We start from the raw sequence: 111,802 nt of genomic DNA on the forward strand, positions 1-111,802 counted from the left end.
TGGATCACGCTCGACGTGAGCAGGCGGAAGCCGTTCTCGCCGGCCCAGACCGCGGAGCGCGTGCTCGCGGCGCCGTACCAGATCCGGTCGGCGAGGCCCGCGGCGTGCGGCTGCACGGTGGAGGCGTACTCCTCCTGGCCCTCGCGGGAGGCGGCGTCGCTCACGGTCGCGCCGCGCACGAGGTCGCGGAAGCGGAGGAGGCGGTCGTAGCCGAGGTCCTCGAGGTCGGCGGTGGCCGGGTAGATCGCGTCGCGGTAGGTGTCGAAGCGCATGGGCGTGCCGACCGAGAAGCCCGGCTGGACGCGGCCGCCGGCGAGGAGGTCGACGGTCGCGAGGTCCTCGGCGAGGCGGAACGGGTTCTCCGCGCCGATGGGCGTCACGGCCGTGCCGAGCTGGATGCGGCTCGTGCGCTGCGAGGCCGCGGCCATCACGGCGACGGGCAGGAGATGCCGTGCTGGAGGTGGCGGTGTCGGAGCCACGCGCTGTCGAGGCCGAGCTCCTCGCCGCGCTCGATGATCCGGAGGGTCGCCTCGTGGCCCGCGGCGGGATCCGCCGGGTCGAACGTGCCGATGGTGAGGAAGCCGAGGCGCTTCAGCGGGGTACTGGATGCGGGCATGCACCGAAACGCCAGGCGTGCGGCCCGGGCTCCCGCCCGTCCTCCGGCGGGCACGGACCGTCGAGGGTCCGGCGCCGGCCGGGCTCAGGACGTCGCGGGCGACCAGCCGAGCGCCGGGCCGAGGTGCTCGGCGACGTCGGTCAGGATCCGCGCGAGGTCGCCCGCGGGCAGCCCGGCCGGGAGCGCGATCGCGAGCTCGTCGGCGGCCTGGACGGCGGGGTCCGCGAGGAGCGCGGCGGCGAGCTCGTCGGAGGGGCCCACGAGGTCGGGCGCGCGGACCATGCTCGACGCGGCCCCGGGATCCTCCGACTGGTCGGCGCGCCGGGCCCGCTCGGCGCGCGCCGCCGCGTCGGCCGCGTACCGGGCCCGCTGCTCGGCGGATGCGCCCTCGGTCGGCACCACGACGAGGGCGAGCGTCACGTGCGCGGTGGCCGGGTCCGGATGCGCGGCGCGGTAGGCGTCGATGAGGGCGCGCTGGTCGGCCGCGAAGCCGGAGCCGCCGCCCGATCCGCGCTCCGTCACGTCGGAGGCGAGCAGGCGGAAGCCGTGCGATCCCGCCCACGCCGCCGTGCGGAGGGTCGCCGCGCCGTAGGCGAGACGGTCCGCGAGGCCGGGGGACGTCGGCTGCACCGTGGGGGTGAGGGCGTCGTCGTCGTCCTCGTCGTCGGATCCGTCGGGCCGCTCGTCCGCGCCCGGCACCCGCGCAGCAGCTCGCGGAAGCGCAGGAGCCGCTCGCGCCCCGGCTCCTCGTGCTCGGCCGTCGTCGGATGCACGGCCCGGTCGACCGCGGCCACGCGCTCGGGCTGCCGACCGACAGGCCGGGCGCAGGCGGCCGCCGGAGAGGAGGTCGAGGGTCGCGAGGTCCTCCGAGAGACGGAGCGGGTTCTCGGCGCGGACCGGGATTGAGGCGGTGCCGAGCCCGATGCGGCGCGCGCGCTGCGAGGCGGCGGCGAGCATCGCGACGGGGAGGAGATCGCGTGCCGCAGGTGGTCGGGCCGGAGCCACGCGGTGTCGAGGCCGAGCGCGTCGCCGAGCTCGACGAGCCGGAGCGCCTCCTCGAGGCCGGTGGCGGGATCGACCGGGTCGAGGGGGCCGGTGGTGAGGAAGCCGAGGCGCGTGGGCGCGGATCCGGGTGCGGGCATGCGACGAGGGTAGGTGCTCGGGCTGCGGGTCCCCCGGTCAGCCGTCGGCGCCGGCCCCCGCGATCTCGGTCAGCGCGGCCAGGTGCCCGTCGAACGCCCGCCGGCCGGATGCGGTGAGCGACAGCCAGGTGAGCTGCCGCTTGTCCGCGCGCCCGGCCGATGAGGCCTTGCGCGAGGCGACGTAGCCGCTCTCCGTCAGCTGCCGGAGGTGCTTGGACAGGCTGGCGTCGGCGACGGCGCCGAGGGTGTCGCGCAGGACGGCGAAGTCGATCTGGTCGACCCGCCGGAGGATCCCGCAGATGCGGAGGCGGACGGGGGCGTGGATCAGCTCGTCGAAGGCGGCCTCAGCCACGGCGGCGGATCCCGTCGACGGCCGCGCGGAACGCCAGCGTCGACAGCCAGGTCACGAGGCCGAAGGCGGCCAGCGCGGTGAGCGCGACGGCCCAGCCGAGGCCCTGCGCGACGAGGCCCAGCGAGATCGAGAACAGCACGAGGCAGCCGAGGAGCGCGGCCGCGACGAGGAGCACCGCGCGCAGTCCGACGCCGCGGAACCGGATGCCCGTGCGGCGGCGGATGAGCACCAGCAGCACGACCGCGGCCGCGATGAGCAGCCAGGAGGTCCGCGGCGGCTCGTATCCGGCGCCGGGAGAGGGTCACGGCCTGGGCGACCCAGGCGAGGGCGATGGCCCCGAACCCCGGCGAGGTGCCAGCGCGGCACGGGGATGCGGGCGGCCAGGGCCTCGCGGTCGGAGTGGAGGCCGTCGAGGGCGGCGGCCGCGTCTGCTGCTCGATCATTTTCCATGAGGAAATCTACATCTGGTTTTCCTCCATGGCAAGCGATCGGCGGGCTCGCGTGTCAGGGGATGAGCACGATGGAGCCCGTCGTGCGCCGGGCCTCCAGATCCTCGTGGGCGCGAGCGGCATCGGCCAGCGGGTACGTCGCGCCGACGCGCACGTCGAGCGAGCCGTCGAGGACGGCCGCGAAGAGCTCGCCCGCGCGCCAGCGCCGCTCCTCGGCGTCGAGCAGGAAGTGGGCGAGGGTGGCGGGCGACCCGAGAGTGATCCGCCGGAGTTCAGGCGCTGCAGGTCGAACGGCTACACCTGCCCGCTCGCACCGCCGAAGAGCACGAGCGTCCCGCGGATCCGCAGGCTGGCGAGCGAGCCGTCGAACGTGTCGCGGCCGACGCCGTCGTAGGCCACGTCGACGCCGCGGCCGTCGGTCAGCTCGCGGACGCGCACCGGCACGTCGTCGTAGCCGAGCACGTGCGTCGCGCCCGCCGCGCGGGAGAGGGCCGCCTTCTCCTCGTTCGAGACGGTCGTGATGACCTCGACCCCGCGGTCGGCGAGCAGCTGCGTGAGCAGGAGGCCGACGCCGCTGGCGCCCGCGTGCACGAGCGCGCGGTCCCCGGGGCCGGCCGGGTAGGAGCTCGTCGCGAGGTAGTGCGCGGTGAGGCCCTGGAGCGGGAGCGCCGCGGCGGTCTCCATCTCGACGCCGTCGGGGACGGGCAGGAGGGTCTCGGTGCGCACCAGCGCGTGCTGGGAGTAGGTGCCCTCCGCCTCCGCCGTGGCGACGCGGTCGCCGACGTGGACGCCGCTCACGCCGTCGCCGAGCGCCTCGATCACGCCGGCCGCCTCGGATCCCGGCACGTACGGGTGCGCCATCGGGTACACGCCGCTGCGCCGGTAGGTGTCGATGAAGTTGACGCCCGCCGCGTGCACGCGGATCCGCACCTCGCCCGGCCGGGATCGGGCACCGGCCCGTCCGTCAGGGTCATGACCTCGGGCCCGCCGGGCCCCTCCACCTCGATGCGCGCGCTCATGGGTCCAGCCTGCCGTGCCCGCGGACCCCGAGTCACGCGTCCCGCGGTGGACCGTCCCTCTCGTCGTGCTCCTGCTCCTCGTCCGCGCCCGCTCGGGCGCCGGTATGCTCGGCGATCTTCCGGCTGTACCCATCCATCGCCCGCTCGTCAGCGGTGTGACGGATCTCCTCGACGTCGGGCGCGAAGGTCTCCTTCCTCAGATCCCTCAAGGCCACCCACTTCTCGCGGAACGGGCATCGGTGTCGCCGGGGCGCCAGGGGCGCGACCACGCGAGCTCGACCGTCTCCACCGCCGTCATCGCGGTCGCGAGCACCACGGAGGCCGTCCCGGGCAGGAGGAAGCCAGCCAGGGCGCATGCGCTCGTCGCACCCGCGAGCCATGGCACGAGGGCGAAGCCCCGTCGCCGGGGACCAGGCTGCGACGTCGGAGGACGAAGGGCCGTTCCGCCGCCACCGTCACGCAGATGTTGACCGCCGTGAGCAGGATGCCGCCGATGATCGCGGAGAGAGTGGGGCTGCCGAGGCCGAAGATCCGAGTCCCCCCGAAGCAGATCACCACCACCAGTGGCATCTTCAGGAAGGCGACGGAGAAGGACCGACGACGCCAGACGGGTGGTGGCTCCCATGTCGAGGGCGCGCGGTCGTCGTGGAAGGGCTCGCCGGACTGCATGTCAGACGTCCATGGCGGCGGCGCCGAAGCATGCCGATACGACGCCGTCGACCCCGAGGAGCGCTTCGATGATCTGAGTCGCCTCTGGATTCCTCGGCGGCCGCCCGGCCGCAGCGGATGGCCAGATAGATGTCGTAGGCGCTGCCGAACAGCGCACGCGCCTCCCTGATGAAGCTCACCACCGTGAACACCGGCAATCCGCACTGCGCGATGACGCCGGCGATCGACGTGGCGCAACCGATCCAGTCGATGGTGAGTCGAGCCGTCGAAGCGGAGCCGCGGAGATCCGTCGCGAGCGCGCCGCGTCCCGTGCCGATGAGGTAGAGCGCGTCGTCCGCCGCTGAGGACCGGGTTGCGTCGCCGGTGTCGGACGAAGCAGTCACCCGATCGATCGCGCGGCTCAGCCGCCGCTCGTAGTCCGGTGTCGTGCGGGGGTCGGCCGACTTGACGTCGTCGGGCAGAGCGTCCAGCACAGCGACGAGGCCGTCGAGGTCGGCGTCGCTCATGGCGGGGGCGGAGGCCAGGAGGGTTGCCGGTGTCGTCGGGGGCGGCGGCGCCGACGCCCGCGTGCACGACCCTTGATCTGGCGCTGCGCGGCTTCCGGCACGGTACCGGGAACCGCTCCCGAGGCTGCGGTCACGGCCCCGACCAGCGAGGCAGCGGTGACGACGAGCATCATCGTGAGTGGACGCGCGGGGATGGGCATCCCTCTCCTTCGTGAGCAGGAGGGATCCCGGTTCGGGTGCGGATGACGGACGCCGCGGGATCGCCTCGGGATGGTCGCGCGCATCCTGGCCCGGGCGCCACCGGCGGCGGCGGCCTTCTCCACAGGATGTCCAGGCAGAGCATCCGCCGCCCAGGAATGCCGCCGCGACACACGCGGTTGGGCTCCCATAGGCTCGACGACGAGCAGGTGCTGGCGGCGGATGCGCCCCGCACCGACCCGGATCACGACGAAGGTGGAACCCATGGCAGGTCGCGTCTACGACGACATCACCCAGCTGGTCGGCGGCACGCCGCTCGTCCGGCTCAACCGGCTCACCGAGGGCCTCGACGCTGACGGTGCTGGTCAAGCTCGAGTCGCACAACCCCGCATCCAGCGTGAAGGACCGCATCGGCGTCGCGATCATCGACGCGGCCGAGGCGTCCGGGCAGCTGAAGCCGGGCGGCACCATCGTCGAGGGGACGAGCGGCAACACGGGCATCGCGCTCGCGATGGTCGGCGCGGCACGGGGGTACAAGGTCGTCCTCACCATGCCGGAGACCATGAGCATGGAGCGCCGGCTGGTGCTCCGGGCCTACGGCGCCGAGATCGTGCTGACCCCCGGCCCCGAGGGCATGCGCGGCGCCGTCGAGCGGGCCAAGCAGATCGTCGACGAGACGCCGAACGCCATCTGGGCGCAGCAGTTCGCGAACGCGGCGAACCCGCAGAAGCACCGCGAGACCACGGCCGAGGAGGTCTGGGCGGACACCGACGGCGCCGTCGACGTGTTCATCGCGGGCGTCGGCACGGGCGGCACCATCACGGGCGTGGGGCAGGTGCTCAAGGAGCGGAAGCCGGGCGTGCAGATCGTGGCGGTCGAGCCGCTCGACTCGCCCATCCTGAACGGCGGCAAGCCCGGCCGGCACAAGATCCAGGGCATCGGCGCGAACTTCGTGCCCGAGATCCTCGACACCGAGGTGTACGACGAGGTCGTCGACGTGTCGCTCGAGGACTCCATCCGCGTCTCCCGCGCGCTCGCCACCGACGAGGGCATCCTCTGCGGCATCTCCTCCGGATCCATCGTCTGGGCCGCCCTCGAGATCGCCAAGCGCCCCGAGAGCGCCGGCAAGACCATCGTCGCGATCGTGTGCGACTACGGCGAGCGGTACCTCTCGACCGGCCGGCCCTGTTCGACGACCTGCGCGACTAGGCGTGGGAGCAGTCGCCCGCGTCGTCGAGGACCTCCTGCTCCGCCCGCGCCCACGATCCGGCCGCGCGCGGGTACCTGGAGATGGTGCTCGGCTACCCGGGGCTGCACGCCGTGTGGCTGCACCGGGTGTCGCACGCGCTGTGGCGGCGGCGGATCCGGCTCCTCGGCGCGGCTGCTCGCGCAGGTCGGGCGGGCGCTGACGGGCGTCGAGATCCACCCGGGCGCGCGCATCGGCCGGCGGCTGTTCATCGACCACGGCATGGGCGTGGTCATCGGCGCGACGGCGGAGGTCGGCGACGACGTGCTCGATGTACCACGGCGTGACGCTCGGCGGGAAGAGCCTCGTGCGCGGCAAGCGGCACCCGACCGTGGGCGACGGGGTCACCATCGGCGCGGGGGCGAAGCTGCTCGGGCCGATCACGGTGGGCGCCGGCAGCGTCATCGGCGCGAACGCGGTGGTCGTGAAGGACGCACCCGTCGGATCCGTGCTCACGGGCATCCCGGCCGTCGAGACGGGGAGGCGGGCGGGCCGTGGGCCCGACGCGCACGTCGACCCGGCCTTCTTCGTGGACCCGGGGATCTACATCTGATGCCGGAGCCGGAGCCGGAGCCGGAGCCGGAGCGGGAGCCGGGGGTCGGGGCGGCCAGCGGTGCCGGGGAGCACAGCGCGGGGGAGCACGGCGCCGCCGGGGCGGGGACGGCGCCGTCGGGGAGCGCAGCGCCGCCGAGCCGACACCGACCGTCGAGCTCTCCACCCACGGGGTGGGACCGTGGCCGGGCGCCGGCCCGAGGAGTGGCCGGACGAGCCGCACCTCGACCGGGAGCTGCTCGAGCGCGGCGACACCCGCAACGTCATCGACCGCTACCGCTACTGGCGCACTGGACGCGATCGTCGCCGACCTCGACGAGCGCCGGCACCCGTTCCACGTCGCCATCGAGAACTGGCAGCACGACATGAACATCGGCTCGATCGTGCGGAGCGCCAACGCGTTCGCGGCCGACACGGTGCACATCGTCGGCCGGCGCCGCTGGAACAAGCGCGGCGCCATGGTCACCGACCGGTACCAGCACGTCGTCCACCACGCGACGATCGCCGACCTCATCGGGTGGGCGGCGGGCGAGGGCCTGCCGGTCATCGCGATCGACAACGTCGCCTGCACGGCTCCGGTGCTCCTGGAGACCACGGCGCTCCCCGAGCGCTGCGTGCTCGTGTTCGGGCAGGAGGGGCCGGGCCTCAGCGACGAGGCGATCCAGGCCGCCGACATGACCGATCGGCGCACCCCGCAGTTCGGGTCCACCCGCTCCATCAACGCGTCCGCGGCCGCTGCGGTCGTGATGCACGCGTGGGTGATGCAGCACGTCGCGTTCCCGGGCGGCGGCGCGACCTGACGCCGAGTGCGGGGGCGGGGCGGGCAGCCTGGCAGGATGACCCGGTGATGCCCGACCCCGACCCCGACCTCGACCGCGACACCGCCCGCGACCCCGACCCCGCCGGTCGCCCCGCCCGCCGCCGCCCGGACGTGACCGGCCTGGAGCTGGTGGGAGGCGCCGAGGCCCTGGAGGTCCCGCTCCGCGAGCACGACCCGGCATGGGCGGACGCCTTCCGGGAGCACCGCCGGCGGATCCTCGCCGCGGTCGGCGACGTCGCGCTCGCCGTCGAGCACATCGGCTCCACGTCCGTGCCCGGCCTCGCGGCCAAGCCCGTGGTCGACCTGGTGCTCGTGGTGCCGGACATCACGGCGGAGGAGGATCACGTGGCGCCGCTGGTCGCCGACGGGTACGTCCTCCGGGTCCGGGAGCCCGGGCACCGGCTCGTGCGGACGCCCGCGCGCGACGTCCACGTGCACGTCTACGGAGGAGGGCGCGGACGCCATCGGGGCCTACCTCCTCCTCCGCGACCGGCTGCGCTCCGACGCCGCCGACCGGGACCTGTACGCGCGCACCAAGCGGGCGCTGATGACGCGCCGCTGGGACGACGTGAACGACTACGCGGAGGCGAAGTCCGAGGTTATCGGCGGGATCCTCGCGCGGGCGCGGGCGTCCCGGCCGGCCTCGCGGACGGCGCCCTAGGCGTCGCGGGGATCGGCCGCCGCCGGGTCCGGCGCGGACGCGGACGCGGACGGCCTGAGGCAGGGACACCCACAGGTCGACGTCGTCGCCGGCGTCGAGGCCGAGCGCCGCGGCCGTCTCGTCGGGGGAGGACGCGACGAGGGAGATCGCCGTGCGGGAGCGGGGCTGCGCCGCGCGGATGACGATGCGGCGGGACCGGACGGGGCCCAGCAGCTCCGCGACCTCGTCGAGGAGCGCCTCGCGCGCGTCGGCCGGGACGTCGTCGAGCCCCCCGTCGTCGAGCACCTGCACGACGGCGCCGCGGCGCCGGTGCCGGAGGATCGCGGCGCGCGTCGCCTCGTTCAGCAGAAGGCGGCCGCGGATCTCGTCGCGGAGGGTCTGCTCGACGACGCGGCACTCCGCGCGCACGGCCGCGTCGAGGTCGCCGCCCTCGTCGATGATGCGGCGCAGCAGCGGCGCCGAGTCCCGGGTGCGCGGCGCGGAGCCGCGCGTGCCGCTCCTGCTGCGACGCGTCCAGCTCGGCCCGTCGGGCCAGGGCCTCCCGTTCGGGCCGGCGGCGGCGACGCGCGTGGCCTCGGTCACGCGATGGAGCGCGCGGTGCATCATCAGGCCGCCGATGACGAGGACCACCTCGCCGGCGAGACCGAGGCGGATGATGCCCGCGGGGCCGGCCCAGACGCCGATCGCGACGACGAGGCACGCGGTCGCGGCCAGGGGCGGGAGCCGCTGGCCCGCCATCCACACCAGGGCGCAGCCCGCGAGGACGCCGCAGGTGAACCAGGAGATCGTGACCGAGTCGACCTCGTCGGGGGAGACGCCGAGGGTCGCGACGCCGCAGATCACGGCGCCCACCGCCGCGAGCGACCAGGCCGTGGGTGTGCGCATCGCACCGCGGCGGGCACCCCGCACGATCGAGGGCAGGACCGCGGTCCCGAGGATCGCCGCGAGGAGCGGACCGACCGCCTGGAAGAAGAACGCGGCCTCCGGCCGTCGCGACGAGGACCGCGACCATGACGAGCGCCGTCAGCACCCCGGAGAGCGCGTGCCGCGGGATGAGCGTGACGCGGGTCGCGGCGCCTCCGGCGTCCGGCGTCGGGGCCGGCGGCGCGGGGCGCCACGCGATCACCACGGAGGTGCCGCGGCCCGGGGTCGAGCGCACGTCCGCCGACGCGCCGACGCGCAGCAGGCGCTCCACGAATTCGACACCCGGACCCCGAGGCTGCGCGGGAGCGAGGCTCGTCCGGGTCGAACCCGCAGCCGTCGTCGCTGATCCGGATCCGCAGGCCGCCGCCGGCGGACGCCGTCGCGGTCCGCGGTCCGCACGGCACCCGGCCCCGCGTGCAGGACGCTGTTGGCGATCGCCTGGAGCATGGCGGACACGACGGCCTCCGCCCACGGGGGACGGCAGCTCGACCGCCCGGGCGGCGTCGAGGTCGAGGTGCGCCTGGCCGGCGAGCGGCGCGAACAGTTCCTCCCGCTCCGCGGACGCGAGCGCCTCTCCGAACCGGACCGTTCCCCGGCGGCCGACGAGCGGATCCTGGGTGTCGGACACGATCTCGAGCGCGGAGCGCGCCATGGGCACCGCCCGGTCGCCGAGGCCCTGCGCGGCGGCGAGGAACGCGGCGAGCACGGTGTCGTGCAGCAGGGCGTCCGTGCGGACGCGCTGCGCGGCGATGGCGGCCTCGCGTCGGCTGGTCTCGAACTGCTCCTGCGCCCGCCGGCCGGCCTCTGTCCGCGCTCCGCGCCCGGACCCGCAGCTCCCGGACGCCCACGACGAGGCCGGCCGAGAGGATCGCGAGCCAGACGCCCTGCGCCGCCAGGTGGTCGGACGGCATCCGGCCGACGTGGACCGCGACCAGCAGCACGAGGACCCCCGCGCAGCCGAGCCCGGCCGCCAGCGGGCGCCGCGTCGCGAGCGCGATGCAGCTGAGGACGACGGGCGACAGGCCGATGAGCCACGGGAGGGGGAGCGGGCCGGGCAGACGGCGGGCGCGCCGAGCCGGAGCGGCTCCAGGAGGAGCAGCGCGACGTAGACGACGGGGACGGCGCGCAGCCACCCGCGGGCGGGCATGCCCGGGCGGAGCAGGGCGAACGGCACCAGCGCCACGAGGAGCGCCGCGAGCAGGAGCGCCACGACCGTGAGCGCCATCCGCGACCCGGGGTCGTCCGACAGGAGCCGGGGGAGGGACAGGAGGACGAGCAGGGCCGCGACCACGGCCGTCGTCCGGACCATGCCGCGCTCGACGCCGGTCCGCAGCGGCATCGCATCGTCACCCGCCGCGGGCGCGTGATCGACGGAGCGCGCCGTCGCCGGCGCGTCCCCGGTGCGGCCGGGGGCGGGAGCGCCCGTCGGGGCGCGCGCGCTCGGCCGCGGATCCCCCACGGCCGCCATGCCCACACGCTAGGGCGTCGGGGCCGCAGGGGCCAGTCCCCGTCCGGGCCGTGCCGCCCGCTCTGGCAGGCTGGCGGCGGGCGGCACCCGCCGCACCGGGACGGGAGACCCATGACCGCCGTGACCCTGATCCGCTCCGCCGCCCTCTCCGGCGTCGCCGAGTACGCGTACGCCGCCACCGCCCCGGCCGGCGCGCGGCTGGTGTTCCTCGCCGGATCCTGCCCTCGACGCTGACGGCCGCACGGTCGGCGTCGGCGACCACGCCGCCCAGGCGGCCCGCTGCGTCGAGAACCTGCGCACCGCCCTCGAGGCGGCGGGCGCCTCGACGGCCGACCTCGTCAGCACCCGCGTCCTCGTCGCGTCGAGCCGGCAGGCCGACCTCGTGACGGCATGGGAGGTCGTGCGCGACGCGCTCGCGCTGCACTACCCGCCGAGCACGCTCCTCGGCGTCACCGTGCTCGGCTACGACGACCAGCTCGTGGAGGTCGAGGCGGTCGCGGCCGTCCTCGACTGACGCGTCGGCCGATCCGCCGATCCGCGACGAGCGGGCTTGCTCCTGACGCAACGTCATGTGGTCTGCTCGGGAGCACATCCCCCCTTGACCCCGAGAGGACCGCCATGCACCCGTTCCCGGCCCCACCCCGCCAGGTCCAGATCGGCGACGCCGCGGCGTTCGTCGGCATCACCCCCCTGGTCGATCCGGCACTACCACCAGATCGGCCTCCTGCCGGAGCGGCAGCGCGGCGCCGACGGCCGGCGCCGGTACGGCTACGGGGAGATCATCCGGCTGCTCTGGATCCGGCGCATGGCCGACGCCGGGATCGCCCTCGACGACATCCGCGACGCCTTCGACGGCGGCGCACCCGGTGGCGGCGCACCCGGCGGTCCCGCGTCCGACGGCGCCGCGGAGGGGATCGCCGACGTCCTCGCGCGGTTGGAGGACGCCCTCGCCGCGCAGGAGGCCGAGCTGCAGCGGCAGCGGGCCCGGGTGCAGCGCATGCGGACCCTCGGCGACCGGCTGGGACTGCTCGACGGCCTCGTCTCCGGCCGCCTCGAGGGCGCGCCCGCGGGCTCGCTCCGGCAGGACGACCTCGACGCGCTCCTCGTCACCGAACGGATCTTCGGCCCGCTCGGCGCCGCGGTGCAGGCCGGCCGCTTCCTCGCCCTGGCCGCCGATCCGGCGCTGCGCGCGGAGTCCGACCGGGTCGACGCCGCCGAGGAGGCCCTGGACGACGCGGTCGCGGTCGACGACCCGCGCGTGGCGCAGGTGGCGGCCGAGCGGCACGCCTTCGAGACCGAGCTGATGCGCGTCATCGAGGAGTCCGGCCAGCCGGAGGAGGACGACGCCCTCTTCGCGGCCTGGGACGCGCGCACCCGCCCGAGGAGGCGGCCGCCGCACGCGCCCGCCCGACGGACGGCTCCCGCGCCCGGAGCGCGGCGGACGTCATCCGGAGCATGCCCTACGACCTCTCGCCGGCCCGCGTGCGCTGCATGGAGCTGGCGATGCGCCTCGGCGCGGAGGCGGCGTCGCCGTCGGCGCCCTAGGCGAGCCGGCCTCGGGAATCCGCTGCAGGGACCGCCCGGTCGGTCGCGCCGCGATCCGTGGCGCATGATGGACATGCCGGTGCCGGCAGGCGCACCTCCGCGCGCGCCGCGCCTCTCGAGCCCGGACAGGACGTCGCGGACGTCGCCGGCCGAGCCCCTTCCCGGGCCCGTGTCCCGGCTCGCCGCCGACGGGAGGATCCCGGGCCCTGGGATCCGCCACGCAGACCGGGCGCATGCCCACGTGAGGAACCGCGATGAGCATGGAAGGCGCGGCCTGGAGCTCGCTCTACAAGATCTCGAGCACGCAGGGCGGCAGGCACAGCATCTCCCGCGCGTCGGTGCGGCGGATCATGACGTTCGCGGTGCCCTATCGGACCCAGCTCCTGGTCTTCATCTCGCTGTCCGTCGTCGGCGCCTTCCTCGCGGTCGCGACGCCCGTGCTCGCCGGGCAGGTGGTCGACGTCATCGTCGCGCGGGGCGAGGTCGCGACGATCGTCCGGCTCGCCGTCGTCATCGCCCTCGTGGCCGTGGCCGACGCCGCCGTGTCGCTCGTGACGCGCTGGTACTCGTCGCGCATCGGCGAGGGCGTGATCCTCGACCTCCGCACCGCGGTCTTCGACCACGTGCAGCGGATGCCGATCGCGTTCTTCACCCGCACGCGCACCGGTGCCCTCGTGAGCCGCCTCAACAACGACGTGATCGGCGCCCAGCAGGCCTTCAGCGGCACGCTGTCCGGCGTGGTCACGAACCTCGTGGCGCTGATCCTCACCCTCGTCGTCATGCTCGGCAGCACGTCGTGGCTCGTGACGGTCCTCGCGGTGGTCATGCTCCCCGCGTTCCTCATCCCCGCGCGGCGGATGGGCGGCCGGCTCGCCGCGCTCCGGCGCGAGGCCGCCGACCACAACTCGGCCATGAGCACGCAGATGACGGAGCGGTTCTCGGCGCCCGGCGCCACCCTGGTCAAGCTGTTCGGCCGGCCCGACGAGGAGTCCGAGGAGTTCCGCGTGCGCGCCGCCCGCGTCCGCGACATCGGGGTGCGGAGCACGATGCTGCAGTTCGTCTTCTTCACCGCGCTGATGCTCGTCTCCGCCCTCGCGCTCGCCCTGGTCTACGGGCTCGGCGGCTTCCTCGCGCTCGCCGGCCAGCTCGACACCGGCGAGGTGGTCACCCTGGCGCTCCTCCTCACGCGCCTCTACGCGCCGCTGACGAGCCTCGCGAACGCGCGGGTGGAGATCATGAGCGCGGTGGTCAGCTTCGAGCGCGTCTTCGAGGTGCTCGACCTCGAGCCGCTCATCCAGGAGGCGCCGGACGCCGTCGAGGTCCCGGCGGGACCCGTGGCCGTGGAGTTCGACGACGTGCGCTTCGCCTACCCGTCCGCGGACAAGGTGTCGCTCGCCTCCCTCGAGGAGGTCGCCACGCTGGACACCCGCGGCGGCGAGGAGGTGCTGCACGGCGTGTCGTTCCGGATCGAGCCGGGGCAGACCGTCGCCCTCGTCGGCTCGTCGGGCGCCGGCAAGTCCACGATCGCGCAGCTCCTCTCGCGCCTGTACGACGTGGACGGCGGCGCCGTGCGCCTCGCCGGGACGGACGTGCGGGACGTCACCTCCGCGTCCATGCGGGGCACCCTGGGCATGGTGACGCAGGACGGCCACCTGTTCCACGAGACGATCCTGTCCACCCTGCGCCTCGCGCGGCCGGAGGCGACCGACGACGAGGTGATGGGACGCCGTCCGCCGCGCGCGGCTCGAGCCGCTCATCCGGTCGCTGCCGGACCAGCTCGACACGATGGTGGGGGAGCGCGGCTACCGGCTCTCGGGCGGCGAGCGCCAGCGCATGACCATCGCACGGCTGCTGCTCGCCCAGCCGCGCGTCGTCATCCTCGACGAGGGCGACGGCCGCCCTCGACTCGACCTCGGAGGCCGCCGTGCAGGCGGCGCTCAGCGAGGCGCTCGAGGGACGGACGGCGATGGTGATCGCGCACCGCCTCTCCACCATCCGCAGCGCGGACCTGATCCTCGTGGTCGAGGACGGCGCGATCGTCGAGCGCGGCACGCACGACGAGCTCCTGGCCGCGGGCGGCCGCTACGAGGAGCTGCACCGGACCCAGTTCGCGGTGCAGGCGGACCCGGCGGCGGATCCGCGGGGGCTCCGCGCGAGCTGGACCGTCGCCGCTGGTAAGGCCGAGCGCCGCACCTGCCCGCGAGCGGGCGCGGACGGCGCGGATCAGGCGGGACCGAGCCCGGTGACGCCGCCCGCGACGGCCCCCGTCGTCTCCCCGTCCGGCCACCGGAGCACGACGCCCCGCTCCGGCGTCAGCCGCCCGACCTCCGCGGTCACGGCGTGCGGCGACGCCATCCGCGATCCGCCCGGCGGGTCGGCGGTGACCATCCCGAAGCCCGGGAAGCAGCCGAGCCAGTCGCCCATCGAACACGGCTCCGCCGCCGGCCGCTCCGGGGACCGGGACGTCCGCGACGTCGACGACCGCCCCGAGGCCGCTCGCCTCCGCGAGCATGCCGACCGTCCCGACGATGCCGGCCATGCTCACGTCCTTCGCCGCGGACGGGCGGGCGCGGGCCACCGTCGCGGCGAGGTCGCGCAGCTCGTGCGGCCGACGCCCCTCGGTCGAGTTCCACTGGCTCCCGTGGTGCCCGTCCTTCCAGGTCCCGGAGACGTCCACGGTCAGGCTGAGCGCGTGCCCGAGACGGCCGCCACCTCCGGGGACCCGGGTGGTCGGTCCGTCCCAGGGCGGTCACGGACAGGGCCGCGGGGACACCGATCTGCGTGTGACCGCCGAGGAGGGGTACGCCCCACGCCTCGGCGCCTCGGCGGATGCCGGCCATGACGCGGCGCACTGCGGCCGTGTCGCGGCCCGCGACCGCATCGAGCAGGCCCACCGGGGTCGCGCCCATCGCGCTGAGGTCGTTCACGTTCACGAGGACGCTGCACCAGCCCGCCCACTCGGGATCCCGCTCCACCATGGAGGGCAGGATGGCGTCGCATGCGGCGATCACGTCCGTGCCGGGGACGGGGGCCCCGTCGTCCCCGATCCACCCCGGTCCGCCGAGGGAGGCCGCGGGTCCTGTGCGCCCACGACGTGCGCGGCTCGAGGAGGGCCTCGAGGTGCGACTTCGTGGCGTCGACGATGCGCTGGTACCTGGTCGACCGGCCAGCGCATGCGCAGGTGGTCGACGCCCCCGATCAGGCAGGATCCGGTCGTCGTCCACCCGAGCCGGCGGAAGAGCGCGGAGCTGCGCGTCTGCACGGTCGCGTCGAACCGGACGGCGCCCCTCTGCTCCGCGAGGGCGCAGGCGGCCCGGACGAGGGCGGATCCGACGCCGCGCACGCCGCGCGCGGCGTCGTCGACGACGAGCCGGGAGCCCGTCCACCACCCGATGTCGCGCGCGCCGACCGGGGCGATGCGGACGCCGCCGATGACGGTCCCTGCGCGCGCGGGCGATCAGCACGACGGCCCTCGGGTCGTCGTCGATGCCGTCCGCGTCGTCGACCGCGAACAGGCCCTGCTGCTCCACGAACGCGGCGCGACGCAGGCGGCGGTGCGCATCGAGCTCGTCGGCCTCCGCGATGCCCACGATGAACTCGGCGGTCGGCGGCACGACGGGCGGCCCCATGAGGGCCGGCACGTCCAGGAGCGCCAAGGTCAGCCGCCGGCCGTCTGGCAGCGCGGAGCAGGCGCCGCAGGCGGCGCACCCCGCCTTCTGGTCCGCGCCGCGCATCCCCGCCGCCTGCAGCGCACGCGAGACGCGGAAGGTGACGTCGCGGAGCACCGCGCCGTCGGGGGCGCCGACGCCGTCCACATCGGTCGCGAGCGTGCCGCGGAGGGGCCGGAAGGGGACGATGAACGGGTAGACGCCCATGTCGATGAGCTCCTGGGCGCCCGCGACCATCTCCTCCGGATCCTCGCCGAGCCCGACGAGCAGGTACGTCGACACCTGGTTGCGGCCGAAGACGCGGACCGCCTCGCGCCAGGCCGCGCGGTACTCGTCCATCGAGACCCGCGACTTGCCCGGCATCCACTGCCGTCGCACGTCGTCGTCCATCGACTCGACGTGGATGCCGATGGACCGCGCACCGGCCTCGTAGAGGTCCGTGATGGTCGACAGCTGCGCCGGCGGCTCGCACTGCACCTGGATCATGAGGTCGGGCACCACGGCCTTGATCGCGCGCACGCAGCGCGCCAGGTGGGTCGCGCCCCGGTCGCGGCCGTTGCTGGTCCCCGTCGTCATGACCATCTGCTCGACGCCGTCCAGCCGCCACGCGGCCTCCGCCACCTCGGCGAGCATGGCCGGGGTCTTCACCGCGATGGTGCTTCCCGAGGCGAGGCTCTCCTCGATGGAGCAGAACCGGCACCGCTCGGACTCGGCGTAGCGCACGCAGGTCTGCACGACGGTCGTGGCGAGCACCTTCGCGCCGTGCAGCCGCGCGATCCTCTCGTAGGAGACGCCCTCCGCGGTCCCGCAGGTCGTAGAAGCGGGGCCGGTCGACGGCGGTGACCTCGCAGCCGGTGTCCTCGCCGTCGAGCAGGAGGCGCCCGTCGTCGACGAGGTAGGGGCTGTCCGCGGCGGCGGGGATCGCCGACTGGAGCCCGGCGAGCATCACGTGCCCGTCGTCGCTCGGTCCCGCGCCGCCCTCGCGGTGCACGGGGGCGGCGACGCGGATCCCGCGGATGGCGATGTCGACGCGCGTCGTGAGCGCGTCCCCGTCCGCCGGTCGGCCGCGCGTCGGTGTGACGGTCCCTCTCGTGATGGTCATCCGGGCACCGGTCAGACCATGTAGGTGCTGTTGATGATGGCGCCCTTGCGGGCGTAGTGGATGACCGCGTCCTGCACGTCGAGCGGGTGGCACGGGATGACGCCCGCGATGAGGGTCCTCCTCGCGCGCGCCGTGCAGGGCCAGGCCGAAGCGGCAGCAGAAGACGGTGCCGCCCTCGGCGATGAACGTCTCGAGCGCGTTGTTGATGTTGTTCTCGCCCGGGAAGCCGTCGGCGCCGGTCGTGGGGAACCCGCGGTTCGCGATGGCGTTTCAGCGATCCCGGACCGTAGAAGTACAGGACGCTCGTGAAGCCCTTCCGCAGCGCGCGGGTGGCCTGGAGGACCGCGACGAAGCTGACCGACGACTCGTGCGCGATGCCGTGCACCAGCTGGAAGTAGTGCTCGTCCTTCGAGGCCGTGTAGTCGGGGAAGATCTTCGTCGACCCGTAGATGCTGCTGCCCTTCGGCAGGGACGGGTGGGAGATCTCGTTCCGGGACCTCTCGATGTTGTCGAGGATCTGCTGGTCGATGTCGGTGTCGCTCATGGTGGTGCTCCTTCGCGGTCGGACGAGAGCCTGGGGGCGGCCGGTGGATCCGAGTCTCAGTCGCCTCTGTTGCCGCCGCCGGGCGGCCACGCGCACGTGCCCGCTTTCGTTTCCGCCCTCGATGAATGCGGGTGGAAGGCCCGGCTGAATGCGCGTTTCGGTCGATGGGGGGCCGCGCCGCGCAACGCATTCTGATTCCCGGCGTAACCAACCGGAGACGCACCGGCGACATCGACTGGGCGCACCGCAGCGATGCCGCGGACCGCTCCCGAAACGACAGGAGGCACGATGACGACGACCGTCGCGGCCGTCTCGGCGAACTTCACGCGAGACCTCCAGCAGAACTACGACCTCATCGCGACCCTCGTCGACGAGGCGCGCGGGAGCGGCGTCCAGCTGCTCGCCTTCCCCGAGGCGGCGATCGGCGGGTACCTGTCCTCGCTCGGCGACCACGGGGACACCCTGAGGACGACCACCCGCTCGCTGCCCCCCGCCATCGCCCTCGACGGGCCGGAGATCCGGCGCGTGCAGGAGATCGTCGGCGACATGGGCGGTCTGCATCGGCTTCTGCGAGCTCGCCGACGACGGCGAGACCCGGTACAACGCCGCCGTCTGCCTCGACGGCGACCGCGTGTACGGGCTCGTACCCGGAAGGTCCACCAGCCGCTCGGCGAAGAGCATGTCGTACTCCGCCGGCGACGCCTACGAGGCCTTCGACACCCCCGTCGGCCGCATCGGTCTCCAGATCTGCTACGACAAGGCCTTCCCCGAGGCGGCGCGCTCCCTGGCCGTGGACGGCGCCGAGATCATCGTCAGCATGTCCGCCTGGCCCGTCGCCCGGACGGCCACGGCCGACGACCTCCAGGAGGACAGGTGGACGTACCGGTTCAACCTCTTCGACACCGCGCGCGCCCTCGACAACCAGGCGTTCCGGATCGCCTCCAACCAGGCTTCGGCGCCTTCGGCTCCCTGCGCTACGTGGGCAACGCCAAGGTCGTCGACCCGGGCGGCAACGTCCTCGCCACCACGCTGCTCGAGGCGGGCCTCGCCATCGCCGAGATCGACGTCGAGGGCACCTTCGCCGCCATGCGCAAGGGCATGTTCCACCTCCGCGACCGCCGACCGGATGCCTACCGCACCGGGGAAGGGGTCCTGGTCGACGCCGACGACTGACGTTCCGGGTCCGCTGGCCCGACGGCACCGAGGCCTCCTGCTACTCGCCGAGCCTGGTCGTGCACGACCACCTCGAAGACGGGCGCCGAGTACCCGCTCGCCGACTTCGTCCGCCGCTCCACCACCGCCCTCGGGATCGCCGGCCAGCGCGTCCAGGCCCGCTACGGGTTCGAGTGCACCTCCGCCCGGCAGCAGCGGGACGAGATCCTCGACGCCGCGGCCGCCTTCGACGGGGGCACGGTGCGGGTGCTGGCCGATGCACCCGCCGCTGCCCGCCGAGGGGGCAGGCGCATGACGGCCCCGCGCCGCGTCGTCGACGGCACGCACGTCGAGGTCGCCGTCATCGGCGGAGGCCAGGCCGGGCTCTCCGCCAGCTGGCACCTCACCGACCGGGGCATCGACCACGTCGTGCTGGAGCGCGACCGCATCGCCCACGACTGGGCCGACCGGCGCTGGGACGCCTTCACCCTCGTCACGCCGAACTGGCAGTGCGGCGCCCTCCCGGCTACCCGTACGACGGGGACGACCCGGACGGCTTCATGACACGCGACCAGGTCCTCGCCTGGATCCGCCGCTACGCCGGCACCTTCGACGCGCCGGTCGTCGAGGGCGTCCTCGTCACCCGGCTCCGCGAGGCGCCCGCCGGCGGCTTCGAGGTCGTCACCGACCAGGGCACCCTCCTCGCCGACCAGGTCGTCATCGCCACCGGGGGGTACCACCGCCCGGTCCTGCCGGCCGCGGCAGGGCGGGTGTCCAGCTCGATCGTGCAGCTCCACTCCGCCGACTACCGCTCCCCGGAGGCCCTGCCCTCCGGCGGCGTCCTCGTCGTCGGATCCGGCCAGTCCGGCGCGCAGATCGCCGAGGACCTGTTCCTCGCCGGACGCCGGGTGCACCTCGCCCTCGGCTCCGCCCCCCGGTGTGCGCGCGCATACCGCGGGCGCGACTGCATCGCCTGGCTCAGCGACATGGGGATCTACGACATCCCCGTCCACGCGCAGGTCGGCGGGCTGACCAAGCGCGAGTCGACCAACCACTACATGACCGGCCGGGGCGGAGGCCGCGACATCGACCTCCGCGCCTTCGCGCGCGACGGCATGAGCCTCCACGGACGGCTCACCGGCGCCGACGGCACGTCGGTCGCGTTCAGCCCCACCGCCGAGGCGTCGCTCGACCACGCCGACTCCGTCATGGAGTCCATCAAGACGGACATCGACCGCCACATCGAGCGGCACGCCATCGACGCCCCCGTCGAGGCGCGCTACGAGCCCGTCTGGCGACCCGAGACCGAGGTCACCGGGCTCGACCTGCACGAGGCCGGAATCACGAGCATCGTCTGGTCCGCCGGGTTCCGCTCCGACTACTCGTGGGTGCAGGTCGGCGTCTTCGACGGCGCCGGCCACCCCACGCACCAGCGGGGCAGCACGTCGGTCCCTGGGGCTCCACCTCCTCGGCCTCCCCTGGCTGCACACGTGGGGCTCGGGCCGATTCGCGGCCATCGCCCGCGACGCGGAGCACACGGTGGGACTCATCGCCGCGGGGGCCCGACGAGAGGTGGCCGCAGCTGTTCCCGGCTAGCCTGACCCGATGGCCGAGATCACCATGGGAGCGGTCGCCGCGCACTTCGGCCGCGACATCGGACGCACGCTCGCCAAGCTCCCCGGGCATGATCGAGCAGGCACGCGACCGCGGCGTCGACCTCCTCGTCCTCCCCGACGCGACTCGTCGGCGGCTACCTCCTCGACATGGTCCACCCCGGGCCGGAGGCGCTCCCGCCCGCCGTGGAGATGGACGGGCCGGAGGTGCGCGCCGTCGCCGACATGGCCGGCGACATGACCGTCTGCTTCGGCGTCGCGGAGCGGGTCGTCGTCGAGGGGGAGGAGAGGCGCTACAACAGCGCCGTGTGCGTGCACGGCGGACGCGTCCTCGGCACGCACCTCGGCAAGGTCCACCTGCCGCTCGGCGAGTCCGAGGCGTACGCGGCGGGCAGCTCCTTCACGCCGTTCGACACGCCCGTCGGGAGGGTCGGCATGATGATCGACTTCGACAAGACCTTCCCCGAGTCCTCCCGTACGCTCGCCCTCGCCGGCGCCGAGATCCTCGCGTGCCTCTAGCGCCTGGCCGGCCAGCGTCACCGACCGCTCCGACCGCCTCCGGCACGACCGGCAGGCGCACCTGTTCGACCTCTACGACTGCGCCCGCGCTGCCGAGAACCAGCTCTACCTGGTGTCCTCCAACCAGACCGGCGTCCTCGGCGGCTCTCGATTCCTCGGCCAGGCCAAGGTCGTCGACCCCGCCGGCGAGATCGTCGCGAAGACCTGGGCGAAGGGCGGCCTCGCCGTCGCCACCGCCGACGTGCGGGCCGACGTGGCCCGCGCCCGTCGCACCATGGACCACCTGCGGGACCGCGTCCCGCACGCCTACGCCGCCGGCGTCGCGCCCGCCGGTGCCGAGTGATCGGGGAGCCCGCATGCGGATCGCCCAGGTGACCTACTCCACCAAGCCCCGCGGCGGGGTCGTGCACACCCTCGCCCTCTCCGAGGCCCTCGCGCGGCGCGGTCACGACGTCACCGTCTGGACCCTCGGCCGCGATGGCGACCGGGCGTTCTTCCGGGACGTCGACCCCGCCGTCGACGTGCGGGTCGTCCCGTTCGAGCCGCGCGACGACGAGGGGGTCGGCGGCCGCATCCAGCGATCGATCGCGACCATGCGCGATGCCTTCGCGGCCGCCCGCGTCATGGAGGCGCACGACGTCGTGCACGCGCAGGACTGCATCCCCGCGAACGCGGTGGGCCCGTGCATCCGCACCATCCACCACCTCGACGAGTTCACGACGCCCGAGCTGGTCGCCTGCCACGACGCCGCCGTCCGCGAGCCCGTCGCCCGGATCTGCGTCTCCGCCGCCGTCGCGGCCGACGTCGCCGTCGGGTGGGGCCTCCACCCCACCGTCATCCCCAACGGGGTCGACGCCGCCCGCTTCCGCCGCGCGTCCGAGGGCGCCGGGACGGAGGCGCGAGCCGCATGGCAGCGGACGCTCGGACGGTACGTGCTCGCCCTCGGCGGCATCGAGCCGCGCAAGGGCAGCATCGACCTCCTCGAGGCCTTCGCGCACCTGCACCGGACGCAGCCCGACGTCCGCCTCGTCTTCGGCGGGGGCGAGACGCTCTTCGACTACCGCGGCTACCGCGCGGACTTCGACGCCCGCGTCACCGAGCTCGGCCTCGACCCCGTGATCCTCGGCGTGGTCGACGACGAGGCGCTCCCGTCCCTCGTCGCCGCGGCCGGCGCCCTCGCCTTCGTGTCCACCAAGGAGGGCTTCGGCCTCGCCGCCATGGAGGCCCTCGCCGCCGGCGTCCCGGTCGTCGCCCGCGACCTGCCCGTGCTGCACGAGGTCTTCGGGTCCACGGTCGCGTACGCGAGCGACCCGGTCACCATCGCCGACGCGCTCGCGACCGCGCTCGCCCGAGGAGGGCCCGGCCCCGAGGCCGGCCGCTCCCTCGCCGCCGCGCATCGACTCGGGACGACGCGGCCCTGCCTCCACGAGGCGTTCTACCGGGGCGGCGGGAGAGGGCGGCGACCATGGTCAGGCGATCGATCTCGCGGATCATCACGGCGCTCGCTGAGGCCGACCCCGACCGCGTCGTCGCCGTCGACGACACCCGGGCCCTCACCGCCCGGGAGCCCGACCTCGACTCGAACCGGCTCGCCCGCGCCTACACCGCCCGGGGCGTCACCCGGGTACTCGATGGTGACCCTGGCGCTCCCCAACACCGTCGAGACGGTCGTCGCCTGCGCGGCCGTCTGGAAGTGCGGCGCGACCCCGCAGCCGATCCGGCTCGGCCTCGCGGACGAGGAACGCGCCGCGCGCTCTCAGGACCTCGTCCGGCCCGCCCTCGTGCTCGGGATCCCGTCGGCGGATCCCGGCACCCCGTCCCTCCCGGCCGCCTGGACGCCGGATCCCGCCCTCTCCGACGCCCGGCTCCCGGACGCCTGGGCCCGGTCCTGGAAGGCGCCCACGTCGTCCGGCTCCACCGGCCCCCCCAAGGTCGTGGTCGCCACGGCTCCCGCCCTCCTCGACGCCGACGTCCCCGTCGCGTCGTTCCTGCCCCGGGACCAGGTGCAGCTCGTCTCCGGCCCGCTGACCCACTCCGCCGCCTTCACCTACGCGTTCCGCGGGCTGATGAACCGGGCACCGCCTCGTCCTGCTGCCCCGCTTCGATGAGCGGCGGGTGCTGGAGGCCGTCGCCGAGCACCGGGTGACCTGGGCACTCCTCGTGCCGACGATGCTGCACCGCCTCCTCCGCCTCCCCGCCGAGGTCCGCGACGCGGCGGACCTCACCAGCCTCGAGACCGTCCTGCACCTCGGCGCCCCGTGCGCGCCGGACCTCAAGCGGCGGTTCATGGAGTGGGGTCGGCCCGGAGCGCGTCACCGAGGTCTACGCCGGGAGCGAGTCCAACGGCGTGCTCAGCATCCGCGGCGACGAGTGGCTCGCGCACCCGGGCAGCGTCGGGCGCCCCTCGGGCGGCACCACCGTGGCCGATCCGCGACCCCGACGGGACCGACCTCCCGACCGGTTCCGTCGGGCGGATCTGGCTCCATCGCGAGGGGGACGCGGCGTACCGGTACGTCGGCGGCGACTCGGCCCGCACGGCGGACGGCTGGGACACCATCGGCGACCTCGGCCACCTGGACGGCGACGGGTACCTCCACATCGCCGAGCGCGCCGACGACGTGATCCTCCGCGCCGGCACCAACGTGCATCCCACCGAGATCGAGCGGGTGCTCGAGGCGCATCCCGCCGTGCGCGGTGCCGTCGCGTTCGGCGTCCCCGACGTCGACCTCGGGCAGCGCATCGAGGCGGTCGTCGACGCGACCGGCTCGGACGTCACCGCGGAGCGGCTCCTGGCCTGGATCGCGTCCCGGCTCGACGCGTCCCGGAGGCCCGCGGCCGTCCACGTCGTCGCCTCGCCCGTGCGCGACGACGCGGGCAAGACGAGCCGCCGCGCGTTCGCGCGCCGGTACGCCGACCCGGGGGATCAGCGCGGGTAGCTCACCGCGGCCCCGGCGGTCGCGGCGCGCATCAGAGGCGGTCGCGCGCCAGGCGTCGACCGCGGCGAGCAGCTCGGCCCGGCGCTCCTCCGGCAGGAACGACGCCTCGAAGGAGTTGCGGGCGAGCAGCGCGAGCCGGTCGTCGTCGAACGCGTGCGCCGCGCGCAGCTGGCGGAGGTTCTCGCCGAGGTAGCCGCCGAAGTACGCGGGGTCATCGCTGTTGACGGTCGCGACCACGCCGCGGGCGAGGAGCTCCGGCAGGGCGCGGTACTCCGTCGAGGGTCCCGACGACGCCGAGCCGCACGTTGGAGAGCGGGCAGACCGTGAGCGGGATCCGCTCGGCGACGAGCCGGTCGACGAGCGCGGGGTCCTCGAGGCAGCGCACCCCGTGGTCCACCCGCTCCACGTGCAGCAGGTCGAGCGCCTCGTGGACGTAGGCCGGCGGGCCCTCCTCGCCGGCGTGCGCCACGGCGTGGAGGCCGAGCTCCCGGGCGCGCGCGAACACGTCGACGAACAGGGACGGCGGGTAGCCGACCTCGGCGGAGTCGAGGCCGACGGCGAGGAGCGTCGGTGCGGGCGCGGTGCGCGACGGACTCGAGGGTCGCCATCGCCTCCGCCACGGGCCGGTCGCGGAGGAAGCTGAGGATGAGGCCGCCCGAGAGGCCGTGGTGGCGCACCCGCGCGTCGCGGAGCGCGTCGAGGAGGCCGTCGATGACGTCGCCGATCGGGACGCCCCGCATCGTGTGCGCCTGCGGGTCGAACGACATCTCCACGTGGCGGACGCCGTCCGCGGCCGCCCGCTCCAGGTACGCGGCCGCGAGGTAGTGGAAGTCGCGGCGCGTCCGGAGCACGGCGGTGCACGCGTAGTAGAGGTCGAAGGAGGATCTGCAGGTCGGTGAACGCGTAGCGGGAGCGGAGGTCCTCGATGCCCGCGTACGGCAGCTCGACGCCGTTGCGCTCCGCGAGCTCGAACACCAGCTCGGGCTCGAGCGTCCCCTCGACGTGCAGGTGAAGCTCGGCGGTGGGCGGGAGCGTGGAGATCATCCGTCCACGCTAACGGGAGCCCGCTCGTAGGCTCGTCGGGTGGAGCCGTTCGAGGTGTCGGTGCGCGGGGAGCGCTGGCGGATCGTCGAGCGCGCGCCGGCCGAGGCGACGCCGGCCTACGACCTCACCTGGCTGAGCGGGCCGGGCGGCGGTGCATACGGGTTCACCGTCGGGGGGAGGGCGGCTCACGCGCGAGCAGCTGGTCGCGGAGGCGACCGCGTTCGTGGACGGCTTCTCCGAGCCCGGCGGGATCGGCGAGGACTTCCCCGGCTTCGTCCCCGGCCCGCTGCCGCGACGCGGGGTGAGTGCCGGGGTGGACCGGGGCAGGCGGGACCGCCGCGACGCGCGGGCCGTCTGCGAGCATGGCCGCATGGATCCCCACGCCGAGCCCGACCTGGTCCCCGAGCTGCTGGTCACCGACCTCGCCGCGAGCCTCGCCTTCTGGCGCGACCTCTGCGGCTTCGCCGTGGTCTACGACCGGCCGGCCGAGGGCTTCGCGTACATCGCGCGCGGCGGCGCGCACCTCATGCTCGAGCAGTCGGGCATCATCCGGAACTGGGTGACGGGGCCGCTGGAGCGGCCGTTGGGCGCGGGATCAACCTCCAGATCGCCGTCGAGGACGCCGACGTCGTCGCGGAGGCGCTCACCGCGGCGGGCGTCGTGCTCTACCTGGAGCCGGAGACGACCTGGTACCGGATCGGGGACGAGGAGGCCGGCGTCCGGCAGCTCCTCGTGCAGGATCCCGACGGCTACCTGGTGCGCTTCCAGTCGTCCATCGGGCAGCGGCCGGCGCAGGAGCCTCCCGCGGACTGACGCGGTCACGGGCGCGGTCACGGCGCCGGCCGCGCGGCCTACGCCGCGCCCTCCCCTGCGGGGTCGCGCCCGACCGCCTGCACGACGGCCGCGCCGACGAGCACGAGCAGCACCACCGCCGCCGAGGCCGCGTAGACCCCGCGATACGGCGCGGCAGGTCTGCTGAGCTCGGCGATGAGCAGCCCGGCCAGCACGGATCCGACCCGCCGCGTGTTCGTGAACAGGCCGGACGCGAGGCCCGGGTTCGCGAAGGCGTCCTGGAAGACGGTCAGGCCGACGCCGGCCACCGACGCGAAGAACCACGCGTTGAGCGGCTGGAGGGCGAGCAGCTGCCACGGCTCCCGGGCGGCCGCCGCGAGCGCGTAGTACACGATCCCGCAGGCCCAGCCCGTGCCGAGCAGCACGCGGGTCGACGTGCCCTCGTGGCGGCCCCATGATCAGCAGCGCGGGGATCTCCACGAGCGCCGCGGCGCCCAGCACGATGCGGCGGCCCAGGCGATCGGCGCGTCCAGGTCGTCGGCGACGAAGAGGGCCAGCACGGTGACGGTCGCGCTGTTCGTGGCCTGCAGCAGGGTGAACGCCGTCACGACCCGCCACCTGGACCAGCCGCGCAGCTGAGCGAGGAGCGACGGCCGGACCTCGGCCGGGTCGCGCGCGGGCACCGGCCCATGGCGGCGGAGGAGGAGCAGGGCGGTGACGACGTTGACGCCGCTGATCCCGAGGAGGAGCAGGAGGGCCGACGGCGTCCCGGCCGCGCCGGTCACGAGCGTCGCGAGCGGCGGCCCGACCACCCAGGCCGACGACACGATCGCGCGCGTGCGGATGATCCGGTGGGCGGCGCCCCCTCGTGGCGCAGCTGCGCGAACAGGAGGGTCGATCCCGACGCCGGGCGGCCCGCCCAGGACGACGAGGGCGATCACCGCGACGGGCAGCGCCGTCGTGACCGTGAGGACGATCACCAGGGCGACCCCCGTGACCGCGCAGACCACGAGGGGACGGAGGTAGTCGCCGCGGCGGTCGGCGAAGGTCGGGATCAGCAGCGACGCCACGAAGCCGCCCGCGTTGTAGACGCCCAGGACCACCCCCACCTGCGCGGGGCTGGCGCCGTAGAGCGAGACGAGGAGCACGGCGAGGAGCGGGTTGAGGACGGCGAACTGCAGCGCCCAGGACCACGCGGCCGTCGGCCACAGGAGCCGCCCCGGGTGCCGCTGCGGCGGGTGCGGGGATCCTCGTCCGAGCCGCTCCCGCCCGCCGTCGCCATGACGCCACTCAAGCGGGTTCGGGGTGGGGGCGCCAGTGCCGCCTGCGGGGTCGCCTCACCCGCGGTGCACCCGGTCGACCGTGCGGCGATCCGCGAGGCCGCGCGCTTCCCCGCGCGCCGAGGCGGTCGTAGGCTCCGGACGAGGCGGCCCCGACCGCCCGGAGGAGGCGACGATGACGCGCACGGTGCGGTTCGACCACGTGGGGATCACGGTCCGGGACCTCGAGGGGGCGATCGCGTTCTTCGTGTCCTCGGCCTGGAGGTCGAGGGGCGCACGGTCGTGGAGGGCGGCTTCATCGACACGGTGACGGGCATCCCGGACGCCCGGTCGGAGATCGCGATGCTGCGGACCCCCGAGGGCGGCACGGCCGTGGAGCTGTCCTCGTTCGCGCGGCCCGACGCGGTGCCCGGGTCGCCGCGCGCGCTCGCCAACGAGCTCGGGATCCGCAGCGTGGCCTTCGAGGTCGACGGGCTGGCGGCGCGCGTCGCGGCGCTCGCCGAGGACGGATACCGGCCTGGCTTGGCGGGATCGGCGAGCACGAGGGCGTCTGGCGGATGGCCTACGTGCGCGGCCCCGAGGGCATCACGGTGGCGCTCGCGGAGCGCGTCGGCTGAGGTCGGTGCGCGGAGCGGCTCAGGAGCCGTCGCCCACGAGCGGGCCGCCGCCGCCGCCATCGAGCCGGGCGACGATGGCGCGGAGCGCGTCCGCCTCGATGCGCAGGGCGTCGGCGCCGCGGGAGGTGAGGGCGACCCAGGCCTTGCTGCGGCGGCCGTCGTAGCCGCGGCGCGTGGTCACGTAGCCGGCGCTCGACAGGACCTCGAGGTGCCGCCCGAGGTTCCCGTCGGTGAGGTCGAGGGCGCCCTTTGAGGAACCGGAAGTCGGCCAGTTCGCCGGCCTCCAGCAGCACGGTCAGGATCCCGAGGCGGGTGCGCTGGTGCACGGCGTCGTCCAGCGACCGGAAGGCGGAGGCGTGGTCGGGCGTCTCCTCGGGCGTCTGGTCAGGCACGTGGCGCCCGCGCGTGATCCGGTCCTCCCGGCGCCAGGCGAGGAGCCCCATGCCGAGCACCGCGAACCCGATGATCAGGAGCACGACGTCGTCCGCCGACGCGCGGATGAGCGGGTCGCCGGTGACGAGCCGGCCGTAGGGCGGCGATGGCGTCCTCGAGGAGCGGGCGGCTGCGGGGATGGCGACGACCGCGACGACCGCGCCGGTGATCCACTGCCGCCGGTCCTCCAGGCGCCACCCGACCGCGAACAGCAGCACGCCGAGGAGGAACGCGGGTCCGAGCAGGAGCGGCACGATGACGAGGGTCGCGGCGCCGCACGCGACGAGCACCACGACGCCGATGCGCTCCCGGCCCATGCCCGAGGCCCTGGCGGGCGAGAGACGACCCGCAGGGCCAGCCAGAGGGCGACCGCCGCGAGGACCGTGACCACGGATCCGGACGCCGGGCCGGCGACCGGCAGCGCGCTGCCGACGAGGAGCGCGACCAGCGCCACGGCCGCGCCGACGACGATGAGGGGGATCGAGGACGCGCGTCGCAGGGCGTGCACGCTGCGCGTGGAGGTCGATCGTGCGGGTCGTCATGGTGCTCCTCCTGTCGGTCGCTCTGTGATGCAGAGCCTTTCACTCTGCGACGCAGAGCGCAAGGGGAGGAGGGCGGTCGAGGGCCGTGACGGCGGTGCGCGGGCTCGCTGATCGGAGCGACGCGCGGAGGCGGCGCGCCGGCTAGCAGGCGCGGGCTCGCCCGCCGGGCCGGAGCGGCGCGTGCGGCTCCGACGCCGGCCGCGGGCTCGCCCTCCCAGGACTCGAGCTGCCAGTCCGCGCCGGATCCGACGAGGACGACGACGCCCGTGTTCTCGAGCGGGTGGTCGGCGACGAAGGCCCCGTCGACGCCGTGCGCGCGGAGGCCCGTCCACGAGCGGATGGCGGCGCCGTGGCTGACGAGCGCGACCGTGCCGTGCCCCGAGGCCTCCGCCTGCGGCGACGACGGCGTCGAACCGCGCCGCGAACCCGTGCCCCGTCTCGCCGCCGGCCAGGCGCAGGTCGTGCTCGCCGTCGACCCACCGGACCATCGTCTCGACGTACTCCGTGACGGCCGCCCGGTCGCCGCGACATCTCGAGGTCTGCCTGGAGGAGATCGCGCGGATCCCCGCGCTCTCGACCGGCGTGAGGCCGAGCGCCTGCGCGCAGCGGCGCGGCCGTCTCGTGGGTGCGCCGCATGGTGGAGACGTGGATCCGGCCGATGTCCTCGCCCTGGAGCGCACCCGGCAGCAGCGACGCCTGGGTGCGGCCGAGCTCGGTGAGCCCGGGGCCGGGGATGCGGGTGTCGAGGAGGCCGGCGACGTTCGAGCTCGTCTGGCCGTGGCGGATCAGGATCAGGCGCATGACCCCGACGCTACCGGGAGGCGCCGCGGACAAGGCGACGGGAAGGGCCCCGCGGATCCGAGGATCCGCGGGGCCCTTCCCGTGCGCGTGACGCGCGGCGTGCTTACGCGAACGTCTTCGCGTCGATGACGAAGCGGTAGCGCACGTCCGACTTGAGGACGCGGTCGTAGGCCTCGTTGACCTGGTCGGCCGAGATCGAGCTCGGTCTCCGGGACGATGCCGTGCTCGGCGCAGAAGTCGAGCATCTCCTGCGTCTCGGCGATGCCGCCGATCATGGAGCCGGCCCAGCTGCGGCGCGCGGGGATGAGCGCGAACGCGGGGATCTCGAGCGGCTCCGACGGGGCGCCGACGTTCACCAGCGTGCCGTCGATCGCGAGCAGGCCGATGTACTTCGACATGTCGAGCTTCGCGGAGACGGTGTTGATGATCAGGTCGAACGAGCTCGCGAGCTCCTCGAACGTGGCGTCGTCGCTGGTGGCGAAGTAGCGGTCGGCGCCGAGGCGGAGGCCGTCCTCCTTCTTGGAGAGCGTCTGCGAGAGCACGGTGACCTCGGCGCCCATGGCGTGCGCGATCTTCACGGCCATGTGGCCGAGCCCGCCCATGCCGACGACGGCGACCTTGGTGCCGGGGCCCGCGTTCCAGTGGCGCAGCGGCGAGTAGGTGGTGATGCCGGCGCAGAGCAGCGGGGCGACCTTCTCGACGTCGAGGGACTCGGGACGCGGAGCACGAAGTCCTCGTCGACGACGACGGCCTCGGAGTAGCCGCCCTGCGTGATGGTGCCGTCGGCCGGGTCGGTGCCGCCGTAGGTCTGGATGTTGCCCTTCAGGCAGTACTGCTCCTGGCCGGCCTTGCACTGCTCGCACTCCTTGCAGGAGTTGACCATGCAGCCGACGCCGACGAGGTCGCCGACCTGGTGCTTCGTGACGTCGGAGCCGACCTCGGTGACGCGGCCGACGATCTCGTGGCCGACGACCTGCGGGTAGGCGATGGGGCCCCACTCGCCGCGGACGGTGTGGATGTCGGAGTGGCAGACGCCGAGTAGGCGATGTCGATGGAGACGTCCTTCGGGCCGACGTCGCGGCGCTCGATGGTGGTCTTGGTGAGGGGATCGGTGGCGGACGTGGCCGCGTAGGCGTTGACGGTGCGCATGGTTCTCCTTGAGCTGTCCGGTGGGGAGGGGGAGGATCGGGTCGATCCGGCCGCGCCCTCTTCGGATGCGGTACCCCTCGACGGTACGCCTGCCCGGGGCCCCGCCCCGACCGGCGGCGCCGATCCGGGCGCGGGCGGATAGCGTGGCGGGATGCCCGCGCCCTCCTCCCTCGGCCCGACGACGACGCGATCGGGGCCGGTCACGGGCCTCGCGGACGGCGACGTGATCCGCTACCTGGGGATCCCCTACGCGACGGCCGGGCGCGGCGAGCCGCCGGTGCCCGCGCGGCCCGCCCGAGGATCCGACGGCGAGGCGCTCGTGCTCGCGGCCGTGCAGCCGGCGCCCGCGTGCCCGCAGCCGTCGTCGCGCATCCTCGACACGCTCATGCGCGGGGCGCTCGCGGGCGTCGCGCGCTCCGAGGACTGCCAGCGGCTCTCCCTCACCCTGCCCGCCGACCTGCGGCCCGGCGAGACGCTGCCCGTCATCGTGTGGTTCCACGGCGGCGGGTACACGACGGGCGCGGGCGACCTGCCCATCCACGACCCGCGCGCGCTCGTCGTGGAGCAGCGCGTGATCGTGGTGGCCGTGACGGCGCGGCTGGGGCTCCTCGGCTTCGGCGGCGGGGGATCCGGAGGGCGCCGCCCGCACGACGGCCCGCCCGCGAACCTCGGGCTCCTCGACCAGCTCGAGGCGCTCCGCTGGGTCCGCGACTCCATCGCCGCGTTCGGCGGCGACCCGGGGCAGGTCACGGCGATGGGGCAGTCGGCGGGCGGTGACGCGATCCTGCACCTCATGATCAGCGACGGCGCGCGCGGGCTCTTCCGCCGGGCGATCGTGCAGAGCCCGCCGGTGGGGATCACGGCCGGGCGCGAGCGCATGTTCCGGGCGATGGCGCGCACCACGCGCACGCTCGCGGCCGACGCCCCGCTCGCCGACGTGATGCGCCGCCAGGCGCGGGCCGAGCGGGCGTCGTGGGCGTCGGGGATCCGCGCGGGACTGCCGTGGGGGCCGCGCTACGGTCACGCGCCGCTGCCCCCCGAGGCCGACCGGGAGGCGGCGTGGGCCGCGATCGCGCCCGACGTGGATCTCCTCATCGGCACCACGCGCGACGAGACCGCCATGTACCTCCCGGCGCTCCCTGTGGTCGCGCCGCTGCTGCGCGTGCCCGTCGTCGGCCGGGCGCTCCGGGCCGTGCTGATGCGCGCGGTCGTCCGGCCGACGACCCGCCTCGTCTACACGTGGCCCGTCACCGCGTTCGCCGCCCGCCACCGCGCCGCGGGCGGGCGGGCCGTGCGGTACGTGCTGCGGGCGGCGCCCGCGTCGAGCCCCATCGGCGCCGGCCACACCTCGGACGTGCCGCTGGTCCTCGGCACGCGGGAGGCGTGGACGTCGATGGACCTCGTGGGGACCGCCGCGTGGCCGGAGGTCGCGGCGCGCGGTCGCGCGGTGCGGCGCGTGTGGGCCGACTTCGCGCGCACGGGCGGGGTCGCCGCCGACGTCGACGCGCGCGCCTGCGGGATGCGGTTCGACCGCGGCGGACGGCGGTCGAGCTCCGCCGACCTCGGCTGATCCGGTCGACGGCGCCGGGCTCGGGAGCCGCGCGGTGCCGCGCGGCCGCGCCCGCGCGTCAGGCCCGCACGGGCACCGGCGCCCCCGCCGGGTCGGCGAGGTCCCGCGCGAGCTCGCGCACGGCGGCGCGTCCCGCCCGGTTCGCGCCCACCGTGGACTGCGACGGCCCGTAGCCCACGAGGTGCACGCGCGGCTCCCGGGCCGCGCGCGTGCCCACCAGCGGGATCCCGCCGAGCGGTCCGCGCAGGTCGAGCCCCTCGAGGTGCGAGGGAGGCGCGGAACCCGGTGGCCCACAGGATCGCGTCGACGCTGGTCGACGACCCGTCCGCCTCGACGACGTGCCGCGCGCCGACGGCCCGGAACAGGGGACGGCGGACGAGGACGCCGCGGTCGCGCGCGGCCCGCGCGTAGCCGGTCCAGCCGAGGCCCGTGTACGAGACCACGCTGCGCGGCGGCCGTCCCGCGGCGGCGTCCGCGGCGACGCGGCGCTCGACGTCGACGCCGTCCTCGCCGGGGCTGAACTCGTGGTCGAGGAAGACGGGCTCGCGGCGCGTGTACCAGAGGGTGTCGGTCACCCGGCTGATCTCCTCGAGGAGCTGGACGGCCGAGATGCCGCCGCCCACCACGGCGACGCGCATGCCGGCGAACGCACGGGCGTCCACGTAGTCGCGCGTGTGCAGCTGGACCCCGAGGAACCCGTCGCGGCCCGGGATGTCGGGGATCACGGGCGCGTCCCAGGTGCCGGTCGCGTTCACGACGGCGGCGGTGCGCCACGACCCCGCCGTCGACGTCACCCGCAGGTCGCCGCGCGGATCCGCGTCCACGGGCGCCACCGAGAGCACGCGCACCGGGCGCAGCAGCGGCAGGCCCTCCTCCCGCTCGTAGTCGGCGAAGTACCGCGGCACGGCGGTGCGGCTCGGCTCCGTCGGGTCGACGGGCGGGACGGGCATCCCGGGGAGGCCGAAGATCCCGTTGACGGTCGCCATGCGCAGCGACTCCCAGCGGTGCTGCCACGCGCCGCCGGGGCGCGGGTTCGCGTCGACCACGGCGAAGGAGCGCCGGGCGCCGGGGTCCTCGAGCGCGGACGCGAAGCCGCGCAGGCGGAGGTGGTGGGCGGCGGACAGCCCCGCCTGGCCGCCGCCGATGACGGTGACGGCGGCCCGCGGGAAGGGTCCGGCGCCCGGGTCGCTCACGCTGCCGGGCGGGACGCGTCCGCGTCGAGCGGTGCGGTCGCGACCAGGCGGCGGATCTCGTCCGCGTCCACGTTCGCCCCGAACAGCGGGTGCCCGGGCTCGAGCACGCGGCCGGCGGCGAGCGGTCCGATGTCGACCGGGTCGAACCCGAAGGCGTCCACCAGGGCCGCGACGGCGGCGCGCGCGGCGGGGTCGTCGCCCGCGAGCGCGATGCCCTTCCGCCCGGGCGCGCCGGTGGGACGCGGTCCCTCGTCGAGGTCGTGGTACCCCATGTGGTTGAACGCCTTGACGACGGTGGAGGCGGGCAGGTGGTCCGCGACGAGCTCGCTGGTGGAGGAGACGGGGTCCGCCAGGTCAGCGCGGTGGCCGTCGACCTCCCACCAGTAGTTCATGGCGTCGATCACCAGCCGGCCCGCGAGCTCGGCGGCCGGGACGCTCGCCAGCTTGCCGAGGGGGAGGGCGAGGATCACGACGTCGGCACGGGCCGCGGCGTCCGCCGAGGTGGTGGCGACGGCGCCGGGGGCCAGCACGTCGACGATGAGCTCGATGCGCGCGGGATCGCCGGAGCCGGAGATGAGCACCGGGTGCCCCGCGGCGACGGCGCGTCGCGCGAGCACCGTGCCGACCTTGCCGGCGCCGAGGATCCCGACGGTGACGGGCGTCGCGGCGCTCACGCGGCCACCGCCTCGCGGGCGACGGCGGAGGGGATGTCGGTTCCGGTGTCGATGCCGGTCGCGCGGTGCTGCATGCTCGTGCTCCTCTGTGTCGACACGTCAACTATCCGCCGATGTGGTGGACATGTCAACTCCCGGTCCGGCGCTCCGCCCGGCGGGCCGACGCGCAGCTGACCGGCGCCGCCGCCGATGTCAAGGGGTAGGCGGCGTCCGGCGGCCGGTGTGTGCTGGATGGACCGACCGGATGGAGCGACATGCAGGCGATGGTGTACCGCGGGCCAGTACAGGATCCGCGTCGAGGAGAAGGACATCCCCCGGATCGAGCATCCGAACGACGCGATCGTGCGGGTCACCCGGGCCGCGATCTGCGGATCCGACCTGCACCTGTACCACGGGCTCCTCCCGGACACGCGGGTCGGCACCACCTTCGGGCACGAGTTCATCGGCGTCGTCCACGAGGTAGGCCCCTTGGTGGAGAGCCTGTCCGTCGGCGACCGGGTGATGGTGCCCTTCAACATCTACTGCGGGTCGTGCTTCTTCTGCGCCCGCGGCCTGTATTCGAACTGCCACAACGTGAACCCGAACGCCACGGCCGTCGGCGGCATCTACGGCTACTCGCACACGACGGGCGGCTACGACGGCGGCCAGGCGGAGTACGTGCGCGTGCCGTTCGCCGACGTCGGGCCGCAGCTGATCCCCGACGACATCCACGACGAGGACGCCCTCCTCATGACCGACGCGCTGAGCACCGGCTACTTCGGCGCGCAGATCGGCGACATCGCCGAGGGCGACACCGTCGCGGTGCTGGGTGCCGGTCCCGTCGGCCTGTACGCCGCGCTGTCGGCGTGGTTCATGGGCGCCGGCCGCGTGATCGTCGTCGACCAGCTCGACTACCGGCTGCGGAAGGCCGAGTCGTTCGCGCACGCCGAGACCCTCGACTTCTCGGCCGTGAAGGACACCGTGCTGGAGCTCAAGCGCGTGACCGGCGGGCTCGGCGCCGACGTCGTCATCGACGCCGTCGGGGCGGAGGCCGACGGGCACGCGCTGCACCAGATCACCGGCACGAAGGTCAAGGTGCAGGGCGGATCGCCCGTCGCGCTGAACTGGGCGATCGACGGCGTCCGCAAGGGCGGCACCGTCAGCGTGCTGGGCGCCTACGGGCCCGTCCCCGCCGCCATCAAGTTCGGCGACGCCGTGAACGAGGGCATCACGATGCGCATGAACCAGGCGCCCGTGAAGCGCCAGTGGCCGCGGCTCTTCGAGCACATCCGCGCCGGGCACATCACGCCGCGCGACATCGTGACCCACCGGCATCCCGCTCGAGCACATCGCGGAGGGGTACCGCACGTTCTCCGCGAAGCTCGACGACTGCATCAAGACCGTCATCACGTTCGACGAGGACTAGGAGCCGACGATGCCGTACCGCGCGAGCGACCACCACCGCCCGATCGACGCCGATGCGCTCCGGGCGCGCATCCCCGGCTGGGGCACCGACCTCGACCCCGCCGACCGCCCGGCGTTCCCGCGCGAGCGCACGGATCTCGTCTCCGGCGCCCACTGGGACATGCCGGAGGCCCAGGAGCAGCGCACCCCGCGCGAGCGCTCCATCGAGCACACCGAGATGCCGCCCGTGTTCGGCACCGTCGCGCCCCTGCACGGCGTCTCGGGCGCCATCAAGCGCGTCGCGTACGCCCGCTTCAGCGAGGGCCGCTCGGTGCACTGGCTGCTGCTCATGCTCGGCGACCGGGTGGACGCGGCGGGAGCGCACCTCGGATCCCTCGTGACCGGGCGACCGGACGACCCCCTCACCGAGACGGGCGTGCTGAGCGAGCCGCGGCACCACCCGGTCTCGTCGCGGGTCGGACGCGGGCGGACGGACGTGAAGCACTTGTGGATGGACCCGCTGATCGTCGGCGCGTGGCCCATCGCGGCGGTGGCGGTGCTGCTCGTGGCGCGGCGGAGGCGCCGCTGACCTCGGTCGCGTCGGGGATCAGCCGCCCTGCACCCGCACGGGCCCGGCCCCGCGGTCGCCGAGCGCGTCGTCGGGGTTGAGGAGGCCGCACGCCTTCATCGACAGGCAGCCGCAGCCGATGCAGCCCGTGAGCTCCCGCTCCAGCCGCTCGACGCTCCGCCGCCGCTCCTCGAGCAGGCGCTTCCACCGGCGCGACGCGCGCTGCCAGTCGGCGTGGCTCGGCGGGCGGTCGAGCGGCACGTCGTCGAAGGTGGCCTGCACGTCGGCGAGCGGGATGCCGAGCCGCTTCGCCACCGTGATCAGCGACACCCGGCGCAGCATGTGCCGCGCGTACCGGCGCTGGTTGCCGGCGGTGCGCTCAGCGGCGATGAGGCCGAGGTCCTCGTAGAAGCGGAGGGCGGACGCGGCCACCCCGGTGCGGCGGCTCATCTCGCCGACCGTGAGGAGCTCGCCCGGCGCGTGCCGCGGCCCTGCCTGCGCATCCGCCACGACGTCTCCCCTCGATTGACCTCAAGGGTACGTGAGGTTCTACCCTGGAGACCATGCGCATCCCCACCTCCGCCGCCGCGTCGGCCCCCACCCGCGAGGACGCCCTGTGACCTACGTGATCGCCCTGCCGTGCGTCGACGTCAAGGACCGCGCCTGCATCGACGAGTGCCCGGTGGACTGCATCTACGAGGGCGAGCGGTCGCTCTACATCCACCCGGACGAGTGCGTGGACTGCGGCGCCTGCGAGCCGGTGTGCCCGGTCGAGGCGATCTACTACGAGGACGACCTGCCGGAGAAGTGGTCGGACTACTACACGGCGAACGTGGAGTTCTTCGCCGATATGGGCTCGCCCGGCGGCGCCACCAAGATCGGCGTGACGCACTCCGACCATCCGGTCATCGCCGCCCTCCCGCCCCAGGGCGAGCACGCGTGAGCGCGGATCCCGACCTCTTCAAGGCCGCCTTCCGCGGGCACCCCGCCGGCGTCGCGCTCATCACGGCGCGCACCCCGGATGGGCCCTCCGGCCTCACCGCGTCGAGCGTCGCCTCGCTCTCGGTCGACCCGCCGGCGCTCTCCTTCTCCGTGACGCGCGCCACGGGATCCGCAGGGGCGATCCTCGAGGCCGACACCTACCTCGTGCACCTGCTCGGCGGTCAGCACGCTGCCCTCGCCCGGGCCTTCGCGGTCTCCGGCTCCCCGCGCTTCACCGCCAAGCAGGGGTTCCAGGAGCTCCCGACCGGTGAGCCGCTGCTCGCCGACGCCCGCGCCGCCCTCCGCTGCCGCACCCTGCAGACCGTGCCCGTGGGCGGATCCGTGCTGGTCGTCGCCGAGGTCCTCGACGTCATCCTCGGCGAGCCCGCCCCGCCGCTCGTCTACCGCGACCGCCGCTTCCACCTGCTCGAGGACGACCACCCGGAGCTGTAGGCCCGGGCGGTCGCCCGCCGATCCGCCGCCCTCGGTCAGCGGCGGACGGGACCACCCCATCCGCCGGGACTCTCTGGCAGGTATCGCGGTCTCGACTCCTCCGCGGTCGGGTCCGGCTCGACCTCGCGGCCCTCGGGGGCGGCGCGGAGGAGCGAGTCGCAGATGCGGGCGATCTGACGTGCCAGATCGGGAGCGGCGCCAGCGTGGGGGTCCTCCCTGGCCACGAACCCGGCGATGTCGTCGATCGTCTTCCTGATGAGCGCGCCGGCGCCGCGCAGTCCCCATGACTCTGCCTCGGCGATGAGGTGCGCGAGCCGGATGTCCGCATGCTCGCGCCGGCCAGCCACGTGCAAGGCCACGACCGGATCGACGTCCTGGTGCAGCTGGGGTACGACGTCGTATGCGGGTGCCAGGGTCGTCGATCCGTCCGGACGGTGTAGCAGGGAGAGGTTCTTGGCATGCATGTCGAGGTTCCCGACCGCGACCGAGAGGGTCATCATCCGCGCGAGGCGGGCGAGCGACCCTCCATCGGCCTGGCGCGCGATGCCGGCGATGGCCGCGAGTCCCGGATGCCCCTCATCCTCGTACTTCCCGTCACCGCTCATGCCGAGCGCCTGGTTGAAGTCCTCCTGGTGGACGCGCCCATCGGGAGAGCCCGGATCCCGGTCGTACCGCTCGATCACGAGCGCGGACGTGGCACCGAACGTCCTGATCTCGGTCCCGTACTCGAGCAGCCCCAGGCTGCGGGCGATGCGGGCGCCGTACTCCTCGTCGAAGATGAGGGTCGGCATGGTCATGATGATCGGCTTGATGATGTGGGTTGAGGGGAAGCCGTCGAGGGGTTCCGCCCATCCGGATCCGGTCCAAGCCAGGACGATCTTGTCCTGCACGCCGGCGAGCGAGGACATTCGGCGGGCGGTCACGTTGCCCAGCGGCGCCGATCGGACCGAGCGCAGCAGCTCCTCCACGCGGTCGTCGTCGGCGGGGGTCGCCTCGGGTACCCGTGGCTCATCGGGCCCCTCGGGTGTCCCAGATGCACAGCGCGCCCGCCACGTCCCGTCCGTACCGGGCGAGCATGCCGATCGTGTAGTCGGAGGAGACGCCCGCGCGTCGTGCCAGGCTCGACCTGGCTCGTCCCTCCGGCAACAGCTCGTCGAAGAAGTTGCGGCGCATGGCGGCATCCGACGGGCGCGCGCGGGTGACGAGCGGGACGGCGACGGAGAGGAGCCGGCTGCCGACGCCGTGGGCGGCCACCGCGGACGGGGCGGCGACGAAGTCGAAGCCGCCGCGCTTCTCCACGAGCTCGCCCAGCCGCTCGCCGTACAGCTCGACCGCGAGCCGCATCAATCCGCCTCCGCCGCGTCGGCGATATCCGCGGTGAGGGTCAGGCCGGTCTCGGGCGAAGTCGAACAGCCGTTCGAGGGCCTTGATCGACTTGCCCAGCTCCATCTCGGCGATGTAGCTCTGCCTGACGTCGAGGGCTGCAGCCAGCTCGCGTTGGGTCAGGCCGCTCTGCAGGCGCGCCTCTCGGAGGACCAGGCCGAGGGTGGTCGGGTCCTTGATGGGGGCCGTCCGCATCTCGTCTCCCATCGTGTGAGCGCAGACCTTCTTGATCCGCTTATCCGGATCACCGTAGCTCATCCGATTTTTCGGATCAATGCCGGCTATCCGAAGGGATCGTGGTCGGACGTGGGGTCCCGACCCTCTCCGTCAGGCGTTCATGAACTCCGAGGGCTCCAGCGCGCGCTCCACGATGCGGACGTCGCCGATGGAGCCGGGGAACACGTGGTCGAGCTGGCCGCCGTAGTGGTTGGCGCCGACGAGCCACGACCTGCCGGCCGAGGCGAGCCCCCGGTTCGGCGTCGTGGGGTTCCGCACGACCGGGTTCCCGTCGACGTACATGGTCGTGTGCTGGCTGTCGTTCACCACGGCGACGTGCCACCACGTCGCCGCCGGCAGCTCGTGCGACCAGCTCGTGAGGGATCCGTCCTGGCTGGTCGGGTAGACGCACCACTGCATCTCGCGGCTGCCGGAGACGGTGAGGACCACGGCGGGCTCGTCCGGGTCGCCCGAGGAGGCCGCCTTGCCGGCGTCCCTCGCGGACGCCGACTGGGAGACGATGGAGCTCCAGGCGTCTCCGCCGCCGTAGCCCTCGGGGATCCGCAGGTAGGCCTCGAACGTGTAGCCCTGGCGGAACGTGGCGGAGTCGAGCGGGGCGCCGTCGACCGTGCGGAGGTGGTCGCCCGAGGCCTTGCCGCCCGTGAGCGTCAGGCTGCCGGCGCTCGGCGAGTAGTCGTGGTGCTCCGCGGAGAAGCGCAGCGACCCGGGGGCGGCGCCCGCCCGGTTCGCGACCACCAGGTCGTTGCCGTGACCGGAGGCGTCGGGGATGCGGGTGGCCGAGCCGAGCGCGGATCCGTCCGGCTGCCCGTCGAAGCGCCAGTACGCGACCGTGCCGGGGACGAGCATCGCGGCGGCGGGGCGGGGGGCCCGTGCGGGGACCGGCGCGAAGCCGGCGAAGCGCCGCGCGAAGTCGACGGACACGGTGAAGCGGTCGACGTCGCCGGAGAGCTGCGCCTCCTCGTCCGCCAGCTCGTTGCCGGTACCGAGGCCACCGCCCAGGATGAAGGGCGAGAGGGTCTCGACGTCGATCGCGTCCCGCTCGAGGTCCACGTGGTACAGCCGGATCATCCCGGCGCCGCCGTAGTAGCGGTCCTGGTAGTTGACGAGGTGCAGGTCCACGTCGTGGCCGGCGCGGTTCACGAGCGTCGTGCGGCCGGGCTTCCAGTAGTGGCCGTTGAGCGTGAGGAAGACCTGGTCGTGGTCCGCGATGAAGGAGTCCCAGAGGCCCTGGCCGTGGTCGTCGAGGGCGGCGGATCCGTCGGGCCGGGAGTCGACGATCGCGTGGGCCGTGAGGATCACCGGCAGCGTCGGGTGCGCCGCGAGCACGCCGCGCGCCCACTCCACGCCGCGGGCGCTGGTGCGCCAGTCGAGGGCGAGCACGAGCCAGTCGCGGCCGCCCGCCGTGAAGGTGTGGAACGTGTTGTAGCCGTCGGGGCTGGAGCCGCGGAAGCTCGGCGACCTCGCGAAGCGCTTCGGGCCGAACGCGTCGAGGTACGGCGTGCGGCCGCGCTGGTCGTCGCTGTCGCCCGGCACGTCGTGGTTGCCCGCGAGCACGCTGTAGGCCGCGCCCGCGCGGTCGAGGAGCGTGAACTGCGCGCTCGCGGCCTGGATCTCCGCGGCGGCGCCGTTCTGGGTCACGTCGCCGAGGTGCGCGAGGAAGACGATGTTGTGCCGGTCGCGCTCCGCGAGCACGTACCGCAGGGAGGCCTCGAGCGGCTCCGGGTGGATCGCGGCGCCGTCGAACAGGTACTGCGTGTCGGGCAGCACGGCGATCGTGAAGCGCGGCGACGCCGTGTCGGGCTTCCAGCGCGCGCGGGGCCCCTGCTGCGCGATGGGCGCCTTCACGGCACTGGCGCCGAGCGCGTCGTCGGATGCGGTCGCGGCCACCGCGGGCAGCGCCCCGCCGAGGCCGGCCACGCCGAGCGCGCCTGCCGCGCCGCTCGTGATGAGGAAGCCGCGGCGGGAGAGCGCGGAGGAGGAGGGAGACGTCGTCGGGTCCTGGGTCACGGGGGACGACGGTAGGCGCGACGGGTGAACGCGATGCGGCACCGCGGTGGACGGGTGGCGGCGGGGATGGGGCGTCGCGGGCCGAGGCCGCGGTCCGGTCAGGGCCCGGAGACGACCAGAACCGCCCCGAGCAGCGCGGGCACCGCGCCCAGCGCCGCGAACGCGCCCGCGAGGAGCAGCGCGACGTCCGGCCGGGCCGGACGCTCATCGCGCCGGGCGGATCCGACGAGCAGCCGCGTCGCGAGCGCGACCACCACGATGCCGCCGAGCGGGATCACCGCGAGCGGCAGGAGGCGCCCGCCCGCGGATCCCCACGCCGGGAGGAACGCGATCGGCACCGCGCACGCAGCCGCCGCGAGGGCGACGACGGCGACGACGCGCAGCCGGCGGACGCGGCGCTCGGGATCCCCCGACCGGGCGGACGGACGCGCGGTCACGCGGCCGGCGGCTGGATCAGGTCCCACGGCGCGCCGTACGGGGTCCTCGAAGACCGCGACGGTGCCGTACGGCTCGTGACGCGGCTTCTCCTGGAAGACGACGCCGTGCGCGAGCATCCGCGCGTGCTGGGCGGCGAAGTCGTCGGTCTCGAGGAAGAACGCGACGTCATCGCCGGCCTGGTGGCCGATGCGGTCGGCGTCGTCGCTGAGCGCGAGGACGAAGCCGGCGCCCGGGCCCGCGGGTCCCACCACCACGCGGCGCCATCCGGTCGCGCTCGTCGTCCTGCCGCACCACGAAGCCCAGCGCGTCGACGAAGAACGCGAGCGCCTCGTCGTGGTCGCGGACGAGGTAGGTGACGTCCTTCAGTCGGATCATGCGAGAACCGTATCGCCCGCCCCTACGGTGGATCCGTGACCCGATCCCTGCGCCTCCTGCTCGTCGTCGCGACGCTCGCCGGGGTGGCCGGAGCCGTGACCCTCGGCGTCGGCCTGCTGCAGCCCGCCGCCTCCGGCTGGTTCGCATACGCGCCGCTGTCCGGCGAGTCGTTCGTCCCGACGGGCGTGCACCTGGTCTCGTCGGCGGCGCTCGCGTCCGCCGCCGTGCTCGCCGTCGGCGTCGTCGCCCTCGCGCTCTGGTGGGGGATCCGGATCGGCCGCCGCCGCGACGACGCGTGACCGGGATCCGCCCCGTGTCACAGTGGTCCATGCGCATCGCCGACTTCCCCGTGCCCGACACGGCCGCCGCCCGCGGGGCCCTCGAGCTGGCCACCCAGTACCAGTCCGCCGCCATCACCGCCCACGGGATCCGCTCGTGGCTGTGGGCGGAGGCGTTCGCGGTGGTCGACGGGCTGGCGGGCGTCGACCACGAGATCCTCTACGTCTCGGCCGTGCTGCACGACATCGGCACGGTCACGGAGTTCGACGCCCACGCCATCTCGTACGAGCACGCGGGCGGGCACATCGGCGTCGCGCTCACGGCCGGGGCCGGCTGGCCCGCCGCGAGACGGCGGCGCGTGCTCGACGCGATCGTGCGGCACAACTGGCCGTCGGTGGATCCGGAGCTCGACGTCGAGGGGCACCTCCTGGAGGTCGCGACCGGCCTCGACATCTCCGGCGCGCGGGCCGACGCGCTGCCCGAGGGGTACCTGCGGGAGGTGCTCGGCGTGCATCCGCGCGGTGGCCTCGCCGCCGAGTTCGGCGCCTGCGTCGTCGACCAGGCGGAGCGGAAGCCCCACACGGCCGCCCGGCGCCTCGTCGACGGCGGCGTGATTGCGAAGCTGGCGGCGAACCCGCTCGAGGCGCTCCGATGAGCCGCGCCGGGATGCGCGTGCTGCTCGCCGTGGCGGTGCTCGCGACCGCGGGCGGGGCGGTCGCGCTCGCCGTGGCGCTGGCGCAGCCCGTCGTCGTCACCTCGTTCGGGGCCGTCGGCCCCGGGAACCCGTTCCGCGGATCCGGCGTGCACTTCCTCACGACCGCCGCGGTCGTGGGCGCGGTGGTGCTCGTCGAGGCTCTGGCGGGCCTGGCGCTCGCGCTCGGAATCCGGCTGGGCGGGCGCGCCCGTCGCGACGATCGACTCCCGCGCGCCGACCGCTGAGGGCAGCCGGCGCGCCCCGATCACCCGATCAGCGACGGCCGGAGGTCCCGCAGCGTCCGATGCGAGGTGATGCGGATCGCGCCGGCCAGCGCCACCGCGAGCCCGCCGACGAGCCAGAGCGCGAGCACGCCCGCGTCCCGGGCCGCCGCACCGAGGTCGCCGCCGTACATGAGCTGGCGGAGCGCATCCACCGCGTAGCTCATGGGCAGCACGTGGTGCAGCGCGGCGAGCGGCGCCGGGAGGGTCTGCCAGGGGAACGTGCCGCCGGCGGTCACGAGCTGCACGACCATGAGCACGAGCCCGAGGAACTGGCCGACGCTCCCCAGCAGCACGTTGAGCGCGAGGATGATGGCCGCGAACGTGATCGACGCGAGCACCATCGTCCCGTACATGGCGAGCGGGTGGGCGATGCGGAAGCCGAGCGCTCCCGCGACGATCGCGTACAGGCCCGCCATCTGCACGATCCCGAGGAGGGCGGGGGTGAGCCAGCCCGCGAGCGTGATCCGCAGCGGCGCCTTCCGCGCCGTGATCGCGCGCCGGGACAGCGGCTTGACGATGAGGAACAGGGCGTAGATCCCGATCCACGCGGCGAGGCTGATGAAGAACGGCGCGAGCCCGGCGCCGTACTCGCCGGCCTTCGTCACGGCGTCCTGCCGGAGCGCGACCGGGTCGCCGATGGTGTCGGCCTGCGCGTCGCGCTGCGCGTCGGTGGACGCGGGGATCTTGTCGAGACCCGAGTCGAGCCCGTCGCGGAGCCGCGTGGCGCCGTCCTGCAGGGTGCCGAGCCCGGAGGCGAGCGAGGTCGCGCCGTCGGACGCGGAGTGCGCGCCGGTCGCGAGCGTCGCGCTGCCGTCCGCGGCCTCCGCGATCCCCGACGCGAGCGCGGGCGACGCGGCGGCCAGCGCGTCGGCGCCGTCCGCGACCTGGCGGCCGCCGGTCGCGAGCGTGCCGGCGCCTTGCGCCAGGGTCGCGGATCCGGTCTGCAGCTGCCCGGCGGCGTCGGCCACCTGGGCGCTGCCCTGGGCGACGCGCTCGCTGCCGGCGGCCAGGGTGGTGAGCTGGGCGCTCAGGCCGTCCGTCTTCGCGGCCGCGTCCGTGATGCCCTTCCCGAGGCCGTCGAGCCGGGTGAGGGCCTGGTCGATCTCCGCCTGCGGGATGCCCGCGGCCGTCATGCGGGCGACGATGTCGGCGCGGATGGCGGGCACCTCGGCGGCGAGGTCGTCCGCGCCGGCGGAGGCGGTGGATCCGAGCGCCGCGATCTGCGCGTTCCGCGTCGGCGACCTGGCGGGCGCCGGTGGCGACCTGCTGCGCTCCCGGGGTGAGGGCGGCGGCCCCCGTGGAGAGCTCGGTCGCGCCGGACGAGAGCGCGACGTCGGCCCCGGTCGCGACCTGGTCGGCGCCCGAGGCGAGCTGCTGCGTCTGCGCGGGGAGCTGCGCCGTCCCCGTGCGGAGCTGCGCGAGGCCGGAGGAGAGCGTGTCGGCGCCCTGTGGCCGGCTGCGCGTTCCCGTCCGCCAGGCTGTCGGCGCCCGTGCGCGCGCTGGCGGTGCCGTCGACGAGCTGCTGCGCGCCGGACGCGGCGTCGCCGAGGCTCGAGCGCACGTCGGCGAGCTGCCCAGCAGCAGCCTGCCCGCGGCCTCCGTGCCGACGCGCGCGGCGACGGACTTCGTGATCCGCGCCCCGGCCTGCTGCGCGATGGTGGTGGCGAGGTAGCTGTTCGCGTCGTCGGTGGCCATGACCACGCGCGCCTGCTGGGGATCCGTGCCGGACGACGACGCGAGCGCGTCGGAGAACCCCGCCGGGATAGTCAGCGTGAAGTCGTAGGTGCCGTCCTCGAGGCCCGTGCGCGCCTCGGCCGAGGAGACCTCGTGCCAGTCGAAGGAGGCGTCGTCGAGGACGTCCGTCGCGACGTCCGTGCCGTAGTCGACCGCCTCGCCGTCGACCGTGGTGCCCTGGTCGGCCATGACGAGCGCGGCGGGGACCCTGTCGAGGCTGCTGTACGGGTCCTGGTTGGCCCAGAGGTACAGGCCGCCGTAGAGGACGGGCACCAGCACGAGCGCGACCAGCGCGACCTTGGACATGGTGGTGGTGGTGAGGCGCGTCAGCTCGGCGCGCACCAGGGGGAGGAGTCTCATCGGGTCGGGCTTCCGTCGATCGAGGGGGTGGGGGAGGGGCTCGGGGCGGCGTCCGCGGGCAGCGCGGCGATCGCCTCGGCGGCGGCCTCGCTCGTGACGACGAGGACGCCGGTGCCGGAGCGGGCGAGGTCGCGGAGGACCCGCATCCACTCGGCGACCGCGCCGCCGTGCCGCTCGGGCGACGTGACGACCACGGCCTCGACGCCCGCGCGGGAGGCCGCGAGCGTCGTGAGCAGGCGGATGCGGGCGACCGCGGGGACCGCGGAGAACGGCGCGCGCGCGAGGTCGGCGAGCTGCTGGTCGTCGAGGATCACGCCCACCTCGTGCCGCCCGGACCGGTGGCCGGCGAGGGCGAGCTCCTCGGCGACGACCGCGCGGAGGGTGACATCGTCGGCGGGCTCGTTGATCCGCGGGGTGTCGACGAGCGCGACCCGCTCGGCGATGCTGCGCGGCGACGCCCGCGGAGGCGTCGTCGTCGAGGGCGAGGGTGCCGCCGTCGGTCCGCATGCGGCCCGATGCGACGAGCGACAGCACGGTCGGCCGCAGCTCCGTCTCGGCGACGGCGACCACGGGGGCCGGACCGCCGTAGGCCAGCGAGATCGCGGGCAGGGCGGGGGCCGGGCCGTCGCCGACGCGCGCGTCCGTGAGGGTGACGATCACCGGGCCGCCTCGATCCGGGGGACGGCGGCGACGCGCGGCGGGGCCTCGCGGAGCTCCGGGGGCGGCGGCGATGAGGTCCCCGGCGGCGCGCCAGTCGAGGCCGCAGAGGGCGAGAGAGGTGAGGATGACGAGGGTGTGCCCCTCGGCGCGGCCGATGTCGCTGCGGGTCGCCTCGTCGAGCACGGCGAGCGCGCCGCCCTCGACGAGCCGCGCGAGCGTGGGCGCGGGCATGTCGCCGCGCAGCTCGCCTGCGGCGATGCCGCGCTCGACGACGCGCTGCAGCTCGGCGCGCGCAGCGGCGCGAGCTCGGCGGCGACCTCGCGTGCGAGGGGCCCGCGCACGGCGACCCGGGCCATGACGCGCACCTGCTCGACCTCCGCCCACAGGCGGGCGCCGATGAGCGCGACGTGGATCCGGCTGTCGGGGTGGGTGATGCCCGCGAGCGACTCGACGATGCGCCGCGCTCCGCGCTGCAGCACCTCGCGGACGAGGTCGTCGCGCGTGGCGAAGTGGCCGTAGACGGCGCGGCGGCTGAGGCCGGCGGCGGCGGCGATGGTCTCGAGCGAGGCGTCGGGGTCGTGGTCGAGCGCGACGACCGCCGCGTCGACGAGGGCCTGGCGGTCGCTCGCGGCGTCCTTGCGGGGGCGCGCGTGCGGAGGCGAGGGAGGTCATGGACCCTAGGCTCAGCGATCCTGCACAGCGCGGCGGAAGTTACGCAGCGCGCTCCCAGCGCCGGAGAGCGGGCGGAGGGGCTCGGGGCGCGTCAGGGCACGTCCTCCTGCGACCACAGGTCGGCCTGGATCACTGAGGAGCTCCCCCTGGACCTCGGCCCGGAGCGAGACGGTGCGCGGATCCCACGGAGTACCGGGGATGCGCGCCTGGGGCGTCGCGCCGAGCCCGTCCGCGAGCTCCGCCGGGGTGGTGCCGGTGGGCGGGAGCACCGAGACGAGGATCCAGCAGCCGCCGGACCCGCACTCCTCGCGGCGATCGACCACCGTGCTGCCCTCCGGCAGGGGGATGGCCGACACCGCCGGGACGTCGCCCTCGGTGGCGGAGACCGCCAGGGTGCCGAGCCGCAGGAGGTACAGGGCCGCGAGCACGGCCACGACGACGAGCACCGCGATCAGCGCGCGCCGTCTCCGCCTCGTCGCCCCGGTCATCCTGCCGACCCTAGCGACGGGAGCGGCCCGTCAGTGCCGCAGCGTCTCGCTGGGCAGCTCGCCGAAGGCCTGCGCGTACGAGGCCGCGAACCGGCCGAGGCGGGCGAAGCCCCACTCCTCGGCGACGCTGCGGACCGTCGTGGTGGTGGGGGTCGCGTCCAGGAGCTGCGCGCGCACCCCGGCGCAGGCGGATCCCGCGGAGGTACTCGGTGGGGGTCTGGCCGTGGTGGCGGCGCAGCGCCAGCTGGAGCACGCGCGTCGAGATGCCGGCGGCGGCCGCGGCCTCGGCGGGCGTGATGGGGGGAGGTGGGCGTTGTGGTGCAGGTACTCCACGGCCACGCGGATGTGGGCCATGCGCGGTGCGCGGAGCTCGTCGGGCAGCTCCACGTCGTCCCACGGGAAGAGGCGCAGCGTCGCGCGGGCGAGGGAGAGGTCGGCCTCGAGGCGCATCAGCGGGGAGGCGTCGGGGTCGGTGATGACCGGCGCCGCGGCGGCGACGGCCCGTCGCCACACGGCCGCGGTCTCGATGCTCGGCACGCTGCGGTGCTCGAACAGCAGCGGACGGGCCGGGCCGTGGTGGAACTCCGTCGCGGTCTGCTCGAGGAAGCCCGCATCGAGGTGCACGCAGTTCTGGCGGGTGGAGCTCGCCTGGTACTGGAACGGGCGGCCGGTGGGGAAGAGGAAGGGGAGCTGCCCCTGGGAGGAGACGGAGCGGGATCCGCGGTCGACCGTGATCCGGCCCTCGAGGTACCAGGTGACGACGTGCTCCGGGCGCTGGGGGCTCTCGGCCCACTGCGTGCCCGCGATGCGCGAGGTGCGCAGCGTGACGCGCTCGCCGCCGAGGATGGCGTAGCGGTAGGAGAAGGTGCCGGTGCGACGGTCGGGAGCGAAGCGGATCCCCTCGAGCACGGCGCCGAGGCTCGCGGTGGCCTCGTCGATGTCCGACCCCGCCATGACGGCGCGGAGGAAGGGCTCGACCGGGGCCTCGGAAGGCGCGGCGTCGGGGGCGGCGAGCGCGTCGGCCGGGGCGGCCGGGGCCGCGATCGTCGCGGATGCCGTGGTCGGGTGCGCGTCGTCCGCGTCCATCCCCGAGCACGGCCGTGCCGGCGGCGGCGACGACCGAGAGCGGCCCGGTGCCGAGGGAGGCGGTGCCGGCGACGGGCTCGGATCGACGAGGGACGCGGCGTCGGACGCGGCGGTGTCGGCGTGCGGCGTGCGCGGTCGGCGCGAGGCATCCCTCGTTCCGATGGGGGTCAGCGTTGTCGTCATGGTCCCTGGGGTCTCCGGCGTCGATCGTCTCCGCCCTCCCGCTCATCATGCATGGTGGTCCTGCGGCAGGGCGCCTCCGGCGATCCCGGAGGCTGCGGCGTGCTTCGGCGCGAGCCCGCGGGAGAGCGGGTCGTCGCTGAGCGGATATCCGCTGAGCGAATCCGCGTCCCCCGATCGGTTGCGTCGCACGGCCATCGCGCGTCCGGCGGTCGCTCGTGCGGCGTGCCGGAGGCGCACCGGATCCGCACGGCCGGCGCCTAGGCTCGTCTGCGCGCACCGCCCGTGCGCACCCGATCACCCGAGAGGCGCCGCATGACGAGCGACCGGTCCCTGGCCTTCATCCTGCTGCGCTCGTGCCTCGTGATGGTGGCGCTCGGCATCGTCACAGCGCAGACCGGCGGCGGACTCGGCGTCGTGGGCGTCGTGGCGATCGTGCTCGCGGCCGGACTCGGCGGCGCGGCGGCCTTCTACTGGCGGCGCCACCTCGCGGCGAAGCGGCGCGACCCCTTCGAGCTGAGCCACGGCGCGGGCCGCGGTCACGCCGGGTCGGACACCGTGGACGTCAGCGTCGACGAACCGTCCGGGCGCCGACGCACCTCGATCCGGTCCGCCACCCGCTGCTTCAGCTCCTCCACGTGGCTGACGATGCCGACGGTGCGCCCGCCGGAGGAGAGCCGCCCGAGCTCCGACATGACCGCGTCGAGCGTCTCCGGGTCGAGCGTGCTGAACCCCTCGTCGACGAAGAGCGTGCCGAGCTGCAGCCCGCCCGCCTCCGCCTGCACCACGTCGGCGAGGCCCAGCGCCAGGCTCAGCGACGCGTAGAAGGTCTCCCCGCCGGAGAAGCTCGCGGGCTTCGCGCACGCGATCCACGACGTGGTCGCGGATCTGCAGCGCCAGCCCCGTCTTCCGGGACCTGCTCGTCGTCTCGCGCTCCTCGCTGACCTCGAGCTCGTAGCGCCCGCTCGACATGACGCGCAGGCGTGCGTTCGCGGCCTGCACCACGTCCTCGAAGCGCCGCAGCAGCACGTAGGTGCCGAGGGTGAGGCCGCGCGAGTTCTCCGGCGCGACGGCGTTGGCGACCTCGGCCATGCGGATCGCAGCTCGCGCCCGGTCGCCCGCGCGGGCGCTCTCCCGCCGGGCGTCCTCGTGCCGGGCGAGGGCGGACGCGCTGCGGTCGGCCCGGTCGCGAGCGCGCGCGGCCCGCTCGGCGCTGGTGCGCGCCGCGGACTGCGCGGCGTCGAGGGCGGCTCGAGCGGCGTCCGGATCCGCGTCCTCGGCGCCCGCGGAGCGCCGCGACACCTCGGGAGTCCACGAGGCCCTCCGCGACGACGGCCTGCTCGCGCTCGGTGCGCGGCGACCCGCTGGGCGAGGGCCTGCAGCTCCGGCGCCGGCAGCGCGGCGGCCCGCGCGGCCTCCTCGGTGGCGATCGACTGGTCCTCGAAGCGCGCGGTGCGGGCGAGCTCGGCGGCGCGTGACGCGGCCTCGGCCGCCGTGCGCTCGCGGGTGGCGGCGAGGGCGACGAGGCGCTCCACGAGGGCGCGCTCCTCGGCGCGGTCGGCGACGAGGGCCGCCACGCGGGGAGACGCGCCCTCGGGGTCGCGCTCGGCGGCGGCGTCGGCGGCGGCGTCGGCGCTGGCCTCGGCCTCCGCCTCGACCTCGGCGGTGCGTGCCGCGAGCACCGCGCGGACCGCCGCCTCGTCGTCCGCGCACAGCTCGCGGGCGCGGACCACGCGCTCGCGGAGGCCCGACAGCGCGGCGCGGGCGTCGTCGCGGCGCGCGCGGATCCGCTCGGTCGCCGTGTCGTGGGCGGCGAGCTCGGCCTCCGCCGCGCGGAGCGCGCCGCCGGCGGCCTCGGCCTCCGCGAGGCGGGCCCTGCGGGCGGCGACCTCGGCGTCTGCGGATGCCGCCGTGATGCCGTCGAGGGCGGTCGCGGCGACCTCGTGCCGGGCGCTCGCGTCGGAGAACGCGGCGACCGCCTCGCCCTGCGCCCGCTCGGCGGCGGCGCGGGCCTCGGCCGCCGCCTCGATCTCGTGGTCGTCCGGGCGCCCCGGCGCGCTCGGCGCGGGGCGGGGGTGGTCGACGGCGCCGCACACCGGGCACGGCTCCCCGTCGGCGAGCTCGCGCGCGAGCTCGCCCGCGAGCCCCCGGATCTTCCGCTCCCGCAGCTCCGCCTCGTGCCGCACGGCCGACGTCGCCGCCGTCGAGCGGGCGTCCACGGCGCCGCGGGCCGCGACGACCCGCGCCGCCAGCTCCCCGAGCTCGGCGACGCGCCGTCGCGCCCCCTCCGCCTCGGCGAGGGCGGTGCGCGCCGACTCGACGCCGCCCGCCGCGGACGCCGCGCGCTCGCGGGCCCCTTGCAGCGGGATGCGACCGGCGGGCCGCTCCGCGAGCTCGGCCTCGGCGGCGTCCGCGACCTCCTCCCGCGCCGCCACCTGCTCCTCGGCGGCCCGCACGTCGTCGCGCCGGCCGGGCAGGGCGCGTTCGCGTGCCTCGGCATCGGCGAGCGTCGCCAGCTCGGCCACGAGCGCGTCGCGCCGCTCGGCCAGCGCCGTGGCGGGCGCGTCGGCGAGCTCCGGCCGCGCGTCGCGGCAGGCCGCGCGCGCCGCCGCGTCGGCCTCCTCCGCGGCGACGCGCGCCGCCTCCGCCCGGTCGCGCGCGGCCAGCGGGCCCACGACCGCGGCGGCCCGCCGCGCCTCCTCGACGCGCCGGGACAGGCCGGCGATCTCCTCCGCGGCGTCCCGCACCGCCTCCTCGCGGGCGATCAGCGCCCGCCGCCGGGCGAGCGCCCGGGTCACGCGCTCGGCGTCGGCGAGCGCGGCGGCCGCGTCCTGGCGGGAGCGCTCGTCCTCAGCCCGCGCGTGCTCCGCCGCATCCGCCGCCTCGGCGAGAACGCGCACGACGTCGGGTGCGTCGACCACGTCCAGCGCATCCACGCGCGTCGCCTCGCGGAGGCCCGTGACGGCCTCGGCGACCCGGGCGTCAGCCGCGTCGGTGCGCTGCTTCGCGGCCGTGCGCATCTCGGCGAGCCGCTTCGCGGTCGCGTCGTAGACGGCCGTGCCGAACAGCGACTGCAGCACGAGCCGGCGCTGTTCGCCGGTCGAGCGCAGGAACTCCGCGAACTCGCCCTGCGGCAGCACGACGGTCTGCACGAACTGCGCGCGCGTCAGCCCGACGATGCGCGCGATCTCCGTGCCCACCTCCTGCGTGCTGGTGCCGAGGACCTCCCCGGCGTCCGCGTCCGGCGACGACAGCCGCACGAGGGTCGCGGAGGCGTTCTGGCCCGTCGTGCCCGTGCCGCGCGCCTTGGGGCGCTGGTACGCGGGGCTCCGGCGCACCCGGTGGATCCCCGCGGCCGTCTCGAACACGAGCTCCACGTACGGCTCCACCCCGGCCGCCGCGTGGTGGCTGTGCAGGCGGTCGCGGCTGGACCCGTCGCTCGCGAGCGACCCGTACAGCGCGAACACGACGGCGTCGATGAGCGTCGACTTGCCGGATCCGGTGGGCCCCTCCAGGAGGAAGAGCCCCGACCGCCCGAGCTCGGCGAGGTCGATGACGTGCTCCCCGGCGAACGGGCCGATGGCCTGGAGGGTGAGGCGGTGCAGGTCCATCAGGCGCTCCGATCCGCGGCGAGGGCGTCCTCGTAGGCCTGCCGCAGCACGAGGAGCTCGGCCTCGGTGGGCGCGGCGCCCGTCGCGTACTCCACGAAGTCGGCGGCGACCTCGAGCGGATCCGTCGTCGCGTCGACCACGCGGGACCGCACGCCCTCGACGCGTCCCTCGGGCTCGTGCAGCACGACGAGCGCGTGGGGCAGCGCCTCCCGGACGCGGGCGACGAGGTGGGCCGGGTGCACGGGATCGGTCACGTGCACGCGCACCCACGCGTCGGCGAGGTCGGCGTTCCGCCCGTCGGTGATCTCGGCGAGCGTCCCCGTCACCTCCGCGAGCCGGCGCGGCACGGGTGCCGGGATCAGCTCGACCCCGGTGGAGCCGTCCGCCGCCAGGTCCACGAGCGCGCTCGACTTCCGCTGCAGCCGCTCCCCGAACGAGAACGCGAGCGGCGAGCCGGAGTATCGGATGCGCGGGGCCCGGATGCGCGGCGCGAGGCCATCCAGGTCCTGGGCGCCCGCGCCCGCCGCCCGCACCTCCTGCGCCCCGTGCAGGTGCCCGAGCGCCACGTAGTCCGCCCCCGCGAACACCGCGGCGGGCACCTGGTCGAACCCGCCGACGCGGATGTCCCGCTCGCTCTCGCTCGGCTCCGCCCCGGTGACGAAGGCGTGCGCGACCACCACGACGCGGGCGTCGCCCCGGCCGGCGGCGTCGGCCCGCACGCGGTCCATGGCGGCGCCCAGCACGGCCTCGTGCGAGCGCGGCAGGGGAGGGGAGCCGACGGGCACGAGGGTCGCGCGCACCGCGTCCGGGTCGAGGTACGGCACACCGTAGAAGGCGACCGGTCCGTGCGCGTCGTCGATGACGACGGGCTCGTCGAGCGCCTCCGCCGACGCGAGGATCCGCAGCCCGTCGCGCAGCAGCGCCGACGCGAACCCGAGTCGCGCCGCCGAGTCGTGGTTGCCGGGCGTGACGACGACGGTCGCGAGCGCGCTCAGCCGCCCCAGCGCGTCGGAGAGCAGCCGCACGGTCGGGACCCGGGAACGGCCCGGTCGTAGACGTCGCCCGCGACGAGGACCACGTCGACCGCGCGCTCCCGCACGACTTCGACCAGGTGGTCGAGGAACGCGGCGTGGTGCGCGTGCAGGTCCTCGCCGTGAAGGGTGCGCCCGAGGTGCCAGTCGCTCGTGTGGAGGATGCGCACGCGGGTCCTTCCGTGGGCGGGCGGCGGTGCCCGTCACGCTACCGGAGGGCTCCGACACGGCCGGCTCGGCGGCGGCGGCGCCGCCCTCGGGACCCGCCGGGCCCTCGCGGTAGGATCGAGTGTGACTGGAGAGAACCTGCTCGGCGTCCCCGAGACGCGCCTGGCCGACGAGCCCGAGGTGGCGGCGCGCATCGCGAACGCCGACGGCGACCACGACACGCTCGGCGCGATCGCCGCCGACCACCCGCAGTCGTCCCTCGTGTGGGCGCTGCTCGCGGACACGGCCTTCATCCAGGGCGACCGCATCGCCTCGTACGCGTTCGCGCGGGTCGGCTACCACCGCGGGCTCGACGCGCTGCGGAGGTCCGGCTGGAAGGGCCAGGGGCCCGTGCCGTGGGGCCACGAGCCGAACCGCGGCGTCCTCCGCTCCCTCTACGCGCTCCGCCGCGCGGCCGCCGCCATCGGCGAGGAGGACGAGGTCTCCCGCCTCACCGCGTTCCTGCGCGACGCGGACCCGACCGCCGCCGGCCACATCGAGGCCGCGACCGCGGGTGCCCTGCCGCCCACCGAGGCCATCGTCATCCGCGGCCAGGACTGACCCGGCCGCGCCGGATCCGCCCGCACCCACCCCGCCGTACGCCCCGCACGACCGCACGCCACCGACCCAGACCCGACCGACCCGCCCCGACGAGGAGTGAGCCATGCCCGCAGTAGTGATCATCGGAGCCCAGTGGGGTGACGAGGGCAAGGGACGCGCGACCGACCTCCTCGGCAGCCGCGTCGACTACGTCGTGAAGTTCAACGGCGGCAACAACGCCGGCCACACGGTCGTCGTCGGCGACGAGAAGTACGCCTTGCACCTGCTGCCGTCCGGCATCCTCACCCCCGGCGTCGTGCCCGTCATCGGCAACGGCGTGGTGGTCGACATCGAGGTGCTGTTCCACGAGCTCGACGCGCTCGCCGCGCGCGGGGTCGACGTCTCGAAGCTCCGCGTCAGCGCGAACGCCCACGTCATCACGCACTACCACCGCACCATCGACAAGGTGACGGAGCGCTTCCTCGGCAAGCGGCAGATCGGCACCACCGGCCGGGGCATCGGCCCCACGTACGCGGACAAGATCAACCGCGTCGGCATCCGCATCCAGGACCTCTTCGACGAGAACATCCTGCGCCAGAAGGTGGAGGCGGCCCTCGACGCCAAGAACCACATGCTGGTGAAGATCTACAACCGCCGCGCCATCTCGGCCGACGAGATCGTCGAGAGCCTGCTCTCCTACGTGGAGCGGCTCCGCCCCATGGTGTGCGATGCGTCGCTCGAGCTGAACGCCGCCCTCGACGAGGGCAGGACGGTGCTGTTCGAGGCCGGCCAGGCCACCATGCTCGACATCGACCACGGCACGTACCCGTTCGTCACGTCCTCGAGCGCCACCTCCGGCGGCGCGGCCACGGGCTCCGGCGTCGCGCCGAACCGGCTCGAGCGGATCATCGCGGTCGTCAAGGCGTACACGACGCGCGTCGGCGCGGGCCCGTTCCCCACGGAGCTGCACGACGAGTCGGGCGAGTACCTGCGCGCGAAGGGCTTCGAGTTCGGCACCACCACGGGCCGTCCGCGCCGCTGCGGCTGGTACGACGCGCCCATCGCCCGCTACACGGCCCGCATCAACGGCGTCACGGACTTCGTGCTCACCAAGCTCGACGTGCTCTCGGGCCTCGCGACCATCCCCGTCTGCGTCGCCTACGACGTCGACGGCGTGCGCCACGACGAGGTGCCCGTCTCGCAGTCCGACTTCCACCACGCGACCCCGATCTACGAGGAGCTCCCGGGCTGGCAGGAGGACATCACGGGCTGCCGCCGCTTCGAGGACCTCCCGAAGGCCGCGCAGGACTACGTGATGGCGATCGAGCGCATGAGCGGCGCCCGCATCTCCGCCGTGGGCGTGGGCCCGGAGCGCGAGCAGGTCGTCGTGCTGCACGACCTCCTCGAGGCCTGACCCTGATCCACGACGGCTGGGCCGACGATGCCCGCCTCGGCACGGACGCGGCGGACCTCGCGCGCTTCCTCAGCCGCGCCGACGCGCGCACCACGAACCGCGAGCGGCTCCAGGCGGACCTCGACATGGGCCAGGAGCAGTACGTGGCCGCGTGGCGCGAGCTGCACCGCTTCGGCTACGTGTCGTCGGCGGAGCTGCGGCGGCTCGTCGTCGAGCGGTGATCCGCTAGGCGGTCACGCGCCGTCCGCCCGCAGCGCGCGCACCATGCCGCGGAGGATGCGCGTGGCCTCGTCGCGGTCGCGCGCCGACAGGCCGTCGAGCATGCGCAGCTCGACCGCGCGCACGGCCGCGCTCGCCGTCGCCAGCTGGCTCCGGCCCGCGGGCGTGAGCCGCGTCGGCTGCACCCGGCCGACCGCCTCCTCCGCGGGACGGGTGACGATGCCGTCGCGCTCGAGGGTCTGCAGCAGCACGTTCATCGACTGGCGCGTCACGAAGGCGCCGCGGGCGAGGTCGGAGTTCGAGGATCCGGGCCGCTGGGACAGGATCTCGAGGCACGAGTAGTGCGTGATGGTCATGCCGAGGGGCCGGAGGGCCTCTTCCATGGCCTGCCGCAGCGCGCTCGACGCCTCCTTCAGGAGGTAGCCGAGCGAGGTGGGGAGGTCGATGCCGTCGTCGCCTTGCGCCATGTCAGCAGTCTGACATACGATCAGTAATGTCAGGCATCTGACATTGACACAAGGAGACACCATGCCCGCCACCGGCCCCGACTTCATCTCGCTCCAGGTCCGCGACCTCGACGCGGCGCAGGCGTTCTACGAGCGCTACCTGGGCCTCGTCCGCTCACCCGCCGGCCCTCCGCACGCCGTGGTCTTCCAGACCGCGCCCATCGCGTTCGCGCTCCGCGACGTGATCCCCGGCACCGACCTCGACGCGGTCCCGCAGCCCGGCATCGGGGCCGCCATCTGGCTGCACGCCACGGACGTGCAGGAGATCCACGACCGGCTCGCCGCCGACGGGCACCGCATCGTCACCGCGCCCCTCGACGGGCCCTTCGGTCGCACCTTCGCCTTCGCGGACCTCGACGGCTACCACGTGACGCTGCACGACAGGGCGTGACGCGGATCAGCCGCGCGGCCCGCCGTCGAGCACCGCGGTCGCGATGAGATCCGCCGCCCGCTCCGGCGTGATGCGGGTCGTGTCGACCACCTCCGCCTCGGCGTGCAGCCAGGTGCGCGCGGCCTCCGCGTAGGGCTCCATCCGCGAGAAGCGGAACGCCGACGGGCCGAGCACCGGATCGTGCTGGATGCGGTCGCGGAGCACGTCCGCGTCGGCGTGCAGCACGAAGTGGCGGACGGGGATGCCGTGGGCGACGAGGCCCCCGCTGATCTCGCGCCAGTACGTCTCCGTGAGCACGGTCATGGGCATCACGAGCGTGCCGCCCGCGTACTCGAGCACGCGGCGGGCCGTCTCGACCACGAGGGGTCGCCACGGCGGCCAGTGCTGGAAGTCGTCGGTCGCGGGAAGGCCCGGGCGGACGTCCATGAGCACCTCGCCGACCTTCTCGGCGTCGAGCACCCGGCTGCCGGGGATCCGCTCCGCCAGGAGCCTGCTCGTCGTCGTCTTGCCGACCCCGTGCGTGCCGTTCAGCCAGACGATCATGGCCCGAGGCTAGCGGCGGCGGTGCGCCGACAGCATCCGGCGGGCGACGGATCCCGGCCCGTCCTGGTGGTCGGCACGGGCGCGGGCCAGGCTGGAGGGGCGACGGGGACCCGGCCCCGCACCTCGACGCGCGGCCCCGCGCACGCGGAAGGACACCATGCTCTCCATCGTCTACTCCAGCACCGCCGAGACGTCGTTCGACGACGTCGACCTCGCGCAGCTCATGGCGCAGAGCCGCGCGACCAACGAGGCCCACGGCCTCACGGGCCTCCTCGTCCACCGGCAGGGGCGCTTCCTCCAGCTGATCGAGGGGGAGGAGGCCGACGTGCGGGAGCGCATGGCCGCGATCCTCGCGGACGACCGCCACGGCCGCATCGCGACGCTGATGGAGGAGGAGATCGCCGAGCGGCAGTTCCCCGACTGGACCATGGGCTTCGCGCGCTACGACGCACGGGTGGCCGAGCGGATCCCCGGCTACCGCGACACCTTCGACGACCTGCAGGGCGATCGTCCGGACGACGCCATCCGGCCGGCGCTCCGCGAGCTGATCCGGTGGTTCCAGGAGGACACCGGCCGGCTGTCCTGACGGACGCCGCTCAGGCGGTCGGCGCCGCGCTCCGCCAGAAGTCCGCCAGCAGGTCGGCGCTCGCCTCCGGCTGGTCGACCTGGGCCGAGTGCCCGGCGTCGGCGACGACCTCGTAGCGGGCGCCCGCGCGCTCCGCCATGTCGCGCTGCCAGTCCTGCGGCCACGCGTCGTCGGTGTCGCCGTGCGACACGAGGACGGGGAGCCCGGTGGCCCGGAGCTCGTCGACCCGGTCGGTCTGCGCCTGCATGATCTCCAGCGCGCCCAGCAGCTGCGCCGACGCGGTGCCGAAGAGGCGCGTGCGGTACCACGCCACCTCGGGGTCGTCCCCGTCGAGACGCTCGGGCAGGAACGACAGCGGCCAGAGCGCGGCGCTGCCCGCCGCCCGGATCGCGGCGATCTGCTCCGAGCGGTCGGCCCGGCTGCGGGGGCCCGAGTTCCAGTGCGTGTAGCTGGCGAAGCGACCGGGGTCGCGGATCACGGCCTGCAGCCCCACGACCCCGCCGAAGCTGTGGCCGAGCAGGTGCACGGGGCCGAGCGGCGCGGCCGGTGCGGCGTCGGTCGCAGCCACGTGGCGGCCGCCGGATCCACCCCGGCCCGCCAGTGCGTCGACCACGTGGTGCACGTCCTGGCCGAGCGTCTCGAGCTCGTAGCCGGAGGAGTCGACGGGCGGCTCGGCCTGGCCGGGCCCCGTGGACCCCCACTGCCCGCGCTGCGAGAACGCGACGACCGTGAAGCCGCGGTCGGCGAGCGGGCCCATGACCGGGAGGAAGTCCTCCTCTTCGAGCCGGTGAAGCCGGGCACGAGCAGGGCGACGGGCGCCGTGGCCGGATCCCCGGTGCGGGCGGGCACGCGCACGGCCGAGAGCCGCGCCGCCGGCACCTCGATCGTCAGGTCCTCCGCGTCGTGGGGCCGGTGGTCGGACAGGGTGCGCGGGGCCTGGGCGTCGATGCTCATCCCGTCAGCGTAGGCCCGGCCGGATCGAGAACAGCTCCTGCGGGGTGGCGCCCGTCGCGTCGCAGATGAGGGTGAGGGTCGTGAAGCGGATGGCCTTCGCCCGGTCGTTCTTGAGGATCGACAGGTTCGCCATGGTGATGCCCGTGCGCGCCGACAGCTCGGTGAGGGTCATGCCGCGGGCGGCGAGCACGGCGTCGAGGTGGCACGCGATGCGGTGCGGGGCGGCGGGGGGCGCGTCGTCGTCGGCAGGGCGCCGCGGGACGGGCGCGGGGTCAGACGACGCCATCGGCGTCCTCGACGAGGCGGGCGCCCGCGCGGAACGCGGCCGTCAGCGCGAGGGCGACGAGTCCGGCGAGAAGGAGGTCGACGGGCCAGGCGGGCAGCTGCGTGGAGATCTCGTCGTAGCGCGCACCCAGGAACGACTCGAGGGGGTCGGGCCCGGACGCGGTGCCGCCGCGGGCCACGAAGCCGAGGTGGGCCGTGAGGTAGGCGTAGGCGATCGTGTCCATGGCGCCCTGCGCGAGCCCGCCCGCCAACAGCGTGACCGAGAGCCGACGCCAGTTGGCGACCACGAATCCGTGGAACGGCTGGCCCTGCGCGACGCCGCGGAGTGCTCGCAGCAGCCACGCCACGGCCAGGACCACCGTCACGGCGTGTGTCACGGGCGGCACCGTCGCGAGGATGCGCAGCAGGAGATCCGCATCGGCGAGGTAACCCGGCGCACCCGTCGAGCTCTCGGCCCGGGTGATCTGCGGCAGGAGGGTCAGGGGGAGGTCGGACGGCGCGCTCCCGAGCAGCGGGATCGTCCTGCCCGTCAGGGTGCTGATCGCACGACCGGAGTCGGCCAGCACCGTCCACGTCATCACGACGAGCAGCACGGTGCGGGTGACCCGCATCGCCCGCGGGCGCTCCCGCACCGGCCGGGTCTCGATGATCCCCGTGCTCGCCATGTCGACCCCCTTATCGATCTTCGATGTCATCGACAATCAACACCATGGGGTGCGCGAGCGCAAGGGCTCAGCCCCCGTCGACCACCGGGAGGGTCAGCCGGAAGCGCGCCCCCGCGCCCGGGACCGCGGGCAGGCACACCAGGTCGCCGCCCTGGGCCCGGGCGAGCGCCCGGGCGATGGGGAGGCCGAGGCCCGCGCCGCCGTCCTGGCGGTCGCGGCCGTCGTCGAGGCGCACGAGGCGGTCGAAGATCCGCTCCCGGTCGGCGTCGGGCACGCCGCGGCCGTCGTCGACGACCGTGATGCGGACGGTTCCCGCGTCGTGCTCCTCGGCCTCGATCCGCACCTCGGTGGCCGCGTAGCGGGCCGCGTTCTGCAGCAGGTTGTCGAGGACCTGCGCCAGCCGGTCCGGGTCCGCGCGCACCGCCGGAGGAGCGCCGCGCACCTCCGCGGCCACGCGCGTGCCGGGCGTCCGGCCGCGCTGCCGGGAGGCCGCCGCCTCCACCACGGGCGGGATCCGCACGGGCCGGCCCTCGACGGACAGGCCCTCGTCGAGCCGGGCCATCATCAGCATGTCGTCGACGAGGCGGCCCGCCCGGATCGCCTCGCGCACCACGTGCACCGACAGCCGCTCGCGCTCCTCCTCGGGCAGGTGCGCGCGGACGAGCGCGTCGGCGGAGGCGCGGATGCCCGCGACCGGGGTGCGCAGCTCGTGCGCGGCATCGGCGACGAAGGCGCGCATCCGCGCCTCGGCCGCGAGCGCCTGGTGCTCGGCGTGCTCCAGGTCGTCGAGCATCTCGTCGAAGGCGGTCGCGGTGCGGCCGAGCTCGGTGCCGGGGCGCGTCGGACGGAGGCGGCGCCCGCGATCCCCGCGGCCGATGGAGCGGGCCACGCCCGTCATGTCCTCGAGCGGCTTGAGGGTGCGGCGCACCACGACCACGAGCGCCACCGCCGCGAGCAGGAGGAACACGGCGGAGGCCCCCGCGAGGATCCCGCGGAGCGAGGCCAGCGTGCCGTCGACGGATCCGGTGCTCGCCGACAGCTCGAGCACGGTGCCGTCGCTGAGGTCCGAGCGGAGCGTGATCTCCCGGTCCGAGGAGACGACGGAGCTCGCGGTCACGGTCACCGCGTCGTCGCCCGCCGCGGGTGCGGGGGTCGTGGCGCTGCCGGGTCCGTCGCCGGGCGGGCCGGGCAGCGTGCCGCCCAGCGGATCCCGCCCGGGCCCCACCGACACGGCGCCGCCGTCGGGGCTCGTGATCTGCACGGCGACACCCTGCGCCGACAGCCGCTCGGCGAGGTCCTCGTCGTCGAGCACGCCCACGAGGGCGGCGGCGGCGGAGGCGCGGTCCGCCAGCCGGTCCTGGATCTGCTGCCGGAGCTCGGCCCCGAGGATCGCCTGCACGGTGAGCGACAGCGCCACCAGGAGCACCGCGAGCAGCGCCAGCACGGCGAGGACCGTGCGGGTGCGGAGCGATCCGGTGCGGAGCGGGCCGGCGCTCACGCCTCCACCCGGTAGCCCAGCCCGCGCACCGTGTGGAGGAGTCGCGGCCCGCGGGCCTCCATCTTCTTCCGCAGCGCGCTGATGTGCACCTCGACGAGGTTCGGGTCGGCGTGGTCGTAGCCCCACACCTGCGTGAGCAGCTGCGTCTTGGAGAGGGTGCGGCCGCGGTGCGCGGCGAGGTAGGCGAGCAGCTGGAACTCGATGGAGGTCAGGTCGAGCGCCTGGCCGTCGCGCTGCGCGAGCCCGGAGTCGGGATCCACCAGCAGGTCGCCGATCTCCACCACGCTGGCGAGCCGGCCCCGGCGGCGGAGCACCGCGGCGACCCGGGCGACCAGCTCCGCGAGGGCGAACGGCTTCACGATGTAGTCGTCGACGCCCTGCCCGAAGCCGCGCAGGCGGTCCTCGACGGCGTCGCGGGCGGTGAGCATGATGACGCTCGCGTCGCTCCAGCGGCGGATCCGCTCGGCCAGCTGGATGCCGCTCGGGCCGGGCAGCATCCAGTCGAGCACCACGAGGTCGGGCAGGAACGCGCGCACCTCGTCCTCCAGCTCCACGCCCGACGCGAGGCCGCGCACGACGAAGCGCTCGGCGGCGAGGGTGGAGACGACGGCGGCGCGGATGGCCTCGTCGTCCTCGACCACGAGGACGCGTGCGGGAGGGAGCATGTGCCGACTGTAGGAGCCGCGCATGGGGGTTCCGGGCGCATGTCCGCTCCGGGCGCGGAACTTAAGCAGGACTTCAGATCCGGTGCCGAGCCTGGGCATACCGACCACGGCGCATCCCGAGCCGCGGCGGTCACGGAAGGAACACCATGGACGACTCGACCACCGCCTTCGTGCGGAAGCCCGCCTCCCGGAAGCGCCGCGCGGGCATCGCCGTCGGCATCGCCGGCGCCTCCCTCGGCCTCGTCGCGCTCCTCTCCTCGGCGGCGTTCGCCGACGGGGACGGCGGCGACTCCTCGGGCTCGGCCGGATCCGCGACGGGCACCACCGCGACCTGCCCCGCCCCGCCCGCGCTGCCGGACGGCAGCACGCCGCCCGCCCCGCCCGCGACGCTGCCGGCCCCGCCCGCCGGCGAGGACGGCGGACCCGCGACGGCGCCGACCCCGCCCGCGGACGCGGACGAGGACGGCGCGAAGCCCACCCCTCCGACCCCGCCGGTGAACGAGGACGGCACGACCCCCGCTCCTCCCACCCCGCCCGCGCCCGCGGACGGTGCCTCCGCGACGGTCCCGGCCCCGCCGGCGAGCGAGGACGGCGCGAAGCCGACGCCCCCGACCCCGCCGGTGAGCGAGGACGGCACGACCCCCGCCCCTCCCATCCCGCCGACGAACGCCGACGGCACCCCCGCGGCCCCGCCGGCCCCGCCGGCCGACGGCTGCGCGCCGCCCGCCCCGCCCATGGGTGAGGACGGGAAGGCGCCCACCCCGCCCGCGGGCCCCGCCGGCATCGCGGGACCCGGTGCGCACGGTCCGGAGGGCGGCCCTGAGGGCGGCCCTGAAGGCGGCGTCACGGCTCCCGCCGCACCCGGCACTTCCGGGGGATCGACATCCGGCAGCGAGCCCGCCACGACGCCCGCCCCGACGCCGACGCCCACGTCCGGCAGCTGACCGGCTCCCCGCCCGGACGGGACCCGCGCACCTCCGCGGGTCCCGTCCGGCCGTCTGGCAGGCTGGCGCCGTGACCGCCATCGTCCCCGCGCCCGCCTCCTCGTGGGTTCCCACGTCCGGCTCGACCCGCTCACCCCGGAGCACCTGCCCGCCCTGCACGCGGCGATCGGCCACCCGGCGGTCTTCGCCGGCGGCTTCGGCGGCGGCGCGGCCGGCCTCCCGGCCGACGCGGACGCCTTCGCCGACTGGGCGGCGACCTACTTCCGCTGGGACGACCTGCCGACCGCGGTGATCCTCGTCGGAGGCCCCCACGACGGCGAGCTCGTCGGCACCACGAGCCTCACCGAGCTCGACGTCCGCCGCGAGCGCGCCCACCTCGGCTGGACCGCCTACGACCCGCGCGTCTGGGGGACCGTCGTGAACGCGGAGGCCAAGCGGCTCCTCCTCGGCCTCGCGTTCGACTCCGGCTTCGGCCGCGTGAAGCTCCAGGCGGATGCCCGGAACGCGCACTCGCGCGCGGCCATCCTCAAGCTCGGCGCGACCTTCGAGGGCGTCTGCCGTCGCGATCAGCGCCGGGCGGATGGGACCTGGCGCGACGCCGCGATCCACTCGATCCTCGCCGACGAGTGGCCGGCCGTCCGCGCCGGGCTCGACGCCCGCATCGCGGCCCACGAGGGCCGGCCGGTGCTGTTCCGGACCCCGGCCGCCTGACCGTGCGGTCCCGCGCGGTCCCGCTGAGCCGCGCGGAGCTCGCACCGCCGCGCGGAGCTCTCGCTGCCGCGTGACGGCGTGACCGTGCGCGGGGCTCACGCCGCCGCGGCGGGACGCGCCTCCGGCAGGTCGTGCGTGCCCGGCAGGCGATGCGCGCCGGGGGCCACCGCATCGCGCGCGGGCGCGATCTCGGCGACGCGGAGCGAGTGCACGCGCAGCCGGGCGTGCGGCGACCCCTCCGCCACGCGGATCACGCCGGCCCCGCGGTGCAGGTGCACGGTGACCACCGTCGTGCGCCGCGTCGTCCCCGGGTCCAGCGGCGCGTAGCGCACGGTGCGCGCCTGCGCGCGGTCGACGGCGATGCCGAGGGCGAGCGGCGCGGATCCGCCGTGGTCGTAGGTGATGGCCACCGAGTGATGGCCGGTGCGGTCGGCGACGACGGCGAAGTCGAGGAGGCCGGAGCGGCCGGGAACGCCGCCCTCGGCGGGGACGCGGGTGGCGGGGACGCCGGCGGCGGGGTCGTCGGAGGCGGCGACGCCCGAGGCGGGAACCCGCGAGGCGCCGGCGGCGCGGTAGGTGCGGATGTGGACGATGGAGGGCCTCCGGGGGCGCGCATCGGTGGGCGGGTGCGGGTGCGGGCTCGGGTCCGGCCGGGAAGCCGTACCCGGTGCCGCGGGCGGCGCGTCGGGCTCGGGTGGGCGACGGCGCGTGCGTCGAGGACCAGCTCGCGCACGGGACGGGGACGTCGGGCGGCGCGTCGTTCGGCCCTGCGGGTCAGGGCGGCGGCCTCACCCTACGGGGTCGCGGGCCGCCGCGCCGGCTCGCCGCGGGTGCGGTGCCGATCCGTCCCCCGTCCCGCCTCACCCGTGCGGCGGATGCGCCCGCAGGGTCCGCCTCCGTACCGTCGGAGGAGGACGCGACGACGGAGGGCAGCGGACCATGCAGAGCACCTGGGCGGCGGCCCTCTTCGGCGACCGGGAGGACCCCCGCGTCCGCCTGCACGCGCTCCACGGCGGGCCCCCGGCGACGGCGGGGCAGCCGCCGGCGGCCGCGCTGGACTGGGCCGAGCGGATCCTCGCGGAGGCCGACCCGGGGCGCCGCGCCGACGCCCTGGCGGCGACGCGCCTCCTGCGCCGGGCCGACCGTCGGCTGGGCCTTCGGCCCGCCGTGTTCCTGGCGGAGCACGCGGTCGCGCGCCGGCGCCCCGCGCTGTACGCCCGCACGCGGATCCCTGCACCACGTCGAGCTGCAGGTGCGCGACCTCGACGCTGCCGGCTGACAGCCGACCCCGCCCACCCGCGGCGGCGCCGCCTGCGACCTGAGTCGCTGAATCCCGGGTGCCGACTCCCGCGCCCTGTGCGGCGGGCGTCGACGGGGGAGCGTGGGATCCATGGACACGACACCCCGATCCACCGCCCCACGCCCCGCCCCGGGACGGCCGACGCGCCCGCGCTCTCCGCGCTCCCCGCGGCCCGCGCCGTCCGCGTCGACTCGCCGCGACCGTCGGCGCGCTCGCCCTCGCCCTCGTGATCCCGCTCGGTGCGGGTGCCGCGAGCGCCGCCCCCGCGGATCCGCCGCCCCCGGCCCCGCCGCAGCACCAGCCCGGCGGGCACGACCTCACGCAGGCCGACGTCGACGCCTGGCTCGACGGCGTCGTCGGCTCCGCGCTGGCCACGACGGGCATCCCGGGCGCCGCCGTCTCGGTGGTCGCCGACGGCCGCGTGCTCACCGCCCGCGGCTACGGCCTGGCCGACACCGGTACGGAGGGCGCGCCCGCACGGCCGGTCGATCCCGACCGCACGCTCTTCCGCGTCGGCTCCGTCTCCAAGGTGGTCTCCGCCACCGCGGTCATGCAGCTGGTGGAGGAGGGCCGGCTCGACCTCGACGCCGACGTGCAGCAGTACCTGGACTTCGACCTCGACACCCCGAAGGGCGCCGTCACCCTGCGGCACCTCCTCACGCACACGGCCGGCTTCGAGGAGGTCATCGCGGGGCTCATCGGGCTGCCCGGCAGCGAGCGGTCCCTCGGCGACGCGATGCGCACCGATCCGCCCGCCCAGGTCTTCGTGCCCGGCACCACCCCGGCCTACTCCAACTACGGCGCGAGCCTCGCGGGCTACGTCGCCGAGCGGGTCGGGGGCCGGTCGTTCGTCGACCTCGTGCAGGAGCGGGTGCTCGACCGCGCCGGCATGGACTCCTCCTCCTTCGCCCAGCCGCTGCCCGACGACCTCGCCGCCCGGATGGCGAAGGGCTATCCCGACGACTCGCAGCCGGCGTACCCGGTGGAGGTCGTGAACGCGGCGCCCGCCGGCGCCCTCTCCGCCACGGCGACCGACATGGCCCGCTTCATGCTCGGCCACCTGGGCGACCTGCCCGCGGACCAGGCGCTGCTGGATCCCGCCACCCTCGACCTGATGCACCGCCCCGCCCTCGGCGCCGACCAGCTGGGCACCCTGGCAGCCGGGCAGCGCATGGCCCTCGGCTTCTTCGACGACAGCACGCCGGGCGTCCCGGCCGTCGGCCACGACGGCGACACGAACGTCTTCCACTCGGCGCTGCGCGTGTTCCCCGGGAGCGACGCCGGCATCTTCCTCACGCTCAACGGGAACGGGCGCGACGCCGTCGACACGCTCGAGCTGCGCACGGCCGTGCTGCAGGGCTTCGCCGACCGGTACCTGCGCGACGCCGACGAGGGCACGGCGGGCATCCCCACCGCAGCGGCCGGCACCGTCCCCGCGGGGGATCCGGCCGCCGCGGCGGCCCTCGCCGGCACCTGGACCTCGTCCCGGTCCCCGGTCACCAACCCCGGCGCGCTCCTGGCGCTCAGCGGCCAGACCGAGATCGTGCCCCGCGTCGACGGGACCGTCGCCGTCACCCCGAAGCCGCTCGGCGTCACGACGGGCGTCTACGAGAGGGCCGGCGACCACCTGTGGCGCGAGGTGGGCGGCGACGCCGTGCTCGCCACCCGGGCGGGCGCCGACGGCACCGTCTCCGCCATCTCCTGGGGCGGGTCCTTCACGCTCCTCCGGGCCGAGCCCTGGCAGGCCGCGTCCGTCGTGATCCCCGGGCTCCTCGCCGCCGTCGCCGTGCTGCTGGTGTCGGTGGTCGCCTGGCCCGCGACGGCGATCGCCGGCATCGGCCGGCGCCGGTCCCCGCGCGCCGACGCCGCGGGGGACGTCGTGCCGGCGCCCCGCCCGCGCCGCAGCCGCGCGCTCCTGCTCTCGCGCATCGGGCAGGCGGTGACGCTCCTGGCGCTCGCCGGCTGGACCGTGGCCGCCCTCGAGGCGATGTCCTTCGTCGACGTGTCCGCCGTCTCGCTGCGCACCCTCCAGGCGCTGCAGCTGGTGGGGGCGCTCGCCGTGGTCCCCGCCGCGCTCGCCGTCGTCCAGGCCCTCCGCACCCGTCGCGGGGCGTGGATCGTCGCGGGCCGGATCCTCGTGGTCCTCGCCCTGGCCGGCATCGCGGCCTTCGCGGTCGGTTTCCGCCTCCTCGCGCCGAGCGTGAGCTACTGATGCGCGGCGGGGACGGGCGCGACGCCTGGCATGCTCGGGAGGTGACCGACCCGACACCCGACCGAGCCCACGCGGCGGTGCGCGTCCCCGCCCGACCGCGGGGCGTGCTCAGCGACCGGGTCCGCACAGCGCTCGCCCGCGTCGGGATCCGCACCGACGCCGGACGCGACGCCGCCGCGGCCTCCGCCTGGGCGCTCCTGACGGTGCTGCTGCTCGGGGTGCTCGCCGCCCTCGTCTGGGCGGACGGCACCGCGCGCACCATGTCGCCGGCGCAGGACGCGGTCATCGCGGTCCTCGCCGTCGTGCAGTGCGTGCCCCTGGCGTTCCGGCGGCGGCACCCGCGGTCGACCCTCCTGGCCGTCTCCGTCCTCCAGGCGGCGCTCGTGGCCGTGATCCCGCCGCAGTTCGGGTTCTGGGCCGCCGCGCCCGTCGTCGCGGCCTACACGGTCGGGGCGCTGCTCCCGCCGGCGTCCGCCGTCCGCATCGTGGTCGCGGCCGTCGGCGTCGAGGCGGTCGGCGCGTTCGTGGCGGCGACGGGCCAGGCGCGGGCGCTGCTCGTGCCCACGGCGGTGGATGCCCGCCCAGGCCTCGACACGGTCGTCTCGGCCACGTCGATCCTCGTCAGCGGCCTGCTCATCGCCGCCGCGAGCGCCGCCGTCGGATCCTGGGTCGCGCTCCGCCGGCGCCACGACGCGGACGTGCTCGCGCGGGCCGCGGAGACCGTCGAGCACCAGGCCGCGCTCGGCCGGGCCGCGATCGCCGCCGAGCGCACCCGGATGGCGCGCGAGCTGCACGACGTGGCCGCGCACCACCTCACGGCGCTCGTCGTGCAGGCCGGTGCGGCCGAGCGGCTCGTGGACCGCGATCCGGAGCGCGCCAAGGACTCCCTCCGGGGAATCCGCATGCAGGGCCGCGAGACCCTCGACGCCCTGCGCTCCATCGTCGGGATCCTGCGCCAGACCTCCGACGCCGAGGGCGGCGACCCCGCGGGCACCGCCCCCGTGCCCGGCCTCGCCGACCTGCCGGAGCTCGTGGCGGCCGCCCGCACCGCCGGCACCGAGGTCGACGAGCACGCGGCCGGCGACGCGCCGCCGCTCGCGCCGCTCGCCGACGTGACCGCCTACCGCACGGTGCAGGAGTCCCTCGCGAACGCCCGTCGGCACGCCCCGGGATCCGCCGTGGCCCTGACCGTCGAGGCCGGTCCGACGCTCGTCGCCCTCACGGTCGAGAACGCGCTGCCGCCGGCCGCCCCGGCGACCGCGCCCGGATACGGCCTGGTGGGGATGCGCGAGCGTGCCGCCCTGGTGGGCGGGCGCCTGGAGGCGGGCCCCACGGCCGGCGGCACCTGGCGCGTGCGCCTCGAGCTGCCGGTCGAGCCCGTCGTCGCCGACGCGCGGAGCGAGGCGTGATCCGCGTGGTCCTGGTCGACGACCAGTCCATCGTCCGCGCGGGGTTCCGCGTCGTGCTCGAGACCGCGGGCGGCATCGCGGTGGTCGGCGAGGCGGCGGGCGGCCGCGAGGCCGTGGACGTGGTGCGCCGCCTCGCGCCCGACGTCGTCGTGATGGACGTGCGCATGCCCGGCGGCGACGGCATCGAGGCGACCCGCGCGATCACCGGCATGCCGGTCCGCCCCGACGCGGACGCCGCCCCCGCGTCGCCGCCCCCCGCGGCCCCGCCCGCCGACGACGGCGCGCCCGCCGTGCTCGTGGCGACCACCTTCGACCTCGACGAGTACGTGTTCGGCGCCCTAGAGGCGGGCGCCCGCGGCTTCGTGCTGAAGGACGCGGAGCCGGAGGAGTTCATCCAGGCCGTGCGGGCGCTCGCCGAGGGGCGCGCCGCCCTCGACGGCGTGACCACCCGGCGCGTGATGGCCGAGTTCACCCGCCGTCGCGCCGCCTCCGTCGTTCACCCCGGCGCCGATGTGCTCACGCCGCGCGAGCAGGACATCGTGCGGCTCCTCGGCGACGGCCTCTCCAACGACGAGATCGGCGGGCGCCTCGTCATCGAGACGAGCACCGTGAAGTCGCACCTGACCCGGATCATGACGAAGCTCGGCACCCGCGACCGCCTCCAGACGGTGGTCTGGGCCTACCGCTCGGGCCTGCTGCCCTGACCTGGCGACGGATCCGCCGCGTCCCGCCGCGTCCGGCCGCGTCCGGCCGCGTCCAGCCGCGATCCACCGTCCCCGCCGCGAACACCCGCCGCACGCGCCGCGCGCTCCCAGCCGGTTCGTGGTGTCATGGGGGCATGGAACCCATCTACACCGCGATCGCGCACGCCTCCGGCGGAGGACGCGACGGACACGTACGCAGCGAGGACGACCGCATCGACTTCGACACCCGTCCCCCAAGGAGATGGGCGGCTCGGGCGACGGCACGAACCCCGAGCAGCTCTTCGCCGCCGGGTACAGCGCCTGCTTCCTGGGCGCCGTGCACCTCGTCGGCAAGAACGCCGGCGTCGACACGAAGGACGCGGGCGTCTCCGCCAGCGTCTCCATCGGCGACAACGGCGAGGGCGGCTTCGGCCTGGCCGTCGAGCTCGACGTCTACCTCCCGAACGTCGACGCGGAGCGCCGCCAGGAGATCGCGGACGCGGCCCACCAGGTCTGCCCGTACTCCAACGCCACGCGCGGCAACATCGAGGTGAAGGTCACCATCGTCGACTGATCCACCCGCACCACCCGCGAGGCGGGCGCACCCACCCGGTGCGCCCGCCTCCGTCGTCCCAGGTCCGCATCGGTAGGGTCGGTCCATGCCTGAGAACACCGGCCCCGCAGGGGCGCCCCTCGACGACGACGCCCGTGCCGCCCTCGACGAGCTGGCCGACATCCGCGGCAGCATCGACAACATCGACGCCGCCCTCGTGCACCTGCTCGCGGAGCGGTTCAAGTTCACGCAGTCGGTCGGCCGGCTGAAGGCCGCGCACGGGCTGCCGGCGGCGGATCCGGAGCGCGAGCGCCGCCAGATCCTCCGCCTCCGGGCGCTCGCCGAGGAGTCGCGCCTCGACCCGGCCTTCGCGGAGAAGTTCCTCGGATTCATCGTGGCCGAGGTCATCCACCACCACACCCGCATCGCCGAGGACCAGGGCGCGGCCACCTCCGCCATCGCCCCGGAGGACGGCGGACCCGCGGCCTGACCCGGCGGCCCCGCCCGGCGAACCCGCCCGGCGGCCCGCCGTCCCGCACCGCGGATCAGGCCTCCGGGTACGTCTCCCGCAGCACGCGCTCGAGCAGCTCGGCGACGGCGCCCGGCCCGGAGCGCTCGGCGGCGCGCTCGACGCCCGCGTTGTAGTTCGTGTTCGTGTTCACGTCGTAGGTCACGAGTCGCCCGTCGACCGTCTCGATGAACTCGATCCCGGCGACCTCCACCCCGAGCCCCGCGAGGAACGCGACGTACCGCTCGACCAGCGGGTGCTCCGCGGTCACGTCCTCCCGGAGCGAGAAGATCGTGTCGCCCGGCTGCTGCGCGATGGTGGCCCCGGGCGGCATCACGAGGGCGCCGGTGGCGGGATCGATCTCGCACGCGTCCGCCGGGCAGAGCTGGTAGCCGCCCCGGGCGGTGTCGGCCTGGATGGCGTAGACGAACCGGCCGCCCACGATCTCGACCCGCGTCACGCGCGGCGTCGCGGCCTCGAGGAACTCCTGCAGCAGGGTGATCCCGTCCTGCGGCTCCTCGAAGTCCGGTCCCTCCACGTAGGCGGCCAGCTCGTCGACGCTCTCGAAGCGGCGCACCCCGAGGCCCTTCCCGCCCTGGTTGTGCTTCGTGATGAACGGGGTGGGCAGGTCGCGCGCGGCCTCCACGATGCGGTGGCTGCCGATCACGGCGCACGTGCGCGGCACCTCGATGCCGGCGGCGCGGAGCGCGGTGAGCTGGTCGACCTTGCTGACCTCGAGCTCGATGGTGCGGCGCCCGTTCACCGTGCGGCGCCCGTGCGCCTCCAGCCAGCTCATCAGCGCGCGCGTGTAGTCCTTGGACAGCGCGTGGTCGCGCGTGTGCGCCGACGCGCTGATCCTCGACCAGAACACGCCCTCGGGCGGGGTCTCGTCGAGCGGCAGCACCCCGTCGGTCAGCAGCCACTCCTCGTAGGGCACGCCGCGGGCGTCGAGTGCGGCGGCGAACGGCCCGAACCACTCGGGGTTCTCGTGGACGGCGTAGACCTTCGGTGCGGTGCTCATCCCTCCAGGCTACGAGCCCCGGGCGTGCGCCGCCTGCGCGAGACGGCGGGTGCGGGCGCCGCGGACGACGCCGACGTCGCCGCGCGGATCCGGCTCGGGGTCAGCGCAGGCGCACGAGCGCCTGCACGGGCAGGTGGTCGCTCATCCACCGGCCGCGCCAGGTGAAGTCGTTCACGGCGGCGGCGCGGACGTCGACGCGGTCGCTCACCAGGATCCAGTCGATGCGCGGGTCGCCGACGACCGGCGGCCGGTACTCGGGCCGCGTGCCGAACGCCGGGGTCGCCTGCCGCGGGGTGTCGAGCCAGGAGTCGCGGAGGCCCCCGCGGCGCGTGAGCGCGTCGTACGGCGTCGAGTCGACGGCCGCGTTGAAGTCGCCGAGGAGCGCGAGCGGCAGGCCGGCGAACCGGGTGCGGACGAGCTCGGCGATGGCCTCGGCGGCGCGGTCGCGCGCCTCGGCGGAGTCGTGGTCGAGGTGCGTGACCATCACCACGAGCGGCAGGCCGGTGGCCTCGTCCTGGAAGCGGGCCCAGGTGAGGATCCGCGGCAGGGGGTTGCCCCACGTCATGCTGCCGATCACGTCGGGGGTGTCGGACAGCCACATGACGTCGTGCTCGAGGAGCGTCAGGCGCGACGCCTGGAAGAAGATCGCCCCGTGCTCCCCGTGGCTGCCGCCGTCGCGGCCCTGCCCGACCATCCGGTACGACGGCGGGAGCGCCTTCTCGATCGCCTGCACCTGGGGCCACAGGGCCTCCTGCACGCCGAGCACGGTGGGGCGCTCCTGCTGCAGGAACCGGGTCAGCACCTCCTGGCGCTCGGGCCAGTGGTCCGCCTCGCCCGGGCGCGTCCCGTTCCAGGGCATGCGCACGTTGAGGGAGATCAGGTGGAGGTCGTCGCCGGTCGTCGGGCCGATCGCGGTGGTCATGGCATCCATTCAACCGCGACCGGCTGACCGCCGGGCCGCGGAGCGGGGATCGCGCGCGCCGCGGCGCGTCAGCAGCCGGGCGTGACGAGCGCCTTGACGAACGCGCCGGTCTGGTACGTGTACTGCGAGACCCACTGGCGGAGGTCGAAGTCCACCGGGTCCTCGACGACCATGAGGTCGCCGTCGAAGCAGCGGCCGAAGATCAGCTGCGTGCGGGTGACGTGCGGCGTCCAGGTGATGACGATGGCGCTCGTCCAGCCGTTCTCCTCGGACTTCTCCTTGAGGTAGCGCGCCTCGCCCTGCGTGGTGAACGGCGACGGGGTGTCGCACGTCACCGGGTAGGGGAACTCGCCGTTGCAGGCGGCCAGCTCGCCGGCCGACTGCGGGCCCGTGGTGGGCACCGAGAAGACGACCGTGTCGGAATAGCCCTCGTCCACGAGCTTCGCCGCGAGGTCGCGGCGCGTGGGGTTGGGCGGGCCGATGACGTAGATCACGTCGGCCTTCGCCGGCTGGCTGGCGGGCGGGAAGACGAAGAGCGGGATGCCCGCGAGCAGCCACGCGAGCAGCAGCACGAGGAGCGCGAGGAGGGTGCGCACGATCCAGCGGCGGACGCGGTGCGCCCGGCGGGGCGGGGTGGTGGTGCTGGGTGTCAACGTGTGCTCTCGGCCTGGTGTCATCCGCGGGGGCGGCGGGCGGGCGTGCGGGGGCGGTGCGTCCCCCGACGGCTCGTCGAGCCTACGGGGAGCGCGGACGGGGACGAAGCCCCCATCCGGGGCGGTGGTGCGGGCGCCGTCGCCCGCGGGTCGGACGGCGGATCAGCCGCCCGTGGAGCAGGGGACCTGCGTGATGTCCGACTCCAGGGGCCGCACGAGGGGCGTGTGCCGCACCTCGAGCGGCCCGGCGTCGTCGGACGCGGGCATGGTGAAGGTGACGTCGACGGTCTTCGTGTCCTGCGGCGCGAGCTCGGTGCGGATGCGGATCATGCCGCGCCCCATGTCGGTGCCGCGGGCCTCCTCGGTGGTGAGGTCGGCCTCGGTGGACCAGCCCGTGACGGTGGAGCCGACCGGACCGTAGACGAGCAGGTCGTCGAACTGCCGGCCCTTGGCCTGGCCGTCGAGGCCCGTGACGTAGCGCGGCAGGCTGGTGGCGGCGTCCAGCGGCGCGATGCTCGTCATGTCGACCGACACCGTGTACGTGGTCGTGTCGCCGCACGTCTCCGCCTGGATCCGGGACCCGGAGCGCAGGTAGTAGCTCATCTTCGATCCGGAGCCGATGTCGTTGAAGTAGAGGCCGATGGACGTCTGCTCGGAGTTGTCGTCCGGCAGCGCGCCGCTCAGGGGGCCGCCCTCGATGAGGGCCTGCTCCTCCGGCACCGTGCTCCACATGAGCAGGCGCCGCTCGTCGATGGCACGGTCGAGCGCGGTGACGAGGGGCACCACGGGCGGGGTGTCGGTCACGAGCTTCGCGAAGATCGTGCTGGCGGCGCTCGCGAAGTAGCGGTCCTGCGCGAGGTAGTCGGGGTACTGGCTGTAGACGGCGCCGAGGAGGGTGGGCACCGCGTTCTCCGCGTTCAGCTCGTCGCCCGTGGCGAGCGTGATGGGGCCGGTGGCCTCCAGGAGGTAGCTGAGCGCGATCGGGTCGAACGACAGCACGCCGTCGACCCGGTCGCCGATGTAGCGCTCCCAGTACGACTTGGCGAGGGCGCCCGAGGTCGGGAAGTCCGGGAACATCGTGATGTTCTGCTCGAACCGGTCGGAGCGCGGCTCCACGAGGCGGACGGTCTCGTCCGGCACGTCGCCCTGCCGCACGTTCCGCGGGAAGTCGTTGCTCGAGGCCTGCTTCGCGATCCGGACGCTGCCGTCCTCGACGGTCAGCAGCACCAGCGCCGCGGGATTGCCGCCGGTGGAGCGCACCTCGGCGTTGTTCTGGAACATGAGCAGGTAGTTGCGGGAGCCGTCGGCGCCGAGGAGGGCGGGCAGCATGCCGGTCACCTCGCGGAAGGTGCTCGCCGTCTCCTCGGTGCTCGTGAGCGTGTCGTCCATGAGGTCGACGTCGTTCGCGACCTGCGCCCAGAGCGCGTCGCGGTCGATGGTCTCGAGCTCGGCGCGGGCGCCGGCGAGCCCGTCGGACGCGGTGTCGACGGTCTGCCCGAGGGAGCGGATCCCGTCGAGGTCGATGCGCCCGAGGACGGGCGTGAACGCGGAGAGCGACACCTCGGTGGCGGGGGTGACGACGTCGGTGGCGAGCCGGTCGGTGGTGCCGGCCAGCACGCGCGCGGCGTGGATGTTCGGGCCGGCGAAGGGCACCCACTCGTACGCGGCGAGCACGCCGTCGTCGGCGGCCTCGGCGGCCTTCGCGGTGTGGTCGCGGAGCTCGGCGGCGCCGGCCTTCGCCGCGTCGACGTCGCCCGCGAGGAGCGCCGCCTGCACCTGGTCGGAGAGCGGCAGCGCAGAGCGCAGCTCGCCCTGGACCGTGTCGACGCGCGGCAGGATCAGCGCGGCGGAGACCGCGGTGCCGACGACGGCGACGCCGAGGACGCCCACGGGGATCCAGAGGCGCTTGCGCTTCCAGAGCGGGCGCCGGGCGCGGGAGGCGCCACGGTGGTCGCGGCGGCTGCGGGAGCCGTCGCCGGCGTCGGACGGGGGGAGGATGCCGTCGATGCCCGTCACCGCTCCGGCGTCCAGGTCACGGCCGGCCGGCCGGCCGGGAACGCCCGGCCGTTGCCGATCGCGGGACGCGCCTCGTCCGCGGGACCCGAGCCGGAGCCCGGGCCGAAGCCGGTGCCGGTTCCCGTGCCCACGCCCGCGCCGACGAGCGCGCGCTCGCGCTCGGCGGCCGACGCGTTCTCGTCGACCACGGGGACCGGCGCGCTGAGCGGGCCGGTGACCTGCTTGCGCGTGGAGGCGATCCAGAAGAACACGACGAGGATCACGAGCGACGCGATGCTCGTCGACATGCCCTGGTACGCGTCGCCGCGGATGAGGGAGAAGAGGTACGGGGTCACGACGACCGCGATCGCGGCGCCGAGGAGGCCGCGGCGGCGCATGCGCGCGCGGATGAAGAGGCTCGCCACGAGGCCGAGGAGCGCGCCGACGGCGACGACCCCGGGGATGCCGAAGTTGCTGAACGCCTCGCCGATGGCCGAGAGGCTCGTCTCGACGCGGTTGACGCCGTAGAAGCGGGGCACGTACGTGGACGTGAACCACGTGTTGCCGCCGCCGAAGGGCTTGTCCGCCCAGAGCCCGCGGGGGATGAACCAGGCCGGCACGGCCGCGTACGTCGCACCCCACTGGTAGACGAAGTCGGGCACGGCGGCCACCTCGTTGAGGCGGATGAGCACGTCGAACGGCCGGGTCTCGATGCCGCTGGTGAGGCGGTCGAGCAGCACGCCCAGCGGGTCCTGCGTGAGGCGGTCGAGCGAGCGGCCGTTGTCGAACGTGGACTCGCGGATGACGATCGAGTAGACCATGGCGACCACGGCCGTGATGCCGCCGATGAGGGCGATGCTGCGGAAGCGGAACGGCTTCGGGCCGATCTGCTTGAGGATGAGGAACGGCAGGAACACGCCGATGATGAGCGGGCCGCGGCCTCCGGCGGATCCGGCGCAGACCACGAGCACGAGCACCGCGACCAGGTTGACCCAGTTCCAGGCCTCGAGGCCCTTCTGCCGGCGCGCGAGCACGTTGTAGACTATCGCGATCTGCACGGGGATGTAGGAGAGGCCGATGAACGACTTGCCGGAGAGGAAGTCGCTCCGGTTGGCGAGGCCCGTCGTGTAGGCCTGGATGCCGCCCGAGCTGAGCACCAGGTACACGAGGAGGCCGAGGGCCACGACGGCGGAGACGACGACGAGCGCCTGCGACACCGACGTGTTGAACACGCGCTGCCAGCGCACCTGCGCATCGGCGTCGACGAGCGCGGGCCCGCCGGCGAGGGCGTTCGCCTCGAGGGCCTTCGCGTCCTCCCCGCCGCGGGCGACGCGGCGGGCCTCGCGGGCCACGGAGTAGTGAGTACGACGACGTAGAACGCCGAGAAGAAGATGAGCGCCTCGATGAGCGCCGAGCTCGCCGCGAGCTGCAGCGTGGGGGAGAAGAAGCGCGTGTCGGCGATGGCGCCGGGGCTCGTCTCCATGCTGTTCGCGACCGTGAGCGGCCGGAGCACGAACAGGAGGAGGCCGGTCGCCGCGACGATGCCGCCGGGGGTCAGCGGGTCGCCGTTGGAGACGGTCTCCTTCACGAGCACGCCGACGAGCAGGATCGCGAGCACCGCGATCATGAACGGGTAGGACAGCTCGTTGCCGAGGAGCGCCACGCCGCCGAGGGCGGCGAGGACGGTGAGCGCCACGGCGGCCGCGAAGACCGCCGGGGTCGGCTCAGGCGGTACGTCGGACCCATGAAGTCATCTCCTCGAATGCCGCGTCCAGGCGGGCTGTGGCTGCGACGAGGGCCGTCGCCGTGGTGGATGCGGTGCCGGCGTCGGCCGACCCCGCGATGGCCGTGCGGACCGCCCGGTCGAGGTCGGGCTCCGTGCGCGTTGCGAACTCGGCCACGAACGCCCCGACCTTGGTGGCCCCGCCGACGGCGACCACGGGCGTCGACAGCATCGTACCCAGGTACATGGCGTGCATACGAGAGGCGACGACCACCTCGCGGTCGGCCATGAGCTCCGCAGCGCGGCGCCAGCCGTGGTCGCCGGGCTCCGTGGTGAGGCGGGCGCGCACCTCGGGGTGCAGCGCGCCCGCGTCGGAGTCGTCGCCCTGGTCCATCGAGACGAAGACGACCTCGCCGAACCGGGCCTCGAGGGCGGCGACGTGGTCGAGGGTCATCTGCGGGGAGTGCTTCGCGTTGAGCGCGACGACCGCGCCGCGGCGGCGGTCGGCGGGGGCGGCGAGCTCGGCCAGCTCGGGCGCGGCGAAGAGGCTGACGTCGGCGGCGACCTGCACGGGCGCCCTCGAGTAGCCGGCGGCTCGGCCCGCGGAGTCGGGGTCGCGGGTCCAGACGCGCGCGGCGTCGAGGCCGCCGCGGAGGGCGAGGCGCGCGCGGCGCCGGGAGACGGGGTCCGCGCCGACGCCGAACACCGCGAGCGGCGTCCGCGACGTGCGGGCGATGAGGCCGGTGACCGCCATGAGGCGCGGCAGTCCGGCGAAGGGCCGGTCCGGCTGGTCGTCGGCGAGGAGCGTGCCGCCGCCCACGACGACCGCGTCGACGCGGCGCACGAGGTCGGCCAGGGCGCGGACCCCGGAGACGCGGGCCCGCTCCTCGGTGGAGTCTCGGCGGGCGGCCTGCCCGAAGTCGGCGATCACGGTCTCGTGCCCGGCCCGGCGGAGGCGCTCCGAGAGCGCGTCGGTCAGGAAGGCGTCCCCGAGGTTCTGGGGGTGGCCGGACGCGAGCGTGCGGTCGGCGGAGACGATGAGGGTCCTCATGCGTCCTCCTTCCTGCGGTGGCGGATGAGGAGCGCGCCGATGGCGGCGCTCAGGACGAGCTCGCTGGCGAGCGTGACGCCGGCGAGGAGGGCGGGGCCGGCGGTGAGCGCGGCGACGAGCGTGAGGACCACGGCGACGACGCCCGTGACGATCGTGGCGGTGAGCCGCACCCCGGATGAGGCCCGAGCCCATCGCGTAGGCCATGAGCGCGTAGTTGCCGAACTTCGGGGCGACCGAGAGCAGGATCACGAGGAAGACCAGCTGGTCGAACGCGTCGCCGCCGAAGACCTGCTCGACGGGCTCGCGGAGGAGCGCGATGATCCCGGCGAGCACCAGGCCGCCGAGCGCGAACCGCCACCAGTAGGCGCGGGCCGGACGGGCGGCGGCGCGGATGCGGGGGATCAGCTGCTGCGAGAGCGTGGCCGGCACGACCTCGAGGGGCTGCACGACGCGGTAGGCGAGCGCGAGCGGCGTGACGGCGTCGACCCCGAGGATCGCCGTGCCGAGCACCAGCGGCGCCTGCGAGTAGAGGGCGCTCAGCGAGCCGGACAGGCCGAACTCGAGGATCTGGGGGAACACGCGCACCGGCTCGTCGCTCGTCGTCGCGAGGTCGCGTCGCACCGTGATCCAGGTGCCGGCGGTCACGACGAGGGACACCAGCGGGAAGGCGAGCAGCACGAGGATCTCGGGCAGGACCACCGCGACGACGAGCGGCACGGCCTTCAGCACGACGAGCGCGAGGTCGGGGAACGCGTAGGAGGCGTCGCGGCGGCCGACCAGCAGGGGCGCGCGGATGGTGCGGGTGAGCGAGTCGAGCACCTGGCTGACGCCGAGGGCGACGAGCACCAGCACGGCCTCGCCGGGGATCGTCGTGGCCGCGGCGACCGTGAGGACGACGGCGATGGCCGCGCCCAGCGAGCCGAGACCCGCGTGGAACGCGACCGCGCGCGCGTGCACGCCCCGGGTGAGGCGCGTGCGCGGCAGCGACAGGAGGAAGTTCGCCGCCCCCGAGTCCGTGATGATCGCGAACGAGCTCAGCAGCGCGAATCCCGTGACGAGCGCGTTGCCCGCGGACCCGTCCGACAGGCGCGTGAGGACCACGAGCAGCACCAGCTGGAGCACGCGCGTGAGCCCTGCCGCACCCGTGGGGAGCAGCAGCCCGAGACGACGGATCATCGCGTCCCGATGCTCTGGTAGGCGTCGTGGACGGTGCGGGCGCTCGTGCGCCAGTCGAAGCGGGACGTGACGGCGCGGCGGATGCGGTCCGCCTCCTCCTCGTCGAGCGGCGGCGCGGCGGCGAGCCGGGCGAGGGCCTCCGTGATCGCGGAGACGTCGCCGGGGGAGAAGTAGTCGGCGTCGGCGCCGCAGATCCAGTGGAAGACGGGGATGTCGGAGACCGCGAGCCGCGCGCCGGCGACCATCGCCTCCACGAGCGGCAGGCCGAAGCCCTCGGCGAGGCTCGGGAACACGACGCCGCGGGACGCCGCGTAGAGCACGGCGAGCTCGTCGTCGGTCACGTACCCGGCCAGCCTGATGTCGTCGGACTCCGCCATGTCGACGTCGCCGAAGACGGCGCTCTTCGCGCCGACGAGCACGAGGGGCGCCGCGGCCCGGGTCTCCTCGGGCAGGGCGAGGTAGGCCTCGGAGAGGCGCTTCAGGTTCTTGCGCGGGTCCATGCTGCCGACCGCGAGCAGGTACCCGCCGTCGGTCACGCCGAACTTGGCGAGCACGCGGGCGCGCTCGTCGGCGCCGCGCGGCTCCCCGAACACGGGGCTCGGCGCATTGGGTGCCACCACGACGGGCGCGCTGGAGAGGCCGAGCTCGCGCACCTGCTCCGCGACGGGCTCGCTGACCGTGACGATGACGCGGGCGTCGCGCAGGTTCGCCTTCAGCAGCGGCACGTGCGTCACGACGTACTCGCGGCTGTACCACTCGGGGTTCGTGAGCACGAAGAGGTCGTGCACGACCACGATATGGCGGCGGTGCACGAGCGGCGCGCGGCTCGTGAGCGACAGGAGGACGTCCTGGCGGGTGATCCAGGGGAGCGTCGTCTGCACCCAGAGCCAGCTGCGGGCCCCGGAGGACGCGATGCGCTCCGAGGGCGTGGCGCGCGTGACGCCCTTCTGGCCCTCGAGCGCGCGGGCGATCTCGACCGCGTAGCGCTGCTGCCCGGTGATCCGCTGCCCCGCGTAGGCCTCGTTGACGACGAGCCGGCGCATCAGGCGGCCGCCCCGTCGAGACGGGCGCCGTCGTGGCGGACCCAGCCGGCCACGCGGCGCTCGAAGACGGACGCGTCGAAGTCGGCCGAGCGGCGGACGCTCGCGGCCGGGTCGAGCGCGGCGGCGCGCGCCACGGCGTCGGCGAGGCCGGGGCCCTCCCAGTCGTGGACGTGCACGCCGGTGACGCCGTCGACGACGCTCTCGGTCGCGCCGCCGACGTCGCTGACCAGCACACGGGCGCCCGCGGCCATGGCCTCGACGGGCATGATCCCGAAGTCCTCGACCGCGGGGAACACGTAGGCGAGCGAGCGCTGGTACAGCGTGTAGAGGAGCGCGTCCGAGGGCCGCGGGATCACGGTGACGGGCACGCGCGCGGCGGCGGCCTGCGCCTGCAGCTCGCCGGCCAGCGGACCGGAGCCGGCGAGGACCACGGGCACGCCGGCCGCCTCGCCCGCGCGGATGGCGAGGTCGAGGCGCTTGTACGGCACGAAGCGGCTCGCGCCGAGCAGGAACCCGTCCGGCAGCGAGGCCGCGAGCTCGGCGTCGGACCCCGTCAGGGTGTCCTGCCAGGAGGAGGTGGCGCGGATCTCGGTGGCGTCGACCGGCGGGTGGATCACCTGCGCGTCCACGTCCCACGCGGTGCGGATGCGTGCCTGCACGAACGCGCTGTTGGCGGCGAACTCGGCGTGGGACGCCTGCGCGCGGCGCCGGTCGAGGGCGCGGAGCGGCGGGGCGGCGGCCTTGACGAGCGGGTTCGCGCCGCGCTGGTCGAGGTCCGGCGTCCACAGGTAGCGCGCGGGGCTGTGCACGTACACGTGCTGGCGGGTGGAGCGGTCGCCGTGGCCGAGGTGGTGCGCGAACAGGTGGGAGCTCGACAGCGTCCACTCGTAGGCGCCGAGGTCGAGCGAGCTCCAGGTGAGCGGCATGAAGGGCAGCGCCAGGGGCTTCCGGCGGCGCAGCGGCGTGCGCGCGATCCAGCTCTCCCGCACGGGCCGGTCGCCGTAGCGGCCGGGGTCGTCGTTCCAGAGGGTGAAGAGGTCGGCGTCGGGGAACGCGTGCGCGAAGGCGTCGAACACCTTCTCGGATCCGCCCGACCTCTCGATCCACTCCTGGACCAGCAGCCCCGCCATCAGACGGCTCCGTCCGCGCCGAAGACCGCCTTGAACGTGCGCGCCAGGATGATGATGTCGCCCGTGAGCGACCAGTTCTCCACGTAGTACAGGTCGAGGCGGATGGCGTCCTCCCACGACAGCGACGACCGGCCGGAGACCTGCCAGAGGCCGGACATGCCGGGCTTGATGAGGAGGCGTCGGCGCGCCGCGCTGTCGTAGAGCGCGACCTCGCCCTCGCGCTGCGGGCGCGGGCCGATGAGGCTCATCGAGCCGAGCAGCACGTTGAGGAACTGGGGGAGCTCGTCCAGGGAGTAGCGGCGGAGGACGCCGCCCACCTTCGTGATGCGGGGGTCGTCGGTGACCTTGAACAGCGGGGTGTCCGCCGTGCCCTGCTGCTCCAGCAGCGCGAACAGCTCCGCGTCGGCGTTCATGCGCATGGAGCGGAACTTGAGCATGTGGAACGGCTCGCCGTTCAGGCCGATGCGCTCCTGCTTGTAGAAGACGTCGCCCTTGCTGGTGGCCTTGATGAGGATCGCGAGGATCAGGAAGACGGGGCTCAGCACGACGAGCGTGATGCCCGACACGACGATGTCGAACAGCCGCTTGGAGAGCAGCTTCCGGCCCTCGAAGCGCGGCGTCTCCACGTGGATGAGCGGGAGGCCGGCGACGGGGCGCGTGTGGATGCGGGGGCCGCCGATGTCGGTGAGGCCGGGCGCCATGACGAGGTGGTGGCGGCCGGGCTCGAGCGACCAGCTGAGCTCGCGGATCCGCTCGGGGGGCAGCTCGTCGCTGGAGGTGATCACGAGGGTGTCGGCGCCGAGGCGCTCGAGCTCCAGGAGGGCGTCGTCGGCGTCGCCGACGACGGGCACGTCGAGCCCGGGGAGGCGCTGCGGCCGGGCGTCGCCCGTCAGGCACGCGCCCACCACGCGGTAGCCCGCCTTGGGTGCGCGGGCCAGGGTCGTGGCCGTGTGGGTGGTGCTCTCGAGGGAGCCGACCAGCAGGATCAGCGACGAGAACTCGCCGCGGCGGCGCTGCGCCGACAGCCACACGCGCCAGAGCGCGCGGGACAGCAGCAGGAGCACGAGGCCGAGCGGGAGGCCGGTGACGATGTAGCCGCGGGCCAGGTCGATCTTCACCAGGAACGCGACGATGGCGATGATGCCGAACAGCCGCAGCGTGGCGTCGGCCACCTGCTTGTACTCCTGCGTGCCCGTGCCGACGATCCGGTAGTCGCGGGTGCTGTAGACGCTGAGGACGAAGAGCCAGGCGAGGACCAGCACGACGGAGACCATCGTGTAGGTGACCGCCACGTCGGGCGCGTTGCCGCCGAGGTCGACGGTGCCGGCGGTCGTCCCGAACCACAGGAACTGCACGCCGAAGGTCGTGAGGATGATGACGATCGCGTCGCTCAGCGCCAGGCGCCGGGCGTAGACGACCCGCCAGCGCGACCCCTCCTGGGCCTCGTCCGTGCGTCGTGTCTCTTGCGTGTCCACTGGTCCCCGGGGCAGGCGGCTCCGATCGGGAGCCGGTGGTGTCTGATGGAGCGTCGTGCGCTCGCGTGTGCGGTGGCGGGCGGGCGGTCAGCCCCGTAGGCGGGGCGCGTCCGTGCGGGTCACGGCCCGCACCGACTCGAGGATCGACTCGATGGCGCCGCCGGCCTGCTCGCCCGAGGCGTCGTAGGTGGCCTGGGAGCGGCGGTACGGGTCGACCACGTCGTAGTCGTCCTCGTGCGCGGGCGGCAGGGTCACGCCCCGCTGCGCCGCGACGAGCGGGATGAGCGCCCGGAGCTGCGCCGGCACGTCGCCGTCGCAGGCGATGTGCTTCTCGTCCCCGGTCACCTCGACGAGGTGCTCGAAGAGCGCGGCGAACTCGCGGATGGTGAAGGTGAAGCGGTTGGCGCGGGGCACCGCGCGCACGACGGCGCTGCGGTGCTCGCGCGCCATGGTGAGCACCAGGTCGACGCCGTGGATGATGCCGGGCGTCAGGAAGCGCGCCTGGTGCTCGCTCGGGTCCCCGCCGTAGCGGACGGACAGCTCCGCCGCCTGCTCGGGCATGCGCTGGCCCTCGGCCGCGATCGTGCCGGCGCTGCTGAAGCGCACGACCGAGTCGGCCTCGGCGGCATGGCCGCCGAAGATGGCCCGGACGCGCGACCGCAGCACCTGCTCGGCGAGCGCGGATCGGCAGATGTTGCCCGAGCAGACGAACAGGACGCGGAACGAGCCGTCGTCGACGCTCTCGGAGGGTGCGTCGCCGAGGGCCGCGCGTGCGGCCCTGCGGCTCGTGGGGGGAGTTCCGACATGGAGGGGAGCTACGCCTTGATCTTCTCGATGGGCGCCTTGGTCTTCTGGCCGTCCTCGTCCTCCGTGTACCCGTACCCGTAGCCGTAGTGGCCGTAGCCGTACGCGTCCGGGCCCTTGGTGGGGAGCATGGTGATGACGAGGCCGAGCACGTCCGCGCCCACGTTCGTGAGGTTGGCGATGGCGCTCTTCAGCTGGGTGCGGTGCGTGCGGCCCGCGGCGACGACGATGATCGCGCCGCCGGCGTTCTTGGACAGGATCGCCGCGTCGGTGACGGGGAGCAGCGGCGGGGCGTCGATGAGCACCACGTCGTAGCGCGCCTCGAGGTCCTGCAGCAGGCGGGCCATGCCCTGCGAGCCGAGCAGCTCGGACGGGTTCGGCGGGATCTGGCCGGCGGGGAGGATCGAGAGCATGCCCGAGCCCCAGGGCTGGATGACGTCCTCGATCTCGGCGCGGCCGATGAGGATGTCGGTGAGGCCCACGGCGCCCTCGAGGCCCATGTAGGACGCGAGGCGCGGACGGCGGAGGTCGGCGTCGATGAGGACGACCTTGATGCCGGAGTCGGCCAGGGCCAGCGCGAGGTTCGAGCTGGTGGTCGACTTGCCCTCGCCCTGGATGGAGGAGGTGATGACGAAGCTGCGTGAGCGGCCGCCGAACTCCAGGAACTGGAGGTTCGTGCGGAGGCTGCGGAAGGACTCCGCCCGGGGGCTGCGCGGGTCGTCCTGGACGATGAGCGGACGCTCGGTCGCCTTCGGGTCGTACGCGATGCCGCCGAGGATGGGCTTGGTGGTGACGAGCTCGACGTCGCGCTCCCCGCGGATGCGGTTGTCGAGCGTCTCGCGGAGGAGGCTCACGCCCATGCCGACGAGGAGGCCGATGATGGCGCCCACGATGATGTTGACGGGCAGGTTCGGCGACGACGGCGAATCGGGGATCTCCGCCGACTCGAGCTGCGTGATCTGCACCTGCGGGGTGCCCTCGATGGTCTCGGGGACGAGGTTGCCGACGACGGTGGTGAGGCTCGCGCCGATGGCGTCCGCGAGCGTCGCGGCGTCCTGGCGGTTCTGGTCCTTGACGGTGATGTCGATGATCGTCGTGTCGAGCGGCGCGGAGGCGCGGACCGACTCGGCGAGCTCGCGCGACGTGACGTCGAGGCCGAACTCGTCGATGACGGGCTGGAGCACTGCGCGGGTCGTGGTGACGTCGGAGTAGCTCTTCACCGCCTGGGTGAGGAAGTTGTTGCCCTGCTGCAGGTCCGAGACCCCGCCGGAGCTGCTCTGCGCCACGAACATCTTCGTGGACGCCTCGTACTCGGGCGTCTGGAGGAGGGAGAAGGCCGCCGCGGCGCCGACCCCGACCAGGAGCGTCAGGATGATGAGCACCGCGCCCCTACGCAGCATCCGAATGAAGTCACGGAGCGCCATAACTTAGAACCCTTCCCCAAAAGCACACAGGCGCGGAGTGTCCGCATACGTGGGATATCCACAGCCTCGGCTGTCTATCATCACACAGCCCACGGGTGCCCACGGCAGCCCGGGACGCCCCCGTCCGGGGCATGGTAGGGCCTCTGGCGCCCTGTTAGGGTCGCTCCTACAGCAGTGCTGCACGGCGGTACACGAGTGAGTAGGGACGAGAGCCATGAGCTCGCAGACATTTCGCCGGGGTACTCCCGTGCTTCCCGACCCGTCGGAGCTCCGCTCCGCGCCGGACGACAAGACCCCCCGCCCGCGGGGGATTCGACCGCCACGGTGAACCGCGGGTTCCGCCCGGACGTCGAGGGCCTCCGCGCCCTCGCGGTCGTCGCGGTGATCGTCGACCACCTCTTCGACTGGCCCTCCGGGGGCTTCGTCGGCGTCGACGTCTTCTTCGTCATCAGCGGGTTCCTCATCACGGGCCTGCTGCTGAAGGAGTACGAGCGCACCAAGACGATCTCGTTCGTCGACTTCTACAAGCGCCGCGTCCGCCGCATCATGCCGGCCGCGCTGCTCGTGCTCGTGGTGACCTCGGCCCTCTCGTTCCTCGTCTTCAACGTGGTCCGGGCCCAGGCCAGCCTCTGGGACGCCGTCTGGTCGGCCCTGTTCGTCTCCAACTGGCACTTCGCCAGCGCCGGCACCGACTACTTCGCGTCCGACGGACCCATCTCGCCGTTCCGCCACTACTGGTCGCTGTCGGTCGAGGAGCAGTTCTACGTCGTCTGGCCCGTGCTGATCTTCCTGGTCATCACGTTCGCCCGCCGCCGCACGCCCAAGAACCGCGTCAAGCGCGCCCGCGTCTTCACCCAGACGATCGGCATCACGGTCGGCGTCCTCATCGTCGCGTCGCTGGCCTGGGGCTTCTACGAGACCTCGGCCCGCCCGACCGTCGCGTACTTCTCCACCTTCTCCCGCGCGTGGGAGCTCGGCATCGGTGCGCTCCTCGCGATCTTTGCCGCGCGGATCTCCACGCTGCCGGCCGCCCTCCGCCCGGTCCTCGGCTACGTGGGCCTCGCCGGCATCGTCGCGTCGTTCTTCCTCATCGCCGGCGACACCGCCTTCCCGGTGCCCTCGGGCCTGCTCCCGGTCGTCTCGACCGCGCTCGTCATCGCGTCGGGCATCGGCGGCGTGTCGAAGGCCATGGTGCCCATCACGAACCCGGTCACCACCTACATCGGGCGCCTGTCGTTCTCCCTCTACCTCTGGCACTTCCCGGCGATCATCCTGCTGGCGTCGCTGCTCGGCACCGGCACGCTCGAGTACTACGGCGCCGCCATCGGCGCGACGCTCGTGCTCGCCATCGCGTCCTTCCACCTGGTCGAGGACCCGATCCGCCGCTCCAGCTGGCTCGACCCGAGGAAGGCCGGTCGCCGGTCCTCCGCCGCGCAGCTCAAGATGACCGTCGCGGCGCTGTCCGTGGTGGCGGTCGCCGTGGTCGGCGTCGTCGCCGTGGCCGTCGTTCGCGACGAGCCCACCGGCGGCAGCGTCATCAGCGGCGGCGGCCTCTCCGGTTCCGGTGGGACCGCGACCCCGCCCCCCGCGACCGGGAACGCGCTCGAGGTGCGCGGCGAGCAGATCTCCGCCGCCCTCGCCGCGGACGAGTGGCCGGCGCTCGATCCCGCCGTGGAGTCGTTCGGCGACTTCGGCCGCGACGTCATCGCGCCCGAGTGGGCGAAGGACGGCTGCCTCGGCGCCGACCTCGCCAAGGAGAAGGACGCGATCGCGAACGCGGACCACTGCGTCTACGGCAACGCCGAGGCGGGCCCCGAGAAGACCGCGGTCATCTTCGGCGACTCGCTCGCGATCAGCTACGCGCCCATGCTCCGCTCCAGCCTCGGCGACGACTGGAAGGTGCGGGTGCTCACCATGGCCCGCTGCCCCGCGTCGACCGTCACGAGCACGGACACCGACGGATCCGAGTACACGGAGTGCACGGACTTCCGCACCTGGGCCCTCGGCGAGATGGAGGCGACCAAGCCCGCGCTCATCCTCATGAGCGAGGCCGTCGACAACTCCTACCTGTCGAGCAAGGCCACGGGCGGCGCCGCCGACCGCGAGTGGCAGGCCGGCGCGCTCACCACGATGGGGGCCCTCAAGACGGCCTCCTCCAACGTGATCGTCCTGTCCCGTCCGCCGGCAGCCACGGCCCTCGTGGAGTGCAAGACGCCGACGAGCTCGCCGAACGACTGCCAGTCGACGGTCTCCCCCTCCTTCATCAGCCACGCCCGCACCATGCAGGCGGCGGCGGAGGAGGTCGGTGCGCCGGTCCAGTTCATCAACACCCAGGGCTGGTTCTGCAGCCAGGGCACCTGCCCCGCGTTCGTCAACGGGATCCCCGTGCGCGGCGACACGTCGCACCTCACGGCCCGCCAGTCGCAGGACCTGGCGCCGATCATGTCGGACATCCTCGCGCCGCTCGGCCTCGGGGCCGCACCGGCCGCCGGCTGATCCGCCGCCGCCGCCTCACCGCACGCCACGACGGGCGCTCCTCCTCACGGAGGGGCGCCCGTCGTTGTGCGCCCGGTGCCCGGTGCCCACGGTGCGCCCGGTGCGCGGGGTCCGCCCGGTGCGCGGGGTCCGCCCGCGGCGCACGGTCGCTGCGCGTCCGCGCCCGCGGGCAGGGTCGGTTCCCGGACACCCGAGATCCCGGAGCGCCCGCCCACGGCGCCCTCGGAGCGGTGCTCGCATGCCGGTGTCCGGGCGCGGCGGCTCCGCCATGCGCCGGTACGCGGGCTCGTGGGCGCCCGCCCGGCGCGGCATCCGCGCCGATGGTCGAGAGGGAACGGGCACGCGTCAGCCGCCGCTCCGTGCGGCGTCGTCCCGGAGACGCGGAGCCGCCCGGAGACCCGTAGCCGTCCCGGAGACCCGGGGCCGGGACGCTGCCGAGGGATGCGCGGTGTCCGGATCCGACGGGCCCTCCCGCCGCGACGCTGCGGCGGGATGCGCGGCGTCCGAATCCGGCGGGCCCTCCCGCCGCGACGCGTCGGGGGTGTCCGGGTCAGGCGCGCGGGGCCTTCGCGCCCGCGGAGCGGCTCGTGAGGCGCCGCGCGACGCCGATGAACGGCACCTCCACGAAGCGGTGCACGAGCCAGGAGACGACGAGCGTGAGGGCGATGGCGGCGATCACGCGCACGATCCCCTCGGGCACCTCGACGGCGCGCATGACGCGGTAGGCGAGCGGGTGCAGCAGGTAGGCGGCGTAGGAGACCGCACCGAGCCAGATCAGCACGCGCGAGTGCGCGGCCTGCCGCGACGCGTAGAACGCGAAGAACAGGCCGAGCCCGAGGAGGAAGGACACGGAGTAGTCGAAGGGCGGCCACGTGGCGTCCTGCCCGCCGTTGAGGTACGTGAAGAGCGGCACGCCCACGACGCCGGCGACGAGGAGGCCCTTCCAGGCGCCGGAGCCGTCCCGGTCGCGCAGGTGGATCGCGTGGCCGAGGCTGGCCGTGTAGAGCAGCAGCGGCAGGGTCCACGGGAGCTCCCGCTCGAGCACCCGCCCGGCGATCGCCGCCGCGACGAACCCGGCGAGCCAGACGTAGCCCATGACGACGCTCCGGTCGAGGCGGCCGATGAGCTTCGCCACGAGGGACTGGCCGTAGAAGATCAGCTCGATGCCGAGGGTCCAGGCGGTCGGCACGATCGTGTAGATGCCGACGGCGCCCTGCACCATGAGGACGTTGGCCATGATCGTCAGCGGCCCGCCGAGCTCGCCGTCGCCGGTGGTCGCCACCCAGAGCATCATGAGCCCCAGCACCAGCCAGTAGAGAGGGAACAGCCGGTACACGCGGCGCACGAGGAACGTGCGGGTGTCCTGGCGCTGCAGGCTCAGCGGGATGACGTACCCGCTCACGAGGAAGAAGGCGACGACGCCCACGCGACCGGCGTCGACCCACTGGCGGCTGAAGTCCTCGAAGGCGGGGTACTCGGCGGCGATGAGGTGCTGGAGCACCACGATGAACGACGCGACGCCGCGGACCGCCTCGAGGAACTCGATCTTGCGACCGGTCTCGCTCTTCACTGTCACGGTGCTGGTCACGCGGCGCTCTCCTCTGGTGCGGGCGCCACGTCCCGCGGCACCGCTTCGACCCTAACCGCCGGGTCGCCGGCGGCAGGACGGGGGGATGCCCCTACTTCTGGGCGGACTCGTCGAGGACCTCGGTGCGCACGAACCTGCGCACCTCCGCGCCCATCAGCTTGTAGCCCGTCATGTTGGTGTGGATGCCGTCGCGGAAGAACTCGGTCCGCCACTTGTCGTCCTTGTTCGTGAGGTTCACCCACGGGTCGAAGTAGTGGAAGCCCTGGGCGTCCGCGAACTCCTCGAGGTGGGCGTTCACCTGCGGCGGCGTCTCGGGGGAGGCGTTCTGCGGCGGGATGCCGAGGATCACCGTCTCCTTCGGCGCGAGCTTCCCCACGGTCTCCAGGATGTCGGTGTCGAGCTGCGTGTCCGGGATGCCGGCGAGGCGGTTGTTGGTGCCGATCATGATGAGCGCCACGTCCACGTCCTCGACGGTGGGCGTGTTGGCGGCCATGAACGTGCTCGTGGCGCCGTCGTTGCCCCAGCCGCCGGCGAAGGTCAGCGGGTCGCCCACGACGTAGTCGACGTAGGCCATGCCCTGGTCGATGCCCTGGGGCAGGGTGCCGACGAAGCCGTTGGTGTTCGAGTCGCCCATGACGACGATGCGCACCATGTCCTCGGGTGCGGTGGTCGCCGAGGCGCTCGGTGCCGGTTCGGCCTCCGTCGCGGTGGGCGTGGGCTGCGGGTTCCCGCTGGTGCACCCGGCGAGCAGGAGGACGGCGGCGAGGGCGCTGACGGCGCCCCGGGCCATGCGACGTGCGGGCATAGGTGTTCATCCGATCGGTGGAGGGATCCGCGGCAGCGGCGAGCCGGTGACCCCGTCAGCCGCTGCGATCACGGGGCCTCTCGCAACCCATTGTGCCATGCGGCGTTCGGCGGGCCCGCGGGTGCCGGGCGCGGCGCGATCCCGGGGAGGTGGCTGCGCGCGCCCTGTGCGCCGGTCCCCGCGGCGTGCGGAGGACCGGGATCAGGCGGTGCGCGCGAGCCGGACGAGCGCCTGCACGGCGGCATGGTCCGAGGGCGAGCGGCCCTCGAACGTGTACGGGTTGATGGCCGAGTCGACCACCTCCACGCCCGTGCCCGCGAGGATCCAGTCGATGCGCTCGCCCTCCGGCACGGGGTCGCCGTACGCGGTGAAGGTGCCGATGCCGGGCGTCGCGTGGTGCGCCGCCGTCGTCCACGTGTCCGCCAGCCCCGCGTCGCGCGTGAGGATGTCGTACGCCGCCGACTCCTCGGCCGGCGCGTTGAAGTCGCCCGTGACGACGACGGGAGCGCCGGACGCGACCTCCTGCAGCCGCTCGGTGATGAGGTCGGCGCTCTTCACGCGCGCCAGCTCCGACTCGTGGTCGAGGTGCGTGTTGAGGTGCACGAACTCCGCGCCGCTGCGGCGGTCGCGGAACCGCGCCCACGTGGCGATGCGGGTGGTGGTGCAGCCCCAGGAGCGCGAGCCGATGAGCTCGGGCAGGTCGGAGAGCCAGAACTGGTCCCACGCGACCACGTCGAGGCGGCGCTCGTCGTAGAAGATCGCGCTGTACTCCCCGCCCGAGCCGCCGTCGCGGCCGTAGCCGAGCATGCGGTGGTGGGGGAGGGCGCGGGCGATGGCGGGGAGCTGACGGGAGAGGGCCTCCTGCACGCCGAGGACGGTGGGCTGCTCGAGCTCCAGGAAGCGGGCGAGGACCGGCTCGCGGTCGCCCCAGTGGTCGGGGTCGCCCGGCTCGGTGCCGGCGCGGGCGAGGCGGATGTTGCAGGTCATGACGTGGACGAGGTCGCCCTCGGCCGAGCCGATGGTCGCCTGCTGGGGCGGGGCGGGAGCAGCGGGTGCCGCTGCCGCCGGTCGAGACGGAGGGGGGTCGGCCTCCGCGGTCCCGTCCGGGCCGTCCGTCGTGGTCGTCGTCTCGTCGGCACGCGGGCGCTCGAGGAGCGCCGTGCCGGAGCCGCGGGTGGGGCGCCCGACGCCCGGATCGGAGGATCCGGCACCGTCGAACAGGTCGCGTCGGCTGAATCCGCCGCTGGCCATCATGGAGATCTCCTCGGGTCGCACGTGTCTCGCATGATCAGCCTGCGCCCGGCGGGACGATCGGGTACCCAACGGGACGTGGCGGATGCGTGAACTGCACGCACAGGTCTACGCGAGGGGTGCGGGGATGGCAACCCGGTGGCGGCGTGTCGGCCTGGAGCGGAGGGATCCGCCAGCCGGCGCAGGGGCGGCGGACAGACGCGCGCGCCGCCGGCGGTGGCCGACGGCGCGCGGATCGACGCGGGCGGAGGGCGTCAGCCCAGGTGCTCCGCGAGGAAGTCCGTGAGCGCGCGCCACGAGCGGCGCTCGGCGCGGTCCTGGTACTGCGCGCCGTGGTCGGGCGAGTCGACGCCCGGCACCGAGAACGCGTGCATCGCCCCGCTGTACGCGACGACCTGCCAGTCGACCGCGGGACGCGTGCGCATCTCCGCCTGGAAGGCGGCGACCCGGTCGTCCGGGACCAGGGGGTCGTCCGCGCCGGTGAGGACCAGCAGCGCCGCCTCGATGCCGGCGACGTCGGCCGGCTCGTGCACGACGAGGCTCCCGTGCAGGGAGACGGCCGCCTTCACCGGCGCGCCCGCGCGGGCGACCTCGAGGGCGGCGCTCCCGCCGAAGCAGTACCCCATGACGGCGATGCGCGCGGGGTCGACGTCGGGCTCGGCGGCCACGCGGTCGATCGCCGCGCGCACCCGGGCGCGCATGAGCGGCAGGTCGGCGTAGTAGGCGCCCGCGACCTCGGCGGCGTCGGCCGGGCCGGGGCGCACGTCGCGGCCGTACACGTCGGCCGCGAAGGCGACGTAGCCGAGGCGCGCCAGCATCTGGATCCGCGCGGCGACGTGCCCGCCGACCCCGAACCAGTCGTGGACGACGACCACGGCCGGGCGGCGTCCGCGGGCCGACGCGTCGCGCGCGAGCAGCCCCTCCAGCTCGGTGCCCGCGTGGTCGTAGAGCACGGGCCCCATCTGGATGTCCGCGCCCGCGGGCAGCGGCACGCGCTCCGTGAGCTCGGCGAGGGACGGCGACCACACGGGGGTCGAGGCGGCATCGGTCATGCGCGGGCCTCCACGACCGTGCCGAAGCGCGCGGGGAGCGTGGCGCGGTGGACGCCGCGCAGCTCGTCCACGGAGAGGGTGAACAGGCCCTGCAGCTCCAGCCCGGGCGCCTGGGCGTCCGTGACGCCGATGCGCAGCACCGGGTAGCCGCGTCCCTCGCAGAGGCCCTGGAACTTCACGTCGTCCTCGCGGGGCACCGTGACGAGCATGCGGCCGGTGGACTCGGAGAAGAGCGCGGTGGCCGCGTCGACGCCGTCGCGCTGGACGATGCCGTCGAGCCAGACGCGCGCGCCCACGCCGAAGCGCATCACGGACTCCGCGAGCGCCTGGCCGAGGCCGCCGTCCGAGAGGTCGTGCGCGCTGGCGATGAGCGACTGCGTGCCGCCCGCCGCGATGAGCGAGGCGAGGTCGCGCTCCGCGGCGAGGTCGACCACGGGCGGGACCCCGCCGAGGTGGTCGTGCACGGTGCCCGCCCACGCGGAGCCGTCGAGCTCCTCGCGCGTGACGCCGAGCAGGTAGATGTTGTCGCCCTCGTCCTGCCAGCCGGACGGGATGCGGCGCGCGACGTCGTCGATCACGCCGAGGACCCCCACGACGGGCGTCGGGTGGATGGCCTGCGTGCCCGTCTGGTTGTAAAGGGACACGTTGCCGCCGGTCACGGGGATCTCGAGCTCGAGGCACCCGTCGGCCAGGCCCTCGACCGTGCGGCTGAACTGCCACATGACCTCGGGGTCCTCGGGGCTGCCGAAGTTGAGGCAGTCGCTGACGGCCACGGGCGTCGCGCCCGAGGCGGCGACGTTGCGGTACGCCTCCGCGAGCGCCAGCTGCGCGCCGCGGTACGGGTCGAGCTGGCAGAAGCGGCCGTTGGCGTCGGTGGCGACCGAGAAGCCGAGCCCGCTCTCCTCGTCGATGCGGACCATGCCCGCGTCGTCCGGGAACGACAGGGCGGTGTTGCCCATGACGTAGCGGTCGTACTGGTCGGTGATCCACGACGCGTCGGCCAGGTTGGGGCTGCCGAGGAGCTGCAGGAACTGGTCGCGGATGTCGTCGGGCGCGGTGGGGCGCGCGAGTCGCGACGCGGAGTCGGCCTGCAGGGCGTCGATCCACGCGGGGTAGGCCACGGGCCGGTCGTACACGGGACCGTCGACCGCGACGGTGCGCGGCTCGACGTCGACGATGCGCTCGCCGTGGTGGTCGATGACGAGGCGGCCGGTGTCGGTGACCTCGCCGAGCACGCTCGTCTCGACGTCCCACTTCGCGACGACCGCGAGGAAGCCCTCGAGCTTCTCGGGGCTGACGACCGCCATCATGCGCTCCTGGCTCTCCGACATGAGGATCTCCTCCGCCGTGAGCGACGGGTCGCGCAGCAGCACCTCCTCGAGCCGGATGTGCATGCCGCCGTCGCCGTTGGAGGCGAGCTCGCTCGTGGCGCACGAGATGCCGGCGGCTCCCAGGTCCTGGATGCCCTCGACGAGGTCCTCCCGGAAGAGCTCGAGGCAGCACTCGATGAGCACCTTCTCGGCGAAGGGGTCGCCCACCTGCACCGCGGGGCGCTTGGTCGGCCCGCCGTCGGCGAAGGTGTCGCTCGCGAGGATGGAGGCGCCGCCGATGCCGTCGCCGCCCGTGCGGGCGCCGAAGAGCACCACCTTGTTGCCGACGCCGCGGGCGTTGGCGAGGTGGAGGTCCTCGTGGCGGAGGACGCCCACGGCGAGCGCGTTCACGAGGGGGTTTCCCTGGTACACGCGGTCGAAGTAGGTCTCGCCGCCGATGTTCGGCAGCCCCAGGCAGTTGCCGTAGAAGCTGATCCCGGAGACGACGCCGTGCACGACGCGCGCGGTGTCCGGGTCGTCGATGTCGCCGAAGCGGAGCGCGTCCATGACGGCGACGGGCCGGGCGCCCATCGAGATGATGTCGCGCACGATGCCGCCGACGCCGGTCGCCGCGCCCTGGAACGGCTCGATGTAGGAGGGGTGGTTGTGGCTCTCGATCTTGAAGGTGACGGCCCAGCCCTCGCCCACGTCGACGACGCCGGCGTTCTCGCCCATGCCGACCATGAGGTCCTTCCTCATGGACTCGGACACCTTCTGCCCGAACTGGCGCAGGTACTTCTTGGAGGACTTGTAGGAGCAGTGCTCGCTCCACATGACCGAGTACATGGCGAGCTCGCCGCTGGTGGGGCGGCGGCCGAGGATCTCCCGGATGCGCAGGTACTCGCCCTCCGTGAGCCCGAGCGCCGCGTACGGCTGCTCCTTCTCCGGGGTGCGCTCGGCCATCTCGACGGTGTCGGCGACGTGGCGGCGAGCGCTCCGTGCGTCCGCTCCCGCGGGGTCGGTGGGGACGGATGCGGGATCGGCGTGGACGCTCACTGCGCGAGGACTCCTTCGAGGACGGACGTGAAGAGGCGGAGGCCGTCGACACCGGAGCGCATGGCGGCCGGGGTGTCCGGTCCGAAGCCCTCCTCGACGGCGTGCTCGGGGTGGGGCATGAGGCCGACGACGTTGCCGCGGGCGTTGGTGATCCCGGCGATGTCGCGCAGGGACCCGTTCGGGTTGCCGCCGAGGTAGCGGAAGGCCACGCGGCCCTCGCCCTCGAGGCGGTCGAGCGTGTCGGCGTCGGCGATGAAGCCGCCCTCGCCGTTCTTCAGCGGGATGGTGATCTCCTCGCCGTCCGTGAACGCGCTCGTCCACGCGGTGGCCGTGGCCTCGACGCGGAGGCGCTGGTCGCGGCAGACGAAGGACCCTGCCTCGTTGCGGATCAGCCCGCCGGGCAGCAGGTGCGCCTCGGTGAGCATCTGGAAGCCGTTGCAGATGCCGAGCACGGGGACGCCGCGCTCGGCCGCGTCCACCACCTCGCGCATGATCGGCGCGAACGCGGCGATGGCGCCGGCGCGCATGTAGTCGCCGTAGCTGAAGCCGCCGGGGAGCACGACCGCGTCGACGCCCTGGAGATCGTGGTCGCCGTGCCACAGCGCGACGGGGGTGGCGCCCGCGAGACGGACGGCGCGCTGGGCGTCGCGGTCGTCGAGGGATCCCGGGAAGGTGATGACCCCGACGCGCATCAGCGCTGCTCCGCCGCGGCGGAGCCGTGGGGGAGCGGGTGCGCGCCGACGTTCGTGTCGGCGGTGCCGCCGTCGGCGACCGTGTGGTCGTCGGTGACGTTGCCCGTGGCCATGTCGGCCTCGGCGGAGACGCCGAACCCGTCGAGCCCGGCGACGTGGACGCTGATGACGTCCTCGATGACGGAGTTGGACAGCATGTCGGCGGCGAGGGTCTGGACGTCGGCGAGCAGCGCGTCGTCCACCTCGCCCTCGACGGTGAGCTCGAAGCGCTTGCCGATGCGGACGCCGGTGAAGCGGTCCTTGCCGAGGCGGGCGAGGGCGCCGGCCACGGCCTTCCCCTGGGGGTCGAGCAGCTCGGCCTTGGGCATCACTTCGACGACGATCGTGGGCACGATGGATCTCCGGCTTCCTGGAGGCGGGTGGATGCGCTCAGCGTACCGGACGGCCGCGGCCCGCCGGGGTCCGGCGGGCGCGCTCCGGAGGCCGGGTCAGCCGATGGCCTCCGGCAGCAGCTCCACGCGGTAGGCGGCGTCGATGGTCTCGCCGGTCGCCGGGTCCTCGAGCTGCACGTGCCAGCGCGACGCGAACTGGTCGACGCCCGGGACCATCGCGACGGTGCCCGAGATGAGGACGGTGCCGGACACGCGGAGACCGCGCTCGGCGAGCACGTCGAGCCAGTGGTCGGGTGTGAGGAGCGCGCCGAGGGTGGAGTCCTGGATCAGCAGCTCCGCGCCCTCCTCGCCCACCCAGCCGCGCAGGCGGATCGCGTCGAGCCGGTCGCGCACGTCGGCGAGGCGCCAGGCGCGACGGCCGAGGACGTCCGGGCCCGCGTTCTTGCTCCACGCGACGCCGTGCACCTCGAGCGCGCGGTCGGTGTGGTCGCACGCGACCGTGAGGAGCACGTCGTCGTCGGTGATGACGAGCGCCCACTCGGCCTCGCCCGAGGTGCGGCCGTGCTGCGCGGGGACGGAGTCGGCCTGCGACGCCAGGTACGGCGCGACGGGGTAGAGCGCCGGCGTCACGTCGGGGCCGGGGACGCCGAGCTCCGCGAGCTCGGCGATGTGCGCCTGGACCTCGGCCTGGTCGCGGCCCGCGTAGCCGGCGTTGAGGAGGCTGGTGACCTCCACGCTCGTGGTGGATCCGTCGGGCAGCTGGAAGCGCAGGGTGGTCATGGGTCCTCCGGTGTGTGTTTCGAGCGTGTGAAGAAAAGCGGATCCGTGCCCCGCGACCTGGTCGCGAGGGCTCGGTATGCCTACTGTATACAGCAGACAGACCGGGCCACCGGCGGGATCCGCCCCACGGATCCGCCCCCCGGACACGCACCCGAGGAGCCCCATGGCCGACGACCCCACCGCCGCTGCGGCGACCACCGCGCCCGCGTCCGGCGCACCGCACGACACCCCGAAGCCGACCCGCCGGGAGCTCGCGAAGGCCTTCACCGCGAGCCTCACCGGCACCTCGCTCGAGTGGTACGACTTCGCCGTCTACTCGGCCGCCAGCGCGGTCGTCTTCCCCGTCGTCTTCTTCCCGTCGTCGGACCCGTACACGGCGACGATCCTCGCGTTCTCCACCTACGCGGTCGGCTACGTGTCGCGCCCCGTCGGCGGGTTCGTGTTCGGCCGGCTCGGCGACAAGATCGGCCGCAAGCCCGTCCTCGTGCTCACGCTGCTGCTCATCGGCATCGCCACGTTCCTCATCGGCGTGCTGCCGGGCTACGCGACCATCGGGCTCGCGGCGCCGATCATCCTCGTGCTCCTCCGCTTCGCGCAGGGCGTGGGCGTGGGCGGCGAGTGGGGCGGCGCGGTGCTGCTCTCGAGCGAGTTCGGGGATCCCCGGAGGCGCGGGTTCTGGTCCTCGGCCGCCCAGGTGGGTCCGCCCGCCGGCAACCTGCTCGCCAACGGCGCGCTCGCGCTGCTGACCGTGCTGCTCACCGAGGAGGACTTCCTCGACTGGGGCTGGCGCGTCGCGTTCCTCCTCTCGGCGCTCCTCGTGGCGTTCGGCCTCTGGATCCGCCTGAAGCTCGAGGACACCCCCGTGTTCAAGGCGCTGCAGGAGCGGGGCGACCGCCCGAGCGCGCCCATCTCCGAGGTCTTCCGCACGCAGGCCCGGCCGCTCGTCGCCGCGATCCTCTCCCGCGTCGGACCCGACGTCCTCTACGCGCTCTTCACGGTCTTCACGCTCACCTACGGCGTCAACTCGCTCGGCTTCGAGCGCAGCCAGGTGCTCGTCGCCGTGCTCGTCGGATCCGCGGTGCAGCTGTTCACCATCCCGTTCGCGGGCGCCGTGAGCGACCGCATCAACCGGCGGGCCCTGTACGCGGCCGCCGCGGTGGGCGCCGCCGTCTGGGCGTACGTCTTCTTCGCCATCACCGACGGCTCGTCGACCTTCGTGCTGGGCGTCGGCATCGTGCTCGGCCTCTTCTTCCACTCCTTCATGTACGGGCCGCAGGCGGCGTACATCATCGAGCAGTTCTCGCCGCGGCTCCGCTACACGGGCGCGTCGCTGGCGTACACGATCGCCGGCGTCATCGGCGGGGCCATCGCGCCGCTGATGTTCACGATCATCTACGAGGAGACCGGCAGCTGGGTCGGCATCGCGCTGTACCTCACCGCCGCGGTCGTCCTCACCCTCGTGGGCCTCGCGATGGGCCGCGACTCCGACGTCTCCGAGGACGAGGAGTACGTGCGGTCGGGCGCCGAGGGCGTCGCGGCACCGCGGGTCTGACCCCGGCACCGCCCGTCGACGCCCGGATCCCCGCTGCGGGATCCGGGCGTCGTCGCGTCCGACTCCCGCGGCCCGCGACTCGCGGCCCGCGACCCGCGGCCCGGAGGCCGTGCGCGTCGGCGTCAGGCGCGCAGCAGGACGTCGAGCGTGACCGCCAGGTGCCGGTCGATCGCGTCGCGCGCGGCCTCGGCGTCGCCCGCGGCCAGCGCGTCGACGATGCCGGCGTGCTCCTCGCACACGCGGTCCTGCCGGTCGGTCGCGCGGTAGAGCGCCTCGACGCCGACGAGGATCTGCCGGGCGCGGAGCTTCGCGTAGGTGCGGCTCATCAGCTCGCTCCCGGCGGCGTCGACGAGCAGCTGGTGGAAGCGCCGGTCGTGCTCGATGAACTCCCGGCCGCTCTCGCGCGGCGGCATGGCGACCATCGCGCGCTGCTGCGCGAGCACGGCGCGCATGGCGTCGAGGGGCGTGCGGTCGTGGGCCACCGCGCTCGTGGCCGCGTGGCGCTCGAGGACCCCGCGGAGCTCCATCAGCTCGCCGATCTCGCGACCGGTGATGACGGGGATGCGGGCGCCGCGCTTGGGGATCATCTCGACCAGGTCGTCGGCGGCGAGCAGCAGGAGGGCCTCGCGGACGGGCGTGCGCGAGACGCCGATGCGCTCCGCCAGCTCCTGCTCGTTGAGGAACGCGCCCTGCTGGTCCGGGTCGGTGAGGACGTGCGCGTGCAGGAACTCGTAGGCCCGCGCGCGGCCGGAGAGGGCGCTCGCCGGTGACCCTGGATCGCCCGCCCGTTCTCGCATACGCTATGTATACATCAGGAGGAGGACCATGAGAGTCGCGCTAGCCCAGATCATCAGCTCCCCGGATCCCGCGGACAACCTCGCACGCGTCGAGCGCGTCGCCGAGGACGCCGCGCGGCAGGGCGCCGAGCTCGTGGTGCTCCCCGAGGCGACGCAGCGCGCGTTCGGGCACCCGCTCCCGGAGATCGCGGAGCCGCTCGACGGGCCGTGGGCCTCGGGCGTCCGGTCGATCGCCGACCGACTCGGCATCGTCATCGTGGCCGGCATGTTCACGCCCGGGGCCGATGGACGCGTGCGCAACACCCTGCTCGTCGCCCGACCCGCCGGCGCGGAGCCCGCGGGCGCGGGGTCGTACGACAAGATCCACCTGTTCGACGCGTTCGGGTTCCGCGAGTCCGACGCCGTCGACCCGGGCGACGCCGTCGCGGTGATCGAGGTCGGCGGCACGCGCGCGTCGCTCGCCACCTGCTACGACGTGCGCTTCCCCGCGCTCTTCCTCGCGGGCGCCGACCGGGGCGCGGTCGTCAGCGTCGTCTGCGCCAGCTGGGGCGCGGGCCCCGGCAAGGCCGACCAGTGGGACCTGCTCCTCCGGGCCCGCGCGCTCGACTCCACGACCTTCGTGGTCGCCGTCGGCCAGGGCGACCCCGCGACGCTGCCGGCCGGATCCCGCGGCCACGACCCCGCGGGCGGCGCGCCCACCGGCATCGGCCGGAGCGCCGTGGTGTCCCGCTCGGCGAGGTGCTGCACCGGCTCGGCGGCGAGGAGGAGCTGCTCGTCGTCGACATCGACCCCGCGGCCGTCGACGCCGCGCGCGGCACGCTGCCCGTGCTCGCCAACCGGCACCGCGGGCTCGAGCAGGGCGCCTGACGCCCGTCAGCCCTCGCGGAACGACAGCACGTCGCCCGGCTGGCACTCCAGCACCCGGCATATCGCCTCGAGCGTCGAGAAGCGCACCGCCTTCGCGCGGCCGTTCTTCAGCACGAAGACGTTCGCCGGCGTGATCCCGATCGCCGTCGCCAGCTCGGCCACGGTCATGCCGCGCGCGGCGAGGTGCGAGTCGAGGTCGACCTCGATCGGCATCAGACGACCTGCGCGAGCTCGGCGTGCGAGGCGGCGGCGCGGCGGAGCAGGCCGAGCATGGTCACCAGGACGAGGCAGAAGGCGGCGCAGAGGGCGGTCACCCCGACCAGGGCGACCATGACGGCCGGCGGCGTGATGCCGGCGACGGCGAGCCCCACGACGGCGGCGACCGCGAGGCCCGCCGCGACGGCGCCCAGCGCGATCATGGCCCGCACCAGCGCGAACGCGCGATCGTCGAAGATGGCGTCGCCCGCGGTCAGGGACGTGAGCCGCCAGATGATGACGAGCACCGCCTGCGCGCACAGCGTGACGGCGACGATCCACACCGCGACCGGCACGACGAGCCCGTCCAGGTCGGCCTCGCTCTCGCGCAGCGGCCCGGTGGCCGCGGACACCATGAGCGCCTGCACCACGATCCCGAGCGCCACCAGCACCGTCACCAGCGCCTTCACGCCGATCCTCGTCGCCTCCGCCATGGCCGTCCTCCTCCGTGCATCGAAAGTCGATCCATCGAAGGACGATAGGAGGCGGCAGCAGGCGACCGCGTCATCCGGAGGTCGCATCCCGCATGACGCGACGCGGGCCCGGCCGCCGAGGCGACCGGGCCCGCGGGCCGTCGGAGCGGATCAGCGCCCGAGGGGAGTCATGTCCTCGTAGCGGTCGCCGACCGGCGTGGGCAGCGACGAGAGCCGCGCGAGCTGGTCGGCGGAGAGCGTCACCGCGTCCGCGCCCACGTTCTCGTCGAGGCGGCTGACGCGCTTGGTGCCCGGGATGACGGCGATGTCGTCGCCCTGCGCGAGGATCCACGCGAGCGCGACCTGTGCCGGCGTCGCGTCGAGCTCGCCCGCGACGGCTGTCACGGCGTCGACGATCCGCATGTTCTGCGCGAAGGCCTCCTCCGCGAAGCGCGGCGACGAGGAGCGGTAGTCGGCGTCCGAGAGGTCGGCGGCGCTTCGGATCGCCCCGGTGAGGAAGCCGCGGCCGAGCGGCGAGTAGGCCACGAGGCCGATGCCGAGCTCGCGCAGCACCTCGCGCACGGGGCCCTCGGGGTCGCGCGTCCAGATGGAGTACTCGCTCTGCAGCACCGCGATGGGGTGCACGGCGTGCGCGCGGCGGATGGTGTCGGGCCCGGCCTCGGAGAGGCCCAGGTGCAGGACCTTGCCCTCCTCGACGAGCTCCTTCATGGCGCCGACCGTCTCCTCGATCGGCACGGACGGGTCGACGCGGTGCTGGTAGAGCACGTCGATGCGGTCGGTCCCGAGGCGCTGCAGCGAGGCCTCGACGGCGATGCGGATGCCCGCGGGAGAGCTGTCCATGCCGCGCTCGTAGTCCTCGGCGTCCCGGCCCGGCGCGTGCCTCAGCAGGCCGAACTTGGTGGCGATGACGACGTCGTCGCGGTGGGCGGCGAGGGCGGATCCGACCAGCCGCTCGTTGGTGAACGGCCCGTATGCCTCGGCGGTGTCGAAGAGCGTGACGCCCTGCTCGACCGCGCGGTGCAGGGTGCGGACCGACTCCTGCTCGTCCTCTCCCGCGCCGTCGTAGAACGCGCTCATGCCCATGCAGCCGAGGCCGATGCGGCCGATGTCGAGGCCCGTGCCGGTGTGGATGTGCTTCATGCGGTGCTCCGATCTCCCGCGGCCGGATGGGCCGCCCGTCGAGCCTAGGCACGCTCCGGCGGCCGACGCGCCGCGTCCACGCGTTGTTTTGAATGAGTCAAGGGAAGTGTGCTTGACTCGGGCGCATGCCCACCGACCACGCGCACCACCACGCGCCGCCCCTCGACGCCGACGCCCTGCGCGCCGCGCTGCGGGAGGCGGGCCTCCGGGTGACCGGTCCGCGCGTCGCCGTCCTCACGGCCGTCGACGCCCGGCCCCACTCGGACGCCGACGAGGTGCTCCGCGCGGTCAAGGGCGAGTTGCCCGGCACGAGCATCCAGGCGGTCTACGGCGTGCTCGGCGCGCTCCTGGCCGCGGGGCTCGTGCGCCGCATCGAGCCCGCGGGATCCTCCGCGCGCTACGAGCGGCGGACGGGCGACAACCACCACCACCTCGTGTGCACGTCCTGCCGGACGATCGTCGACGTGGACTGCGCCGTGGGGGAGTCCCCCTGCCTCGCGCCGTCCGACGCGGCGGGATTCCTCGTGGCGAGCGCCGAGGTGACGTACTGGGGCCTGTGCCCCGCCTGCCGGACCGCATCCGCGGAACCCGGTGCCACCGTCGCGACCTGACCGTCGCCACCGGCCGCCCCACGGCCGGACGACCCGAGCCAGCACCTCCCCGTTCCACCGCTGACAGGAGAAACCCCATGACCGACCAGAAGCACACGACCACCGACTCCGGCGCCCCGGTCGCCAGCGACCAGCACTCGCTCTCCGTCGGCCCCGACGGATCCATCCCGCTGCACGACCACTACCTCGTCGAGAAGCTCGCGCAGTTCAACCGCGAGCGCATCCCGGAGCGCGTCGTCCACGCCAAGGGCGGCGGCGCGTTCGGCACCTTCCGCACCACGGGCGACGTGAGCGCGTACACCCGCGCCTCGCTCTTCCAGCCGGGCGCCGAGGTCGAGATGCTGGCCCGCTTCAGCACCGTCGCCGGTGAGCAGGGCAGCCCCGACACGTGGCGCGACCCGCGCGGCTTCGCGCTGAAGTTCTACACGGACGAGGGCAACTACGACCTCGTGGGCAACAACACGCCCGTCTTCTTCATCCGCGACGGGATCAAGTTCCCCGACTTCATCCGCTCGCAGAAGCGCCTCCCGGGCTCGCACCTGCGCGACCACGACATGCAGTGGGACTTCTGGACGCTCTCGCCCGAGTCCGCCCACCAGGTCACCTGGCTCATGGGCGACCGCGGGCTCCCGAGCTCCTGGCGCCACATGGACGGCTTCGGCTCGCACACCTACCAGTGGGTGAACGCCGCGGGCGAGCGCTTCTGGGTGAAGTACCACTTCAAGACGCAGCAGGGCATCGAGATCCTGAAGCAGGAGCAGGCCGACCAGATCGCCGGCGAGGACGCCGACTTCCACATCCGCGACCTCACCGAGGCCATCGACCGGGGCGACTACCCGGAGTGGAAGCTCGAGGTGCAGGTCATGCCCTACGAGGACGCGAAGACGTACCGCTTCAACCCCTTCGACCTCACGAAGGTCTGGTCGCAGAAGGACTACCCGCGCATCGAGGTCGGCACCATGACCCTCAACCGGAACCCGGAGAACTACTTCGCGCAGATCGAGCAGGCCGCGTTCGCGCCCTCGAACTTCGTGCCCGGGATCCAGGCCAGCCCCGACAGGATGCTCCTCGCGCGCATCTTCAGCTACGCCGACGCGCACCGCTACCGCGTGGGGACCAACCACGCGCAGCTGCCGGTGAACGCGGCGAAGTCGCCCGTGCACAGCTACTCGAAGGACGGCCAGGGGCGCTACACGTTCCAGGACGCGGGAACGCCGGTCTACGCGCCCAACTCGCACGGGGGCGCGCACGCCGACCCCGCCCGCGCCGCGGAGAGCGCCGGCTGGGAGCAGGACGGCGAGCTCGTCCGCTCGGCGGCCACGCTGCACGCCGAGGACGACGACTTCGTCCAGGCCCGGATGCTCGTCAACGAGTCGATGGACGACGCCCAGCGCGAGCGCCTCGTCGGCAACATCGTCGGCCACGTGAGCAAGGTCACCACCGCCGAGCTCCGCGCCCGCGTCATCCAGTACTGGACGAACGTCGACGCGTGGCTGGGCGCGGCCGTCGCCGCGGGCCTGCCGCCGCTCGCCGGCTCCGCGCCGGTCGCCGAGGCCACCCCCGGCCCGACGCGCGACGCCGAGGAGGTCTCCGTCGCGGCCCACTGAGCCGCGGCGGTGATCCGCTGATCGCACGACACGACGCCCGTCCCCTCGCCGAGGGGGCGGGCGTCGTGCGTGCACGGCGGGCGGTCGGCGGGAGCCGGGACGGCCTGTGGGCCGCGCCCCCGCCCCGGGGGCGCGCGCGTGCCAGTGTCGGGCCGCGCCGATCGGCGCGACCCCCCTCGTAGAACAGGACGACACGATGGCATCTGCCACCCGCACCACGCTCCTCGGGACCGCGGCCTGCGCCGCGCTGACCGCGGGAATGCTCGCCGGACCGGGGGTGGCCATCGCCGCTCCCGGTCCGGTCGCCGGCCCCTCGTCGGGCATCCTGCACCACACGATCCCGGCCGACAGCGCCACGGCGGCTGCCGCCGCATGGACGCCCGCGCGCATGCACGCGGCCACGACGAACCGGTTCGTCGACGCGGACCCGGCCGACGGCGATCCGCCCGCGAGCGCCACGGACACGTCCGCGGCGCTCGACACCTCGGCCGTCGTCGCCCCCGGTGCCGTCGCGGACCTCGACGAGACGACCGCGGTCCCGGGCTTCGCCGCCGCCGACCACCTCGGCGTCGTCTTCTTCCGCAGCGGCGGCGTCGACCAGCGCTGCACCGGGAACGCCGTCGTCTCCCGATCGGGCGACCTCGTCGCCACGTCGGGCAGGTGCGTCTCGGCGCTGGAGGACGCGTTCGTCAGCGAGCTCGTCTTCGTCCCGGGGTACGACGGGACCGCGCCCGAGGGCGTCTGGGCCGCGACCGCGGTCACCGTGCAGTCGCGCTGGGTCACGGACCGCGCCGTCGACTTCGACTCGGCGTTCTTCCAGGTGCAGGCGCCCGCCGGTGCCGCTGCCGGGGCGACGCTCTCCTCGACCGTCGGGGCGTCCGGCGTGCTCTTCGCGGGGCAGGAGGACGACGACGAGTACCGCGCCTCCGGTTACGCGCTCGACGGCGGTCACGACGGCACGCGGGTCGTGGACGTGGTCGGCACGGTCGAGCCCAACCCGTGGGCCAACGAGGACTACGCGATCGAGGGCATCGGGACCGAGCTGCGCGCCGGCATCAGCGGTTCGCCGTGGAGGGCCACGGAGGACGGCTCGGGCGACGTCCAGCGCGGCATGACGACGTTCGCGTACCACCGGTTCACCCACGTCGCCTTCGGGCCGCAGTGGACGAGCACCCTGCACGACACCTACCGGGCGGCAGCGGCCTCGTGACCCGCGGGCGCCGCCCGGCCGACCGGGCGGCGCCCGTCGCGCGGATCGCGGATCGCGGGTCACGGATCGCGGGTCGCGGGTCGCGGATCGCCGATCACGGACCGCGGTTCGCGGATCACGCGAGCGGCAGCTCCATCTCCAGGTCCCGCTGCGCGCGGTCGAGGGCGTACGGGACGCTCCGGCCGGTGAGGCGGAAGCCGCGGCGCTCGTAGAAGGCGCGGGCGCGGGGGTTGTCCTCGTGCACCTCGAGGCGGAGGGCCGAGGCGCCCGGGCGCTCGCGGGCCCAGGCCACGACGGCGTCCAGGAGGAGGTCGGCGACGCCGGCGGCCCGGCCCCGGGCATCCGGCGTGATGTAGACGCTCACGAGCATGACGACGGCGCGGTCGGTCGTGACGAACGCGTTCATCGCCCCGAGCCAGCGCCCGGTGCCGCGGTCGACTGCCGCGTACGCCGTCGACCCCTGCTGGGAGGGGCGCTCCGCGCGGGCCCGCCACTGGGCGTCGGTGAGACCGCGCGCCGTCTCCAGGGTCTCGAGGTACGCGAGCGGGGTGTCCTCCAGCATCTCCAGGCGGAGCGTGCGGTACTCGCGCCAGTCCTCGGGGAGGATCCGGTGGACGACGGGGTCGAGCCCGGTCACACCAGCTGCCCGTTCACGTGCAGGTCGCCCGCGGGGAACGCGTCGGCGGCCGACAACACGGGGAGCATGAGCCAGCCGTGGTCCTGGTGCACGACCTCGGCCGCGCCGAGGAGGGTGAAGCCGTTGTAGTGGCCGGTGCGGCCGGGCAGCGGGACCCAGCCGTGGCGCTCGTAGTAGCCGGTCGTGCCCTCGCCCGTCTCGAGGAGGCCGAAGGGCACGGCGAGGCGGGCGAGGGCGCCGCGGATCCCGTCGGCGAGCAGCGTGCCGAGGCCCTGCCCCTGCCGGTCGGGGTGCACGGCCACCATCCCGGTGGACCCGACGAGGAGGTCGTCGGCCGGATCCCCGTCGCCGTCGCCCGTGCCCACGTACATGCGGCGGATCCCGGCGTGCGCCACCAGCTCGTCGCCGTCGTGGGCGAGGACCCGCAGCTCGGGCTGCGCCCCCGCCCAGCTGCGCGCCCCCGCGTAGCCCTCGCGGAAGTCGGGGAAGGCGCGCGCGAGGAGCGCGGCGATCGCGACGTGGTCGGCGACGGCGAGCTCGCCCTCGCGGACGACGGAGAGGCGGGGTCCCATGGATCGAGCGTATCGGCCGGTCGCGGCGTGTCCGGGCGCGGATCGCGGCCCGGTCGCGCGGCCCACCCGCCCGTAGGGTGGACGGCATGACCACCCCTCCGTCCGTGTGGCAGGACAAGCTCGGCCGCCTCTCCATCCGCTGCGTGCAGGTCCTCGCGGTCCTCGTGGTCGCCATCGCGATCGTCTACGCCGCCATCTCGCTCAAGCTCGTCGTGATCCCGGTGATCATCGCGCTGATCCTCGCGTGCGCCGTGCGCCCGATGGTGCAGTGGATGGAGCGCCGCGGCCTCCCTGACGCGCTCGCCGCGGTCATCGCGCTCCTCACCGGCCTGGTGCTCTTCGGCGGCGCCATCACCGCCGTCGTCTTCGGCGTGCAGAGCCAGTGGCCGACGCTCGTGAAGGCCACCAGCGAGGGCGTCGACCAGCTGCAGGGCTTCATCGAGGAGGGCGGGCTGCCGATCGACTCGGCGCAGATCGACTCCTTCCGCCAGTCCGCCGTCGACTTCCTCACCAGCAGCCAGTTCGGCTCCGGCGCCATCGCGGGCGTCTCCGCGGCGGCCGAGGTCGTGACGGGCGCCGTGCTGGGGCTCGTCGTGTTCTTCTACTTCGTCAAGGACGGGCCGCGCATCTGGGCCTTCCTCATCCGCCCGTTCCGCGGTCGCGGCCGCAAGCGCGCGGTCCGCGTCGGCCACGAGGGCGCCCGGGTCCTCGGCGGGTACATCCGCGGCACGGCGACCGTCGCGCTCGTCGACACCGTCTTCATCGGCGCGGGCCTCGTCATCCTCGGCGTGCCGCTGGCGCTGCCCCTCGCGCTCGTCGTCTTCATCGGCGCGTTCGTGCCGATCGTCGGCGCGACCGTCGCGGGCATCCTCGCGGCGCTCGTCGCGCTCGTCACCAACGACCTCACGACGGCCCTCATCGTCGTCGGCATCGTGGTGCTCGTGAACCAGCTCGAGGGCAACCTGTTGCAGCCGGTCGTGCTCGGCAACGCCCTCAAGCTCCACGGCCTCGTCGTGCTGCTGGCGCTGACCGCGGGCACGATCCTCGGCGGCATCGTCGGCGCCATCCTCTCCGTGCCCCTCACCGCCGTCGCCTGGACGGCGTGGAAGATCGTGATGGAGCCGGACGAGGCGGAGCCGGATCCGCACGCGGCGTCCCCCGTGGAACCCGTGAAGCGGGCCGCGCGCGGACTCACGGCGAAGCTCACGGGCCGCTCCGCCGGCCCCGCGTCGACCGTCCGCGTCGACCGGTGAGCGCCAGCGGCGCCGCGTCGAGCCTCCAGCGCGCGCCCGGCTTCGCCGTCGCCGCGCGCCTCGGGCACGCGGTCAACGGACTGCTGCACCTCCTCATCGGCGTCATCGCGTTCCGCCTCGCCACGGGCGGCGGAGGCGGCGAGGCCGACCAGTCGGGCGCGCTCGGGTCCATCGCCGGGTCGCCCGGCGGCCGCGTGCTCCTGTGGGTCGTCGTCGTGGGGCTCGTCGGGCTCGGCCTCTGGCAGCTGATCGAGACCGTGCTCGCCCGGGGCGAGGATGCGAAGCGCACGTGGGCGGCGCGCGCGAAGGAGCTCGGCAAGGCCGTCGCGTACCTGGCCGTCGCGGCCACGGCGCTGCGCTTCGCCATGGGCGGGTCGAGCGACTCGTCGGAGCAGACGCAGTCGCTCAGCGCCCGGCTCCTCGAGGCCCCCGGCGGCGTGGCCCTGCTCGTGGTCCTCGGCCTCGCCGTGATCGCGGTGGGCGCGTACTTCGGCTTCAAGGGCGCGACGAAGCGATTCCAGGAGGACATCTCGGTGCCGTCCGGCTCCCTCGGCCGCGGGATCACCGCGCTCGGGGTCGCCGGGTACGTCGCGAAGGGCGTGGCCCTCGTCGTGGTCGGCGTGCTGTTCGTCGTCGGCGCGGTCACGGCCGACCCCAGCAGGGCCACGGGCCTCGACGGGGCGCTGCAGTCGCTCGCCGGGCTGCCCGCGGGCGTCGCCGTCCTGGCGGTGACGGGCCTCGGCCTCATCGCCTACGGCCTGTACTGCGGCGCCCGCGCGCGCTACGCGAAGCTGTGACGGCGCGTCCGGTCGCGGGCCTCGACGGCGTGCGGCCGGACGAGGTCCACGTCGTCCGCGTCTTCGCCGACGCGGACGGGCGCCACGGCAACGAGCTCGGCATCGTGCTCGCGTCGCCGCGCACCGTCGGCCGGGAGCTCGCGATCGCGCAGGAGCTCGGGTTCAGCGAGACCGTGTTCGTCGACGCGGTGGACGCGGTGGGCGCGGATCCCCGGGCGCCGCGCTCCGCATCCTCACGCCCGCACGCGAGCTGCCCTTCGCCGGGCACCCCACCGTCGGCACGGCCTGGTGGCTGGCATCGCGGGGAGCGCGCGTCGAGCGCCTGCGGGTGCCCGCCGGCGTCGTCGCGGTGACGCACGCAGCCGACGCCGTGCGCGTCGCGGCGGATCCGGCGTGGTGCCCGGAGTTCACCTGGCACCCTGTGGGCTCCGTCGCCGAGCTCCTCGCCCTCGACCTGCCGGCGCTCGCCGAGGCGTCGGGCGTCGAGCACCTCTACGCGTGGGCGTGGATCGACCGGGCCGCGGGTCACATCCGCGCGCGCATGTCCGCTCCCGCGCTCGGCATCCCCGAGGACGAGGCGACCGGATCCGCCGCCCTCCGCGTCACCGCGCACCTCGGCCGCGCCCTGCGGATCACGCAGGGTCGCGGAAGCGAGCTGGTCACGCAACTGCGCGACGACGGCCGCGCCGAGGTCGGCGGGCGGACCGTCGCGGACCGGGTGATCCCGCTGCCCTGACGGTCGCGCCTGCTCGAGGTCCGCAGGGGCCGGATCCTCGCTACCGGAGGACGTCCGAGGTCTGCCGCCGTCAGGCCGAGGTCCGCCGCGCTGTGCACGACGCGCCATGGCCACGGCTCGCCAAGAGAGGTGCACGTATGCCGGGCGTCAACCCCGTCGTCATGTGCGTGAACGGCGAGCGGTCCTGCGGGAAGCCGTAGCGTCACTGCCGAGCCGCGGCGTAGCGGTTCACAGCTGCCGAAGGAGGCAAGCATGTCCACGAATTCCGGACATGCCAGCGGTGTCGCTCATCACGACCTCGGACCGCAGGCTCGTCGCCTGGGCCCACGGAGGCCCGGGCGAAGAAGGTCGGTCGTCCTCGCGATGATGTTGTCGCTTCTTTCCATCGGAGCGGTGACGCCGTCCGCCATGGCGGACGAGTCTCCTACCTCGAATCCGTACGACGTGACGGTTGGGAACGCAACCACCGCTCTTCGGGAGGGGGAGAGCGTCACGTACAGGATGGCCAGCGTCTCGGGCGCGTCGGGCGTCATCTCGTCTGATGTCGTCTACCGGGGGGATGCCGGGACGCTCACTGTCACGGCGGACAGGGGCGTCTACCATCACGCGGTCGACATGTCCGTCCCGGCCACGAACTCCGTCGGGAAGTCCAGCGTCACTGACCTCACGAGTGGATTCGGCGGCGGATCAACCCCCGCGCTCCTGTTCGAGGGAGATGTGCCGACGAGTCGGCTGACAGGGCACCTCCATTCCGGCACGCTCACGGGCGAGGCATTCTTCGCCGGGCTCCCTGTCGCGACCACCGGTCCCGACAACACCCTGTGCACATGCTGCTGACGGCGCCCCGGCGACAGCAGGAGGCACAGCGGTCGACGGCGAAGGCAGGATGCTGCGCCCGGCTCGGAAGGAGATCACGTGAGCACTGATCCGCTGGACACGATGAGGGAGCTGAGTCGCGTCGTCGCAGAGGGTCGGATCACCATCGGCTCGCTGTCCGCGGCGACCGGCATCTCGAGCACGCTGCTCCTGCGACTCACGAGCGAGTCGGTCGACGACGGATCGGGCATCACCGCCCGCGCGGGACTCCTCACGTCCGAGGAGACGGTCCGTGTGAGCGGACTCGTGGCGCGCCTGACCGCGGGCTCGGGCGTCGATGACGACATCCGATTGCGATCGATCCTCGAGACGCTGACGTGCACGCTGGAGCTGACACCGACGAACATCGCCGGAGTCACGGGTATCGACGTCGCCGCCGTGGACGCCGCCCTCCACGATCCTCGGGACGTCGCGATGGACACCAGGTACGCGCTCGCTGTCCGAGCGTCCTACCTCCTCCACGCGATGGGCGACGCTGCGCCGTCACCCCAGGTGAGGTGACGCCCGTCCAGCCGCATGAGAGCGGGCGGACGGGCGTCCGCTCCCACGCGGCTAGGCGGCGCCGACGGCCCCCGCGTCCGCGTCCGCCGGCTCCTCGCGCGGGATGACGAGGATCTCGGAGATCCGGCGGCGGTCGAGCGCCGTCACCTGCAGCGTCACGCCGTCGACCTCCACCGTGTCGCCGACCTGCGCGAGCCGACCCAGGTTCTCGATGACGAAGCCCGCGACCGTGTCCGACGCGGAGTCCGGGAGCCTCACGCCCGTCGCCTCCTCGAAGTCCTGGAAGTTGAGGCGGCCGTCGATGGTGCCGCCGTCGGCCGCGAGGTCGCGTGCCGCGGAGTCGGTGTCGTACTCGTCGAAGATCTCGCCCACGACCTCCTCCACGAGGTCCTCGAGCGTGACGATGCCGTCGGTGCCGCCGTACTCGTCCACGATCACGGCGATCTGGTGGCCCTCGGCGCGCATCATCGTGAGCGTCGGGAGCACGCGCGCGGTCGCCGGGAGGTAGGGGATCGGGCGGAGGATCTCGGACACGGGCCGCTCGGGGTCGGCTGCGATCGCCTGGTACAGGTCGCGCACGTGGACGAAGCCGATGACGTCGTCGATGCTCTTGTCCATCACCGGATAGCGCGAGTACGGCCGGTCCTGCACGTCGAGGCCCGCCTCGCGGACGGTGCCGGTGCCGTCGAGCGCGGCGATCTCGGGCCGCGGCTTCATGACCTCGCTGAGCTGGCGGTGGCGGAGGGAGAGCACGTCGTCGAGGATCCGGCGCTCGTCGTCCGGCAGGCCCTCGTGGCTGGAGACGATGTCGCGGAGCTCCTCCTCGCTCATCTCCTCGCCGGTCTTGTCCGGGTCGCCGCCGAGGATGCGGACCACCAGGTTCGTCGACACGGACAGCAGCCAGATCACCGGCCGCATGAGGATCGCGAAGCCGTTGAGGACCGGCGCGACGCCGTACGCGAAGGCGGCGTTCCGCTGGATGGCGAGGCGCTTGGGCGCCAGCTCGCCGAGTACCAGCGACAGGTACGCGATCACGAGGGTCAGCGCCAGCGTCGCGATGGTCGAGGCGAGCTGCGGGTCGAGGCCCCACGCGACGAACAGCGGGGCGACGGACGGCGCGATGGACGCGGCGCCGTACGCGGCGGACGCGAAGCCCGCCACGGTGACGCCGATCTGCACGGCGGCGAGGAAGGTGTTGGGGTTCCGGGCGAGCGCGGCGACCTTCTCGCCGCGGCGGCCGCGGGCGGCGAGGGCGTTGAGCTGGCCCTCGCGGAGGGTGACGAGCGCCATCTCGGTCGCGGCGAAGACGCCGCCGACGAGGACGAACACGACGACCAGGACGATGTTGAGGAGGAGGTCGCCGTTCACGAGCGGGTGCCGGTCGAGGCGGTGCCGGTCGTCGCGGTGGCGGGGATCCCGCGGAGGGGAGCGGTGGCGCGGAGGGTGCGGGGCGTGCCCGGGGTCGTCCGGGCGCCGGGACTGTGGCTGTCGGGAGCGGGCTCCCGTGCGGTTCTGTGCATGGATGGAGGGTAGCGGAGCGGGGTGGGGAAATAGGCGGGCCGACGTCCGTGCCCTAGCGTCGAGGCCATGGACCAGCAGTGGATCGGCTCCTGGGGCTGGCTCGCCCTCGCGCTCGTGAACGCCGGCCTCGCGGAGCAGAAGGGCCGGTCGAGGTGGATCTGGTTCCTCGTGTCGCTGCTCCTCGGGCCGATCGCGACCTTCTTCATCGTGACGTGGGAGCGGGCTCCCGCGCGTCCCGTCCGGACGCCGGAGGAGGGGCCGACGAACGGGCTGCTCGCCGTGGGGATCGGGCTGGCGGCCCTGGCGGTCGTCAGCGCCGTGGTGGCGGCGATCGGCGGGGACACCGGTCTGTGGCTCCTCGCGGCTGCGCTCGCGGTGGTGGGCGCGGTCTCCCTGGTGCTCCACGTGCTCGCGCACCGGCGGTGGGCGGCGCTGCGGTCGGCACCGGCGGAGGCGGACGGGTCGCGCTGACGCGTCATCCGGGCTGTGCCCCTCAGCCGCGCAGCCGCGGATAGGCGGCGAGCGTCGGCGCGTGGCGCGCGCTCGTGAGGAGGAAGCGGTCGGCCAGGCCGCGCGCCGGCCGCGACGCGGCGACCCGCACGGCGCCGCGCATCGCCCTCTGCCCGAGCGCCGACGACGGGTGGCTGAGGCGCGCCCCGCCCGGCGGGAGCCCCTGCGCGCTGTCGGCGTACCGCCGCAGCTGCGCCTCGTAGCGCGCGAACGCGGCCGCGAAGGTGTCCGCGGGATCGGCGAGCGCGCGTCCCAGCTCGCCCGCGAGCACGTGGGCGGCGACGAGGGAGAGGGTCGTGCCCATGCCCGTGGGGCCCGATCCCCAGGCCGCGTCGCCGAGGAGCGCGATGCGTCCCTTCGACCACGTCGAGACGATCACCTGCTCCATGCGCTGCGTGTAGAACTCGTCCGGTCGGGCCTGGAATCCGTCGAGGATCCGCTCGACCTGCCAGCCCGTGCCGCGGAAGCGCGCGCGGAGCACGGTCATCTGCGCCTCGAACGGCAGCTGCTCGAAGCCGGACGGCTCCGACTCGAACGACAGGCTGGCGCGGATCGTGCCCTCGTCGTCCGGTCGGATGGTGGCGTTCCGCGCGCG

102 protein-coding genes and 26 pseudogenes (1 of these 128 cut by a window edge) are annotated in these 111,802 nt (G+C 74.6%); 53 read left to right on the forward strand and 75 right to left on the reverse strand.

The features are described 5' to 3' along the window. From ACZ411_RS13660 to ACZ411_RS13695, 8 genes and pseudogenes are all read right to left on the reverse strand, one after another. Positions 1-616 (reverse strand): annotated as a pseudogene (locus ACZ411_RS13660) (LLM class flavin-dependent oxidoreductase); the annotation flags it as partial. An 84-nt stretch (positions 617-700) separates the two neighbouring features. After that, positions 701-1,315 (reverse strand): hypothetical protein, encoded by a 615-nt coding sequence (locus ACZ411_RS13665; protein WP_464171341.1) that lies wholly within the window; start codon positions 1,313-1,315, stop codon positions 701-703. A gap of 183 nt (positions 1,316-1,498) precedes the next feature. Further along, positions 1,499-1,573 (reverse strand): annotated as a pseudogene (locus tag ACZ411_RS13670) (hypothetical protein); the annotation flags it as partial. Between the two features lie 222 nt (positions 1,574-1,795). Next, a complete protein-coding gene (locus ACZ411_RS13675) occupies positions 1,796-2,110 on the reverse strand; it encodes a transcriptional regulator (protein WP_464171234.1) in 315 nt (104 codons plus the stop codon). Beyond that, complete coding sequence (locus ACZ411_RS13680; protein ID WP_464171235.1) at positions 2,103-2,348, reverse strand: hypothetical protein; 246 nt, start codon at positions 2,346-2,348, stop codon at positions 2,103-2,105. Before ACZ411_RS13680 ends, ACZ411_RS13675 begins: the two co-directional genes overlap by 8 nt. 266 nt (positions 2,349-2,614) lie before the next feature. Next, a pseudogene (locus ACZ411_RS13685) lies at positions 2,615-3,578 on the reverse strand (quinone oxidoreductase family protein). A 32-nt stretch (positions 3,579-3,610) separates the two neighbouring features. After that, positions 3,611-3,847, reverse strand: coding sequence for a hypothetical protein (locus ACZ411_RS13690; RefSeq protein WP_464171236.1), 237 nt, complete (start codon positions 3,845-3,847; stop codon positions 3,611-3,613). 303 nt (positions 3,848-4,150) lie between these two features. Continuing rightward, on the reverse strand, positions 4,151-4,753 hold the full coding sequence (locus tag ACZ411_RS13695) for a hypothetical protein (protein ID WP_464171237.1): 603 nt from the start codon (positions 4,751-4,753) through the stop codon (positions 4,151-4,153). Positions 4,754-5,215: 462 nt separating this feature from the next. Between ACZ411_RS13695 and cysK the strand changes: the two are divergent. From cysK to ACZ411_RS13730, 7 genes and pseudogenes are all read left to right on the forward strand, one after another. After that, positions 5,216-6,160: pseudogene (cysK, locus tag ACZ411_RS13700) on the forward strand (cysteine synthase A). Positions 6,161-6,162: 2 nt separating this feature from the next. Beyond that, positions 6,163-6,750: pseudogene (epsC, locus tag ACZ411_RS13705) on the forward strand (serine O-acetyltransferase EpsC). Positions 6,751-6,922: 172 nt separating this feature from the next. Beyond that, positions 6,923-7,549, forward strand: a pseudogene (locus ACZ411_RS13710) (TrmH family RNA methyltransferase). Positions 7,550-7,596: 47 nt separating this feature from the next. Then, a pseudogene (locus tag ACZ411_RS13715) lies at positions 7,597-7,953 on the forward strand (GrpB family protein); the annotation flags it as partial. A 109-nt stretch (positions 7,954-8,062) separates the two neighbouring features. Beyond that, entirely contained in the window at positions 8,063-8,230 is a 168-nt protein-coding gene (locus tag ACZ411_RS13720) for a GrpB family protein (RefSeq protein WP_464171332.1), read from the forward strand. A gap of 2,503 nt (positions 8,231-10,733) precedes the next feature. Beyond that, positions 10,734-11,136: pseudogene (locus ACZ411_RS13725) on the forward strand (RidA family protein). A gap of 57 nt (positions 11,137-11,193) precedes the next feature. Continuing rightward, positions 11,194-11,415 (forward strand): annotated as a pseudogene (locus tag ACZ411_RS13730) (hypothetical protein); the annotation flags it as partial. Here the strand turns inward: ACZ411_RS13730 and ACZ411_RS13735 are convergent. Further along, positions 11,305-11,907: a hypothetical protein gene (locus ACZ411_RS13735; RefSeq protein ID WP_464171238.1), complete on the reverse strand. Its 603-nt coding sequence runs from the start codon at positions 11,905-11,907 to the stop codon at positions 11,305-11,307. The pseudogene ACZ411_RS13730 and the gene ACZ411_RS13735 overlap by 111 nt on opposite strands. Positions 11,908-12,421: 514 nt before the next feature. Here ACZ411_RS13735 and ACZ411_RS13740 point away from each other — a divergent pair. After that, positions 12,422-14,280: pseudogene (locus tag ACZ411_RS13740) on the forward strand (ABC transporter ATP-binding protein); the annotation flags it as partial. Between the two features lie 402 nt (positions 14,281-14,682). Here ACZ411_RS13740 and ACZ411_RS13745 read toward each other — a convergent pair. The 4 genes and pseudogenes from ACZ411_RS13745 to ACZ411_RS13760 all read right to left on the reverse strand — a co-directional run. After that, positions 14,683-14,844, reverse strand: a pseudogene (locus tag ACZ411_RS13745) (MSMEG_0567/sll0787 family protein); the annotation flags it as partial. Positions 14,845-14,962: 118 nt separating this feature from the next. After that, positions 14,963-15,178: pseudogene (locus tag ACZ411_RS13750) on the reverse strand (AIR synthase related protein); the annotation flags it as partial. Then, the gene (locus ACZ411_RS13755) at positions 15,175-15,600 is read right to left on the reverse strand and encodes a GNAT family N-acetyltransferase (protein WP_464171333.1); all 426 of its coding nucleotides are present in this window, start codon (positions 15,598-15,600) and stop codon (positions 15,175-15,177) included. The pseudogene ACZ411_RS13750 and the gene ACZ411_RS13755, both read right to left, overlap by 4 nt. Before the next feature lie 301 nt (positions 15,601-15,901). Continuing rightward, positions 15,902-16,612: pseudogene (locus tag ACZ411_RS13760) on the reverse strand (MSMEG_0568 family radical SAM protein); the annotation flags it as partial. A gap of 1,157 nt (positions 16,613-17,769) precedes the next feature. On the opposite strand from ACZ411_RS13760, the pseudogene ACZ411_RS13765 reads away from it, so the two are divergent. The 9 genes and pseudogenes from ACZ411_RS13765 to ACZ411_RS13805 all read left to right on the forward strand — a co-directional run. Next, positions 17,770-18,012, forward strand: a pseudogene (locus ACZ411_RS13765) (nitrilase-related carbon-nitrogen hydrolase); the annotation flags it as partial. Between the two features lie 28 nt (positions 18,013-18,040). After that, complete coding sequence (locus ACZ411_RS13770; RefSeq protein ID WP_464171334.1) at positions 18,041-18,949, forward strand: carbon-nitrogen hydrolase family protein; 909 nt, start codon at positions 18,041-18,043, stop codon at positions 18,947-18,949. Beyond that, a complete protein-coding gene (locus tag ACZ411_RS13775; RefSeq protein ID WP_464171239.1) occupies positions 18,946-19,197 on the forward strand; it encodes an FAD-dependent oxidoreductase in 252 nt (83 codons plus the stop codon). Before ACZ411_RS13770 ends, ACZ411_RS13775 begins: the two co-directional genes overlap by 4 nt. Next, positions 19,194-20,234 (forward strand): NAD(P)-binding domain-containing protein, encoded by a 1,041-nt coding sequence (locus tag ACZ411_RS13780; RefSeq protein ID WP_464171240.1) that lies wholly within the window; start codon positions 19,194-19,196, stop codon positions 20,232-20,234. Before ACZ411_RS13775 ends, ACZ411_RS13780 begins: the two co-directional genes overlap by 4 nt. 162 nt (positions 20,235-20,396) lie before the next feature. Then, on the forward strand, positions 20,397-20,765 hold the full coding sequence (locus ACZ411_RS13785; protein ID WP_464171241.1) for a carbon-nitrogen hydrolase family protein: 369 nt from the start codon (positions 20,397-20,399) through the stop codon (positions 20,763-20,765). 61 nt (positions 20,766-20,826) lie between these two features. Further along, the gene (locus ACZ411_RS13790; RefSeq protein WP_464171335.1) at positions 20,827-21,108 is read left to right on the forward strand and encodes a nitrilase-related carbon-nitrogen hydrolase; all 282 of its coding nucleotides are present in this window, start codon (positions 20,827-20,829) and stop codon (positions 21,106-21,108) included. Between the two features lie 13 nt (positions 21,109-21,121). Continuing rightward, positions 21,122-22,873: an MSMEG_0565 family glycosyltransferase gene (locus ACZ411_RS13795; protein ID WP_464171242.1), complete on the forward strand. Its 1,752-nt coding sequence runs from the start codon at positions 21,122-21,124 to the stop codon at positions 22,871-22,873. Positions 22,874-22,880: 7 nt separating this feature from the next. Beyond that, positions 22,881-23,003: pseudogene (locus ACZ411_RS13800) on the forward strand (hypothetical protein); the annotation flags it as partial. 53 nt (positions 23,004-23,056) lie between these two features. Beyond that, positions 23,057-23,701 (forward strand): AMP-binding enzyme, encoded by a 645-nt coding sequence (locus ACZ411_RS13805; RefSeq protein ID WP_464171243.1) that lies wholly within the window; start codon positions 23,057-23,059, stop codon positions 23,699-23,701. A 108-nt stretch (positions 23,702-23,809) separates the two neighbouring features. Here the strand turns inward: ACZ411_RS13805 and ACZ411_RS13810 are convergent. The 4 genes and pseudogenes from ACZ411_RS13810 to ACZ411_RS13825 all read right to left on the reverse strand — a co-directional run. Next, a pseudogene (locus ACZ411_RS13810) lies at positions 23,810-23,938 on the reverse strand (adenosine deaminase); the annotation flags it as partial. Further along, positions 23,913-24,218, reverse strand: coding sequence for a hypothetical protein (locus ACZ411_RS13815; RefSeq protein WP_464171336.1), 306 nt, complete (start codon positions 24,216-24,218; stop codon positions 23,913-23,915). The gene ACZ411_RS13815 and the pseudogene ACZ411_RS13810, both read right to left, overlap by 26 nt. A 115-nt stretch (positions 24,219-24,333) precedes the next feature. Beyond that, a pseudogene (locus tag ACZ411_RS13820) lies at positions 24,334-24,552 on the reverse strand (adenosine deaminase); the annotation flags it as partial. A 100-nt stretch (positions 24,553-24,652) separates the two neighbouring features. Next, positions 24,653-24,745, reverse strand: a pseudogene (locus ACZ411_RS13825) (hypothetical protein); the annotation flags it as partial. A 660-nt stretch (positions 24,746-25,405) separates the two neighbouring features. Between ACZ411_RS13825 and ACZ411_RS13830 the strand changes: the two are divergent. Then, positions 25,406-25,558 (forward strand): hypothetical protein, encoded by a 153-nt coding sequence (locus ACZ411_RS13830; protein WP_464171244.1) that lies wholly within the window; start codon positions 25,406-25,408, stop codon positions 25,556-25,558. A 38-nt stretch (positions 25,559-25,596) separates the two neighbouring features. Here the strand turns inward: ACZ411_RS13830 and ACZ411_RS13835 are convergent, their stop codons facing one another. Beyond that, the gene (locus ACZ411_RS13835; protein WP_464171245.1) at positions 25,597-25,962 is read right to left on the reverse strand and encodes a hypothetical protein; all 366 of its coding nucleotides are present in this window, start codon (positions 25,960-25,962) and stop codon (positions 25,597-25,599) included. Positions 25,963-25,995: 33 nt separating this feature from the next. Beyond that, positions 25,996-26,748 (reverse strand): MFS transporter, encoded by a 753-nt coding sequence (locus tag ACZ411_RS13840; protein ID WP_464171337.1) that lies wholly within the window; start codon positions 26,746-26,748, stop codon positions 25,996-25,998. A 244-nt stretch (positions 26,749-26,992) separates the two neighbouring features. Here ACZ411_RS13840 and ACZ411_RS13845 point away from each other — a divergent pair, with 244 nt between their 5' ends. After that, entirely contained in the window at positions 26,993-27,127 is a 135-nt protein-coding gene (locus tag ACZ411_RS13845; protein ID WP_464171246.1) for a hypothetical protein, read from the forward strand. Positions 27,128-27,379: 252 nt separating this feature from the next. Here the strand turns inward: ACZ411_RS13845 and ACZ411_RS13850 are convergent, their stop codons facing one another. The 3 genes and pseudogenes from ACZ411_RS13850 to ACZ411_RS13860 form a co-directional block, all read right to left on the reverse strand. Then, positions 27,380-28,408: a hypothetical protein gene (locus tag ACZ411_RS13850; protein ID WP_464171247.1), complete on the reverse strand. Its 1,029-nt coding sequence runs from the start codon at positions 28,406-28,408 to the stop codon at positions 27,380-27,382. A 141-nt stretch (positions 28,409-28,549) separates the two neighbouring features. After that, positions 28,550-29,209, reverse strand: coding sequence for a histidine phosphatase family protein (locus ACZ411_RS13855; protein ID WP_464171248.1), 660 nt, complete (start codon positions 29,207-29,209; stop codon positions 28,550-28,552). Positions 29,210-29,312: 103 nt separating this feature from the next. Next, positions 29,313-30,358 (reverse strand): annotated as a pseudogene (locus tag ACZ411_RS13860) (NAD(P)-dependent alcohol dehydrogenase). Between the two features lie 151 nt (positions 30,359-30,509). On the opposite strand from ACZ411_RS13860, the gene ACZ411_RS13865 reads away from it, so the two are divergent. Beyond that, entirely contained in the window at positions 30,510-31,928 is a 1,419-nt protein-coding gene (locus ACZ411_RS13865; RefSeq protein ID WP_464171249.1) for a carboxylesterase family protein, read from the forward strand. A gap of 58 nt (positions 31,929-31,986) precedes the next feature. Here the strand turns inward: ACZ411_RS13865 and ACZ411_RS13870 are convergent. Beyond that, positions 31,987-33,121 (reverse strand): annotated as a pseudogene (locus ACZ411_RS13870) (NAD(P)-binding domain-containing protein). After that, on the reverse strand, positions 33,118-33,795 hold the full coding sequence (locus ACZ411_RS13875; RefSeq protein WP_094115113.1) for an NADPH-dependent F420 reductase: 678 nt from the start codon (positions 33,793-33,795) through the stop codon (positions 33,118-33,120). Before ACZ411_RS13875 ends, ACZ411_RS13870 begins: the two are co-directional and overlap by 4 nt. A gap of 254 nt (positions 33,796-34,049) precedes the next feature. Here ACZ411_RS13875 and ACZ411_RS13880 point away from each other — a divergent pair. After that, positions 34,050-35,200: pseudogene (locus ACZ411_RS13880) on the forward strand (zinc-dependent alcohol dehydrogenase). A 9-nt stretch (positions 35,201-35,209) separates the two neighbouring features. Then, the gene (locus ACZ411_RS13885; protein ID WP_464171250.1) at positions 35,210-35,767 is read left to right on the forward strand and encodes a hypothetical protein; all 558 of its coding nucleotides are present in this window, start codon (positions 35,210-35,212) and stop codon (positions 35,765-35,767) included. Positions 35,768-35,785: 18 nt separating this feature from the next. Here the strand turns inward: ACZ411_RS13885 and soxR are convergent, their stop codons facing one another. Then, complete coding sequence (soxR, locus tag ACZ411_RS13890; RefSeq protein WP_464171251.1) at positions 35,786-36,256, reverse strand: redox-sensitive transcriptional activator SoxR; 471 nt, start codon at positions 36,254-36,256, stop codon at positions 35,786-35,788. 106 nt (positions 36,257-36,362) lie between these two features. Between soxR and fdxA the strand changes: the two genes are divergently transcribed. Beyond that, positions 36,363-36,689, forward strand: coding sequence for a ferredoxin (gene fdxA, locus ACZ411_RS13895; protein ID WP_464171252.1), 327 nt, complete (start codon positions 36,363-36,365; stop codon positions 36,687-36,689). Further along, positions 36,686-37,180 (forward strand): flavin reductase family protein, encoded by a 495-nt coding sequence (locus ACZ411_RS13900; RefSeq protein ID WP_464171253.1) that lies wholly within the window; start codon positions 36,686-36,688, stop codon positions 37,178-37,180. The genes fdxA and ACZ411_RS13900 overlap by 4 nt, the downstream gene beginning before the upstream one ends. A gap of 35 nt (positions 37,181-37,215) precedes the next feature. Here ACZ411_RS13900 and ACZ411_RS13905 read toward each other — a convergent pair whose 3' ends face one another. The 5 genes from ACZ411_RS13905 to ACZ411_RS13925 all read right to left on the reverse strand — a co-directional run bounded on the left by ACZ411_RS13905 (position 37,216) and on the right by ACZ411_RS13925 (position 41,620). Continuing rightward, the gene (locus tag ACZ411_RS13905) at positions 37,216-38,148 is read right to left on the reverse strand and encodes a HipA domain-containing protein (RefSeq protein ID WP_464171254.1); all 933 of its coding nucleotides are present in this window, start codon (positions 38,146-38,148) and stop codon (positions 37,216-37,218) included. Between the two features lie 40 nt (positions 38,149-38,188). Further along, positions 38,189-38,758 (reverse strand): HipA N-terminal domain-containing protein, encoded by a 570-nt coding sequence (locus tag ACZ411_RS13910; RefSeq protein ID WP_464171255.1) that lies wholly within the window; start codon positions 38,756-38,758, stop codon positions 38,189-38,191. A 132-nt stretch (positions 38,759-38,890) separates the two neighbouring features. Further along, the gene (locus ACZ411_RS13915; RefSeq protein WP_464171256.1) at positions 38,891-40,807 is read right to left on the reverse strand and encodes a LamG-like jellyroll fold domain-containing protein; all 1,917 of its coding nucleotides are present in this window, start codon (positions 40,805-40,807) and stop codon (positions 38,891-38,893) included. A gap of 98 nt (positions 40,808-40,905) precedes the next feature. Continuing rightward, the gene (locus tag ACZ411_RS13920; protein ID WP_464171257.1) at positions 40,906-41,499 is read right to left on the reverse strand and encodes a VOC family protein; all 594 of its coding nucleotides are present in this window, start codon (positions 41,497-41,499) and stop codon (positions 40,906-40,908) included. Next, the gene (locus tag ACZ411_RS13925; protein ID WP_464171258.1) at positions 41,411-41,620 is read right to left on the reverse strand and encodes a hypothetical protein; all 210 of its coding nucleotides are present in this window, start codon (positions 41,618-41,620) and stop codon (positions 41,411-41,413) included. The genes ACZ411_RS13920 and ACZ411_RS13925 overlap by 89 nt, the downstream gene beginning before the upstream one ends. A 35-nt stretch (positions 41,621-41,655) precedes the next feature. Here ACZ411_RS13925 and ACZ411_RS13930 point away from each other — a divergent pair, with 35 nt between their 5' ends. Genes ACZ411_RS13930 through ACZ411_RS13940 form a run of 3 tightly spaced genes read left to right on the forward strand, consistent with a single transcriptional unit; the run spans position 41,656 to position 42,838 of the window. After that, on the forward strand, positions 41,656-41,919 hold the full coding sequence (locus tag ACZ411_RS13930) for a hypothetical protein (protein ID WP_464171259.1): 264 nt from the start codon (positions 41,656-41,658) through the stop codon (positions 41,917-41,919). A 14-nt stretch (positions 41,920-41,933) separates the two neighbouring features. Then, positions 41,934-42,554, forward strand: coding sequence for an HD domain-containing protein (locus ACZ411_RS13935; protein ID WP_464171260.1), 621 nt, complete (start codon positions 41,934-41,936; stop codon positions 42,552-42,554). Further along, on the forward strand, positions 42,551-42,838 hold the full coding sequence (locus ACZ411_RS13940) for a hypothetical protein (protein WP_464171261.1): 288 nt from the start codon (positions 42,551-42,553) through the stop codon (positions 42,836-42,838). The genes ACZ411_RS13935 and ACZ411_RS13940 overlap by 4 nt, the downstream gene beginning before the upstream one ends. 20 nt (positions 42,839-42,858) lie before the next feature. Here ACZ411_RS13940 and ACZ411_RS13945 read toward each other — a convergent pair. The 8 genes and pseudogenes from ACZ411_RS13945 to ACZ411_RS13980 all read right to left on the reverse strand — a co-directional run bounded on the left by ACZ411_RS13945 (position 42,859) and on the right by ACZ411_RS13980 (position 52,869). Next, positions 42,859-44,971: pseudogene (locus ACZ411_RS13945) on the reverse strand (YhgE/Pip family protein). After that, a complete protein-coding gene (locus ACZ411_RS13950; RefSeq protein WP_464171262.1) occupies positions 44,968-45,285 on the reverse strand; it encodes a hypothetical protein in 318 nt (105 codons plus the stop codon). The pseudogene ACZ411_RS13945 and the gene ACZ411_RS13950 overlap by 4 nt, the downstream one beginning before the upstream one ends. A 342-nt stretch (positions 45,286-45,627) precedes the next feature. Next, a complete protein-coding gene (locus tag ACZ411_RS13955) occupies positions 45,628-46,110 on the reverse strand; it encodes a hypothetical protein (protein ID WP_464171263.1) in 483 nt (160 codons plus the stop codon). Between the two features lie 204 nt (positions 46,111-46,314). Beyond that, the gene (locus tag ACZ411_RS13960) at positions 46,315-46,791 is read right to left on the reverse strand and encodes a hypothetical protein (RefSeq protein ID WP_464171264.1); all 477 of its coding nucleotides are present in this window, start codon (positions 46,789-46,791) and stop codon (positions 46,315-46,317) included. 30 nt (positions 46,792-46,821) lie between these two features. Beyond that, positions 46,822-47,877, reverse strand: a complete 1,056-nt coding sequence (locus tag ACZ411_RS13965; protein WP_464171265.1) for an AraC-like ligand-binding domain-containing protein — start codon at positions 47,875-47,877, stop codon at positions 46,822-46,824. Between the two features lie 477 nt (positions 47,878-48,354). Continuing rightward, positions 48,355-48,600, reverse strand: a complete 246-nt coding sequence (locus ACZ411_RS13970) for a hypothetical protein (protein WP_464171266.1) — start codon at positions 48,598-48,600, stop codon at positions 48,355-48,357. Beyond that, positions 48,597-51,668 carry an AAA family ATPase gene (locus tag ACZ411_RS13975; protein ID WP_464171267.1) on the reverse strand — a complete coding sequence of 1,024 codons (3,072 nt, stop codon included), beginning with the start codon at positions 51,666-51,668 and terminating at the stop codon, positions 48,597-48,599. The genes ACZ411_RS13970 and ACZ411_RS13975 overlap by 4 nt, the downstream gene beginning before the upstream one ends. Further along, positions 51,668-52,869 (reverse strand): annotated as a pseudogene (locus ACZ411_RS13980) (exonuclease SbcCD subunit D). Before ACZ411_RS13980 ends, ACZ411_RS13975 begins: the two are co-directional and overlap by 1 nt. Positions 52,870-52,990: 121 nt before the next feature. Between ACZ411_RS13980 and ACZ411_RS13985 the strand changes: the two are divergent. Together ACZ411_RS13985 and ACZ411_RS13990 are read left to right on the forward strand one after the other, a co-directional pair. Continuing rightward, the gene (locus ACZ411_RS13985) at positions 52,991-53,467 is read left to right on the forward strand and encodes a DUF3151 domain-containing protein (RefSeq protein WP_094115129.1); all 477 of its coding nucleotides are present in this window, start codon (positions 52,991-52,993) and stop codon (positions 53,465-53,467) included. A gap of 103 nt (positions 53,468-53,570) precedes the next feature. After that, positions 53,571-54,860, forward strand: a complete 1,290-nt coding sequence (locus ACZ411_RS13990) for an adenylosuccinate synthase (RefSeq protein ID WP_464171268.1) — start codon at positions 53,571-53,573, stop codon at positions 54,858-54,860. Positions 54,861-55,093: 233 nt separating this feature from the next. On the opposite strand, the gene ACZ411_RS13995 is transcribed toward ACZ411_RS13990, so the two are convergent. Continuing rightward, the gene (locus tag ACZ411_RS13995) at positions 55,094-55,546 is read right to left on the reverse strand and encodes a MarR family winged helix-turn-helix transcriptional regulator (protein WP_464171269.1); all 453 of its coding nucleotides are present in this window, start codon (positions 55,544-55,546) and stop codon (positions 55,094-55,096) included. Positions 55,547-55,607: 61 nt separating this feature from the next. Here ACZ411_RS13995 and ACZ411_RS14000 point away from each other — a divergent pair, with 61 nt between their 5' ends. Further along, the gene (locus tag ACZ411_RS14000; RefSeq protein ID WP_464171270.1) at positions 55,608-55,976 is read left to right on the forward strand and encodes a VOC family protein; all 369 of its coding nucleotides are present in this window, start codon (positions 55,608-55,610) and stop codon (positions 55,974-55,976) included. A gap of 6 nt (positions 55,977-55,982) precedes the next feature. On the opposite strand, the gene ACZ411_RS14005 is transcribed toward ACZ411_RS14000, so the two are convergent. Beyond that, positions 55,983-56,519 (reverse strand): P-loop nucleotide/nucleoside kinase family protein, encoded by a 537-nt coding sequence (locus ACZ411_RS14005; protein ID WP_464171271.1) that lies wholly within the window; start codon positions 56,517-56,519, stop codon positions 55,983-55,985. A 9-nt stretch (positions 56,520-56,528) separates the two neighbouring features. Then, a complete protein-coding gene (locus tag ACZ411_RS14010; RefSeq protein WP_464171272.1) occupies positions 56,529-56,678 on the reverse strand; it encodes a hypothetical protein in 150 nt (49 codons plus the stop codon). Between ACZ411_RS14010 and ACZ411_RS14015 the strand changes: the two genes are divergently transcribed. Then, a complete protein-coding gene (locus ACZ411_RS14015; protein ID WP_094115137.1) occupies positions 56,677-57,105 on the forward strand; it encodes a BLUF domain-containing protein in 429 nt (142 codons plus the stop codon). The two genes, ACZ411_RS14010 and ACZ411_RS14015, sit on opposite strands and share 2 nt — an antisense overlap. 10 nt (positions 57,106-57,115) lie before the next feature. On the opposite strand, the gene ACZ411_RS14020 is transcribed toward ACZ411_RS14015, so the two are convergent. The 5 genes from ACZ411_RS14020 to ACZ411_RS14040 form a co-directional block, all read right to left on the reverse strand. Next, positions 57,116-57,862 carry an alpha/beta fold hydrolase gene (locus tag ACZ411_RS14020; RefSeq protein WP_464171273.1) on the reverse strand — a complete coding sequence of 249 codons (747 nt, stop codon included), beginning with the start codon at positions 57,860-57,862 and terminating at the stop codon, positions 57,116-57,118. A 201-nt stretch (positions 57,863-58,063) separates the two neighbouring features. Continuing rightward, a complete protein-coding gene (locus ACZ411_RS14025; protein ID WP_258071891.1) occupies positions 58,064-58,345 on the reverse strand; it encodes a helix-turn-helix domain-containing protein in 282 nt (93 codons plus the stop codon). Then, a complete protein-coding gene (locus ACZ411_RS14030) occupies positions 58,332-59,039 on the reverse strand; it encodes a hypothetical protein (protein ID WP_464171274.1) in 708 nt (235 codons plus the stop codon). The genes ACZ411_RS14025 and ACZ411_RS14030 overlap by 14 nt, the downstream gene beginning before the upstream one ends. A 37-nt stretch (positions 59,040-59,076) precedes the next feature. Then, positions 59,077-60,507 (reverse strand): sensor histidine kinase, encoded by a 1,431-nt coding sequence (locus tag ACZ411_RS14035; protein ID WP_464171275.1) that lies wholly within the window; start codon positions 60,505-60,507, stop codon positions 59,077-59,079. Further along, the gene (locus ACZ411_RS14040) at positions 60,504-61,172 is read right to left on the reverse strand and encodes a response regulator transcription factor (RefSeq protein WP_094115142.1); all 669 of its coding nucleotides are present in this window, start codon (positions 61,170-61,172) and stop codon (positions 60,504-60,506) included. The genes ACZ411_RS14035 and ACZ411_RS14040 overlap by 4 nt, the downstream gene beginning before the upstream one ends. A 146-nt stretch (positions 61,173-61,318) precedes the next feature. On the opposite strand from ACZ411_RS14040, the gene ACZ411_RS14045 reads away from it, so the two are divergent. Next, on the forward strand, positions 61,319-62,116 hold the full coding sequence (locus tag ACZ411_RS14045) for a hypothetical protein (RefSeq protein ID WP_464171276.1): 798 nt from the start codon (positions 61,319-61,321) through the stop codon (positions 62,114-62,116). 102 nt (positions 62,117-62,218) lie between these two features. Next, entirely contained in the window at positions 62,219-62,827 is a 609-nt protein-coding gene (locus ACZ411_RS14050) for a GNAT family N-acetyltransferase (RefSeq protein ID WP_464171277.1), read from the forward strand. A 95-nt stretch (positions 62,828-62,922) separates the two neighbouring features. Here ACZ411_RS14050 and ACZ411_RS14055 read toward each other — a convergent pair whose 3' ends face one another. Beyond that, entirely contained in the window at positions 62,923-63,420 is a 498-nt protein-coding gene (locus tag ACZ411_RS14055; protein WP_464171338.1) for a hypothetical protein, read from the reverse strand. Between the two features lie 346 nt (positions 63,421-63,766). On the opposite strand from ACZ411_RS14055, the gene ACZ411_RS14060 reads away from it, so the two are divergent. The 6 genes and pseudogenes from ACZ411_RS14060 to ACZ411_RS14085 all read left to right on the forward strand — a co-directional run bounded on the left by ACZ411_RS14060 (position 63,767) and on the right by ACZ411_RS14085 (position 69,474). Further along, positions 63,767-64,357, forward strand: coding sequence for a hypothetical protein (locus tag ACZ411_RS14060; protein WP_464171278.1), 591 nt, complete (start codon positions 63,767-63,769; stop codon positions 64,355-64,357). Beyond that, positions 64,354-66,339 (forward strand): serine hydrolase domain-containing protein, encoded by a 1,986-nt coding sequence (locus tag ACZ411_RS14065; RefSeq protein ID WP_464171279.1) that lies wholly within the window; start codon positions 64,354-64,356, stop codon positions 66,337-66,339. Before ACZ411_RS14060 ends, ACZ411_RS14065 begins: the two co-directional genes overlap by 4 nt. 41 nt (positions 66,340-66,380) lie before the next feature. Beyond that, entirely contained in the window at positions 66,381-67,748 is a 1,368-nt protein-coding gene (locus tag ACZ411_RS14070; protein ID WP_464171280.1) for a sensor histidine kinase, read from the forward strand. Beyond that, positions 67,745-68,452 carry a response regulator gene (locus ACZ411_RS14075; RefSeq protein ID WP_464171281.1) on the forward strand — a complete coding sequence of 236 codons (708 nt, stop codon included), beginning with the start codon at positions 67,745-67,747 and terminating at the stop codon, positions 68,450-68,452. The genes ACZ411_RS14070 and ACZ411_RS14075 overlap by 4 nt, the downstream gene beginning before the upstream one ends. Before the next feature lie 134 nt (positions 68,453-68,586). Beyond that, positions 68,587-69,005 (forward strand): annotated as a pseudogene (locus tag ACZ411_RS14080) (organic hydroperoxide resistance protein). A gap of 85 nt (positions 69,006-69,090) precedes the next feature. After that, on the forward strand, positions 69,091-69,474 hold the full coding sequence (locus tag ACZ411_RS14085; RefSeq protein WP_094115151.1) for a chorismate mutase: 384 nt from the start codon (positions 69,091-69,093) through the stop codon (positions 69,472-69,474). Positions 69,475-69,529: 55 nt separating this feature from the next. Here the strand turns inward: ACZ411_RS14085 and ACZ411_RS14090 are convergent, their stop codons facing one another. The 5 genes from ACZ411_RS14090 to ACZ411_RS14110 form a co-directional block, all read right to left on the reverse strand. Beyond that, entirely contained in the window at positions 69,530-70,513 is a 984-nt protein-coding gene (locus ACZ411_RS14090) for an ATP-grasp domain-containing protein (RefSeq protein ID WP_464171282.1), read from the reverse strand. Positions 70,514-70,613: 100 nt separating this feature from the next. Next, positions 70,614-71,435 (reverse strand): endonuclease/exonuclease/phosphatase family protein, encoded by an 822-nt coding sequence (locus tag ACZ411_RS14095; RefSeq protein WP_262404007.1) that lies wholly within the window; start codon positions 71,433-71,435, stop codon positions 70,614-70,616. A 68-nt stretch (positions 71,436-71,503) separates the two neighbouring features. After that, on the reverse strand, positions 71,504-72,088 hold the full coding sequence (locus ACZ411_RS14100) for a YdcF family protein (RefSeq protein ID WP_094115154.1): 585 nt from the start codon (positions 72,086-72,088) through the stop codon (positions 71,504-71,506). Positions 72,089-72,250: 162 nt separating this feature from the next. Continuing rightward, entirely contained in the window at positions 72,251-74,104 is a 1,854-nt protein-coding gene (locus ACZ411_RS14105) for a DUF4012 domain-containing protein (RefSeq protein ID WP_464171283.1), read from the reverse strand. Beyond that, entirely contained in the window at positions 74,101-75,435 is a 1,335-nt protein-coding gene (locus tag ACZ411_RS14110; RefSeq protein WP_464171284.1) for an O-antigen polymerase, read from the reverse strand. Before ACZ411_RS14110 ends, ACZ411_RS14105 begins: the two co-directional genes overlap by 4 nt. Positions 75,436-75,474: 39 nt before the next feature. Here ACZ411_RS14110 and ACZ411_RS14115 point away from each other — a divergent pair, with 39 nt between their 5' ends. Further along, entirely contained in the window at positions 75,475-75,720 is a 246-nt protein-coding gene (locus ACZ411_RS14115; RefSeq protein WP_464171285.1) for a hypothetical protein, read from the forward strand. Positions 75,721-75,807: 87 nt separating this feature from the next. Here ACZ411_RS14115 and ACZ411_RS14120 read toward each other — a convergent pair whose 3' ends face one another. The 6 genes from ACZ411_RS14120 to ACZ411_RS14145 all read right to left on the reverse strand — a co-directional run bounded on the left by ACZ411_RS14120 (position 75,808) and on the right by ACZ411_RS14145 (position 83,885). Beyond that, positions 75,808-78,033, reverse strand: coding sequence for a polysaccharide pyruvyl transferase family protein (locus ACZ411_RS14120; RefSeq protein WP_464171286.1), 2,226 nt, complete (start codon positions 78,031-78,033; stop codon positions 75,808-75,810). Then, positions 78,030-79,076 carry a glycosyltransferase family 4 protein gene (locus ACZ411_RS14125; RefSeq protein ID WP_258071823.1) on the reverse strand — a complete coding sequence of 349 codons (1,047 nt, stop codon included), beginning with the start codon at positions 79,074-79,076 and terminating at the stop codon, positions 78,030-78,032. Before ACZ411_RS14125 ends, ACZ411_RS14120 begins: the two co-directional genes overlap by 4 nt. Beyond that, positions 79,076-80,206, reverse strand: coding sequence for a glycosyltransferase (locus ACZ411_RS14130; RefSeq protein ID WP_104290372.1), 1,131 nt, complete (start codon positions 80,204-80,206; stop codon positions 79,076-79,078). The genes ACZ411_RS14125 and ACZ411_RS14130 overlap by 1 nt, the downstream gene beginning before the upstream one ends. Next, positions 80,206-81,681 (reverse strand): sugar transferase, encoded by a 1,476-nt coding sequence (locus tag ACZ411_RS14135; RefSeq protein WP_104290371.1) that lies wholly within the window; start codon positions 81,679-81,681, stop codon positions 80,206-80,208. Before ACZ411_RS14135 ends, ACZ411_RS14130 begins: the two co-directional genes overlap by 1 nt. An 87-nt stretch (positions 81,682-81,768) precedes the next feature. Then, entirely contained in the window at positions 81,769-82,395 is a 627-nt protein-coding gene (locus tag ACZ411_RS14140; RefSeq protein WP_464171339.1) for an arsenate reductase/protein-tyrosine-phosphatase family protein, read from the reverse strand. Positions 82,396-82,496: 101 nt separating this feature from the next. Then, positions 82,497-83,885 (reverse strand): tyrosine-protein kinase domain-containing protein, encoded by a 1,389-nt coding sequence (locus ACZ411_RS14145; protein WP_464171287.1) that lies wholly within the window; start codon positions 83,883-83,885, stop codon positions 82,497-82,499. A gap of 348 nt (positions 83,886-84,233) precedes the next feature. Between ACZ411_RS14145 and ACZ411_RS14150 the strand changes: the two genes are divergently transcribed. Then, complete coding sequence (locus ACZ411_RS14150; protein WP_464171288.1) at positions 84,234-86,405, forward strand: acyltransferase family protein; 2,172 nt, start codon at positions 84,234-84,236, stop codon at positions 86,403-86,405. 550 nt (positions 86,406-86,955) lie between these two features. On the opposite strand, the gene ACZ411_RS14155 is transcribed toward ACZ411_RS14150, so the two are convergent. From ACZ411_RS14155 to ACZ411_RS14190, 8 genes and pseudogenes are all read right to left on the reverse strand, one after another. Continuing rightward, on the reverse strand, positions 86,956-87,993 hold the full coding sequence (locus ACZ411_RS14155; RefSeq protein ID WP_094115162.1) for an acyltransferase family protein: 1,038 nt from the start codon (positions 87,991-87,993) through the stop codon (positions 86,956-86,958). Between the two features lie 91 nt (positions 87,994-88,084). Further along, positions 88,085-88,798 (reverse strand): SGNH/GDSL hydrolase family protein, encoded by a 714-nt coding sequence (locus ACZ411_RS14160; RefSeq protein WP_094115163.1) that lies wholly within the window; start codon positions 88,796-88,798, stop codon positions 88,085-88,087. A gap of 201 nt (positions 88,799-88,999) precedes the next feature. Next, a complete protein-coding gene (locus ACZ411_RS14165) occupies positions 89,000-90,052 on the reverse strand; it encodes an endonuclease/exonuclease/phosphatase family protein (protein WP_464171289.1) in 1,053 nt (350 codons plus the stop codon). A gap of 251 nt (positions 90,053-90,303) precedes the next feature. Next, positions 90,304-91,101 (reverse strand): dienelactone hydrolase family protein, encoded by a 798-nt coding sequence (locus ACZ411_RS14170; RefSeq protein ID WP_104290366.1) that lies wholly within the window; start codon positions 91,099-91,101, stop codon positions 90,304-90,306. Next, positions 91,098-93,467, reverse strand: coding sequence for a phosphoribosylformylglycinamidine synthase subunit PurL (gene purL / locus ACZ411_RS14175; protein WP_104290365.1), 2,370 nt, complete (start codon positions 93,465-93,467; stop codon positions 91,098-91,100). The genes ACZ411_RS14170 and purL overlap by 4 nt, the downstream gene beginning before the upstream one ends. Further along, positions 93,464-94,159, reverse strand: a complete 696-nt coding sequence (gene purQ / locus ACZ411_RS14180; protein ID WP_094115166.1) for a phosphoribosylformylglycinamidine synthase subunit PurQ — start codon at positions 94,157-94,159, stop codon at positions 93,464-93,466. The genes purL and purQ overlap by 4 nt, the downstream gene beginning before the upstream one ends. Before the next feature lie 152 nt (positions 94,160-94,311). After that, positions 94,312-94,551, reverse strand: a pseudogene (gene purS, locus ACZ411_RS14185) (phosphoribosylformylglycinamidine synthase subunit PurS); the annotation flags it as partial. Positions 94,552-94,647: 96 nt separating this feature from the next. After that, positions 94,648-95,331 carry a DUF2848 domain-containing protein gene (locus tag ACZ411_RS14190; protein WP_464171290.1) on the reverse strand — a complete coding sequence of 228 codons (684 nt, stop codon included), beginning with the start codon at positions 95,329-95,331 and terminating at the stop codon, positions 94,648-94,650. A 163-nt stretch (positions 95,332-95,494) separates the two neighbouring features. Here ACZ411_RS14190 and ACZ411_RS14195 point away from each other — a divergent pair, with 163 nt between their 5' ends. After that, a complete protein-coding gene (locus ACZ411_RS14195; protein WP_464171291.1) occupies positions 95,495-96,883 on the forward strand; it encodes an MFS transporter in 1,389 nt (462 codons plus the stop codon). A gap of 122 nt (positions 96,884-97,005) precedes the next feature. Here the strand turns inward: ACZ411_RS14195 and ACZ411_RS14200 are convergent, their stop codons facing one another. Further along, a complete protein-coding gene (locus ACZ411_RS14200; protein ID WP_104344567.1) occupies positions 97,006-97,680 on the reverse strand; it encodes a GntR family transcriptional regulator in 675 nt (224 codons plus the stop codon). A gap of 28 nt (positions 97,681-97,708) precedes the next feature. On the opposite strand from ACZ411_RS14200, the pseudogene ACZ411_RS14205 reads away from it, so the two are divergent. After that, positions 97,709-98,547: pseudogene (locus tag ACZ411_RS14205) on the forward strand (carbon-nitrogen hydrolase family protein). A gap of 6 nt (positions 98,548-98,553) precedes the next feature. Here ACZ411_RS14205 and ACZ411_RS14210 read toward each other — a convergent pair. The 3 genes from ACZ411_RS14210 to ACZ411_RS14220 all read right to left on the reverse strand — a co-directional run bounded on the left by ACZ411_RS14210 (position 98,554) and on the right by ACZ411_RS14220 (position 100,376). Then, on the reverse strand, positions 98,554-98,760 hold the full coding sequence (locus ACZ411_RS14210) for a helix-turn-helix domain-containing protein (protein WP_094115171.1): 207 nt from the start codon (positions 98,758-98,760) through the stop codon (positions 98,554-98,556). After that, a complete protein-coding gene (locus ACZ411_RS14215; protein ID WP_464171292.1) occupies positions 98,760-99,236 on the reverse strand; it encodes a DUF2975 domain-containing protein in 477 nt (158 codons plus the stop codon). Before ACZ411_RS14215 ends, ACZ411_RS14210 begins: the two co-directional genes overlap by 1 nt. Before the next feature lie 150 nt (positions 99,237-99,386). Then, positions 99,387-100,376, reverse strand: coding sequence for an aldo/keto reductase (locus ACZ411_RS14220; RefSeq protein WP_464171293.1), 990 nt, complete (start codon positions 100,374-100,376; stop codon positions 99,387-99,389). A 125-nt stretch (positions 100,377-100,501) separates the two neighbouring features. Between ACZ411_RS14220 and ACZ411_RS14225 the strand changes: the two genes are divergently transcribed. The 3 genes from ACZ411_RS14225 to ACZ411_RS14235 all read left to right on the forward strand — a co-directional run bounded on the left by ACZ411_RS14225 (position 100,502) and on the right by ACZ411_RS14235 (position 103,804). Beyond that, positions 100,502-100,987 (forward strand): Fur family transcriptional regulator, encoded by a 486-nt coding sequence (locus tag ACZ411_RS14225; RefSeq protein WP_464171294.1) that lies wholly within the window; start codon positions 100,502-100,504, stop codon positions 100,985-100,987. Between the two features lie 77 nt (positions 100,988-101,064). Continuing rightward, complete coding sequence (locus ACZ411_RS14230) at positions 101,065-102,594, forward strand: catalase (protein ID WP_464171295.1); 1,530 nt, start codon at positions 101,065-101,067, stop codon at positions 102,592-102,594. Between the two features lie 196 nt (positions 102,595-102,790). Beyond that, a complete protein-coding gene (locus ACZ411_RS14235; protein ID WP_464171296.1) occupies positions 102,791-103,804 on the forward strand; it encodes a trypsin-like serine peptidase in 1,014 nt (337 codons plus the stop codon). Positions 103,805-103,919: 115 nt separating this feature from the next. On the opposite strand, the gene ACZ411_RS14240 is transcribed toward ACZ411_RS14235, so the two are convergent. Next, positions 103,920-104,441 (reverse strand): GNAT family N-acetyltransferase, encoded by a 522-nt coding sequence (locus ACZ411_RS14240; RefSeq protein WP_464171297.1) that lies wholly within the window; start codon positions 104,439-104,441, stop codon positions 103,920-103,922. Continuing rightward, positions 104,438-105,013: a GNAT family N-acetyltransferase gene (locus ACZ411_RS14245; protein WP_464171298.1), complete on the reverse strand. Its 576-nt coding sequence runs from the start codon at positions 105,011-105,013 to the stop codon at positions 104,438-104,440. The genes ACZ411_RS14240 and ACZ411_RS14245 overlap by 4 nt, the downstream gene beginning before the upstream one ends. An 86-nt stretch (positions 105,014-105,099) precedes the next feature. Here ACZ411_RS14245 and ACZ411_RS14250 point away from each other — a divergent pair, with 86 nt between their 5' ends. From ACZ411_RS14250 to ACZ411_RS14275, 6 genes are all read left to right on the forward strand, one after another. Continuing rightward, on the forward strand, positions 105,100-106,266 hold the full coding sequence (locus tag ACZ411_RS14250) for an AI-2E family transporter (protein ID WP_464171299.1): 1,167 nt from the start codon (positions 105,100-105,102) through the stop codon (positions 106,264-106,266). Continuing rightward, on the forward strand, positions 106,263-107,063 hold the full coding sequence (locus ACZ411_RS14255; RefSeq protein WP_464171300.1) for a DUF1206 domain-containing protein: 801 nt from the start codon (positions 106,263-106,265) through the stop codon (positions 107,061-107,063). Before ACZ411_RS14250 ends, ACZ411_RS14255 begins: the two co-directional genes overlap by 4 nt. Continuing rightward, positions 107,060-107,416, forward strand: coding sequence for a hypothetical protein (locus tag ACZ411_RS14260; RefSeq protein WP_464171301.1), 357 nt, complete (start codon positions 107,060-107,062; stop codon positions 107,414-107,416). The genes ACZ411_RS14255 and ACZ411_RS14260 overlap by 4 nt, the downstream gene beginning before the upstream one ends. Beyond that, positions 107,314-107,799: a hypothetical protein gene (locus ACZ411_RS14265; RefSeq protein ID WP_464171340.1), complete on the forward strand. Its 486-nt coding sequence runs from the start codon at positions 107,314-107,316 to the stop codon at positions 107,797-107,799. The genes ACZ411_RS14260 and ACZ411_RS14265 overlap by 103 nt, the downstream gene beginning before the upstream one ends. Positions 107,800-108,051: 252 nt before the next feature. After that, entirely contained in the window at positions 108,052-108,636 is a 585-nt protein-coding gene (locus ACZ411_RS14270; protein ID WP_464171302.1) for a hypothetical protein, read from the forward strand. A gap of 102 nt (positions 108,637-108,738) precedes the next feature. Further along, positions 108,739-109,176 (forward strand): HTH domain-containing protein, encoded by a 438-nt coding sequence (locus ACZ411_RS14275; RefSeq protein ID WP_464171303.1) that lies wholly within the window; start codon positions 108,739-108,741, stop codon positions 109,174-109,176. 51 nt (positions 109,177-109,227) lie between these two features. Here the strand turns inward: ACZ411_RS14275 and ACZ411_RS14280 are convergent, their stop codons facing one another. Continuing rightward, the gene (locus ACZ411_RS14280) at positions 109,228-110,544 is read right to left on the reverse strand and encodes a hemolysin family protein (RefSeq protein ID WP_464171304.1); all 1,317 of its coding nucleotides are present in this window, start codon (positions 110,542-110,544) and stop codon (positions 109,228-109,230) included. Then, on the reverse strand, positions 110,541-110,696 hold the full coding sequence (locus ACZ411_RS14285; protein ID WP_181034795.1) for a hypothetical protein: 156 nt from the start codon (positions 110,694-110,696) through the stop codon (positions 110,541-110,543). The genes ACZ411_RS14280 and ACZ411_RS14285 overlap by 4 nt, the downstream gene beginning before the upstream one ends. Before the next feature lie 67 nt (positions 110,697-110,763). Between ACZ411_RS14285 and ACZ411_RS14290 the strand changes: the two genes are divergently transcribed. After that, the gene (locus tag ACZ411_RS14290; RefSeq protein ID WP_464171305.1) at positions 110,764-111,168 is read left to right on the forward strand and encodes a hypothetical protein; all 405 of its coding nucleotides are present in this window, start codon (positions 110,764-110,766) and stop codon (positions 111,166-111,168) included. 22 nt (positions 111,169-111,190) lie between these two features. Here the strand turns inward: ACZ411_RS14290 and ACZ411_RS14295 are convergent, their stop codons facing one another. Then, positions 111,191-111,802: the 3' portion of an FAD-dependent monooxygenase gene (locus tag ACZ411_RS14295; RefSeq protein ID WP_464171306.1), read on the reverse strand. Its footprint extends 618 nt past the window's final position; only the last 612 of its 1,230 coding nucleotides appear in the window; its start codon lies off the right edge, out of view; its stop codon occupies positions 111,191-111,193.

The organism is Clavibacter sp. AC415, assembly GCF_979252985.1.

Coding starts and splice junctions, on each gene's coding strand:
- ACZ411_RS13695 (WP_464171237.1), bottom strand. CDS start 4,753: ATGAGCGACGCCGACCTCGACGGCCTCGTCGCTGTGCTGGACGCTCTG.
- ACZ411_RS13775 (WP_464171239.1), top strand. CDS start 18,946: ATGACGGCCCCGCGCCGCGTCGTCGACGGCACGCACGTCGAGGTCGCC.
- ACZ411_RS13780 (WP_464171240.1), top strand. CDS start 19,194: ATGACACGCGACCAGGTCCTCGCCTGGATCCGCCGCTACGCCGGCACC.
- ACZ411_RS13785 (WP_464171241.1), top strand. CDS start 20,397: ATGGTCCACCCCGGGCCGGAGGCGCTCCCGCCCGCCGTGGAGATGGAC.
- ACZ411_RS13795 (WP_464171242.1), top strand. CDS start 21,122: ATGCGGATCGCCCAGGTGACCTACTCCACCAAGCCCCGCGGCGGGGTC.
- ACZ411_RS13845 (WP_464171246.1), top strand. CDS start 26,993: ATGACGCGCACGGTGCGGTTCGACCACGTGGGGATCACGGTCCGGGAC.
- ACZ411_RS13850 (WP_464171247.1), bottom strand. CDS start 28,408: ATGACGACCCGCACGATCGACCTCCACGCGCAGCGTGCACGCCCTGCG.
- ACZ411_RS13855 (WP_464171248.1), bottom strand. CDS start 29,209: ATGCGCCTGATCCTGATCCGCCACGGCCAGACGAGCTCGAACGTCGCC.
- ACZ411_RS13865 (WP_464171249.1), top strand. CDS start 30,510: ATGCCCGCGCCCTCCTCCCTCGGCCCGACGACGACGCGATCGGGGCCG.
- ACZ411_RS13885 (WP_464171250.1), top strand. CDS start 35,210: ATGCCGTACCGCGCGAGCGACCACCACCGCCCGATCGACGCCGATGCG.
- ACZ411_RS13910 (WP_464171255.1), bottom strand. CDS start 38,758: ATGCGGACGGCCCCCATCAAGGACCCGACCACCCTCGGCCTGGTCCTC.
- ACZ411_RS13925 (WP_464171258.1), bottom strand. CDS start 41,620: ATGATCCGACTGAAGGACGTCACCTACCTCGTCCGCGACCACGACGAG.
- ACZ411_RS13940 (WP_464171261.1), top strand. CDS start 42,551: ATGAGCCGCGCCGGGATGCGCGTGCTGCTCGCCGTGGCGGTGCTCGCG.
- ACZ411_RS13960 (WP_464171264.1), bottom strand. CDS start 46,791: ATGACCGGGGCGACGAGGCGGAGACGGCGCGCGCTGATCGCGGTGCTC.
- ACZ411_RS13965 (WP_464171265.1), bottom strand. CDS start 47,877: ATGGACGCGGACGACGCGCACCCGACCACGGCATCCGCGACGATCGCG.
- ACZ411_RS13975 (WP_464171267.1), bottom strand. CDS start 51,668: ATGGACCTGCACCGCCTCACCCTCCAGGCCATCGGCCCGTTCGCCGGG.
- ACZ411_RS13990 (WP_464171268.1), top strand. CDS start 53,571: ATGCCCGCAGTAGTGATCATCGGAGCCCAGTGGGGTGACGAGGGCAAG.
- ACZ411_RS13995 (WP_464171269.1), bottom strand. CDS start 55,546: ATGGCGCAAGGCGACGACGGCATCGACCTCCCCACCTCGCTCGGCTAC.
- ACZ411_RS14000 (WP_464171270.1), top strand. CDS start 55,608: ATGCCCGCCACCGGCCCCGACTTCATCTCGCTCCAGGTCCGCGACCTC.
- ACZ411_RS14005 (WP_464171271.1), bottom strand. CDS start 56,519: ATGATCGTCTGGCTGAACGGCACGCACGGGGTCGGCAAGACGACGACG.
- ACZ411_RS14015 (WP_094115137.1), top strand. CDS start 56,677: ATGCTCTCCATCGTCTACTCCAGCACCGCCGAGACGTCGTTCGACGAC.
- ACZ411_RS14010 (WP_464171272.1), bottom strand. CDS start 56,678: ATGGTGTCCTTCCGCGTGCGCGGGGCCGCGCGTCGAGGTGCGGGGCCG.
- ACZ411_RS14020 (WP_464171273.1), bottom strand. CDS start 57,862: ATGGGCCCGCTCGCCGACCGCGGCTTCACGGTCGTCGCGTTCTCGCAG.
- ACZ411_RS14025 (WP_258071891.1), bottom strand. CDS start 58,345: ATGGCGTCGTCTGACCCCGCGCCCGTCCCGCGGCGCCCTGCCGACGAC.
- ACZ411_RS14030 (WP_464171274.1), bottom strand. CDS start 59,039: ATGACATCGAAGATCGATAAGGGGGTCGACATGGCGAGCACGGGGATC.
- ACZ411_RS14040 (WP_094115142.1), bottom strand. CDS start 61,172: ATGCTCCCTCCCGCACGCGTCCTCGTGGTCGAGGACGACGAGGCCATC.
- ACZ411_RS14045 (WP_464171276.1), top strand. CDS start 61,319: ATGGACGACTCGACCACCGCCTTCGTGCGGAAGCCCGCCTCCCGGAAG.
- ACZ411_RS14060 (WP_464171278.1), top strand. CDS start 63,767: ATGCAGAGCACCTGGGCGGCGGCCCTCTTCGGCGACCGGGAGGACCCC.
- ACZ411_RS14085 (WP_094115151.1), top strand. CDS start 69,091: ATGCCTGAGAACACCGGCCCCGCAGGGGCGCCCCTCGACGACGACGCC.
- ACZ411_RS14090 (WP_464171282.1), bottom strand. CDS start 70,513: ATGAGCACCGCACCGAAGGTCTACGCCGTCCACGAGAACCCCGAGTGG.
- ACZ411_RS14095 (WP_262404007.1), bottom strand. CDS start 71,435: ATGACCACCGCGATCGGCCCGACGACCGGCGACGACCTCCACCTGATC.
- ACZ411_RS14115 (WP_464171285.1), top strand. CDS start 75,475: ATGAGCGCCTCGATGAGCGCCGAGCTCGCCGCGAGCTGCAGCGTGGGG.
- ACZ411_RS14120 (WP_464171286.1), bottom strand. CDS start 78,033: ATGATCCGTCGTCTCGGGCTGCTGCTCCCCACGGGTGCGGCAGGGCTC.
- ACZ411_RS14125 (WP_258071823.1), bottom strand. CDS start 79,076: ATGCGCCGGCTCGTCGTCAACGAGGCCTACGCGGGGCAGCGGATCACC.
- ACZ411_RS14130 (WP_104290372.1), bottom strand. CDS start 80,206: ATGGCGGGGCTGCTGGTCCAGGAGTGGATCGAGAGGTCGGGCGGATCC.
- ACZ411_RS14145 (WP_464171287.1), bottom strand. CDS start 83,885: ATGCTGCGTAGGGGCGCGGTGCTCATCATCCTGACGCTCCTGGTCGGG.
- ACZ411_RS14160 (WP_094115163.1), bottom strand. CDS start 88,798: ATGCCCGCACGTCGCATGGCCCGGGGCGCCGTCAGCGCCCTCGCCGCC.
- ACZ411_RS14165 (WP_464171289.1), bottom strand. CDS start 90,052: ATGATGGCCAGCGGCGGATTCAGCCGACGCGACCTGTTCGACGGTGCC.
- ACZ411_RS14170 (WP_104290366.1), bottom strand. CDS start 91,101: ATGACCGATGCCGCCTCGACCCCCGTGTGGTCGCCGTCCCTCGCCGAG.
- purQ (WP_094115166.1), bottom strand. CDS start 94,159: ATGCGCGTCGGGGTCATCACCTTCCCGGGATCCCTCGACGACCGCGAC.
- ACZ411_RS14190 (WP_464171290.1), bottom strand. CDS start 95,331: ATGACCACCCTGCGCTTCCAGCTGCCCGACGGATCCACCACGAGCGTG.
- ACZ411_RS14195 (WP_464171291.1), top strand. CDS start 95,495: ATGGCCGACGACCCCACCGCCGCTGCGGCGACCACCGCGCCCGCGTCC.
- ACZ411_RS14200 (WP_104344567.1), bottom strand. CDS start 97,680: ATGCGAGAACGGGCGGGCGATCCAGGGTCACCGGCGAGCGCCCTCTCC.
- ACZ411_RS14210 (WP_094115171.1), bottom strand. CDS start 98,760: ATGCCGATCGAGGTCGACCTCGACTCGCACCTCGCCGCGCGCGGCATG.
- ACZ411_RS14215 (WP_464171292.1), bottom strand. CDS start 99,236: ATGGCGGAGGCGACGAGGATCGGCGTGAAGGCGCTGGTGACGGTGCTG.
- ACZ411_RS14220 (WP_464171293.1), bottom strand. CDS start 100,376: ATGAAGCACATCCACACCGGCACGGGCCTCGACATCGGCCGCATCGGC.
- ACZ411_RS14225 (WP_464171294.1), top strand. CDS start 100,502: ATGCCCACCGACCACGCGCACCACCACGCGCCGCCCCTCGACGCCGAC.
- ACZ411_RS14230 (WP_464171295.1), top strand. CDS start 101,065: ATGACCGACCAGAAGCACACGACCACCGACTCCGGCGCCCCGGTCGCC.
- ACZ411_RS14235 (WP_464171296.1), top strand. CDS start 102,791: ATGGCATCTGCCACCCGCACCACGCTCCTCGGGACCGCGGCCTGCGCC.
- ACZ411_RS14245 (WP_464171298.1), bottom strand. CDS start 105,013: ATGGGACCCCGCCTCTCCGTCGTCCGCGAGGGCGAGCTCGCCGTCGCC.
- ACZ411_RS14250 (WP_464171299.1), top strand. CDS start 105,100: ATGACCACCCCTCCGTCCGTGTGGCAGGACAAGCTCGGCCGCCTCTCC.
- ACZ411_RS14270 (WP_464171302.1), top strand. CDS start 108,052: ATGTCCACGAATTCCGGACATGCCAGCGGTGTCGCTCATCACGACCTC.
- ACZ411_RS14275 (WP_464171303.1), top strand. CDS start 108,739: ATGAGGGAGCTGAGTCGCGTCGTCGCAGAGGGTCGGATCACCATCGGC.
- ACZ411_RS14285 (WP_181034795.1), bottom strand. CDS start 110,696: ATGCACAGAACCGCACGGGAGCCCGCTCCCGACAGCCACAGTCCCGGC.
- ACZ411_RS14290 (WP_464171305.1), top strand. CDS start 110,764: ATGGACCAGCAGTGGATCGGCTCCTGGGGCTGGCTCGCCCTCGCGCTC.